Annotated in this window: 106 protein-coding genes, 2 tRNA genes and 2 pseudogenes (2 of these 110 cut by a window edge); 63 read left to right on the forward strand and 47 right to left on the reverse strand. The window is 54.0% G+C overall.

Annotation, left to right across the window (positions count from 1 at the left end; translation table 11 throughout):
• Positions 1 to 2,476: the 5' portion of an ATP-binding protein gene (locus LC417_RS01015; protein WP_223565354.1), read on the reverse strand. It extends 140 nt beyond the left edge of the window; only the first 2,476 of its 2,616 coding nucleotides appear in the window; its start codon is at positions 2,474 to 2,476; its stop codon lies off the left edge, out of view.
• Between the two features lie 147 nt (positions 2,477 to 2,623).
• Between LC417_RS01015 and LC417_RS01020 the strand changes: the two genes are divergently transcribed.
• The 4 genes from LC417_RS01020 to LC417_RS01035 all read left to right on the forward strand — a co-directional run bounded on the left by LC417_RS01020 (position 2,624) and on the right by LC417_RS01035 (position 6,901).
• Positions 2,624 to 4,138, forward strand: a complete 1,515-nt coding sequence (locus tag LC417_RS01020; protein WP_033767643.1) for a sugar ABC transporter ATP-binding protein — start codon at positions 2,624 to 2,626, stop codon at positions 4,136 to 4,138.
• A 10-nt stretch (positions 4,139 to 4,148) separates the two neighbouring features.
• Entirely contained in the window at positions 4,149 to 5,129 is a 981-nt protein-coding gene (locus tag LC417_RS01025) for a ribose ABC transporter permease (RefSeq protein ID WP_010670880.1), read from the forward strand.
• A 90-nt stretch (positions 5,130 to 5,219) separates the two neighbouring features.
• Positions 5,220 to 6,158 (forward strand): ABC transporter substrate-binding protein, encoded by a 939-nt coding sequence (locus LC417_RS01030; RefSeq protein ID WP_010247755.1) that lies wholly within the window; start codon positions 5,220 to 5,222, stop codon positions 6,156 to 6,158.
• A gap of 44 nt (positions 6,159 to 6,202) precedes the next feature.
• A complete protein-coding gene (locus LC417_RS01035; protein ID WP_223565355.1) occupies positions 6,203 to 6,901 on the forward strand; it encodes a D-lyxose/D-mannose family sugar isomerase in 699 nt (232 codons plus the stop codon).
• On the opposite strand, the gene LC417_RS01040 is transcribed toward LC417_RS01035, so the two are convergent.
• Positions 6,902 to 7,645: a response regulator gene (locus LC417_RS01040; RefSeq protein ID WP_052270614.1), complete on the reverse strand. Its 744-nt coding sequence runs from the start codon at positions 7,643 to 7,645 to the stop codon at positions 6,902 to 6,904.
• A gap of 422 nt (positions 7,646 to 8,067) precedes the next feature.
• On the opposite strand from LC417_RS01040, the gene LC417_RS01045 reads away from it, so the two are divergent.
• Entirely contained in the window at positions 8,068 to 9,366 is a 1,299-nt protein-coding gene (locus LC417_RS01045; protein WP_212685931.1) for an NCS2 family permease, read from the forward strand.
• 1,495 nt (positions 9,367 to 10,861) lie between these two features.
• On the opposite strand, the gene LC417_RS01050 is transcribed toward LC417_RS01045, so the two are convergent.
• Together LC417_RS01050 and LC417_RS01055 are read right to left on the reverse strand one after the other, a co-directional pair.
• Complete coding sequence (locus LC417_RS01050) at positions 10,862 to 11,380, reverse strand: hypothetical protein (protein WP_223565356.1); 519 nt, start codon at positions 11,378 to 11,380, stop codon at positions 10,862 to 10,864.
• Between the two features lie 101 nt (positions 11,381 to 11,481).
• Complete coding sequence (locus LC417_RS01055) at positions 11,482 to 11,754, reverse strand: hypothetical protein (protein WP_223565357.1); 273 nt, start codon at positions 11,752 to 11,754, stop codon at positions 11,482 to 11,484.
• 294 nt (positions 11,755 to 12,048) lie between these two features.
• Between LC417_RS01055 and LC417_RS01060 the strand changes: the two genes are divergently transcribed.
• Positions 12,049 to 12,378: a hypothetical protein gene (locus LC417_RS01060; protein WP_223565358.1), complete on the forward strand. Its 330-nt coding sequence runs from the start codon at positions 12,049 to 12,051 to the stop codon at positions 12,376 to 12,378.
• Between the two features lie 1,200 nt (positions 12,379 to 13,578).
• A complete protein-coding gene (locus tag LC417_RS01065) occupies positions 13,579 to 15,123 on the forward strand; it encodes a methyl-accepting chemotaxis protein (RefSeq protein ID WP_223565359.1) in 1,545 nt (514 codons plus the stop codon).
• A gap of 103 nt (positions 15,124 to 15,226) precedes the next feature.
• Here the strand turns inward: LC417_RS01065 and LC417_RS01070 are convergent, their stop codons facing one another.
• Positions 15,227 to 16,681 carry an AMP nucleosidase gene (locus LC417_RS01070; protein ID WP_031591057.1) on the reverse strand — a complete coding sequence of 485 codons (1,455 nt, stop codon included), beginning with the start codon at positions 16,679 to 16,681 and terminating at the stop codon, positions 15,227 to 15,229.
• A gap of 465 nt (positions 16,682 to 17,146) precedes the next feature.
• On the opposite strand from LC417_RS01070, the gene LC417_RS01075 reads away from it, so the two are divergent.
• The 9 genes and pseudogenes from LC417_RS01075 to LC417_RS01110 all read left to right on the forward strand — a co-directional run bounded on the left by LC417_RS01075 (position 17,147) and on the right by LC417_RS01110 (position 35,498).
• A complete protein-coding gene (locus LC417_RS01075) occupies positions 17,147 to 18,556 on the forward strand; it encodes an EmmdR/YeeO family multidrug/toxin efflux MATE transporter (RefSeq protein WP_022625464.1) in 1,410 nt (469 codons plus the stop codon).
• Between the two features lie 196 nt (positions 18,557 to 18,752).
• Entirely contained in the window at positions 18,753 to 19,865 is a 1,113-nt protein-coding gene (locus tag LC417_RS01080) for a beta-propeller fold lactonase family protein (protein ID WP_223565360.1), read from the forward strand.
• 147 nt (positions 19,866 to 20,012) lie between these two features.
• The gene (locus tag LC417_RS01085) at positions 20,013 to 20,168 is read left to right on the forward strand and encodes a hypothetical protein (RefSeq protein WP_010670871.1); all 156 of its coding nucleotides are present in this window, start codon (positions 20,013 to 20,015) and stop codon (positions 20,166 to 20,168) included.
• A 411-nt stretch (positions 20,169 to 20,579) separates the two neighbouring features.
• Positions 20,580 to 22,247, forward strand: a complete 1,668-nt coding sequence (locus LC417_RS01090; RefSeq protein WP_223565361.1) for a ShlB/FhaC/HecB family hemolysin secretion/activation protein — start codon at positions 20,580 to 20,582, stop codon at positions 22,245 to 22,247.
• A 15-nt stretch (positions 22,248 to 22,262) separates the two neighbouring features.
• A complete protein-coding gene (locus LC417_RS01095) occupies positions 22,263 to 33,785 on the forward strand; it encodes a hemagglutinin repeat-containing protein (RefSeq protein ID WP_223565362.1) in 11,523 nt (3,840 codons plus the stop codon).
• Positions 33,772 to 34,023, forward strand: coding sequence for a hypothetical protein (locus LC417_RS01100; protein WP_050680082.1), 252 nt, complete (start codon positions 33,772 to 33,774; stop codon positions 34,021 to 34,023). The genes LC417_RS01095 and LC417_RS01100 overlap by 14 nt, the downstream gene beginning before the upstream one ends.
• Before the next feature lie 393 nt (positions 34,024 to 34,416).
• Positions 34,417 to 34,602, forward strand: coding sequence for a hypothetical protein (locus tag LC417_RS22575; protein ID WP_340138744.1), 186 nt, complete (start codon positions 34,417 to 34,419; stop codon positions 34,600 to 34,602).
• 39 nt (positions 34,603 to 34,641) lie between these two features.
• Positions 34,642 to 34,995: pseudogene (locus tag LC417_RS01105) on the forward strand (hypothetical protein); the annotation flags it as partial.
• On the forward strand, positions 34,995 to 35,498 hold the full coding sequence (locus LC417_RS01110) for a contact-dependent growth inhibition system immunity protein (RefSeq protein ID WP_163639730.1): 504 nt from the start codon (positions 34,995 to 34,997) through the stop codon (positions 35,496 to 35,498). The pseudogene LC417_RS01105 and the gene LC417_RS01110, both read left to right, overlap by 1 nt.
• On the opposite strand, the gene LC417_RS01115 is transcribed toward LC417_RS01110, so the two are convergent.
• Positions 35,495 to 35,686, reverse strand: coding sequence for a SymE family type I addiction module toxin (locus tag LC417_RS01115; protein ID WP_050680080.1), 192 nt, complete (start codon positions 35,684 to 35,686; stop codon positions 35,495 to 35,497). The genes LC417_RS01110 and LC417_RS01115 overlap by 4 nt on opposite strands.
• A gap of 337 nt (positions 35,687 to 36,023) precedes the next feature.
• On the opposite strand from LC417_RS01115, the gene LC417_RS01120 reads away from it, so the two are divergent.
• Both LC417_RS01120 and LC417_RS01125 read left to right on the forward strand, forming a co-directional pair.
• On the forward strand, positions 36,024 to 36,545 hold the full coding sequence (locus LC417_RS01120; RefSeq protein WP_223565364.1) for a VENN motif pre-toxin domain-containing protein: 522 nt from the start codon (positions 36,024 to 36,026) through the stop codon (positions 36,543 to 36,545).
• Positions 36,546 to 36,707: 162 nt separating this feature from the next.
• Positions 36,708 to 37,052, forward strand: a complete 345-nt coding sequence (locus LC417_RS01125; RefSeq protein ID WP_223565365.1) for a hypothetical protein — start codon at positions 36,708 to 36,710, stop codon at positions 37,050 to 37,052.
• A 34-nt stretch (positions 37,053 to 37,086) separates the two neighbouring features.
• Here the strand turns inward: LC417_RS01125 and LC417_RS01130 are convergent, their stop codons facing one another.
• A complete protein-coding gene (locus LC417_RS01130; protein WP_223565366.1) occupies positions 37,087 to 37,605 on the reverse strand; it encodes a hypothetical protein in 519 nt (172 codons plus the stop codon).
• Positions 37,606 to 37,869: 264 nt separating this feature from the next.
• Here LC417_RS01130 and LC417_RS01140 point away from each other — a divergent pair, with 264 nt between their 5' ends.
• Both LC417_RS01140 and LC417_RS01145 read left to right on the forward strand, forming a co-directional pair.
• Positions 37,870 to 38,139, forward strand: coding sequence for a colicin immunity domain-containing protein (locus tag LC417_RS01140; RefSeq protein ID WP_064691434.1), 270 nt, complete (start codon positions 37,870 to 37,872; stop codon positions 38,137 to 38,139).
• Between the two features lie 434 nt (positions 38,140 to 38,573).
• Positions 38,574 to 38,906 (forward strand): DUF6572 domain-containing protein, encoded by a 333-nt coding sequence (locus LC417_RS01145; RefSeq protein WP_223565368.1) that lies wholly within the window; start codon positions 38,574 to 38,576, stop codon positions 38,904 to 38,906.
• A 476-nt stretch (positions 38,907 to 39,382) separates the two neighbouring features.
• Here LC417_RS01145 and LC417_RS01150 read toward each other — a convergent pair whose 3' ends face one another.
• Together LC417_RS01150 and LC417_RS01155 are read right to left on the reverse strand one after the other, a co-directional pair.
• On the reverse strand, positions 39,383 to 39,763 hold the full coding sequence (locus LC417_RS01150; RefSeq protein ID WP_010247730.1) for a YidB family protein: 381 nt from the start codon (positions 39,761 to 39,763) through the stop codon (positions 39,383 to 39,385).
• A 26-nt stretch (positions 39,764 to 39,789) separates the two neighbouring features.
• The gene (locus LC417_RS01155; RefSeq protein WP_223565712.1) at positions 39,790 to 40,050 is read right to left on the reverse strand and encodes a GlsB/YeaQ/YmgE family stress response membrane protein; all 261 of its coding nucleotides are present in this window, start codon (positions 40,048 to 40,050) and stop codon (positions 39,790 to 39,792) included.
• Between the two features lie 217 nt (positions 40,051 to 40,267).
• On the opposite strand from LC417_RS01155, the pseudogene LC417_RS22515 reads away from it, so the two are divergent.
• A pseudogene (locus tag LC417_RS22515) lies at positions 40,268 to 40,465 on the forward strand (LysM peptidoglycan-binding domain-containing protein); the annotation flags it as partial.
• A 245-nt stretch (positions 40,466 to 40,710) separates the two neighbouring features.
• On the opposite strand, the gene LC417_RS01165 reads toward LC417_RS22515, so the two are convergent.
• From LC417_RS01165 to LC417_RS01175, 3 genes are all read right to left on the reverse strand, one after another.
• Positions 40,711 to 40,786, reverse strand: a tRNA-Asn gene (locus LC417_RS01165).
• Between the two features lie 103 nt (positions 40,787 to 40,889).
• On the reverse strand, positions 40,890 to 41,666 hold the full coding sequence (gene mtfA / locus LC417_RS01170) for a DgsA anti-repressor MtfA (protein ID WP_197476484.1): 777 nt from the start codon (positions 41,664 to 41,666) through the stop codon (positions 40,890 to 40,892).
• Positions 41,667 to 41,844: 178 nt separating this feature from the next.
• Positions 41,845 to 42,522: a hypothetical protein gene (locus LC417_RS01175; RefSeq protein WP_010247721.1), complete on the reverse strand. Its 678-nt coding sequence runs from the start codon at positions 42,520 to 42,522 to the stop codon at positions 41,845 to 41,847.
• A 611-nt stretch (positions 42,523 to 43,133) separates the two neighbouring features.
• Between LC417_RS01175 and LC417_RS01180 the strand changes: the two genes are divergently transcribed.
• The gene (locus LC417_RS01180) at positions 43,134 to 43,838 is read left to right on the forward strand and encodes a phosphohydrolase (RefSeq protein WP_010670862.1); all 705 of its coding nucleotides are present in this window, start codon (positions 43,134 to 43,136) and stop codon (positions 43,836 to 43,838) included.
• Positions 43,839 to 43,909: 71 nt separating this feature from the next.
• Complete coding sequence (locus LC417_RS01185) at positions 43,910 to 44,191, forward strand: Arc family DNA-binding protein (protein ID WP_010247717.1); 282 nt, start codon at positions 43,910 to 43,912, stop codon at positions 44,189 to 44,191.
• A 357-nt stretch (positions 44,192 to 44,548) separates the two neighbouring features.
• Here the strand turns inward: LC417_RS01185 and dcm are convergent, their stop codons facing one another.
• The gene (gene dcm, locus LC417_RS01190; RefSeq protein ID WP_122458246.1) at positions 44,549 to 45,925 is read right to left on the reverse strand and encodes a DNA (cytosine-5-)-methyltransferase; all 1,377 of its coding nucleotides are present in this window, start codon (positions 45,923 to 45,925) and stop codon (positions 44,549 to 44,551) included.
• Between the two features lie 190 nt (positions 45,926 to 46,115).
• On the opposite strand from dcm, the gene LC417_RS01195 reads away from it, so the two are divergent.
• The 5 genes from LC417_RS01195 to LC417_RS01210 all read left to right on the forward strand — a co-directional run bounded on the left by LC417_RS01195 (position 46,116) and on the right by LC417_RS01210 (position 48,381).
• Positions 46,116 to 46,595, forward strand: coding sequence for a very short patch repair endonuclease (locus tag LC417_RS01195; RefSeq protein ID WP_010247714.1), 480 nt, complete (start codon positions 46,116 to 46,118; stop codon positions 46,593 to 46,595).
• A 52-nt stretch (positions 46,596 to 46,647) separates the two neighbouring features.
• Positions 46,648 to 46,923, forward strand: a complete 276-nt coding sequence (locus LC417_RS01200) for a hypothetical protein (protein WP_010247711.1) — start codon at positions 46,648 to 46,650, stop codon at positions 46,921 to 46,923.
• A 10-nt stretch (positions 46,924 to 46,933) separates the two neighbouring features.
• Entirely contained in the window at positions 46,934 to 47,845 is a 912-nt protein-coding gene (locus LC417_RS01205) for a DUF808 domain-containing protein (protein WP_010247708.1), read from the forward strand.
• Positions 47,846 to 47,878: 33 nt separating this feature from the next.
• On the forward strand, positions 47,879 to 48,010 hold the full coding sequence (locus tag LC417_RS22385) for a hypothetical protein (protein ID WP_003854444.1): 132 nt from the start codon (positions 47,879 to 47,881) through the stop codon (positions 48,008 to 48,010).
• A 191-nt stretch (positions 48,011 to 48,201) separates the two neighbouring features.
• Positions 48,202 to 48,381 carry a YodC family protein gene (locus LC417_RS01210; protein ID WP_223565369.1) on the forward strand — a complete coding sequence of 60 codons (180 nt, stop codon included), beginning with the start codon at positions 48,202 to 48,204 and terminating at the stop codon, positions 48,379 to 48,381.
• An 86-nt stretch (positions 48,382 to 48,467) separates the two neighbouring features.
• Here the strand turns inward: LC417_RS01210 and LC417_RS01215 are convergent, their stop codons facing one another.
• The 3 genes from LC417_RS01215 to LC417_RS01225 form a co-directional block, all read right to left on the reverse strand.
• Entirely contained in the window at positions 48,468 to 49,688 is a 1,221-nt protein-coding gene (locus tag LC417_RS01215; RefSeq protein ID WP_010247700.1) for a glycosyl transferase, read from the reverse strand.
• 30 nt (positions 49,689 to 49,718) lie between these two features.
• The gene (locus tag LC417_RS01220; RefSeq protein WP_163798639.1) at positions 49,719 to 50,510 is read right to left on the reverse strand and encodes a mannosyl-3-phosphoglycerate phosphatase-related protein; all 792 of its coding nucleotides are present in this window, start codon (positions 50,508 to 50,510) and stop codon (positions 49,719 to 49,721) included.
• A 352-nt stretch (positions 50,511 to 50,862) separates the two neighbouring features.
• Positions 50,863 to 51,096: a DUF2525 domain-containing protein gene (locus LC417_RS01225; RefSeq protein WP_223565370.1), complete on the reverse strand. Its 234-nt coding sequence runs from the start codon at positions 51,094 to 51,096 to the stop codon at positions 50,863 to 50,865.
• 315 nt (positions 51,097 to 51,411) lie between these two features.
• Between LC417_RS01225 and LC417_RS01230 the strand changes: the two genes are divergently transcribed.
• Positions 51,412 to 51,570 (forward strand): YqaE/Pmp3 family membrane protein, encoded by a 159-nt coding sequence (locus LC417_RS01230; protein ID WP_010247691.1) that lies wholly within the window; start codon positions 51,412 to 51,414, stop codon positions 51,568 to 51,570.
• A 61-nt stretch (positions 51,571 to 51,631) separates the two neighbouring features.
• Positions 51,632 to 51,826, forward strand: coding sequence for a protein DsrB (gene dsrB, locus LC417_RS01235; protein ID WP_223565713.1), 195 nt, complete (start codon positions 51,632 to 51,634; stop codon positions 51,824 to 51,826).
• Positions 51,827 to 51,934: 108 nt separating this feature from the next.
• Here the strand turns inward: dsrB and LC417_RS01240 are convergent, their stop codons facing one another.
• The 15 genes from LC417_RS01240 to fliF form a co-directional block, all read right to left on the reverse strand.
• Positions 51,935 to 53,641, reverse strand: coding sequence for a methyl-accepting chemotaxis protein (locus tag LC417_RS01240; RefSeq protein WP_154210053.1), 1,707 nt, complete (start codon positions 53,639 to 53,641; stop codon positions 51,935 to 51,937).
• A gap of 141 nt (positions 53,642 to 53,782) precedes the next feature.
• On the reverse strand, positions 53,783 to 54,418 hold the full coding sequence (gene rcsA, locus LC417_RS01245; RefSeq protein ID WP_010247685.1) for a transcriptional regulator RcsA: 636 nt from the start codon (positions 54,416 to 54,418) through the stop codon (positions 53,783 to 53,785).
• A 628-nt stretch (positions 54,419 to 55,046) separates the two neighbouring features.
• Positions 55,047 to 55,832 (reverse strand): flagellar biosynthetic protein FliR, encoded by a 786-nt coding sequence (gene fliR / locus LC417_RS01250; protein ID WP_010247683.1) that lies wholly within the window; start codon positions 55,830 to 55,832, stop codon positions 55,047 to 55,049.
• Positions 55,832 to 56,101 carry a flagellar biosynthesis protein FliQ gene (gene fliQ / locus LC417_RS01255; RefSeq protein ID WP_003854466.1) on the reverse strand — a complete coding sequence of 90 codons (270 nt, stop codon included), beginning with the start codon at positions 56,099 to 56,101 and terminating at the stop codon, positions 55,832 to 55,834. Before fliQ ends, fliR begins: the two co-directional genes overlap by 1 nt.
• Positions 56,102 to 56,127: 26 nt before the next feature.
• Positions 56,128 to 56,859: a flagellar type III secretion system pore protein FliP gene (gene fliP / locus LC417_RS01260; RefSeq protein WP_010247675.1), complete on the reverse strand. Its 732-nt coding sequence runs from the start codon at positions 56,857 to 56,859 to the stop codon at positions 56,128 to 56,130.
• Positions 56,859 to 57,257 (reverse strand): flagellar biosynthetic protein FliO, encoded by a 399-nt coding sequence (gene fliO / locus LC417_RS01265; RefSeq protein ID WP_050680374.1) that lies wholly within the window; start codon positions 57,255 to 57,257, stop codon positions 56,859 to 56,861. The genes fliP and fliO overlap by 1 nt, the downstream gene beginning before the upstream one ends.
• Positions 57,258 to 57,268: 11 nt before the next feature.
• Entirely contained in the window at positions 57,269 to 57,676 is a 408-nt protein-coding gene (gene fliN, locus LC417_RS01270; RefSeq protein ID WP_010247669.1) for a flagellar motor switch protein FliN, read from the reverse strand.
• Positions 57,669 to 58,676 (reverse strand): flagellar motor switch protein FliM, encoded by a 1,008-nt coding sequence (gene fliM / locus LC417_RS01275; RefSeq protein ID WP_003854473.1) that lies wholly within the window; start codon positions 58,674 to 58,676, stop codon positions 57,669 to 57,671. Before fliM ends, fliN begins: the two co-directional genes overlap by 8 nt.
• A gap of 4 nt (positions 58,677 to 58,680) precedes the next feature.
• Complete coding sequence (gene fliL / locus LC417_RS01280; RefSeq protein ID WP_010670855.1) at positions 58,681 to 59,169, reverse strand: flagellar basal body-associated protein FliL; 489 nt, start codon at positions 59,167 to 59,169, stop codon at positions 58,681 to 58,683.
• A 127-nt stretch (positions 59,170 to 59,296) separates the two neighbouring features.
• On the reverse strand, positions 59,297 to 60,565 hold the full coding sequence (locus LC417_RS01285) for a flagellar hook-length control protein FliK (RefSeq protein ID WP_187484305.1): 1,269 nt from the start codon (positions 60,563 to 60,565) through the stop codon (positions 59,297 to 59,299).
• The gene (gene fliJ / locus LC417_RS01290; RefSeq protein WP_003854478.1) at positions 60,562 to 61,005 is read right to left on the reverse strand and encodes a flagellar export protein FliJ; all 444 of its coding nucleotides are present in this window, start codon (positions 61,003 to 61,005) and stop codon (positions 60,562 to 60,564) included. The genes LC417_RS01285 and fliJ overlap by 4 nt, the downstream gene beginning before the upstream one ends.
• 28 nt (positions 61,006 to 61,033) lie before the next feature.
• On the reverse strand, positions 61,034 to 62,395 hold the full coding sequence (gene fliI / locus LC417_RS01295) for a flagellar protein export ATPase FliI (RefSeq protein WP_010247655.1): 1,362 nt from the start codon (positions 62,393 to 62,395) through the stop codon (positions 61,034 to 61,036).
• Positions 62,395 to 63,090: a flagellar assembly protein FliH gene (fliH, locus tag LC417_RS01300; protein ID WP_010247652.1), complete on the reverse strand. Its 696-nt coding sequence runs from the start codon at positions 63,088 to 63,090 to the stop codon at positions 62,395 to 62,397. The genes fliI and fliH overlap by 1 nt, the downstream gene beginning before the upstream one ends.
• Positions 63,083 to 64,075 carry a flagellar motor switch protein FliG gene (gene fliG, locus LC417_RS01305; protein WP_003854483.1) on the reverse strand — a complete coding sequence of 331 codons (993 nt, stop codon included), beginning with the start codon at positions 64,073 to 64,075 and terminating at the stop codon, positions 63,083 to 63,085. Before fliG ends, fliH begins: the two co-directional genes overlap by 8 nt.
• On the reverse strand, positions 64,072 to 65,796 hold the full coding sequence (fliF, locus tag LC417_RS01310) for a flagellar basal-body MS-ring/collar protein FliF (protein ID WP_010670852.1): 1,725 nt from the start codon (positions 65,794 to 65,796) through the stop codon (positions 64,072 to 64,074). The genes fliG and fliF overlap by 4 nt, the downstream gene beginning before the upstream one ends.
• A 232-nt stretch (positions 65,797 to 66,028) precedes the next feature.
• Between fliF and fliE the strand changes: the two genes are divergently transcribed.
• Positions 66,029 to 66,340 (forward strand): flagellar hook-basal body complex protein FliE, encoded by a 312-nt coding sequence (gene fliE / locus LC417_RS01315; protein WP_003854485.1) that lies wholly within the window; start codon positions 66,029 to 66,031, stop codon positions 66,338 to 66,340.
• Positions 66,341 to 66,563: 223 nt separating this feature from the next.
• Positions 66,564 to 66,905, forward strand: a complete 342-nt coding sequence (locus LC417_RS01320) for a hypothetical protein (RefSeq protein ID WP_022625478.1) — start codon at positions 66,564 to 66,566, stop codon at positions 66,903 to 66,905.
• 177 nt (positions 66,906 to 67,082) lie between these two features.
• Here the strand turns inward: LC417_RS01320 and LC417_RS01325 are convergent, their stop codons facing one another.
• Positions 67,083 to 67,439, reverse strand: coding sequence for a hypothetical protein (locus tag LC417_RS01325; protein WP_223565371.1), 357 nt, complete (start codon positions 67,437 to 67,439; stop codon positions 67,083 to 67,085).
• Between the two features lie 466 nt (positions 67,440 to 67,905).
• Between LC417_RS01325 and LC417_RS01330 the strand changes: the two genes are divergently transcribed.
• Positions 67,906 to 68,793 carry a benzoate transporter gene (locus tag LC417_RS01330; protein ID WP_122458264.1) on the forward strand — a complete coding sequence of 296 codons (888 nt, stop codon included), beginning with the start codon at positions 67,906 to 67,908 and terminating at the stop codon, positions 68,791 to 68,793.
• 37 nt (positions 68,794 to 68,830) lie between these two features.
• Here LC417_RS01330 and LC417_RS01335 read toward each other — a convergent pair whose 3' ends face one another.
• A complete protein-coding gene (locus LC417_RS01335; RefSeq protein ID WP_010247636.1) occupies positions 68,831 to 69,031 on the reverse strand; it encodes a hypothetical protein in 201 nt (66 codons plus the stop codon).
• 319 nt (positions 69,032 to 69,350) lie between these two features.
• On the opposite strand from LC417_RS01335, the gene LC417_RS01340 reads away from it, so the two are divergent.
• Positions 69,351 to 69,599: a hypothetical protein gene (locus tag LC417_RS01340; RefSeq protein ID WP_010247633.1), complete on the forward strand. Its 249-nt coding sequence runs from the start codon at positions 69,351 to 69,353 to the stop codon at positions 69,597 to 69,599.
• 66 nt (positions 69,600 to 69,665) lie between these two features.
• Here LC417_RS01340 and LC417_RS01345 read toward each other — a convergent pair whose 3' ends face one another.
• A complete protein-coding gene (locus LC417_RS01345) occupies positions 69,666 to 70,298 on the reverse strand; it encodes a helix-turn-helix domain-containing protein (protein WP_022625481.1) in 633 nt (210 codons plus the stop codon).
• A 136-nt stretch (positions 70,299 to 70,434) separates the two neighbouring features.
• Here LC417_RS01345 and LC417_RS01350 point away from each other — a divergent pair, with 136 nt between their 5' ends.
• The 3 genes from LC417_RS01350 to LC417_RS01360 all read left to right on the forward strand — a co-directional run bounded on the left by LC417_RS01350 (position 70,435) and on the right by LC417_RS01360 (position 71,564).
• The gene (locus tag LC417_RS01350) at positions 70,435 to 70,818 is read left to right on the forward strand and encodes a hypothetical protein (RefSeq protein ID WP_010247627.1); all 384 of its coding nucleotides are present in this window, start codon (positions 70,435 to 70,437) and stop codon (positions 70,816 to 70,818) included.
• Complete coding sequence (locus LC417_RS01355) at positions 70,805 to 71,146, forward strand: hypothetical protein (protein ID WP_010670838.1); 342 nt, start codon at positions 70,805 to 70,807, stop codon at positions 71,144 to 71,146. The genes LC417_RS01350 and LC417_RS01355 overlap by 14 nt, the downstream gene beginning before the upstream one ends.
• 151 nt (positions 71,147 to 71,297) lie before the next feature.
• Positions 71,298 to 71,564 carry a hypothetical protein gene (locus tag LC417_RS01360; protein ID WP_010670837.1) on the forward strand — a complete coding sequence of 89 codons (267 nt, stop codon included), beginning with the start codon at positions 71,298 to 71,300 and terminating at the stop codon, positions 71,562 to 71,564.
• Positions 71,565 to 71,602: 38 nt separating this feature from the next.
• On the opposite strand, the gene LC417_RS01365 is transcribed toward LC417_RS01360, so the two are convergent.
• On the reverse strand, positions 71,603 to 71,842 hold the full coding sequence (locus tag LC417_RS01365) for a DinI-like family protein (protein WP_003854508.1): 240 nt from the start codon (positions 71,840 to 71,842) through the stop codon (positions 71,603 to 71,605).
• Between the two features lie 174 nt (positions 71,843 to 72,016).
• On the opposite strand from LC417_RS01365, the gene iraP reads away from it, so the two are divergent.
• Positions 72,017 to 72,316, forward strand: a complete 300-nt coding sequence (gene iraP, locus LC417_RS01370; protein WP_010247621.1) for an anti-adapter protein IraP — start codon at positions 72,017 to 72,019, stop codon at positions 72,314 to 72,316.
• 202 nt (positions 72,317 to 72,518) lie between these two features.
• On the opposite strand, the gene LC417_RS01375 is transcribed toward iraP, so the two are convergent.
• Complete coding sequence (locus LC417_RS01375) at positions 72,519 to 72,842, reverse strand: DUF6388 family protein (protein WP_008926858.1); 324 nt, start codon at positions 72,840 to 72,842, stop codon at positions 72,519 to 72,521.
• A gap of 254 nt (positions 72,843 to 73,096) precedes the next feature.
• Here LC417_RS01375 and yedD point away from each other — a divergent pair, with 254 nt between their 5' ends.
• A complete protein-coding gene (yedD, locus tag LC417_RS01380; RefSeq protein WP_022625482.1) occupies positions 73,097 to 73,570 on the forward strand; it encodes a lipoprotein YedD in 474 nt (157 codons plus the stop codon).
• 100 nt (positions 73,571 to 73,670) lie between these two features.
• Here the strand turns inward: yedD and amyA are convergent, their stop codons facing one another.
• The 4 genes from amyA to fliD form a co-directional block, all read right to left on the reverse strand.
• Positions 73,671 to 75,152, reverse strand: coding sequence for an alpha-amylase (gene amyA, locus LC417_RS01385; RefSeq protein ID WP_223565372.1), 1,482 nt, complete (start codon positions 75,150 to 75,152; stop codon positions 73,671 to 73,673).
• Positions 75,153 to 75,253: 101 nt separating this feature from the next.
• Positions 75,254 to 75,619, reverse strand: coding sequence for a flagella biosynthesis regulatory protein FliT (gene fliT, locus LC417_RS01390; protein ID WP_010247612.1), 366 nt, complete (start codon positions 75,617 to 75,619; stop codon positions 75,254 to 75,256).
• Entirely contained in the window at positions 75,619 to 76,026 is a 408-nt protein-coding gene (gene fliS, locus LC417_RS01395; protein WP_022625484.1) for a flagellar export chaperone FliS, read from the reverse strand. The genes fliT and fliS overlap by 1 nt, the downstream gene beginning before the upstream one ends.
• Positions 76,027 to 76,037: 11 nt before the next feature.
• On the reverse strand, positions 76,038 to 77,450 hold the full coding sequence (gene fliD / locus LC417_RS01400) for a flagellar filament capping protein FliD (RefSeq protein ID WP_223565373.1): 1,413 nt from the start codon (positions 77,448 to 77,450) through the stop codon (positions 76,038 to 76,040).
• A 335-nt stretch (positions 77,451 to 77,785) separates the two neighbouring features.
• On the opposite strand from fliD, the gene LC417_RS01405 reads away from it, so the two are divergent.
• From LC417_RS01405 to LC417_RS01450, 10 genes are all read left to right on the forward strand, one after another.
• Positions 77,786 to 78,985, forward strand: coding sequence for a FliC/FljB family flagellin (locus LC417_RS01405; protein ID WP_137227759.1), 1,200 nt, complete (start codon positions 77,786 to 77,788; stop codon positions 78,983 to 78,985).
• Between the two features lie 159 nt (positions 78,986 to 79,144).
• Positions 79,145 to 80,347 (forward strand): flagellin lysine-N-methylase, encoded by a 1,203-nt coding sequence (gene fliB / locus LC417_RS01410; protein ID WP_223565374.1) that lies wholly within the window; start codon positions 79,145 to 79,147, stop codon positions 80,345 to 80,347.
• Between the two features lie 305 nt (positions 80,348 to 80,652).
• The gene (locus LC417_RS01415; RefSeq protein WP_033772033.1) at positions 80,653 to 81,621 is read left to right on the forward strand and encodes an HNH endonuclease signature motif containing protein; all 969 of its coding nucleotides are present in this window, start codon (positions 80,653 to 80,655) and stop codon (positions 81,619 to 81,621) included.
• Between the two features lie 144 nt (positions 81,622 to 81,765).
• Positions 81,766 to 82,488 (forward strand): RNA polymerase sigma factor FliA, encoded by a 723-nt coding sequence (locus tag LC417_RS01420; RefSeq protein ID WP_003854529.1) that lies wholly within the window; start codon positions 81,766 to 81,768, stop codon positions 82,486 to 82,488.
• A 50-nt stretch (positions 82,489 to 82,538) separates the two neighbouring features.
• A complete protein-coding gene (gene fliZ, locus LC417_RS01425) occupies positions 82,539 to 83,042 on the forward strand; it encodes a flagella biosynthesis regulatory protein FliZ (protein ID WP_010247591.1) in 504 nt (167 codons plus the stop codon).
• A gap of 218 nt (positions 83,043 to 83,260) precedes the next feature.
• A complete protein-coding gene (locus tag LC417_RS01430) occupies positions 83,261 to 84,247 on the forward strand; it encodes a D-cysteine desulfhydrase (RefSeq protein ID WP_010247588.1) in 987 nt (328 codons plus the stop codon).
• A gap of 113 nt (positions 84,248 to 84,360) precedes the next feature.
• The gene (gene tcyJ, locus LC417_RS01435; protein WP_010247584.1) at positions 84,361 to 85,161 is read left to right on the forward strand and encodes a cystine ABC transporter substrate-binding protein; all 801 of its coding nucleotides are present in this window, start codon (positions 84,361 to 84,363) and stop codon (positions 85,159 to 85,161) included.
• A complete protein-coding gene (gene tcyL / locus LC417_RS01440; RefSeq protein WP_003854540.1) occupies positions 85,161 to 85,829 on the forward strand; it encodes a cystine ABC transporter permease in 669 nt (222 codons plus the stop codon). Before tcyJ ends, tcyL begins: the two co-directional genes overlap by 1 nt.
• Positions 85,826 to 86,578: an L-cystine ABC transporter ATP-binding protein TcyN gene (tcyN, locus tag LC417_RS01445; RefSeq protein WP_010247571.1), complete on the forward strand. Its 753-nt coding sequence runs from the start codon at positions 85,826 to 85,828 to the stop codon at positions 86,576 to 86,578. The genes tcyL and tcyN overlap by 4 nt, the downstream gene beginning before the upstream one ends.
• 464 nt (positions 86,579 to 87,042) lie before the next feature.
• On the forward strand, positions 87,043 to 88,128 hold the full coding sequence (locus LC417_RS01450; RefSeq protein WP_010247569.1) for an acyltransferase family protein: 1,086 nt from the start codon (positions 87,043 to 87,045) through the stop codon (positions 88,126 to 88,128).
• Between the two features lie 1,302 nt (positions 88,129 to 89,430).
• Here LC417_RS01450 and putA read toward each other — a convergent pair.
• Positions 89,431 to 93,378, reverse strand: a complete 3,948-nt coding sequence (gene putA, locus LC417_RS01455) for a trifunctional transcriptional regulator/proline dehydrogenase/L-glutamate gamma-semialdehyde dehydrogenase (RefSeq protein ID WP_223565375.1) — start codon at positions 93,376 to 93,378, stop codon at positions 89,431 to 89,433.
• Positions 93,379 to 93,829: 451 nt separating this feature from the next.
• Between putA and putP the strand changes: the two genes are divergently transcribed.
• From putP to phoH, 5 genes are all read left to right on the forward strand, one after another.
• On the forward strand, positions 93,830 to 95,314 hold the full coding sequence (gene putP, locus LC417_RS01460) for a sodium/proline symporter PutP (RefSeq protein ID WP_010670826.1): 1,485 nt from the start codon (positions 93,830 to 93,832) through the stop codon (positions 95,312 to 95,314).
• A gap of 189 nt (positions 95,315 to 95,503) precedes the next feature.
• Complete coding sequence (efeU, locus tag LC417_RS01465; protein WP_010258496.1) at positions 95,504 to 96,328, forward strand: iron uptake transporter permease EfeU; 825 nt, start codon at positions 95,504 to 95,506, stop codon at positions 96,326 to 96,328.
• A 52-nt stretch (positions 96,329 to 96,380) separates the two neighbouring features.
• The gene (efeO, locus tag LC417_RS01470; protein ID WP_050679622.1) at positions 96,381 to 97,496 is read left to right on the forward strand and encodes an iron uptake system protein EfeO; all 1,116 of its coding nucleotides are present in this window, start codon (positions 96,381 to 96,383) and stop codon (positions 97,494 to 97,496) included.
• Between the two features lie 2 nt (positions 97,497 to 97,498).
• Positions 97,499 to 98,776, forward strand: a complete 1,278-nt coding sequence (gene efeB / locus LC417_RS01475; RefSeq protein ID WP_050679621.1) for an iron uptake transporter deferrochelatase/peroxidase subunit — start codon at positions 97,499 to 97,501, stop codon at positions 98,774 to 98,776.
• Between the two features lie 571 nt (positions 98,777 to 99,347).
• Positions 99,348 to 100,136 (forward strand): phosphate starvation-inducible protein PhoH, encoded by a 789-nt coding sequence (phoH, locus tag LC417_RS01480; protein WP_010258505.1) that lies wholly within the window; start codon positions 99,348 to 99,350, stop codon positions 100,134 to 100,136.
• A gap of 170 nt (positions 100,137 to 100,306) precedes the next feature.
• Here the strand turns inward: phoH and LC417_RS01485 are convergent.
• The 6 genes from LC417_RS01485 to eptA form a co-directional block, all read right to left on the reverse strand.
• Positions 100,307 to 100,394: transfer RNA gene (locus LC417_RS01485), tRNA-Ser, on the reverse strand.
• A gap of 264 nt (positions 100,395 to 100,658) precedes the next feature.
• Positions 100,659 to 101,192: a peptide-methionine (S)-S-oxide reductase MsrA gene (gene msrA, locus LC417_RS01490; RefSeq protein ID WP_010258508.1), complete on the reverse strand. Its 534-nt coding sequence runs from the start codon at positions 101,190 to 101,192 to the stop codon at positions 100,659 to 100,661.
• A 59-nt stretch (positions 101,193 to 101,251) separates the two neighbouring features.
• The gene (locus LC417_RS01495; RefSeq protein ID WP_031594590.1) at positions 101,252 to 101,818 is read right to left on the reverse strand and encodes a flavin reductase family protein; all 567 of its coding nucleotides are present in this window, start codon (positions 101,816 to 101,818) and stop codon (positions 101,252 to 101,254) included.
• Positions 101,819 to 102,128: 310 nt separating this feature from the next.
• Positions 102,129 to 103,187 (reverse strand): two-component system sensor histidine kinase PmrB, encoded by a 1,059-nt coding sequence (pmrB, locus tag LC417_RS01500; protein WP_045139876.1) that lies wholly within the window; start codon positions 103,185 to 103,187, stop codon positions 102,129 to 102,131.
• Positions 103,184 to 103,864: a two-component system response regulator PmrA gene (pmrA, locus tag LC417_RS01505; RefSeq protein WP_010670822.1), complete on the reverse strand. Its 681-nt coding sequence runs from the start codon at positions 103,862 to 103,864 to the stop codon at positions 103,184 to 103,186. The genes pmrB and pmrA overlap by 4 nt, the downstream gene beginning before the upstream one ends.
• The gene (gene eptA / locus LC417_RS01510) at positions 103,864 to 105,492 is read right to left on the reverse strand and encodes a phosphoethanolamine transferase EptA (RefSeq protein ID WP_050679620.1); all 1,629 of its coding nucleotides are present in this window, start codon (positions 105,490 to 105,492) and stop codon (positions 103,864 to 103,866) included. The genes pmrA and eptA overlap by 1 nt, the downstream gene beginning before the upstream one ends.
• 453 nt (positions 105,493 to 105,945) lie before the next feature.
• Here eptA and otsB point away from each other — a divergent pair, with 453 nt between their 5' ends.
• From otsB to LC417_RS01555, 9 genes are all read left to right on the forward strand, one after another.
• The gene (gene otsB, locus LC417_RS01515; protein ID WP_033757959.1) at positions 105,946 to 106,734 is read left to right on the forward strand and encodes a trehalose-phosphatase; all 789 of its coding nucleotides are present in this window, start codon (positions 105,946 to 105,948) and stop codon (positions 106,732 to 106,734) included.
• Complete coding sequence (otsA, locus tag LC417_RS01520; RefSeq protein ID WP_010258527.1) at positions 106,731 to 108,167, forward strand: alpha,alpha-trehalose-phosphate synthase; 1,437 nt, start codon at positions 106,731 to 106,733, stop codon at positions 108,165 to 108,167. Before otsB ends, otsA begins: the two co-directional genes overlap by 4 nt.
• Positions 108,168 to 109,188: 1,021 nt before the next feature.
• On the forward strand, positions 109,189 to 109,542 hold the full coding sequence (gene flhD / locus LC417_RS01525) for a flagellar transcriptional regulator FlhD (protein ID WP_010258528.1): 354 nt from the start codon (positions 109,189 to 109,191) through the stop codon (positions 109,540 to 109,542).
• Positions 109,539 to 110,117: a flagellar transcriptional regulator FlhC gene (gene flhC / locus LC417_RS01530; protein WP_010258532.1), complete on the forward strand. Its 579-nt coding sequence runs from the start codon at positions 109,539 to 109,541 to the stop codon at positions 110,115 to 110,117. The genes flhD and flhC overlap by 4 nt, the downstream gene beginning before the upstream one ends.
• A gap of 133 nt (positions 110,118 to 110,250) precedes the next feature.
• Positions 110,251 to 111,138 (forward strand): flagellar motor stator protein MotA, encoded by an 888-nt coding sequence (gene motA / locus LC417_RS01535; protein WP_003849139.1) that lies wholly within the window; start codon positions 110,251 to 110,253, stop codon positions 111,136 to 111,138.
• Positions 111,135 to 112,076 carry a flagellar motor protein MotB gene (motB, locus tag LC417_RS01540; protein WP_010258536.1) on the forward strand — a complete coding sequence of 314 codons (942 nt, stop codon included), beginning with the start codon at positions 111,135 to 111,137 and terminating at the stop codon, positions 112,074 to 112,076. Before motA ends, motB begins: the two co-directional genes overlap by 4 nt.
• 11 nt (positions 112,077 to 112,087) lie before the next feature.
• Positions 112,088 to 114,070, forward strand: a complete 1,983-nt coding sequence (gene cheA, locus LC417_RS01545; protein WP_022625500.1) for a chemotaxis protein CheA — start codon at positions 112,088 to 112,090, stop codon at positions 114,068 to 114,070.
• Between the two features lie 23 nt (positions 114,071 to 114,093).
• Complete coding sequence (cheW, locus tag LC417_RS01550) at positions 114,094 to 114,591, forward strand: chemotaxis protein CheW (protein ID WP_010258541.1); 498 nt, start codon at positions 114,094 to 114,096, stop codon at positions 114,589 to 114,591.
• Positions 114,592 to 114,752: 161 nt separating this feature from the next.
• Positions 114,753 to 115,343: the start of a methyl-accepting chemotaxis protein gene (locus LC417_RS01555; protein WP_033757951.1), read on the forward strand. It continues 1,083 nt past the right edge of the window; only the first 591 of its 1,674 coding nucleotides appear in the window; the start codon lies at positions 114,753 to 114,755; its stop codon lies beyond the right edge, outside the window.

The raw sequence follows: 115,343 nt of genomic DNA on the forward strand, positions 1-115,343 counted from the left end.
CCGGCTGGTGGCGCAGGTCCTGACCGCTGATAAGCAGCGTCGCCAGCTGCGGCCAGTTCTGCTGCGCCTGGCGGATCACCTCCGCGCCGTTAATCTCGCCGGGTAGCATCAGGTCGCTGATCAGCAGGTCGATATCAGGTGTCTGGCGCAGCAGCGCCAGCGCCTCTTCACCGTCACCACACTCCAGCGTCAGATAACCCAGTTGATGCAGATGCTCACAGAGTGTCTGGCGCACCGCCGGTTCATCATCCAGCACCAGCACCAGCCGGTTACTGGCCGCCTCAATGTCCGTCTCAATGTGCACAGGCGATGGCGGGGCGATCACTGCGGCGACGGCGGCTTCCGGCGCGCGTGGCAACAGCAGCCGCACCGTGGTGCCCTGGCCTGGCGCGGTTTCCAGTTCGATCTGGCCGCCAGACTGCCGCACGAAGCCATAGACCATCGACAGGCCCAGCCCGCTGCCGCTGCCGGTAGCCTTGGTGGTGAAAAAAGGCTCAAACACCTGCTCACGAACCCCGGCCGACATGCCGCAGCCGTGGTCTATCACCTCAATTGTTACCCTGTCACGTTTCTCATCCCCTTCCAGACGGCGCTGATTCCAGATGCGCAGCCGGATTTCGCCGCTTTGCTGATGCATCGCATCGCGGGCATTTACCACCAGATTCATCAGCGCATTCTCCAGCTGGCTGGCATCAATCCAGGCGGGCCAGCCGGGACGCTGTGCATCAATAATCAGCTGCTGGCCAGGCAGCAGCGAGTGCTGCAGCAGCCCCTGCAGGTTATCCACCAGCGTCACCACCGACACCGCACGGGGATAGAGAGCCTGCTTGCGGGAGAACGCCAGCAGCCGCTGGGTCAGCTGTGCAGCGCGGTCGGCCGCCTGTCGCGCCCGATCAATCCGGCTGGCCAGCGGGCCGGGCGTCAGCTGGCCTTCGGTCAGCGCCAGACTGCCGATAATCACCGCCAGCAGATTGTTGAAGTCGTGTGCCAGTCCGCCGGTCAGCTGGCCGACCGCCTTCATTTTCTGGCTGTGCTGCAGCGCCTCCTCCAGCGTTTTACGCGAGGTCCGGTCCAGCACGGTATTGACCATGCCGCGCCGCGGGATTGGACTGAAGCGCAGCTCCAGCGTACGACCATCGGCCAGCCGGATCTCCTGCGGTTCACCGGGATCGTGCAGATCCACCGCCAGCGGCGCCAGCAGTTGCTGCCAGGGAACGCCGCGATGCAGTTCATGCGGCGCGATGCCGAGCAGCTCCGCATACTGGGCGTTCCACACCACCAGCTGACCGTTGTTATCAAACAGCGCAAAGCCGTCGCGCATCGCCAGAAAGGTGGATTCCAGCTGATTACTCTTCTCTTTCAGCAGCCGTGAGGTGTGAGCCAGCGAGGCGGTGTTACGGGCAAAGACGTTAAACGCCCGCGCCAGCTCGCCCAGCTCGTCGCGACGTTGCAGCCCTGGCACGCTGACGTTCTGCTCGCCCTGCGCCAGCCGCGTCATGGCCCCGGCAATCGCCGTCAGGCTCGACCCGAGATTGCGATAGATGTAGATACCGGCATAGCCGGTGATCGCCAGCGCCAGCAGCGCAAACAGCGCGATAAAGCCGATGATGGAATCCAGCTCACGGTGGGTCGCCAGGGTGCGCGCCTCACTCTGTAACGCCACCTGCTGCACCGAGGCGCTGATATCTTCATTCAGCATCGCCACCAGCGCTTTAATCCGGTAGGTGGCATAGGCGATCGCCAGGTCGCTCTGCTCCAGCGCCTCTGCCAGCGGCAGCAGGCGCTGCTGGGTAGCCAGCAGTCGCTGCACGTTTTCGCCGGTCACGCCCGTCAGCGGCACGTTGCGCCACTGCGCCATCACCTGCTGGAGCTGTTCGATGACGGCGATGGGCGAGGGTGTGCGGATCGCGATGGTGATCAGCCGTTCGGTTTGCTCCCGCAGTGCGGCATCCGGCAGCGTCCGCTGTTCCCGCTGCACCAGTTGGTCGATATGGCTGAGCAGAATCTGCGTCTGCCACAGGTCGCTCAGCATGTTGTTGCGCTGCAGATGACGCTGGTGGCCGGTCAGCAGCAGGCTGTTAATCGTCTGTTCCAGCATCAGGCTGCGGGCGCGGATCCGGGCGATGCGCTCCGGCTGACGTGCCGCCAGCGGTGCACTGGCCAGCAGGCTCAGCGACTGCTGCAACGCCTGCTGATTCTGCTGCAGCCGCTGTGATTCGCTCTGATACTCCAGCGCGCCCACCACCTGTGACAGCCGCACTGCCGCTGTCGCCACGTTGGCGGTATCCCGCGCCAGCGCCAGGCTGCCGTTCATGTCGGCCAGGGTCTGCGCCTGTGCCTGCTCCTGAATCGCCCCGGCATGACGAAAGCCGAAGATCGCCACCACGCTGACCATCAGCGTGACCGACACCACCAGCAGATTGAACAGCAACAGGCGTCCACGTGCCCCGGCCTGCCACGGATAAGTGCGCTGCATCCCACGACCTCTTATTCACTGCAACGATGGGCCGAGTATAGGAGCGTGCAGGCGGGCGTTTATGACAAATATGAATGGCCGCTGACATTTTCCGTTTATCTGGCGTTGCTTTACTGACGGCTATCCACAGTCCGCAGGAGCGAGGCGATGACAGCCACACCGATACTGGAAATGCGGGGAATTACCCGGCGCTTCGGCAGCTTTTATGCCCTGAAGGGCGTCGATCTCACGGTTTATCCCGGTGAGGTCCACGCGCTGATGGGGGAGAACGGCGCGGGTAAAAGCACACTGATGAAGATTCTGGCCGGTGCCTATACCGCCAGCAGCGGGGAAATTTTAATTGAAGGCAAGCCCTGGGCGCTGAAAGGGCCGAAAGAGGCACTGGCCGCCGGGATCACCCTGATTTATCAGGAGATCAACCTGGCACCCAACCTGACGGTGGCGGAGAACATTTTTCTCGGTAGCGAAATCGCGCCCGGCGGGCTGGTGAAGCGGCGGCAGATGGCCGAAGAGGCGCAGCGGGTCATTGACCGGCTCGGCGCGCAGTTCAGCGCCTGGGATCTGGTCAGCCGTCTGAGCATCGCCGAGCAGCAGCAGGTGGAGATCGCCCGCGCGCTGCAGCGCAACAGCCGCATTCTGGTTATGGATGAGCCGACCGCCGCGCTCTCCAACCGCGAAACCGAACAGCTGTTCGCGCTGATCAAACGGCTGCGCAGCGAAGGTATGGCGATCATCTATATCAGCCACCGCATGGCGGAGGTGTATGAGCTGTCCGATCGCGTCAGCGTGCTGCGCGACGGGGAGTATGTAGGCAGCCTGACCCGTGATCAGCTCAACGCCAGCGAACTGGTGCGGATGATGGTCGGACGGCCGCTCAGCGACCTGTTTAACAAAGACCGTGCTATCCCGCTGGGCGATATCCGGCTGGCGGTCAATCACCTTACCGATGGTGGCAAAGTGCATCCCAGCAGTCTTGAAGTGCGGGCCGGAGAGATTGTCGGCCTGGCCGGGCTGGTGGGCGCAGGCCGCAGCGAGCTGGCACAGCTGATTTTTGGCGTGCACAAGCCGAAAGAGGGCGAGATCTGGATCGATGGCGAGAAGGTCACCATCCATTCACCGCGCGATGCAATTGCACGCGGCATCGGTTTCCTCACCGAAAACCGCAAAGAGCAGGGACTGTTTCTGGAGATGGCGGCGCAGGAGAACATCGTGATGGCGACGCTGGAACGTGACGCCAGTTACGGGATGCTGAACCGCCGCAAAGGGCAGACCATCGCCAGTGAGGCGATCGCTTCACTCAATATTCGCGTTCCTCACGCTCAGGTCCGGGCGGGCGGTCTGTCGGGCGGTAACCAGCAGAAGCTGCTGATTTCGCGCTGGGTGGCGATTGGTCCGCGCATTCTGATCCTCGATGAACCGACGCGCGGCGTCGATGTCGGGGCGAAAAGCGAGATCTACCGCATGATGCAGGAGATGGCGCGGCAGGGCGTGGCGATTCTGATGATCTCCAGCGAACTGCCGGAAGTGGTCGGGATGAGCGACCGCGTTTACGTGATGCACGAAGGCACCATCGTCGGTGAGCTGGAGGGCAGCCACATCAGTCAGGAAAATATTATGACGCTGGCAACCGGTGCGCACAGCGCGTCAGCAGGCGAAATCTAAGGAGACCACCATGACACAACTGGCCCGCACCAAAGCACCGACGCTGAAACGCGCCCTGATGGGCGATCTGCTGCAAACGGTGGGTATCCTGCCGATTCTGATCCTGATCGTGGCGGTATTTGGTTTCGTCACGCCGAACTTCTTCACCGAAGCAAACCTGCTCAACATTACCCGTCAGGCGTCGATTAACATCGTGCTGGCGGCGGGCATGACCTTTGTGATCCTCACCGGCGGCATCGACCTGTCGGTGGGGTCAATGCTGGGGACCACCGCGGTGGTGGCGCTGGTAGCGTCGCTGGATCCGATGCTGGCTTCCATGACCATTCCGATGGCGCTGGGCGCAGGCCTGGTGATGGGGCTGTTCAACGGCATCCTGGTCGCCTGGGCCGGGTTGCCGCCCTTTATCGTCACGCTTGGCACCTACACTGCACTGCGCGGAGCCGCATACCTGCTGGCGGATGGCACCACAGTAATCAATTCCGATATTAACTTTGAGTGGATCGGCAACGGCTATCTCGGGCCGGTGCCGTGGCTGATTGTGATTGCCTTTGCGGTGATCGCCATCTGCTGGTTCATCCTGCGCCGCACCACGCTGGGCGTCCATATCTACGCGGTCGGCGGCAATATCCAGGCGGCGCGTCTCACCGGTATCAAGGTCGGAATGGTGCTGCTGTTTGTCTACGGCATGAGCGGCCTGCTGTCGGGGCTGGGCGGACTGATGAGTGCCTCGCGGCTATACAGCGCCAACGGCAACCTCGGGGTTGGCTATGAGCTGGATGCGATTGCGGCGGTGATCCTCGGCGGCACCAGCTTTGTCGGCGGCATCGGCACCATCACCGGCACCCTGATTGGCGCACTGATTATCGCCACGCTGAATAACGGCATGACGCTGATGGGGGTCTCCTATTTCTGGCAGCTGGTAATCAAGGGTGCGGTCATCATCATCGCGGTCCTGATCGACAAATACCGTACCCGTCATCATGTGAGTTGAGTCTTATAAGGGCGGATGTGCCATTTCACCTCCGCCATCTAAAAAACGCCATTAAGTGGTTGGCACCTTGAAAACAGCAGGAGAAGGTCTATGCGTTTTAATCCGATTGTAACCGGGCTGCTGGCGGCGACGCTGTTCAGTACCGGCCTGGCTCAGGCAAAAGAACTCAAATCTATCGGCGTAACGGTCGGCGATCTGGCAAACCCCTTCTTCGTGCAGATCACCAAAGGTGCAGAGATGAAGGCGCGTCAGCTGGCGGGCGATAAGGTGAATGTGACGCTGGTCTCCAGCGGCTACGATCTCGGTCAGCAGGTGGGCCAGATTGATAACTTTATTGCGGCCAAAGTCGACATGATTATTCTCAACGCCGCCGACTCCAAAGGGATCGCCCCGGCGGTGAAGCGGGCGCGTGATGCCGGTATCGTCGTGGTGGCGGTCGACGTGGCGGCCGATGGCGCGAATGCGACCATCACCTCCGATAACACCGAGGCGGGCGCGATGGCCTGTAAATATATTGCTGACCGCCTGAAGAACAAAGGCAACGTGGTGATCATCAACGGACCACCGGTCTCTGCGGTGCAAAACCGCGTTGAAGGCTGCATGACCGAGCTGAAAACCCATCCTGACATCAAGCTGCTCTCTTACAACCAGAACGCCAAAGGCAGTCGTGAAGGCGGACTGGAAGTCATGACCGGTCTGCTTTCTGCCAATCCAAAAATTGATGCGGTGTTTGCCATCAATGACCCGACAGCGATTGGCGCAGACTTAGCGGCGAAACAGGCGCAGCGCAGTGAGTTCTTTATCGTTGGCGTCGATGGCTCGCCGGACGGTGAAGAGGCGCTGAAGCGCAAGAATTCACTGTTCGTCGCGACGCCTGCGCAGGACCCGCAGGTCATGGCCGCCAAAGCGGTCGAGATTGGTTATGACATTCTGCAGGGCAAACCGGCACCGGACAAACCGGTGCTGATCCCGGTGAAACTGATCGATCGTAATAATATCGGCAGCTACCAGGGCTGGACGGTGAAATAAGCTTTAGTGCGGCACCTTTAGGGTGCCGCTCTCAGGAGGCCACCATGCAACGTTCAGAGGTTAATTATTACCTGCAACATACGCGCGAGTTTTTCCGACAGCAGGATGTGCATCTGCCGCCGTGGGCCGATTTCGATGTGAGCCAGTGGCGGGCTCAGGATCGTGAGGTCGCGCAGGAGATTCTGGCGTTGCGACTGGGCTGGGATCTCACCAGTTTTGGCGCAGCTGATTTTCTGCAGACCGGGCTGACACTATTTACCCTGCGCAACGGTTCACCAGGCAGGCAGCCGTGGCATAAACCCTACGCCGAGAAAATAATGCATGTGCGGGAAGGGCAGCAGACGCCGATGCACTACCATCCGCGCAAGATGGAAGACATCATTAATCGCGGCGGCGGAAATCTGATTGTCGAACTGCATAACCGCAACGGTGACGGGCTGGCTGATTCGCTGGTGGCGGTGTCGCTGGATGGCCTGCGCCAGACCCATGCCGCCGGTTCACAGCTGCGGCTCTCACCGGGTGAAAGCGTGACGCTGGAGGCGGGCATCTGGCACAGTTTCTGGGGTGAAAGTGGCCTCGGCGACGTGCTGGTGGGCGAGGTATCGATGCCCAACGATGACGAAAACGACAACGTGTTTCTGACGCCGCTGGCTCGTTTCAACCCGCTTGAGGAGGATGAAGCGCCGCGCTGGCTGCTGTGCAACGATTACGCGCACTGGCTATCCTGCGCGCGGCAGGCGTAATCAGGCAATCTGACTGGCACGCGTTGTCGAATCGGGTTTCACCACATCGGCCGAAAAGACATAACCCAGTCCGCGAATGGTGCGGATCAGGTCGGGCTGGTGCGGATTGATTTCGATTTTACGGCGCAGCCGCATGATCAGCACATCGATGGTGCGGTCAAACACGTCGAGACTTTCGCTGTGGGTCAGCTCCAGCAACTGATCGCGGGTCAGTACCTTGCGGGCGTGGCGTACCAGCGCGCGTAACAGGCTATATTCCCCCTGGGTCAGCGGCACCAGCTCGCGCTGCGGATTAAACAGCTGGCAGCGGCCATCATCCAGTTGCCAGCCGCCAAAACGCCAGCCCTCCTGTTCAGGGTCGGCCTGCGCTATGCGTCCGCTGCGACGCAGGGCCGCCCGGGTTCTCGCTACTACCACGCGTGGATTAAAGGGTTTGGCGATGTAATCATCTGCGCCCATCTCAAGGCCCACCACCATCTCCGCTTCAGAACCCATACCGGTCAGCATAATCACCAGCACTTCGGGTCGCTGACGCTGAAGCTGCTGCAATACCAGTAGCCCGTTGGTATCGGGCAGCATCATATCCAGCATCACCAGCGAGATTTCCGGGTGTTCGCTGAGCATCGATAGCGCCTCGCGTCCCTGATGACAGCGGTAGACCGTTAACAGATGTTCACTTAACGCATCCTGCAAGACGTCGCAGACTGCAGGATCATCATCCACCACCAAAATTGCTGGCTTCATTGCGCGGCCTCAGTGTTACGAAAGAGTTAATTCAGGAGTCTACACAGGCCAGAAAAGCTTGCTGAGGCAGCGTGCTGAAACGTGACCAGCTTCGCCTGTGAGAGTACGGAAGCGTGCGCTGGCGCAGAGTTTTTCGGGGCTGCCTGTTTGCCGCAGGAAAACGATTGCGCGGCATTGGTGCATTGCACCATAATCGCGCCTCGTTTTGGTTCGGAATTCTCTTAGGCGTACCCGGCTCTGCCAGGTAATCGATTGCGTCGGTAGCTGGCATGGCAATTGCTTTGGGCAGTGGGTAAGTCAGGGATTTCAGGCGATTCTGGCACGCAAGTATGCAGCGTCCGGCATCAGTGTCCCGGAAACAGAATAATCAGCATGCAAACCCCTTTGGCAAGTGAGACTGATGTCTCCTGTATCGAGAGATGATGATGTTAGAAAAACTATTCAAACTCAAAGCGCATAACACGACGGTTCGTACTGAGATTATCGCCGGGATCACCACCTTCCTGGCGATGGCTTATATTCTGTTTGTGAACCCAAGCATTCTGGGCGCGACCGGCATGGACAAGGGCGCGGTATTTGTTGCCACCTGTCTGGCGGCGGCGATTGGCTGCGTGCTGATGGGGCTGATCGCCAACTATCCGATTGCGCTGGCGCCGGGTATGGGACTGAACGCCTTTTTCACCTACACCGTTGTGCTGCACATGGGCTATACGTGGCAGATTGCGCTGGGCGCGGTGTTTCTCTCGGCGGTGATTTTCTTCGCGATGTCGCTATTTAAGATTCGTGAATGGATTATTGCCAGTATTCCGCTGCCGCTGCGCGCCGGGATTGGTGCCGGTATCGGGCTTTTTCTGGCGCTGATTGCGCTGGAAGGTGCGGGCATCGTGGTCGATAACCCGGCAACGCTGGTGGGCATTGGCGATCTGACTAAACCGGGTCCGCTGCTGGCGATGCTCGGCTTTGTGGTTATCGTAGTACTGGAAGCGCGTCGGGTGACGGGCGCAGTGCTGATCGGTATTCTGCTGGTGACCTTTATCTCCATGGGCATTGGTCTGTCGCCCTTTGCCGGGGTCTTCTCTGCACCGCCGTCGATTGCACCGACCTTTATGCAGCTGGATATTGCCGGCGCGTTTAACGTCGGCCTGATCAGCGTGATTTTTGCCTTCCTGTTTGTTGATGTGTTTGATAACACGGGCACGCTGCTGGGTGTGACCAAACGCGCCGGTCTGGCGGATGAGCAGGGTAACGTGCCGAAGATGGGCCGTGCGCTGATTGCTGACAGTGCGGCTGCGCTGTTTGGTTCGCTGCTCGGCACCTCGACCACTACCAGTTATGTGGAATCGGCGGCGGGCGTGAGTGCCGGTGGCCGTACCGGCCTGACCGCGATTGTGGTCGCCGTGCTGTTCCTGCTGGCCCTGTTTTTCTCGCCGCTGGCCTCCAGTGTTCCGGTTTATGCCACCGCGCCTGCGTTGCTGTTTGTAGCGGTGCTGATGGCCTCGGGCCTGGCAGAGATTGACTGGAAAGATATCACCACCGCCGCGCCGGTCACCGTGACCGCGCTGACCATGCCGCTGACCTATTCGATCGCCAACGGCATCGCGTTTGGTTTTATTACCTGGACGCTGGTGAAGCTGCTGAGCGGACGCGCGAAAGAGGTGAATGCGGCGCTGGTGATCCTGTCGATTCTGTTTGTGATTAAGCTGGGATGGTTAAGTGCTTAGTTGTTGCCTGGCGGCAGGGGGGGCGCTTAGCAGCGGGCGGATTTCGCTGTGCAGCGGGCTGGCTATGAGCGGGTTTCGCCTGGCTGCGGGCTGGCACACTGAGTAAGTTTCGCTTAGCAGCGGGCTGGCTATGAGCAGGTTACGCCCGCCTGGGCGATGGAGCGTTTTAGATCACTTAGCCGCGCGTTAACACTGAGCGGGTTTCGCCCGCCAGGCGTTCGGGAGTTTCAGGTTGCCTGTGCAGGCGGACGCGTCAAGGGGCGGACGCCCGCCCCTTAACAATCCCGGCGTCCGGCTGCCTGCGCGCCCCGCGTAGCGGGGTGCCTTCGTCACGCCCTGCGGCCGACGGACCGTCCGGACTCGCCATCCCTGGCTCGTGCCGTCCTTTCGCCGACGTCCTGTCGGCTCATCCTTGCCTCTGGTTGTTCCTCAGCGCTCCGGACGCCTCTGGGAAACCCCCTGCCGGTGGGTATGTTACCCGGATGGGCGGGGCTCAATTTACTGAAAGCGGGGAAAGATTCATAAGGTTTCGCTTTGTAGCAGGCTGACACTGAGCGGGTTTCGCCTGCCAGGCGATGGAACGTTTTAGATCACTTAGCCGCGCGTTAGCGCTGAGAGGGTTACGCCCGCCAGGCGATGAGGAGTTTCAGGTTGCCCGTGCAGGCGGACGGGTCAAGGGGCGGACGCCCGCCCCTTAACAATCCCGGCGTCCGGCTGCCTGCGCGCCCCGCTACGCGGGGTGCCTTCGTCACGCCCTGCGGCCGACGGACCGTCCGGACTCGCCATCCCTGGCTCGTGCCGTCCTTTCGCCGACGTCCTGTCGGCTCATCCTTGCCTCTGGTTGTTCCTCAGCGCTGCGGACGCCTCTGGCAAACCCCTGCCGGTGGGTTTGTCACCCGGACTGGCTGGGCTCAGGCCGCTGAAAGCGGGGAAAGATTCATAAGGTTTCGCTTTTAGCAGGCTGACATTGAGTGGGTTTCGCCTGCCAGGCGACGAGGATTTTCAGGTCCTTTAGCAGCGCGTTAGCACTGAGCGGGTTTCGCCCGCCAGACGTATGGGAGTTTCAGATCACTTAGCAGCACGTTAACACTGAGCGGGTATCGTCTGTCAGGCTATGGGGTTGGCGGTATCTGATACACTGCGCAACATTGCAATAGAGCGCATATGGCGGAGTTGTCGTTATTCGCGGCTGTTCTCCATTGTGCGTTTAAGCTATAAAAAGCATTTCACATGTGGCGTTTGTTGTTACTCGTTACTCCATTTCAGCGGTGTATTTAATTCCATTATTTCTCACATCATGGCTATCAAAAATCCGGGGTTCCACTGTACGCCAACTCCAGGTTGCATTTCCCTGATGGTAAAAAAAGAGGGGTTTCACACATACTCAGCGTTGACAGGATCTCTGAGCGTTTTAGTTAATTCAGGTAAGCTGATTTTAATGTTGAGCTGACGGAAAGTTTTCTTACGCTAAATCAGTGTTATTCAAATGCCTGTTTTAGCTGTGAATTAACCCGTGATAATTGCTGTTCTCGCCTGTTTTATATGCCTGCAGCCAGGAGAGAAGAGATATTAAGGCGTGGGTGAATTTAGTCGCCGCCATCTCCTCCGTCACCACCGTTACCTCCCGCACCGCCGTCACCTCCCGTGCTGCCACCATTCCCTCCGTTCCCCCCTGCGCCACCATCACTACCATTGCTGCCATTCCCACCATTTCCTCCGTTTCCACCATCTCCCCCCATACTGCCGCTTCCTCCATTCCCGCCATTGCCTCCGGCCTGGCCATTCTGTCCAGCACCTCCGTTCCCGCCATTTCCACCGCTTCCTCCCAGGCCGCCATTTCCGCCATCACCGCCATTGGCTCCGGCACCACCATTTCCTCCTGGCCCTCCATTTCCGCCGATACCCCCGTTTCCCCCTCGTCCTCCATTTTCACCCGGACCGCCATTGGCCCCGGCACCGCCGTTCTGACCCGGTCCGCCATCAGAACCTGCAGCGGCATCAATGAGAATGACATTATGGTGTGAACTCAACATATCCGTTTTGTACTCAGCATGCGCATACGGAATGATGATTAGCGAAGCTAACAAAGGGATTGTTTTCATTTGAAAATCCTTTTCAGAAAACTTTCTCCACCGGTCCCTCCGTTACCGCCTGCGCCACCCGCACCGCCTGCGCCACCCGCACCGCCTGCGCCACCCGCACCGCCTGCGCCGCCCGCACCACCTTCGCCGCCCGCACCACCTGCGCCGCCCGCACCACCTGCGCCGTCCGCACCGCCTTTACTTGATGTATCGGGATTATCGGCACTCCCACTATTGCCGCCATTGCCGCCATTGCCGCCATTGCCGCCATTGCCGCCATTGCCGCCATTGCCGCCATTGCCGCCATTACCTCCTTTTCCTCCGTTAGTACCTTCTCCCGGAACGCCTCCTTTGCCTCCCGCGCCTCCGTTTTCACCATTGCCTTGTTGTCCGTCTTTACCTGCTGAGGGCTGGAGGGAGGTATTTGAGGATGAAGTATTCATGTCGCTGGCAGTCTGAGCCAGGGAGTAAAACGGACATGCCACTGTCAGTACGGTGGCTAAAAATAATGGGTAACTTCTGGTAAGTTTCATGTGCTGTTCCTGTGCTAACAGTGATAATGCTCCTGCTATAACGGTTACAAACAGGAGCTTTTTAGTTAATGGACGCCAGACTATCAGTCTCCGCCGCCATCACCGCCGCCATCACCGCCGCCATCACCGCCGCCATCACCGCCACCATCACCGCCACCATCACCTCCTCCATTACCACCGCCGTTGCCTGCATCATTTCCGTTACCGTCACCACTCCCGTTAGCATTCCCGGTGCCGTTATTACTGTTATTACCCTGATCAGAACCGTTGCCGTTTTTACTGCCGTTATCATTATTGGAATTATTACCATTCTGGCTGGCGTTAGCGGCGCCATTACCATCACTTCCGCCAGCACCTCCGGCGCCTCCAACACCTCCGGCACCACCTTGCCCGCCTAACGCTCCTCCTGCACCCCCCGCGCCACCTGCGCCGCCGGCACCTCCCGCACCAGTAAGAATGAAGGAAGATTTAGAGGTATTGACGTCAATGTTTGCTGCACTGATATCAAATTGTCTGGCCATACCCTGAGCGGAGTAGAATAAAACCATACTCGCTAACACAGTCATATTTTTAACTTTCACAATGAATCCTCTTTAAGTGAGTAATTAAATTTATTATCTGCGCTGCCAAAGGTATGTTAATTTTCCTCAAATACTTCTTGTCAGTCTTCCTCCGTTTTGGAGTTTCTTTATGCGTCCTTTATTTTATTTTATGTGAAAGGCGGGAATACATTGCCAGTATGTGGCACTAATTTTAAGAAATAGCTTCTACAGTCTGCTGTTATTTATATTGCACAGCAATTATGGAGTGACAAGCTCAATAATGATGTTTTTTGTTGCTGTGTATGTTTTTATATTTCGTCTGCAATATGCTTCAGTTATGTTACGGCTTTTAATTTCATCTGTTACTGCAGCTGATGCGCGAGTCAGGCAAATCTATTTCTCTCTGCGATTGCCCGGGCTATCCGTTCGTATCAAGGGCTGATGATGGAGAGTTTATTCGTGATGCATATCAGACCAGGGCTATCGTGCAGACGGGCACGCTCATCAACGCACTCAGCGCGTTTTCTGCCTGAAGGCTGGATTGCTACGGCCGGGCTGAAGCATCCTTATGCCGGTCTGTTCTGCCATATTCATCGTACTAATAAAGCATTCATATCCTGCGAGACGTCACAGAACCGGCCCGCGTTTAAAGTGATCTACAGAAGTTCCTGACGTTATTTATAATTATAATTTATGTATTCCTGATTTTTATTGCGGTATTTTTTGCATGCGAAAAGCATCCAGGTTGTAGCAGCCTTAAAAGCCGCGCCTGCAAGGGTTAAATGAAATTTTTATGACATGCAAACCAGTGTAGCGTAACGCAGTAATAAGTTAAGACAACGGTAAGCATAAGGGTTCTGATTGTTTATAACGCACAAAAAACGATTTCTGGTTGAACTGGAAATCATCGAAGCCTGACAAATTTATGAGTTTTTGTGATGCTTTGCAGCGGTGCCATTAATTCTGGTTAATATTATTTATGTGATAAATATTCATTGAAGTTAAAAAAAGAGATGCCGATAGATCTATATCGCCGCCCCCCTTCAAGGAATTTTAATGAAAATCTCTACGCGCCTCGGTTCCGGATTTGGCACGTTAATCATCTTTTTCTCCATATGTATCGTTGTCGCTATTCACTCTTTATATCAGGCTAAAAGCACGCTTGAGTCAGTTGTTCAGGGTGATATGAAAAAAACAAAATTAATCAATGAACTTACCCTGGCGCAGCGTGATATGGCGATAACCGTCAGGAATTTATCACTCTTTTCAGATCAGGCTCTTATCCAGGAGCAGTCTGATCGTCTGGTTAAACTGAAGGCTAAATTTGCAGCCAGCAGGGATCAACTGAATACGATGATCAGCCAGTCTGGCGATACGGAAGAATATAAAGCCTTTGCGAAGATCAGTGACAGCGAGAAAAATGCTCTGGATGCCTTCAGTAACACCGTTCCGCTGGCACTGGCTAAAAACAGTGATATCACCGTTAAGTATCTGTTGGAAAAAGTCAGACCCGCACAGGTTCCGCTGCTTGAAGGTCTTACCCTGATGAGTGAAATCCTGGCAAAGCAGTCGGATGACTCAGTTATTCAAAACGCGAAAAATACCGAAAGAGCCTACATCATCCTGGTGACGCTTTTAGTTGCGGCTATTTTGTTCGGCACGGGCACCAGCATCTATCTTATTCGTAAACTCATGAGCGAGCTTGGCGATGAACCGAGTACCGCGCGGAAACTTGCTAATGCGATCACTAATGGGGATCTGACCACTCCTGTTAGCTTGAAGAAAAATGACACTCTCAGTCTCATGGCCTCTTTAAACAGCATGCAGGTTCGGTTACGGGATATCGTTTCAGAAATTAAATCAGGCTCTTCTTCAGTCGCCCTTTCTGCGAATGAAATTTCTGAAGGAAACAATGAGCTTGCATCTCGTACTGAACAGCAGGCTGCTGCCTTGCAGGAAACGGCTGCGAGTATGGAACAGCTCACCGCTACAGTACAAAATAACAGCAAAACTGCCAGGGACACAGCCAACTCAGCGAGAGATACCGCCTCGATTGCAAAACGAGGGGAAACGGACGTCAAACGAATGTCAGATACGATGAGTGATATTTCAAAAAGCGCGTCTAAAGTCAGAGATATCACCGCCGTCATCGAAAGCATCGCATTCCAGACTAATATTCTTGCCCTGAACGCAGCCGTTGAAGCGGCACGAGCGGGAGAGACGGGAAGGGGCTTTGCTGTCGTCGCGTCTGAAGTCAGAACGCTTGCACAGCGTAGTGCGACTGCCGCAAAAGATATTAAAGCGTTAATAGAGCAGGCTGTCGGACAGGTTGAATGCGGCGTCACTGTTGCCAGTGATACGGGTTTGAGTATTCTCAAAGTCGTGCATTTAGTGGATGAACTGGCTGAATCCATGGATGCTATTGCGCTGTCGTCGGCTGAACAGATGCAGGGGATTTCTCAGGTGAGTATTGCAGTCAGCCAGATGGATGGGGTGACGCAAAATAACTCTGCTCTGGTAGAAGAATCATCAAGTGCTTCTCAGTCTCTCTCTGAGCAAGCGCAGTCTCTCAGGCTGATTGTAGAAACCTTTAAACTATAAATTATCCCGGCGCTGACATGCGCGTTGGGTAGATTCCAAAGCAAGAGGCCGGTACTGCCTGTCAGCAGTACCGGCCTTATTCCTCGCATCAGCCGGCTAACGCTTACCTGAAAGGCGGCTCATTAAAGGTACGCAACTTACGCGAATGCAGCTTATCGCCCTCGGCGCGCAGCAGCTCAACCGCGTGAATACCAATCTGCAGATGCTCCGAAATCGCCCCTTCATAGAAACGGTTCGCCTGACCTGGCAGCTTAATCTCACCGTGCAGCGGCTTGTCTGAAACGCACAGCAGCGTGCCATATGGCACCCGGAAACGATAACCCTGTGCGGCAATAGTGGCGCTTTCCATATCGACCGCCACCGCACGGCTCAGGTTAAAGCGCAGTGCCGAAGCGGAGTAGCGCAGTTCCCAGTTGCGGTCGTCCGTGGTCACCACGGTGCCGGTACGCAACCGCTGCTTCACCTCTTCGCCTGGCATGCCGCTCACTGATTTGGTGGCGTCATACAGCGCGCGCTGCACTTCGGCAATGCTGGGTACCGGGATATCAGGCGGCAGCACGCTGTCCAGCACGTGATCGTCGCGCAGATAGGCATGGGCCAGCACATAATCACCAATCCGCTGGCTCTCGCGCAGACCGCCACAGTGACCAATCATCAGCCATGCATGTGGACGCATCACCGCCAGATGATCGCAGATGGTTTTGGCATTCGACGGGCCAACACCAATATTAATCAGCGTAATACCGCGACGATTCGGCGAGGTGAGATGCCAGGCGGGCATCTGGTGCTTCTTCCACGCCAGATCCGAGAGCATCGATTCACTGTCAGCGGTGTCGGCGGTCAGCACCACATCGCCCGCGCAGGCCAGGCTGTCGTAAGGGGTACTGGGATCGCGCACCTGCTCGATCGCCCAGCGCACAAACTCATCAACATAACGGGTGTAGTTGGTGAACAGCACAAACGGCTGGAAGTGCTCTACGCTGGTGCCAGTGTAGTGGCGCAGGCGGGCCAGCGAGAAGTCGGTTCGCAGCGCGTCGAAGTGCGACAGAGGGGATTTTGCATCGGCATGGAACAGGCCATCGGCGGTCTCATCACCAATCTGTGACAGCTCGGTGGTCGGGAAGTGGCGCGCAATACCGGCGCTCATGGTGCGATCCAGTGACAGGTCGGAACCGTCGATCACGTAAGGGTATGGGATCTCCTGGCTGGAGGGCCCCACGTCGATCTCCAGCTGATACTCCTTCTCCAGCATCTGAAGCTGTTCCGAAATATAGTGGCGCAGCAATGCCGGGCGGGTGATGGTGGTGCTGTAACTGCCGGTGTGGGTGAAACGTCCCCAGGCACGCGTGCGGTTCTGTTGCGGACCGTCGCCGCGCCAGGTGATGCGCAGCTCCGGATAAACAAATAGTCCCTGCGCCCGAGCGGCGGCATCGGGCAGCGTGCCGTTTTCGGTAAAGGCTTTAATCGCCTCGCGCAGCGCATCAACGGCGCCATCGTACAGGCGTTCGAGTTCATCCAGCGCCTGCTGGCTGGTCAGGTTTTTCCGTAGTGTCGGCATGGTTTCTCCTTCCATTTTTTTCCACAATTTGCCCCAAGCTTAGCGGGTTTGTTGCGGAGATTGGTGAAGAATCTGTGATCGCCGTTTTTTTGCGCCAGCGAAGCGGGAATTCTGAGCAGTGCTGTTTTAAGTGAAGATCTGCTGCACTGAAAAACAGTAAGAAAATCTGTACTATCAGAAGGGGTGGTTCGCCACGTTTGAATGCGTTACCGATGAGGAGATGGCGGAAAAACCGCCAGCAGCAAAGCATGGCCAACCGATCATAACGTCAGGGAAATAATCAGGTTTGCTACAGCGGGCGGGGCAGTGAGGCAGATTGTGCCGTGGCGGCATTAAAAAGTTTGTAACCATGATTAATTTGCACCGGAAAGACTTTGCATATTTCTCTGCCCACTATCATCATTAGAACTCCTGTCCAGTCTCTTCTGATTTGGTAATCCTTTGCAAAATCCCGGCGTAGCAGTGATGCAGGCGATCAAGCGCACGGCGTGGTACCCGAAACGCCGTTCGTATCGCACGCTCTACTGGCGTGAGATATCGCCATTAGCAGTGCCTATCTTTTTCGAGAACGCCTGTGTGCTATTGATGGGCGTACTGAGCACCTTCCTGGTCAGCTGGCTGGGTAAAGAGGCGATGGCGGGCGTCGGCCTGGCCGACAGCTTCAACATGGTGATCATCTCGTTCTTTGCTGCCATCGATCTCGGTACCACGGTGGTGGTGGCGTTCAGCCTGGCAAAACGCAACGGCAAGCGCGCCCGCGCCGCCACGCGTCAGTCGCTGGCCATGATGACGATACTCGCCTTTGTGCTGGTGATCGCCATTGAGTTCTGGGGCCATCTGATTGTCGATGCGATTGCCGGTGCCGCCGATCCGAAAGTCAAAGCGCTGGCGCTGAGCTATCTGCAGACTTCCGCCTGGAGCTATCCGGCCGCCGCTATCACCCTGATTGGCAGCGGGGCGCTGCGTGGTGCAGGTAATACCAAAATTCCGATGCTGATTAATGGCGGCATGAACATCCTCAACATCATCATCAGTAGCGTGCTGATTTATGGCTGCTTCTCGTGGGACGGTTTAGGGTTTATCGGTGCCGGGCTCGGACTGACCATCACCCGCTATATCGGGGCGATCGCGGTGATTTACGTGCTGATGATCGGCTTCAACGCCTCACTGAAAATCACGCTGTCGAGCTATTTCCGGCGCTGGAACAGCAGCATTCTGATGGAAGTTTTAGGTATAGGCGTGCCTGCCAGTATCGAGTCGGTGCTGTTCAACGGCGGCAAACTGCTGACACAGGTGTTTGTTGCCGGAATGGGCACCAGCGAGATTGCCGGTAATTTTATCGCTTTTTCTATCGCCTCACTGATCAACCTGCCAGGCAATGCGCTGGGTTCGGCTTCAACGATTATCACCGGTACCCGTCTGGGCAGGAATCAGGTGTTCCAGGCGGAACGCCAGGTGCGGCACGTCTTCTGGCTGGCGACGGTCTGCCTGACCGTGATGGCCCTGCTGACGGTGCCGCTGGCCGGGTTGCTGGCACGGTTTTATACCAGCGACCCGGAAGTAATTAACGTGACGAAGCAGCTGATCTGGCTTAACGCGCTGTTTATGCCGTTATGGGCCGCTTCCTGGGTGCTACCTGCCGGACTCAAGGGCGCACGCGATGCGCGTTACACCATGTATGTGTCGATGTTCAGCATGTGGGGCGCCCGCGTGGTGGTCGGCTACCTGCTCGGTATTGAACTGGGGATGGGCGTGACCGGTGTCTGGCTGGGGATGTTCCTCGACTGGACGGTGCGTGGCATCTTCTTCTGGTGGCGACTTAACAGCGGCAAGTGGCTCAACCGCTATCGAAAAATGATCGCGAAAACCGGTTAGCGCGTTGTTAACGCCTTTCACCCGCCGTGGGGAAAGGCGTCTTACCTCTTTCAGCACCATTAAAAATAACATCTCCGTCACATCTCCAGACTTTCGAACCGAATTTCAGACAGTTGCACAAAGCCAGCCTCCCCGGACAGGGTTAGCGTAATGCCTGCTGCGCACCGACGCAGACACTACTTATCAAGGTGACCCTATGATCCGTCTGAAAACGGCGCTGGCACTCCTGCCGCTGCTGTGTAGCGCCCCGTTATGGGCGACAACCTTTGTTTATGTGTCCAATGCCGAATCCGGCACCGTTTCCCGCTATCAGCTCAGCGAGGCGAATGGCAGCCTGCAATGGCGTGGCGATACGCCTGCCGGTAAAAAGATTATGCCGCTGGCGGCCAGCCCGGATGGTAAACGGCTCTATGGTGCGCTGCGGAGTCCGCCTTATTCGATCATCAGCTGGCGCGTCTCGGGTCCGCACGGTGACTTGCAGAAACTGGCGGTGACGCCGGTTGCAGCCAGCTTTCCGTGGATCACCACCGACAAAAGTGGGCGCTATCTGCTGGCTGCCTCCTATGACAGCGATATCGTCACCAGCAACCGGATTGATGACAAAGGAGTTGTGACACCCCAGGTCACGGGCGAGGTGAAAACCGGGCCGCATGCCCACTCGGTGATCACCGACGTCAGCAATCATTCACTCTACGTCGGCAACCTTGGCGCGGATCGCGTGCTGCAATATGCCTTTGCGGATAACGGCGCGATAACGCCGCTGGGAACCGGATTTGTTCAGGGCGAGAAGAACAGCGGCGCACGACATTCGGTGATATCGCCCGACAATCGTTTTCTCTATAACCTCGCGGAGATGAGCGGCACCATTACGCAGTTCCGGCGCGCGGCGGATGGGTCGCTGACGGAGCTGAAAACCTGGCCGAATGCGGTCGCGAAGAAATATAACCTGCAGCATGGCGAGCAGCGCCCGGCGGGCTACAGCGATCCCACGCCGCGCATCTGGGCAGCAGACATTAAAATCATCCCGGACGGACAATTTATCTATGTGACCGAGCGCACCTCCGGCACCGTCAGCGGCTACCGGGTTGATAAACAGTCGGGTGAGTTAACACTTATCGGCAGCTGGCCGGTTGAAAAACAGCCGCGCAGTATTGCGATTGATGCGCAGGGTAAATGGCTGATCGTCAGCGGGGAGAAGAGCGCGGTGATTGGCAGTTACGCCATCGATCCCGCCAGCGGCGAACTCAAACGGGTTGCTGAAGCGCCGGCTGGTAAAGGCGCGAACTGGGTGACGTTGATAACGCAGTAACCGTTTTGAGCCGCTGGCGTATGGCACTGGCTAAACAGATGCGGGCTGCTTATGCCATTTCCGGCATAAGCAGCGCAGAAATTTTTGCTTCAGATTGGGCGTGTAAGCGGGTTAACTCAGAGCATCAACTGATGCGGAGAGCCTGAAATGAAACAGAAACTGATAGCCTGGTTTGAACAGCTGCTGAGCGGCCCTGTGGCGAGTGAACGTGTGCATGATATTAACGTGGAACTGCTGCTGCCGCTGAGCCAGCTGTATGGACTGGAATATTATCCGGCAGTGCATCGCTACCATGAAAAATAATGGTTGTTGTATATTGTCTGGTTAAGGCCCGCTACGTTGCGGGCCTTTTTGCATCTGTAGTGCCCGAGTCATTTCAGCCAGCAGGCTTCACCACGAAAAGCAGTAATATCATTATTTTTTATCCCACTTAATACCCCAGCGCCGTTATATGAATGAGTAATCCGGCGCGGATCTATATTCATCAGTGCACGCCGTTACATCCATTCCCTTAACACTCATAAATGAGCTCTGCACAAAGAAAGTGGCTAAGTCATTACAAATTTGGCTTAGAAAACGTTTTATCACCGCTAATTTTACTTTTTGTAAAACCACATCATTATTTTAAGTCAATAAGGAACTTCCGATTGTTAAGGTGGTAATCTGCACGCCTGTGCTTACACAAAACTTACAATAAGCGTTGTTAATCCTTCGATGAAAATGCCTGAAACAGGGAAGTGGCTGGTTTTCGGAGCCAGTTTGTTTATCAGCAATGTCATGGCTGCACCGGTCACGCCGGGTGATCTTGACGTTATTCAAAACCAGCAGCAGCAGCGGTTGCAGCAGGATCAGCAGCAGCGTGATGCATTAACACAGGCGCATCAGGTTGAGCTGCAAAAAACTGAATCGGCGCCAGCCAGCGGCCCCTGTTTTGAAATCAACCAGATTTCACTGCAACAGGCGAGCTTAATCACGCCTGATACACAGAAGAGACTTGTCGCTCCCTATATCAATCAGTGCCTGAGTCTGGACCGTATTAATCAGCTGGTACGCGCTATTTCAGAGTGGTATGTCCAGCGTGGATATATCACCAGCCGGGCCTTCCTGACAGAACAGAATCTTTCCCACGGGACGTTAAATATCACCGTACTGGAAGGAAAGCTTGAGGCGATTCATTTGCAGGGTGCCAGTGCACGTCAGCTGAACATGGCGTTCCCGACCCGTGCAGGTCGTATTTTAAATTTACGTGACATTGAACAGGGTATGGAGCAGATAAACCGGCTTCGTACTACGCCGGTTCAGATTGAAATCATCCCATCGACTCAGCCGGGCTATTCCATTGTCAACCTGACCAGCACACCCGAGTTTCCTCTGACGCTGGGGCTGAATATGGACAATAGCGGCCAGCGAAGCACCGGCATCGGTCAGCTTTCCGGCTCGCTGGTGGGTAATGACCTGCTGGGTGTTGCCGATCGCTGGTTTGTCAGCGGTGGTCGCAGTAGCGCTTTCAGCGACTGGCGCGATGCGCAAAATTTCCAGGCGGGCGTCAGCGTGCCTTATGGCTATGGGCTGCTGGATTACAGCTATAGCTGGAGCAACTATCACAGCCGCTTTAACGCCAATAGTTTCGACTGGTATAGCAACGGCGACAACATCTCTAACCGCCTCAGCGGCTCGTGGGTGCTGTTCCGCAACGGGCAAATCAAAACTGGCCTTCAGCTTGGGCTGAACCATTATGCCAGCCATAACTGGCTGAATCAGACCCTGCTTCAAAGCAGCAGCCGCAAACTGACCAGTCTGCAGATCGGTTTTAACCATACGCAAAAAATTGCAGGTGGGGTGGCCACCCTGAACCCGATGCTGAGCCGCGGGATGCCGTGGTTTGATGCGGAAAGCGACAAGGGTAAAAGCGACGATTTTCCGAAAGCTGAATTCCGCAAATGGAGCGTCAGCAGCAGCTATCAGCGGCCTGTCACTCAGAAAATGTGGTGGCTCAGCAGTTTTTACGCTCAGTGGTCGCCGGATCGCCTTTATGGCAGCGAACGCCTGACGATTGGTGGCGAGAACTCGGTTCGCGGCTACAAGGAGCAATACCTGTCCGGCGATGTTGGCGGCTATCTGCGTAACGAACTGAATTACTCACTGTTTACCCTGCCTGCAATCGGCGAGGTCAGCACTACCCTGGCGCTGGACGGCGGGTGGCTCCAGAGCGACAAACAGGATCGCTACGCAGCAGGCACGTTGTGGGGCAGTTCGCTGGGACTTGGCACCCGTAACGCGCATGTCTCCACTCAGCTGTCGCTGGGTATCCCTGTCAGCTACCCCAATTATCTTGCGCCCGATCGCCTCAGCGTTTACGCGCGTGTTGGACTCGTTTTTTAAAAAAAGGCCCCGATTATGGATGATCAAATAAAGCTTTCACTGCCGCGTCGTCTGCTGAGCTATCTCATCTGTTCGCTGATCGCGTTTCAGCCACTGCTGCCCGCCTTTTCTGCGGCGATAGCGCCCGTCACACCAGGAACAAAAGTCGATGCTGCCGGGAATGGCGTGCCGGTCATTAATATCGCGACGCCGAATGCGGCGGGCCTGTCGCATAACCAGTATCAGAATTACAACGTGGGCCAGGAAGGGCTGATCCTGAACAACGCAACCGGCCGGTTGACGCAGACCCAGCTGGGTGGACTTGTCCAGAACAACCCGAACCTCAAAGCTGGGCAGGAAGCCCGGGCCATTATTAATGAGGTGGTGGGTGCCAACCGTTCACAGCTGCAGGGCTATACCGAAGTAGCGGGCAAAGCGGCCAACGTGATGGTCGCTAACCCTTATGGCATTACCTGTAACGGCTGCGGCTTTATCAATACGCCCAACGTTACGCTGACCACCGGTAAACCGCAGCTTGATGCGCAGGGCAATCTGCAATCGCTGGAGGTGACGAAAGGCGCAATCAGCATTGAGGGTAAAGGACTGGATGGCAGCCAGGCTGATGCTGTCTCGATCATCGCGCGCGCAACCGAAATCAACGCGGGCATCCATGCCAAAGATCTTAATGTGACGCTGGGCGCAAACCGGGTCGGTGCTGATGGCAGCGTGACACCCATCGCGGGCGAAGGTGCTGCGCCAGCGGTCGCTGTAGATACCGGCGCGCTGGGCGGCATGTACGCAAACCGCATCCATCTGGTTTCCAGCGAAAACGGCGTTGGCGTCAATCTCGGCAATCTTAATGCCCGTCAGGGCGATATGGTGCTGGATGCGCAGGGTCGCTTAAGCGTCAACAACAGCCTGACCAGCGGCACCCTGACTGCAAAAGGCAGCAGCATCGCCCTGCAGGGCGAACATAAAGCGGGTGGTAACGTCGCACTGACAGCGCAGCAGGATATTGCCTTAAATGGGGCCTCGCTGGGCAGCGACGCCTCGCTGGATCTCAACAGTCAGGGCAGTATCACGCTTAAAGGCAGCAGCGTTAAAGCAGGCCAGAATGTGCGTCTCAGCGGTGCCAACCTGAGTGTTGATAACAGCAGCAGCGGTAGTGCGGTAGACGCGCTGCAACTCTCTGTCACCTCTCAGCTGGATAATGCCGGTCAGCTCGCCGCCGCAAAAACACTCGATATTCAGGCCGCGCAGATCGCTAACCGTGGCAGCCTGGCCAGTAATGGTGACGTGCAGGTTCGCACTAACACTCTGCAACAGAACGGTAAGCTGCTGGCTCAGGGTAAAAATACTTTGGCTGTGAGCGGACAGCTGACTAACCGCGATGAAATCAGTGGCAGCAGCCTGAACATTCAAAGCGGCACTCTTGATAACAGCGGCAAACTGATCAGTACGGGTGATGCCACGATCACGGCTAATCGTCTGAATCAGGACGGGATCTTTTCCGCACAGGGCAACACACTATTCAGTGTTGCGGACACCTTCAGCAACAGCGGCAATCTGGTCAGTCAGCGTCTGCAAATCGATGCCCCGACCCTGAATAACAGTGGCGAGATGATGAGTCATGGCTATGCCGTGATTAACAGCGATACGCTGCAACAAAACGGCTCCATCACTGCACGCGGTGACGCGCAACTGACCGCTCGTGGCAGGCTGGAAAATCAGGGGGCCATCAGCAGTCAGAACGCACTCATCCTGAACAGTGCACAACTGCGTAACATGGGCTCGTTAACCGCACCGAATCTGACGCTGATCGCCGCGCAAATCAGTAACGGCGGCCTGCTTCAGGGCTCTAATCAGCTCTCTTTACATGCCGGACAGCTGGATAACCTTGCTGCGGGGACGATCAGCTCCGATAACGATTTTGCGCTCGATTTGCCACAGCTTAATAACAGCGGATTGATCACCAGCGGCAAAACATTGGTTGTCAGCGGCGACCAGTTGAACAACAGCGGGGAAATCAACGCTGCCAGCCTCAGCGCCCGGTACGGGCATCTGGATAATCAGCTGGGTGGCAAACTGCTGGCCAGTGACCCACTCCAGCTGCACGGCGATGTACTGACTAATCAGGGCATCATCGCCGCCGCAACGCTGAATAGCGATGTCAGCCAGATCAATAACAGCGGAACACTCCAGGGCGACAAGGCACTATCGTTGCAGGGCAGCGGGTTAACCAACAGCGGCACGCTGCTCAGCGCAGGCCAGCTGAATGTGCAACAGCAGACGCTGGACAACAGCGGACTGATGCAGGGCAAACAGCTGACACTGAATGCTGACCGCTGGCAGAACAGCGGCAATGCCCTCAGTGAAGCCGACGCCGACCTGCAAAGCGACACGCTGGTCAATAGCGGCAAGATTCTGGGACAACAGGGCATCGCGCTGAAAGCGAATCACACTGACAACAGCGGCTGGCTGATTGCCCAGGCGCTGATGCTGCGTGGTGACATGATTAACAGTGGCCTGATTCAGGGTAATCAGCAGATTACCCTGGAAGGCGACCAGCTGGATAATCAGCAGGGCGGACAGTTGCTGAGTGACGGCACCCTGAACGGCAACATCACTTCACTGAATAACCGCGGCGCAATGCAGGCCGATCAGATGGCGTTAAATGCGAAGGCGTTGCAGAACAGTGGCACTGTTCGCGCCGGAAAGGCACTGACAGCCCAGGTCGGGGGTGTGCTGGATAACAGCGGAAGTCTGATCAGCCAGCAGCAGATGAATTTACAGGCTGGGGAGATCGATAACAAAGGCACACTGGCGGCAGATAACCTCAGCCTGCATGCGCCAGTGCTCAGTAACGGCGGTCTGCTGCAGGGCAACAGCACCTTAACGCTGGATCATCAGCAACTCCACAACCTCCATGGCGGCCAGTTAATCGCCGGAGGACCGCTGACGCTGACGTTAGATCAACTGGATAACGACGGGCTGCTGCAGGTTAACGGTAAGCTTTTAATCAACGGCAACCGTCTCAACAACAGCGGACGCCTGCTGAGCGATGACCTCGATCTTCAGATTGCCGATACGCTGAATAACAGCAGCACGGGACAGATCGTGACTGGCCAGCAGGCCGACATGCAGGCACAAACGCTCAGTAACAGCGGCCAGATTGCGGCACAGCAACTCAGCGCCAGCGGTAATACGCTGGAAAACAGCGGGCTGCTCCAGGGCGACACGCAACTGGATCTCGGATTTGCTCAGACCCTCAACCACAATAATGGGCAGCTGCTGAGCGGCGATCGACTGATCGTCAAGGGCGGTAGCGTGGTCAATGATGGCAGCTGGCAGGGCCAGCAACTCGACGTCACGCTGGATTCTCTCGACAATCGCGGCAGCCTCAATGGCATCAGCGCCTTGCGCGGTAATATCGCCACCGATCTGATCAACAGCGGCATGCTGGTCAGCCAGGGCAATAGCGACCTGAATGCCACCACGCTGCGCAACAGCGGCAAAATAATGGCGGACCGCCTGGGGTTGCAGGGCACCAGCCTGAACAACGACGGTCTGTTACAGGGCAACACGGCGCTGACTGCTCAGGCTGATAACATCACGCAATCTGCCGGTGGCAAAATGCTGAGCGGCGGAACACTGACGCTGACCGCGGGTCAGCTCAACACCCAGGGAACGCTGCAGGGCGAGCAGGCAACGGTTAACGCTGACAACTGGCTGCATCAGGGATCGCTGCTGGGCAGTAAAGATCTGAACGCCAGCATCAGCAATGAACTGCATAACACCGGCTCGTTGATGAGTCAGAACACCGCACAGGTTACGGCGAACACGCTGAACAACAGCGGCTCACTGCTCAGTGAAGGGGCGATGGTGCTGAACGGTGCCGCGCTGAATAACAGCGGATCGGTGCAGGGCAAAACCCTGACCATTTCACCCGCCAGTGTCATTAATCAGGGCAGCCTGATTGGTCTGCAGGCATTAACGTTTGCCGCTACGCCACAGGTGGCCGGGCGAATGCTGCTCAGGGCGCTGGCCGTGCCATCACGTCAGCTGATCAATAATCAGGGCGGATCGCTGCTGACGCAGGGCACGCTGAACATTAACGGCGGGGACGTTGTGAATAACGGCAGCTGGCAGGGACAGCAGATCCTGCTGAATGCCCGGCAACTGACCAATAATGGCGCGATTCAGAGTGCGGATGCGCTGCAACTGATTCTGGCGGATCGCCTTGATGCGGGCGCTGGCAGTAAGATCTCAGCGAATGGTACTGCGGCACTGCAGGCACTGACGCTGACCAATCAGGGTGAATGGATTGCCAGAAACCTGACGCTCCGGGGCGACACGTTAAACAATAACGGCGCAGTGACCGGTGTGGAGGCGCTGACTGTTGGCCTTAACGGTGCACTGACTCAGCAGCAGGATAAAACGCTACTCAGTGCGGGCAGGCTGACGCTTCAGTCCTCCTCGCTTAATAATGCCGGACGCGTGCAGGGCGGTGACCTGCAGATCACTACGGGCGCGGTTGATAACAACGGGCGCTTACAGGGTGACAACAGCCTGCTGGTCAATGCCGGTGGACGCATCACCAACGGCGGCAATGGCGCCATGATTACGCAAAACGCCCTGACGCTGACCGGACCTGAACTGTTCAACTATGGCCTGATTCAGGGCAATGGCAACGGTGTCGCGACAATAACCGGTTTAACGCAAAACGATGGCCGGTGGCTCTCGGGTGGCGCGCAGACATTGAATACGCCGCAGCTGAATAACAACGGCTGGTTACAGGCGTCTCAACTCATCCTCAATACGACCAATGCCAGCAATAACGGTACGCTGCTGGCCGACGGTCAGGGCACGCTGACCGGCAATGGCTTCAGCAACCATGGCACAGCCCAGGGCGGCAACCTTGAGGTTAATTATCAGCAGGTAAACAACGGCGGCACGCTGCTGGGTAACAACCGGCTGAGCGTAATGGCCGCTCAGGTCAATCAGCAAAGCAGTGGTCGCCTGTTCAGTGGCGGCAGTTTACTGGTTCACAGCAATGGCTTTGATCAGACCGGTCAGGTTGTGGCGCTGGGTGATGCCACGCTGGAGATCGCGAATGGTTTTACCGGTCGCGATGTGCTGGCTGCGGGCGGGCGACTCTCCGTCAGCAGTAATGGCGCGATAGACAATCAGGGCACGATGCAGGGTGGGGCGCTGACGCTGAGTGCAGGCGGCGATCTCACTAATAATGGTCAGCTCACTACCGGTTCGGGTGACAGTACATTAAGCGGCAACCGCATCGCCATGAACGGGAATGGCAGTCTGCAGGGCGGCGGCAACATCAACTTAGCCAGCCGCAGCGATATCATCCTGGACGGCTTTACCGGTACCCGCGGCAACCTGGTGCTCAGTGCGCCTGGCAGCATCGTTAACAATGCGCTGCTTTATGCGGCCGGCAATCTCTCTCTTTTTGCCAACAGTATTCGCAATCAGCGTGCCGATATGCTTGCAGGCGGCAGTATGTGGTTGCAGGGCGATGCCGCGGGAAATGCTAACGGCGAGGTGATTAATAACTCCGGCACCATCGAAACTCAGAACGGCGATATCACGATTAATACGGGACATTTGCTGAATACGCGGGATGGGTTTAAGGTCACTCAGCAAACCACGCAGTTGATACTTAAAAATGGTATTGGCAATTCAATTATCAATGTTCCCATTACGGATTTGCCAGCAGAAAGCTATGGCTACTATGTCAAATCTGGTACACGACAGGTAGGCCCTTGTAATGGCCATGGTGCCTGTAATTACGTCCCTTATACTAACTACTACTACGCACCTTTTGCAGAAAAGGATCAGCTCAAATACTTAACCTCACAAACAACAACTGAAGTTACTAGCTCTGCGGGTGCAGCACGTATTGCTTCGGGACGTAATATTTTAGCAAACACGAATACTTTGGATAATCAAGCCAGCTTGATTCTTGCCAATGGAAACATTGCCTTATCCGGAATCCAATTAAACAATCAGAGCGCTCAGGCTGGGGTAAATAGTGACTATTTAACTTATAAATATGGCAATACTGTTAATCCTTTGTACGCTACAAAGAAAATAGAAACAGCTAACAAACCAACGAATTTCAAAAATAAATCTATAAGCTATTCGCTTACAGGCCATGATAATGAATATAGTCCTGGCCAGCTCTACCGCGCCGTTATCCAGGCCGGAGGCAATGTCTCAGCTAACTTCAGCGGCGATATCAGCAACACCAACACCACAGCGAATGCTGGCTGGAGTGGTAATACGCTTTCTGCTCCCACTTTACGCGGCTTAACCGCAGCAGGCACCGCAGGCGCGCAGTCTCATCAGCAACTGGCAACTGCCGACAAAGCCGCAATCAATACCCCGCAATGGCGCGATCAGCTCCAGAATGCGCTGCAGCAGGTCAATGGCGCAGGTGCGCTGGAGACCGCTTCACAGGGCAGCGCATCGCTGACGCAATATACAACTGCGGGTAAAAACAACGCAGCGCTGGGTAAAGCCGTCAACCTGACGAATGCTGCTCAGGGTCCTGCGTCGCTGCATAACTATAAGGCCGCTGAGGTTGATATCAGCGCCTATCCATTACCTTCTGGTCAGAACGGCTACTTTGTTGCGTCGAACACCAATAGCCGCTATCTGATTACCGTTAACCCCAAACTTAATGGCCTGGGCCAGCTGGATCAGAGCCTGTTCGGCGAGCTGAACGCAAAACTGGGCAAACAGCCTGCCACCACGCCATTACAGGAAACGCGCCCCCAATACACAGACGAGAACGCCTTCCTCGGCTCCTCATACATGCTTGATCGCCTTAACCTGAAGCCAGATTATGATTATCGTTTTCTCGGTGATGCGGCGTTTGATACCCGCTACGTCAGTAATGCAATACTGAATCAGACCGGTAATCGCTACATCAATGGCCTGGGATCCGATCTCGCCCAGATGCGCTATCTGATGGACAACGCTGCGGCTGCGCAGCAGTCGCTGGGACTGGAGTTTGGTGTCTCACTCTCTGCCGGGCAACTCGCCTCTTTAGACAAGAGTATAGTCTGGTGGGAAGCCACCACCATCAACGGTGAAACGGTGATGGTGCCGAAGCTCTATCTGTCTACAAAAGATGTGGAAGTGCGTGATGGCAGCGTAATTGCCGGTAACAACGTGACGCTGAAAGGCGGAAACGTCATCAACACCGGTAGTAGCGTGATGGCTAAAAACGATCTGACCATCGACAGTCAGAACACGCTCAGTAACCTCAACGCCGGTCTGCTCCATGCAGGGGGCGATCTGCAGCTTAGCGCACTGAATGATATCAACAACGTCAGCGCGACTATCAGCGGTAAAAAGGTGGCACTGGAGAGTGTTAACGGTGACATCAACAACCTTACCACATCACAGCTCTGGCATCTGGATGCAGACAACGGTAAGGGTGCGAAGAAATCCTATACCGAAACCCTGAGCGGGCCAACGGCGAGCATCACGTCACTGGATTCTCTGAGCCTTAAGGCGGGCAACGATATTACCGTCACCGGCGCTAACCTCAAAGCGGGTGGCGATCTGCTGCTGAACGCCTGGAATGATATTGCTATCACCGGGAACCAGAACGTCACTGGCAGCGCGCAATCCGGCTTCGGAAACCGCTGGCAAAAAGTTGACCCAACCAGCACAACCACCGTCACCACGGTCGGCAGCCAGATCGCCGCAGGCGGCAACATGGCGATGCAGGCGGGTCACGATCTGACGGTTACCGCCAGCAGCATCAGCGCAGGTAAAAACGCGGCGCTGGCAGCTGGGAACGATCTTAATCTCAACAGCGCGACGACCAGCCAGAATGATGTGAAGGGCAAACGTGAAACCCATTCAACCGGGCTGGATCGCACGACGCTGACCAGTGGCGGCGATTTAGCACTTCAGGCCGGACGCGATCTCAATAGCCAGGCGGCAGGCATCGCCGCAGACAAAGACGTGACCTTACAGGCGGGGCGTGATGTCAATCTGCTGGCAGCTGAAACCGGTTCTGGCAATAGCTACAAATCCGGCAAGAAGGTTGAGATCAATGAGTCGGTACGCCAGCAGGGTACTGAAATTGCCAGCGGCGGGAGTACGACGGTTAAAGCGGGTCAGGATGTTAACAGTGAAGCGGCTCAGGTTACGGCCAGCGGTAATATCGCAGTGGGTGCCGGACGCGACATCAACCTGACCACCGCCACTGAAAGCGATTATGCCTACAAAGAAGAGACCAAAACCAAAAAAGGATTTTTGAGTAAAAAGACCACGCATACCATCAGCGAAGACAGTGACACCCGTGAAAATGGCACCTTACTGAGCGGCGATAATGTCACGCTTAATGCGGGCAACAATTTACTTGTCCAGGGTTCTCAGGTCGTGGGCGATGGCACGGTAGCGCTCAGGGCCGGTAACAACGTGGATATCGTTGCTGCGACCAACACGGACTCAACCTGGCGTTTTTCGGAAACTAAGAAAAGCGGCCTGATGGGAACCGGTGGCATCGGCATCACTGTAGGCAGTAGTAAATCGGTCCATGACTTACGTGACAAGGGCACCACCCAGAGCCAGAGTGCCAGCACCGTGGGCAGTACGGGCGGTAATGTCAGCATTATTGCGGGCGGACAGGCTCATGTCAGCGGCTCAGATCTGGTGGCGGGACGTGACCTCGCCATTACCGGCGACAGCGTGATCATCGATCCGGGTCATGATAAACGGACTCATGATGAACTGTTTGAGCAGAAGAAGAGCGGGCTGACACTGGCGCTCTCCGGGGTGGTGGGTGAAGCCATTAATAACGCGGTCGCGGCGGCGCAGACATCGAAAAAAGAGAGTGACGGTCGCCTTGCTGCCCTGCAGGCTACCAAAGCCGCGCTTTCAGGCGTGCAGGCCGTGCTGGGCGGGCAGCTGGCGGAAGCGAGCGCCGATCCCAACAACGGCCTGGGCGTCAGCCTTTCCCTGACCACACAGAAATCAAAATTGCAGCAGCATCAGGCGTCCGACAGCGTCACCGGATCCACGCTCAATGCCGGTAAGAACCTCTCCATTACCTCTGCCGGTAAGGGCCGTGGCGAGCACAGCGGCGACATTCTTATCGCCGGCAGCCAGCTGAAAGCCGCAGGTGACAGCAGCCTCAATGCTGCCAGGGACATTGTGCTGAGCGGGGCGGCCAACACTCAGGAAAGCAGCGGTAAAAACAGCAGCAGCGGCGGCGGCGTGGGCATCAGTTTTGGTGCCGGACAGGGCAGCGCGGGTATCAGCATTTTTGCCAGCGTTAACGGTGCCAAAGGTAAGGAGAGCGGCAACGGTACGCGCTGGTCTGAAACCACCCTGGACAGCGGCGGCAGGGTAAGCCTGAACAGTGGAAGAGATACCACGCTCAACGGCGCGCAGGTCAGCGGTAATCAGGTGACGGCCGATGTGGGCCGGGATCTGACCATCACCAGCCAGCAGGACAGCGACCGTTACGATTCAAAACAGACCAGCTACGGCGCGGGCGGCAGCTTTACCTTTGGCTCAATGTCGGTGTCCGGCTATGCCAGCGTCAATCAGGACAAAATGCACAGCAACTTTGACAGCGTGCAGGAGCAGAGCGGTATCTATGCCGGTAACGGCGGCTTTGACATCACCGTCGGCAATCATACCCAGCTGAACGGTGCAGTGATTGCCAGCCAGGGCGATGCGGCAGACAACCGTCTGGATACCGGTACGCTCGGCTTCACCGATATCGGCAATGCGGCGGACTACAGGGTCAGCCACAGCGGCGGCAGCATCGCGCTGTCCAGCGGTGGCGGCATGGGTGCGCAGATGCTGTCCAGCGTGGCGTCCAACGCCGCCAGCACCCTGCTGTCGGGCCTGAACAACAACGGCCATGCCGAAGGCACCACGCAGTCGGCGGTGGCAAACGGCACCGTGATCATCCGCGACCGGGTCAACCAGAAGCAGGATGTGGCAGACCTCAGCCGTGACACCGAACATGCCAACGACAGCATTAGTGCGATCTTTGACAAAGAGAAAGAGCAGAAGCGGCTTCAGACGGCTCAGTTAGCCGGTGAAATCAGCGGTCAGATGACAAATATTGTCACGACCATGGGCGATATCAAAGGGCTTGAGAAGGCGCAGAGTGCGAAGAACGCCGAGACGCTGCCTGCCGGAGCAACGGAAAAACAGCGGGGAGAATGGCTGGAGAAAATGCGTGATTCGCCAGAGTATCAGGCGGAGATGAAGCAGTGGGGTATTGGCAGTACATCTCAGAAGGTCGCGCAGACGGTCGGCAGCATTCTGACGGGGCTGGTGACCGGCAATGCAGGTCAGGCGGTCGCAGGCGGCCTTAATCCGTGGGCAGCTCAGCTGATTAAGAAGGAAACGACCGACGCTTCCGGCAACGTTGACGTGGCAACCAATGCCATGGCACATGCGGTGTGGGGTGCGGTATCATCGCAGATGTCCGGGGGAAGTGCGGCGGCCGGTGCGGCGGGCGCGTTCAGCGGCGAGCTTGCCACACGCTATATTGCAGAGAAGTACTGGGGCGCGGACACGCCAGAGAAGATAGCGGCGCTGGGACAGGAAGACCGCGAGCAGCTGAGCCTGCTCGGTACGCTGGCGGCAGGACTGGCGGGCGGCATGGCGGGCAACAGCAGTGCAGCGGCAACGAGCGGCGCGGTTGCCGGGAAGAATGCGGTTGAGAATAACTTCCTTGGTGCGACATCATCAGAGAAGCTCGATAAAGCCGTTGAGAAAATTAAGGCTGGTGATAAATCATTAGCTACAGCTAAAGATCTTATTAATATAGAAAACGCTAACAAGCGTAGTGACGCACTTATGGATAAATTTCGTCACGATCCAACTTCCTTGTCAGACTCTGAACGAATCGAGCTAAATAGCTATGTTAGAGTCTATGCGACTGAAATGCAGTCGGTTTATGGTAGTAAAAAAGGGCAAGAAATGGTCGCAAGTCTTTTTGCTAATCCTGGCTATGAGCGTAATCCTGATGCTGATGCGTTGAAGCAGGCTCAGAGCACAATAAATACTTGGGGCTATCATGAGTCTAATGCCAGTATAGGGAATGCAGCACTGGCAACATTAGGCAGTGGTGTATTAGGTAACATGATAAAAGAAAGCATGATTACAAATGCCGCTATAGGTACTACCGTTAATTCAGCTGTTCAACTAAATAGCCCTGATCCGTTCAGCTACGTTGATGCCATTATGGCTGGGGTTACGTCTGCTGCGACAACAGGCCAAAGCTGGAAATCATCAATGGCGATAAATATGGGAGGGGCAGCTATCGGTAGTGCTGTTAAAGGAGAGGATCCAACCAATGCAAGTCTTGCTGCCGGGGCTGCTTCCGTGATCGGTGGCGTGGGAGGAACTTTAGTGAAAGGAGCAACATCTCTTGTAGCAAAAGACGGTGCATCAGAAATATCTGGAGCAGTTGCAGGTAGCTATATCGGTGAGAAATCAGGAAAAATTGCGGAAAATTACCTCGATAAAAAGGATGAGAAAAATGACAAAAAATGATTTTTACCAACTCATGGTTGTCATTTTTATGTGCTTAATATTATTTTTAGTATTTGATGCAGCATCTGTCCTTTTTGCATCAATAATTATTTATTTAAAAAATGGGGACTTTCCATTCTCTTGGTCGGATATTGTTAACTCTTTCCTCACTACTGGCTATATTGGGGGGGTGACTTTAGGTATCTGTCTGTGGTTGAAAGGGTTATTACAAAAAAGAAGTGGAAAAAATAAAAGGTGAAATATTAGGAGGGCTATTATTGGAGTAATAACTTCGGTAGTGTGTTTGGTGCACTGGAAGTGCATAAGAAAATAATTAAGAATAACGATTTTAAGCGGCACTCAGGTACTGAATTTTCATAAAGAATTGTCAGACTGTAGGCAATCAGGCGGTGACTTTCAGGCTGATATTGATAAGTTGAAACAGGTCAGTCACCAGCAGAGTGTAGAAGTTGTTCAGAAACTGGAAAACAATCCGCTAGAAATTCATATGGTCGACCAAGAAATAGCCTAGGGTGGTTACGATATGGCAGAGCGTCCTGGCTAAATTGATAATATTCCTGGCGTAGATGTGATGACCAGTTAGGAAGAGAAAGCTTACGTTCAGCAGTCGAACGGTCAGGATCTGGCGAAGATCGATACAACTAGTCCTGAATGGACTAAGTATGCTTTGTTCGTGTCTGATCCGGAAAACCAGGCCATGCTGGTCAGTGGTGGATTGCTGTTGAAAGATATAACCAAAGCGGCTATATCATTCATGAGTCGCAATACAGCGACTGCTACGGTCAAAGCATCAGAAGTTGGGATGGAATGGGGCTAGGGCAATATGAAACAAGGAATGCCGTAGGAGGATTATGTTGGTAAATCTCTTCCCGCTGATGCCCGTTTACCGCCGAACTTTAAAACATTTGATTATTATGATGGTGCGACCATAACAGCCGTGAGCACTAAATCAATGGATACACAGACGATGCCGAAATTGGCTAATCCTAATCAGGTGTATAGCTCAATTAAGGGAAATGTTGATGCGGCTGCGAAATTTAAAGAGTATGCACTCTCTGATCGTGAATTAACTTCATCAATGATAACTAACAAAGAGATACAACTCGCTGTTCCTGAGAATACCACTAAAACCCAATGGACAGAAATAAACTGCGTCATCAAATATGGTAAATCCCAGGGCGTCAAAGTGACGGGAACTCAGGTGAAATGATGGAATTTAATAAAGATCAAGATTATTGGGCTAATGCTTTTTTTACCAATGAGTTTTTGAATATTGAGACTTACTCAGGATTAGGTATGACGAGAAGAGATCCCTTGTTTCCATGTCGTCTATTACCACTTGATATAGATGATAAAAGTTTGGGGGAGGAGATCTTACAAGCATTGTTTAATAGCCGAACATTAACCGTACTTGCTGATCGTGTAGAATTTTTTGATCTTGAAAAAGGCAAAGAAAAATATGCAATCTGGATAGTTATGTTGATGGAAAAATATGGCTATAAAACTAAAAGAGCATTGTTTAAAAATATGAAAAAATGTGGTATTCATCTGGTAAATAATCAGATTACTATTCGTCCCAGCTACCATGAAAAGCTGGAAGCCTGGAGCGGTGCAAGGATCAACGAATCTGATTATGTGGTTCTTCCTGTAGACAGTTCCCCAGCCGAAATCGGTGCCGGTCTGCGATTAGCCCTAAGTCGCTGCAAAGGCTAGGTTAAGATCCCGGTTCGCACCTGGATCTTCTGCCCGGTGGTAAAGCCCAGCGCTCCCAGCCAGCGGCCCTTGATGGTGAGCTGGGGCAGGAGATTCGGCTGGCCCCTATTAGGCCGGTATCCGACTCTGTAATAATGCGCGGCGGTTGTGACCGTGCGGGTTCCTGACTTATGATGCATGTCTGCCATAATTAACTCCTGCATAGTTAGTTGTGGTCAGCGGCTGCTGCGGGTTGCCGCCCGCTTCAGCCGCGCTAAAAGTCTCGTTAAGTGCTTCCTGTTCCGATTTAACCTGTTTAAATATACACCTTCTGCTGCATAAACTCGCTGAAAGCCAGGGAATTAACAGCGAGTCATCTCTGTAAAACGAATTATTTTTTCCGAGCAGTATTTCATTTATCCCTTCTTTCTGAAGTGCTTCAGCGCGAGGAAAAAATCAGGCCTGATCGGCAGCTATTCTATCGCAGCCGTGACGGGCGTGCTGGGTGGCCTTGGCGCAGGTAACATCGGTGCAGCAGCAGGTGGAATGGCGCCTTACATCGCCAATAAAATTAAGCAAGCTACCAGCAAAGTTGTCGACGGACAGGAGCAGACTAACGTCCTGGCTAACACCATGGCGCACGCGGTTGCGGGTGCCGTACTGGCGCAGCTGGCGGGCAATAACGCAACAGCAGGTGCGGCAGGTGCCTTCAGCGGCGAGCTTGCCACCCGCTACATCGCAGAGAAGTACTGGGGTGCAGATACCCCGGAGAAGATAGCGGCGCTGGGGCAGGAAGACCGCGAGCAGCTGAGCCTGCTCGGCACGCTGGCGGCAGGACTGGCGGGCGGCATGTTGGGCAACAGCAGTGCTGCGGCGACGAGCGGCGCGGTTACCGGGAAAAATGCGGTTGAGAATAATGAGCTGTCAGGTTTAAGTGGATTTGGTAGTGGTTTCTGGAGTAATAATCAAGCACAAGGATCCCTGAAAAATAACACTAATCTTACAGATGAGACTGGTAAGGTCCTGAATCCGGCAACACCAGAAGAAATTAAGTATGCCTCTGATTAACTGGTTTCGGGAGATTTACCTGCCGGACAGAACCCGGCAACAGGCTTATTAACAGCGTGGGGAGCTGGAGCTACTGCTGTTGTTGCACCTGTTCTGTTACCATCTGGTGCAACGGCCGGAAGTATTATCGGTGCAGGTGCTATAGGTGGTTCTGCAAATATTTTGAATCAGCTACAGAGCGGCGACCCCTTCAGTGCCACTGATGCACTTATCGCTACAGGTATCAGCGGACTCACTCAGGGTAAGGGGTTCTGGTTCACTGAAGTAGCAGGTATTACAGGTGCTTATGCAGGGGCTAAGTTGCAAGGAAAAGAGGCACTTCCAATTGTAGCTGGCGCTGCTTTTGGTACGGGGGTTGGGGCTGCAGGAGGCAAAGCAGTAGAGGTTGGAAATAAATACCTACCTTTAATTTCAGAAAAAGCAGCTGGTTTGGCTGGAGCTGTGATTGGTTCCGGAGCTTCAGAGGTCGCTGGCTCTGAACTTCAAAAACAGTTGGAGAATAAATAATGAAAAATATAGCATTAGCCATAAAGTTAATATTTTATTTCTTTCTTATAACCACATTAACTTTATTTTTAGTTAGGTTAGGTGTGGCATCTGTTTTTATGATAAGGAATGGAAGCTTTTCCTTTGAATGGCGAGAAAATTTATTCGATTCCATACAAAGAGGTGCCGTTATTGGTTTGGTTTTAGGTATTGGTATTTTGTTTTTATCTAGTCTAAAAAGAAGGTAAGTTGAGAATAGTGCGCGAAGGGGTGACCAGGCGCGCGCAACAGTGAAACAGGCAGCTGAATGTCTGAAGAGAAAAGTTTGGGAAAAGCTGGGGGAAGGGATAACCTCTTCTATCGCCAACGGCATTATCAATGCACTTGCAGATACCGGGTCTGCGGTTGCTGCTACTTTTAGGCAGGTGTCACTGGGGAACCAGCTGGCGCTGGAAGCCACTGGCGGAATGCTTGCCTGAACTATGTTGCCGGGTAAGAAAATACCGCATGTAAGCACTGGTATTATTTCTGAAAGTGTAACTTTTAGTGCAAAGCAGTGAGATAAAAATTTCAAGCATGCCATTTATTTTGACATTGTTAAGGCGAAGAAAAATCCAGAAACAATTAAACATTACGAAATAGCCATTAAAAATCATATGGATGATATAGCTACTTTTGAAAAAGGTACTTATGGCTTTGTGAAATATTCGAAATTGTAATTTAATGCGACAACGAACAATGCTGTTATTATTGATAAATCCGGTGAGTTTATCACAGGATTTAAAGTGTAGTCGGGAACGCCGTAACACGATGATTTCATGAAAAACGGAGTGTTACGATGAGTTGTTTGCTAATGGATTTTTCTAAGGCGTTTGTCGATGGAAGATTGTCGGCGGATGTGTTTTCAGAAGCTTATATTGAGCTTTGGCGCTTAGAGCGTGATAATAAAAACATGCTTAACTATGAATTTAAAACAAGTGAAAATTTATCGAGTATATTTTGCTTGGCTGATTTGTATAATCCACATGATGATCGTGAAGATTATGAGTTTAGCGAAGATAAATTAAGAGATGAGGTGAGGAGATTGATTTATCTTAATGTGGAATGAGCTCCGATCTGAAGGGCTTGAAATTTGTATCAGTCATCTCGCTAAATGCCCGTTATCACGCTTGAAGTTCGGTGCAATACTGGTGATGTGCCTCGCGATTGGAAATTTTCGCCACCTTCTTCCTATTGATATTGAGAGTAATGCGCTATGTGCTCCAGAGGTTAAGAAAAGTCAGGGTATGAAATGGTGGTTATTGTATCTGTATGGAGAAAAGAAACCTCAGGTGGCGATTTAAAAGCATAATGGATGTTCCCTGTAAGCACTTACCTTGATCAACGCCACTTCTCATCAACGACTAATCTAAAAAAATGTCGCTATGCCATTAAGTAATATTACCGTGGTATGAGCAGGTAAGTCCAGTTTTGAAGGTGGATCTCAAATTCCACCTACAAAAGTTGAAATTATTAGACCGGATAAAAAAATCAGGATTAAATATGTCTATACAAGATGTAAAAACGATTGACTCTATTGGTATACCGAACGATAGCCAGGATACCGTAAGCCTGGCAATTTCAGACCGTCTTGTATGGGGTGAGCCAATTGAAGAGCATTTATACACACTACAGGAAAAAATAAATTCCTATGTGGCCTTTATCGAGAGTGGTGAATTATATGATGCTTTTCCTGAATCAAAAGGAAAGTCGGTAAAAATAATTGAGGTGTATTTTAAATATGATCTTCCAGAACAGGCTTTTTATTTCCTGAAGCAGGTTTCTGATATGCTTAAGAGTATAAATATAGGCCTAAAATATAAGGTGTTACAATAATGCTTTCTCGCTCTGGGTAAGATTTTTCAATAGGTTAATTAGTGAAATTGATTAAAAAACAGGTTGTAAATGGTAATTTTTCGCATCACAAGAGATCCCGGCCCTTGCGTCGGGATTTTTTAATTGTAGTCACTAATGCTCTCCTCTTGTTATTATAATTACAGTTTTCTAGACAGTCATAACTTTTAATTATGCTGCGCGGATGATAACTGCTCCTTACACCCAGTTGCTTTTGATAATGAGTTCGTCTTTATTCAGTATACAATCCACCCCCATTTCCTGCAAGTGCTTGCCGCGTGCGATATTCATTTACAGCGTAGCTTTATAAACAAAATTAATTCTTAGGATTTTGCTTCATATTACGGCAGGAATTTTTTTAGTCTATGTGTTTAACAACTTTATTCAATTCTCCCAAACACAAAAGATAAAAGCCCAATACTTAAGTAGCAGGCTTTTATCTTTCACTAGCATCATGCTTAGTGCATTAACTGACTCACCAGACCGGTAAGATCGGCTTTTTTATCCACGACGCCCGCCGTTGACGCTTTATCCACCAGCTGCGGCAGATATTTCGCCAGCAGATTCAGTGCATCGCTGGTGTTGATGCCCATCCGCGCAGCCAGTTGCTCAATCGCCTCAGAGTTAATCATCTTCTGCACCAGGTCGCTGCTCAGCGCAACATTCTGCTCATCACCCAGCCAGGAGTTAACCACCTCACTGTACTCGCCGCTCTGCAGGTGACTCACGATGGTATGTAAACCGCCTTGCTGCTCAACCCACTCCAGCACACCTTTCACTTCCTGGCTGGTCTGATTATTCAGGCCGCACATGGCCAGTACTGTTTCCAGTAAACTCATTCTGTTATCCCCTTTGACGTAATCTATTAAGACTGTTTACACGCTCTGATTTTATGAATGACAAACAGCGCAATAATTGAACCCACGGTGGCAATGCCAATGCTGTAAATATTGAAGCCATCGACCTTGCCAAAACCCAGAGCGGTACTGACGACACCGCCAATCAGCGCACCGATAATACCCAGAATAATGGTCATGAAAATGTCCATATGTTCTTTACCTGGCATAATACATCTGGCGATAATGCCGGCAAGTAATCCGAATACAACCCATGACAATATACCCATCATTAACATCCTCTATTTTTATATTAATTACAGCAACGTTTAGCAGTGGTTTAACCCATGAATTAAAAGCAGGTGTATCGTACGCCGAGCAGTATTTGCCTGGCAATCCTGTTTTCTTTATTAAACTAAACGTATCAGAAACGATAGGGGAGTAAATATGAGCATTCTGGATAATATTAAAAATATAGGCGATGAGTTGTTACATGCTGTGGATAAAAATGTTGAAGATAAGTCTGTAACCGCCGCAGGGAGTAATCGTACATATACGGTTAAATCAGGCGACACGCTCAGCGCCATCGCCAGGCAGTTTTACAATGATGCGTCCCAGTATATGAAAATATTTGAGGCGAATAAAAACCTTCTCAGCAGCCCGGATAAAATTGCACCGGGTCAGGTACTGACCATTCCTGCGTAATAATTCGTCAGTAGTATGAGCCAGCTGGCGCAAATATTGCCCGGCTGGTTTTTCATTTAAAGCCATCTCGTTACAACACCATGACAGGGTTGCGCCAGACAGCCTGCGTTGATTCAGACTTAACGGTGGTCTCGGTAATAGCAGCCGCAGACGAGCTGCGATGAACAGTCAGACAGGAAAAGAAAACGGGGATCGCTGAAAAGCAAAAAGCCCGCTCAGGTTTCCCTGAGCGGGCTTTTCTAATCTGGCTCCTCTGACTGGACTCGAACCAGTGACATACGGATTAACAGTCCGCCGTTCTACCGACTGAACTACAGAGGAATCGTGTGAACGAGGCGAATATTAACGGCGTCGCCCGAAGGTGTCAACAGCAAAAAACACATTATCATTCAACTGGCTAGCTTTAACGCAAAGCGATCGTGATTTAAGCAATTTGCGCAGTGTCAGCGGCGATTCTGGCCAGGGGATCCTGCTGGTAAAACTGGCGCAGATGCTGATACATGGCGGGAAAGCGTTCAGCCAGCAGAACCGGAGCCGTAAAGAAATATTCAGAGAGCACGGCGAAGCACTCAGCCGGATCGCTGGCGGCGTAGGGATCGATCGTAGCGGCCTGCTCACCCACCAGTTCAACTTCACTCTCAATCTCCGCCATCGCGGCACGCAAATCCTTCTCCCAGAGTGCGACGTCACGCAGCGACATGACCGGAATACCGCTGGTGTAACCGCTGCCGCGGGCATCCAGCTTGTGCGCAACTTCGTGGATCACCAGATTAAAGCCGGAGAGATCGAACGAGTCCTGAATATCGAGCCAGTTGAGTACGACCGGCCCCTGCGTCCAGCTCTGTCCGGCGTGAACCGCAGGCGCGCTGTGAACCAGCCCATCGTCATCCTGCCACTGATCGTCGACCTCGAACGGCTCGGGATAGATCAACACATCGTGGAAACCGTCCAGCCACTCCAGGCCCAGTTTCAGCACGGGCAGGCAGAACAGCAGGGCGATCCGCACACTGCGCAATTCATCCAGCTGAACACCGTCGAGCGGCACCAGCTTTTTCTGCTGCAGAAAGCGCTGCGCCAGCTCAGCCAGCGCCTGCTGTTCAGCCTCATCCAGCTGGCTGAATATCGGCTGCGCCAGCCCATGCTGCCATGGCAGCGCGGCCAGGGTGGCGTCGTTATGCGTTTTCCAGGGCCATTTAAACATCGCAACTCCCGCACAGAACCGGACTATTTCGCTATCCTGACGCGCCAGACATAAAAATGCCAGCATCGAAACACCATGCTGGCACTGTTCATCTGGCGACAGGGCTAAGGGCCGTCTATTCAACCCGTTAGCACGGTCGTTGTCTGTGATTCAGCCCGCAAAGCGTGGGGCCGGAGCGTCAGTTGCGCTCAATACGATGAAACTCAATCACCCACACCCAGGGATTCACTTCCCAGCTGGTCGCACCATACTGTTTTTCCCAGGCTTTGCGGTACGCCTCTTTAGGCGATTCAGAATTGACGTTCATGGTGAAGAAGTTGTTGAGGAAGTGCGAATCGGTCTGCACACCTTCCGCCATAATGTCATCTTCACTGATGTCCTGAATTTTCTCAGCTCGCACGCCGGTAATCTCCAGATTGATGCGGCTGGCCCAGCGCGGCATATGAATGGCAGTCTGCCAGCCAAACTGTTCCGCTTCCGGCGTGCTCAGTGCATGCTGGCCCAGCTCGTTGCTGTCTGCACGATACTGGCAATATTCTGGCTGGCGGAAGGGCGTCGGGTCGCGTTCATAATCGGCCAGATACTGCTCGGGTACCATCGGGCCACGCCAGGTTTCACGCACCCAGAGCACGTCACCCGGTTTACCGTACGGACACTGATAGCTGATGTCCGTCATCGACATCATTTTATAACCATGCAGATGATTAGCACTCACATCGAAAGCGTGTACGCCCTCGTGATGATCCTGTCCCGGACCGAAAGCCTGAGTTTTCATAATGCGCCGGGTTTGCGTTTGCTGGCCAACCAACAGGGCACGAACACGCTGTTCGGAAAAAAGAATCGGCCGTTCTTTCATGGATTACCTCTTTTTATTAGTAGAACCCGGTTACTGCTGTAAAAGTCCATTTGCTTCACATCTGAGAGTTATCATAAAAGCTTTAAATCATTTTGCTTAATAATTTGTCGGCTGACTGTCACTGTATAATTGTCACTTTAGTAGTTAAAAACCAGCAAAATGCAAAAAGCGCACCAAAGCTTATCACGCAACTGGCAAAAAGCGACGAATAGCCCGGATACAGTACGTTATAACCGTAAAAATAGGAACCTTTTCAGACTTTTTCACCTGTCATAACGTGCAGTTTTACACTTAATCGCGTGACAAAAAAACGCTGAGCATGAGGCAGGAAGTTGGTTAAGATCGAACCAAACATTACGCCTGTTAAACTAATTTTCTTAGCAGCAATTCACTGAGGAAAGACTGAAAACAGCCGAAATTGCGGTTATTGTGTAACAGAGATGCTATACAGATGATCCAGATCTCATTTTTCTGCCCGGAATTGCTGGCAGCGCTGCTCTTTTCAACTGCACTGTAAAAAAAGTGTCATTAGCCAGTCGCTATGATGGCTTGCCGTTTGCGCACTGATCGCGACAGAAAAACTGCTGTCGATCACTACAGGGAGATAGATTATGTCACTCACACTCTGGCAATCTCGCTATGAAAGCTGGTTTCAGGCGAACTGGATCCACGACGACGGCGCGCACGATATCGCCCATCTGCGGCGTGTCTGGATGAGCGCACAGCGAATCATGAACGGCACGCCCGCTGATCCGCTGGTGGTGCTGACCGCCTGCTATTTTCACGATGTGGTGAACCTGCCGAAGAATCATCCGGAACGTCATCTCGCCTCTACCTATGCCGCGACGGAAACCCAGCGCATTCTGCAGCAGGACTTTCTCGATTTCCCGGCTGAAAAGATTGATGCCGTGATGCATGCCGTTAAAACCCACAGTTTCAGCGCCGGCATACCGCCTCAGACGCTGGAAGCTAAAATTGTACAGGATGCTGATCGGCTGGAGTCGCTGGGCGCGATCGGGCTGGCGCGGGTCTTCTATACCGCCGGTGCGCTGAATCGGCCATTATTCGACAGCCAGGACCCGCTGGGTAAAGATCGCGAACTGAATGATGTTAAGTGGACGCTGGATCATTTCCAGAAGAAGTTGTTGCGTCTGCCGGAAACCATGCACACCGAAACCGGCCGCATGCTGGCTGAACATAACGCCGATTTCCTGGTGCGCTATATGGCGAAGCTTTATGCCGAACTACAGGGCAATCTGGTGGGTATGGATGAGGGTGTGCTGCGGGACTTCACACCTTTACAAACCGAATATTAAATTTTTGTGACAGTATGTTAATCGAAACGGTCATCCGGTAGCTTGTAGCAATAACAAAAAGGAGCTGCCCGATGACTGAAACTGTTAATTTAACAATTAAAATTGATCCTGAGCTGAAAGAAACGATTAAACAGCTGGCGCTGGAAAATCAGATTTCGATGAGCCAGGAGATTGTGCAACGTTTGCAGGCCAGTCTGGAAACGCATCCACATCCGGCGATTGATAACCAGGATATCACTGAAGAGGGGACTGAGGGATCCAGTGCCGCTGACGTGAAGACCGATGCACTAAGTGCAACAGAGCTGAAGCAGATTCGGCTGCTGCTGAAGAAGCAGAGCAAGAAGAAGAAATAAAACAGAAACCCGTCGCCAGACGGGTTTTTTCATTTCAGGGTTTGCTGAAACCGGCTAAATCTGGCCGCAACTCAATACCTCAGCGCGCAGGGAACAGGGTCAGAGAAGGAAAGCGTCCCGCGCCAGGGACAAAAACGCCGGGAGCGTTTTTGAACAACGCAAAGCGTTGGCCCGGCTACGGGCGCACCTCAGGGATGAGGTGCGTAATTACGCGGGCCGAGCGGTCATGGATGACAGTTTTTGCGTCTTTCCGATCTGACCCTGTTCCCTGAGCAGGCTCGATCTCACCGCTAATCTGGCCAGGTTTTACAGGAACCTGAAACCCGTCGCCAGACGGGTTTTTTCATTTCACGGTGCTTACGACTTCAGCTGACGGATATGTGGCAGTAACAGCTGAGCCACCGCTGCAAACACAGGCACTACCACCGAGTTACCAAACTGCTTATAAGCCTGGGTATCCGAAACCGGAATGCGGAACGGCTCGCGTCCTGGCACATCAAAGCCCATCAAACGGGCGCACTCTCGCGGGGAAAGGCGGCGTGGCCGACGCGCCATGTTATCGGCATCCTGAAACTCCGCTTCGCCCAGCGCACTGTCCCAGCCGCGATCGATCAGGATCTCTGAGCCATCTTTGTAGTAACGTGCTGACAGCGTACGCACGCAGCAGTCAGGATTACGCGGATCGTTGAGGCCAAAGCCAAAGCCATTGCCTTTGGCTTTATGTTTTTTCGCATACTGATAGAGGTAGCGCCACAGCACCGGTGACAGGATATATTTGTCGTCCGGCGCACTCTCCAGCAGGCTCTGCAGGCTGGGTACCTGCGCCGGGTAGAAACGGCGGATATCGCGCAGCGTAAAATCCTGCTTTTTCAGGTCACGGCGAATACCCACCAGCACAATGCGTTCGCGATGCTGCGGCAGGAAGTGACGCGCATCGATCACTTTGGCATCCGGGCTGCTGGCACCCGCATCCGCAACGTCATAGCCCAGCTCATCCAGCGTCTCCATGATAATGGCGAAGGTGCGGCCCTTGTCGTGACTCTTGAGGTTTTTCACATTCTCCAGCACAAAGAACGGCGGCTTCTTGGCAGCCAGGATACGGGCCACATCGAAAAACAGCGTGCCCTGTACCTGACACTCAAAGCCATGTGCACGACCCAGCGCATTTTTCTTGCTGACGCCCGCCAGCGAAAAGGGCTGGCAGGGAAAACCGGCCAGCAGCACCTGATGATCGGGGATTGCCGCATCAATCGCGCGGTATATCGCTTCATCGTCAGTCAGACCTTCCGGCTGGGTGACCTGACGGATATCGGTATTGAAGTGATGCTCCAGCGGATCGCTGTAGTGGTTGGCTTTGTAAGTGCGGACCGCCTCTTTATTCCATTCACTGGTAAACACGCACTTGCCGCCGATCGCCTCGAACCCCTTACGAATGCCGCCAATACCGGCAAAGAGATCGATAAAACGAAATTCAGGATTATCATAATGGGCGGGGCGGGCCGGCAGCAGCCCCTGTAACAGCGACAGTTCCGCCTCACACAGCGGTGGCAGGGCGGTTTTACCCTGACGAATCCGGTTCAGGAGTGCCGGCGTCCAGCAGGAAAATCCTGCCTGCTGCAGGCGGGACGTGAGATCACGAACCGAATAGATTGCCAGCACCTGCTGAAAGAGTTCAGACGCATCAGCAGATGAAAGTGCAGCAGAGAGTGGTTCAGCGAGGGCGGCGGGATGCATGCGTTTTTCCTTAACAGTAAGGCGCCTATGCTATCACTCCAGACGCTTTGAGGAAATTGCCTGGATGTGCCCTGTGCCAGCCCCCCGGAATGTTCTGTTTTTGCGGCGCACTGTGTGAAGTCGTCGGGCGGCGGCTTTCGCTTTTCGTGACGCAGACTAAAGTTGAAGTACCAGCAAAAAAGGAGAGGTTATGGCTGATGTTCACTCCAGCGAAATACGCAGCAAAAATATGCGTGCCATTCGCGCTCAGGATACGGCCATTGAGCAACGTATTGCGCTGCTGCTGAAAGATCGGGGATTCAGCTTTCGCGTGCAGGATAAAAACCTGCCGGGTCGGCCCGATTTCGTTCTGACAGAACATCAGGCAATTATTTTTGTTCATGGCTGCTTCTGGCATCGTCATCACTGCTATCTGTTTAAACTGCCGGCGACGCGCACAGAATTCTGGACCGGCAAAATTAACAGCAACGTTGAACGTGACCGGCGTTATGTGCGCCAGCTGCAGGAGAGCGGCTGGAAAGTGCTGATCATCTGGGAGTGTGCACTACGTGGCAAACTGCGCCTGACGGATCAGGACCTGCTGGAGCGGCTGGAGGAGTGGCTGCTGGCGATGCCGGAGAGTGCCGAAGTCGACCATCAGGGCATTCATCATTACAACGCCGATTGCTAATCACAGACATAATTGGTTAGATCTGCGCTTTCTCCGTGGCCAGGAGCCTGAAATGAGCAGCATAAAACTGACGGTAAAACGCCTTTACCAGATTCGTGACGAGCGGATGGTGAATACCAAAGCGACCGCGCGGGTTTACTGCGGTGACAGGCTTGTCGCCACGGAGGAGATCACCGGCATGACCGAAAGCCCGGTCAGCAAATATCTGCATGCTGAAGGAGCAGCAGGCGAGACGGTGCGGGTAGAGTGGGATTGTGAGGGCATCGCCGAGATGACCGTTACGGAAATTGAGCGCTGCCCATGTTGTCAACATAACGAACCAGACTAAGGATAAGATTTTGGCGGGAACCAGTTTACTGACTTTACTTGATGATATTGCAACACTTCTGGACGATATTTCCGTCATGGGGAAAGTGGCGGCGAAAAAAACCGCTGGCGTACTGGGCGACGATCTGTCGCTGAATGCTCAGCAGGTCAGCGGCGTGAAAGCCAATCGTGAGCTGCCGGTAGTATGGGGCGTTGCCAAAGGATCGTTTCTTAACAAACTGATCCTGGTGCCACTGGCGCTGATTATCTCCGCGTTTGCGCCCTGGCTGATTACGCCGCTGCTGATGATTGGCGGTGCCTATCTCTGCTACGAAGGCGTGGAGAAGGTGATGCACAGTCTGCAGCATGACAAGCAGAGCAAATCACCGGAAGCGCGTCAGCAGCGACTCGATTCGCTGGCGAATCAGAATGCGGCAGAGTTTGAGAAGAAGAAGATCAAAGGCGCGGTGCGCACCGATTTTATTCTGTCAGCCGAAATTGTCGCGATTACCTTAGGCATCGTGTCGGAATCGCCGCTGCTCAACCAGGTGATTATCCTGGCGGGCATCGCAATTCTGGTTACGGTAGGCGTTTACGGCATCGTGGCGGCCATCGTCAAAATTGATGACTTCGGATTCTGGCTGCGTGAGAAACCGTCTCGCCTTGCGCAGGGGTTGGGTAGCGTGCTGCTGGCTGCCGCACCCTGGCTGATGAAGATCCTCTCGGTGGTCGGCACCATCGCCATGTTCCTGGTCGGCGGCGGGATTGTGGTGCACGGCATCGCACCGCTGCATCATCTGATCGAGGAAGTCAGCAGTGGCTTCAGCGGCTGGATCGCCATGCTGCTCAGCAACGGCGCCAACCTGGTGCTCGGCTTTATCATTGGGTCGATCGTGCTGTTAGTGGTCAACCTTATTGCCAGAGTGCGCGGAAAATCGGTATAAAGCGCACTGTGATTTACGGTCAGGAGAATGACGATGAACGACGACATGTTTGAATTTGATATCGACGCACAACTGGAGCAGGCTGAAGCGAAAGCAGAGAAAAAAGCCAGCGAAGTGCCGGATGATCTCGGCGACGAAGCCGATTGCGAAGGCTGTAAAATCTGACGTCAGCGTTAATACTTCATCAAAGCGGATAAGTTTTTTTATCCGCTTTTTTTATTTTCCGCATATCCAGCTGATTAATTCCGAATTTGCCCTTTTTTTGCGTGCCTTAACAGGCAAGGGTCGGCTTTGCCTGCTATAAAGAAAATAATCACTCAGGTTAATAACACTCAGGTTAATAAAAGGAGCGCATCATGGTTTTCGCAATCAGTGAAGAAGTACAGCATAAGGAAGAGGGGCAGACGATGGTGGTGACCGGCTACGCGAGTGGCATGGTGGAGTGCCGCTGGTATGATGGCTATGCCGTGCGCAGCGAAGCCTTTCGCAGCGATGAACTCTGCGCTTTGAATCCCGCGCAGCAACTGGCGAGCTGACAGCATCAGGCCTGTGGGTTCTGCGACCCGCCAGGCCCGGTTTTTGCTTTTCTGTGGCCCGGCACACTCCCTGTGCCGCCCTGTTTTCAGACGTTACCGTCGTTATCCTCTTCAACCGCCTGATAGATCCGCTGCAGCACATCCGGGAAGGCTGACTGGACGCGACTCCAGCTCGGTATAAACGGCTTATCGTTAGGACGCTCAATAAACGCCTGACCCGCTTCCAGAATCGACTGGGTAAACATCTCTACCGCTGCCTCTTCCACATGCTGATCAAACTTCAGCCCGTTCATCGCCGCCTCGTGGTTATAGGTCTCCATCATATCCAGCGCATTACGATAATAGGTTGCTTTCAGCACCCGGAACGAGTCGCTGGTCAGCGGCACACCCATGGTGGCGAGCTTACGCAGCAGTGACTGGACGATATCGCTGCTCATGCGCTTCAGGCCGCCGGTGCCATCATCTTCAGCCAGCGGCTGATGCTTGTGATCGTAGTTATCGGCGATCTCAACCTGGCACGACTGGCGGGTGGTGTAGTTACGGTAAATCTCTGACAGCACGCCAATCTCCAGCCCCCAGTCGCCGGGGATTTTAATCCCGTTCAGCACATGCGTCCGCATGGCGAACTCCCCGGAGAGCGGATAGCGGAAGCTCGACAGATATTCCAGGTATTCTGAATGGCCATAAACTTTCTGCAGCGATCGCAGCAGCGGACCCACCAGCAGACGTCCCACGCGGCCATTAAGCTTGCCATCCGCGACGCGCGCATAAAACCCCTTACAGAACTCATACTGAAACGCCGGGTTCGCCACCGGGTAGAGCAGGCGTGCCAGCATTCCGCGCTCATAGGTGACGATATCGCAGTCATGCAGTGCCACACAGCTGGTACGGTCTGACGCCAGCGTATAGCCGGTGCAGAACCAGACGTTGCGACCTTTGCCGGGATTAGTGGGTGATAAACCCTCTTTATCCAGCTCGGCATCAATCGCCTTCAGACGTGGGCCATCGTTCCACAGAATGCGATGCCGTTGAGGCAGACGGGAGAAAAACTCGCGGGCAAACAGGAACTGGTCACGGTCGGCGCGATCCAGCCCAATCACAATTTCATCCAGATAGGGCACTTTAGCCAGCTCATCGACGATTTTCGTCAGCGCCGGGCCTTCAAGTTCGGAAAACAGCGATGGCAGGATCAGCCCCATTTTGCGTTTGCGGGCAAAGCGTACCATCTCTTTTTCCAGCGACTCCACGCTACGGTGGGTGAGGTTGTGAAAGTTGGTGATTACGCCATTCTGATAAAAGTCACTCATCGCATCATCCTTTTAATGCCCGTGGGCAGCTCATTGAGGTTGAGTCAAAAAATAGTCCAGTCCTTCACGCCAGCCCTCAGGGCCATGGTGAGCCGTGTGATAGATCTGCTGCTGATCGGATCGGCTGAGTGTCACCGGTGTTTTACTGTAGCCCTTAATCACGACCGCATAATCAACCGCATCCAGCATCGGCGCATCGTTAGGGCCGTCACCCAGTCCAATAGTGACGCGTGCCTCACCGGGTGAATGCGCCAGCAGCCAGCGCAGGGCTTCGCCTTTGCCGCTGCCCGCAGGCATTACATGCCAGAAACGCCCGCCCTGGGTCAGCGCCAGGCCCTCTGCATGCAACGCATCATGGAACTGGTCAAACGCCTCGTCACTGTCGCGCCAGACAATCACTTCTGACGCATCGCGCTGACGCGACAGTTCTGCATCCGCCTCACTCAGGCCGGTCATTGCGGCCACTTCCGGATCAGAGAAGTCACGAAAGCCGGTAAAACGGTACGCTGTTTTCAAGGCAGCCAGCCGCTGGCAGATAGCGTCATAGGTCAGGGTGTTATCGGGCAGGCGGATACGCTGCTGATCGTGTGTTTGCACCACGGCTCCGTTTTCAGCAATAAACGGTGAACCGCTGATGCCAAGCCTTTTTTGCAGCGGAATAATCTCGGCTGCCGTTTTACTGGAACAGATCACCAGCGGAACAGCGTACTGCCTGAGCGTGGTGAGCCATTCGGTGGCCGCATCCCAGCGATAGGTATGATGGTCGAGTAACGAACCATCCAGATCGGTAATTATCATTAACGGCTGGTGGAGATCGGGCATTTACAGGCTCCTTTCATCACATTCGCGGCTAAAGCGGCGATTTTTCAATATTATAGTTGAATATGGCTCACACTTTTTTTCCTGCCACGCTGGCTGGAAATCCAGGATAATTCTTAAAACGAAACCGCAGTAAAAGTGGGTATGCAAGAAGTGTGCAGGGCTAAGTGACTGGCGGGCGCGGTGTTTTTGGTAACAGCCGCTCCATAATTACCCGATCGGTTGCAGAAACGTGCATATCTGATGCTTGTTTCGGAGTCGGGAAAGGGTAATCTGCAGAGGTGTTAAGAATTCCCTGGTGTAACGAATTGAATTTTTACCCGGCCTTCCCGCCGGGTTTTTTTTGAAATCGATTTCAGCGGTTCGCTTCATAGGCGCGATAATCACAAATATCAATTTCAAATGCCTCCGCCAGTTCGCTATAGGAGTGGAAAACCCGGCCTTCTACTTCCAGCCGTGGCGTCTGATACTGCTCCATATACTCCCGTACCTCTCCCGACGTTCTGGCCTGAATCGCCGCCAGTAAACCTTCGACATCAATCTGCAGATCGGATGGCTGAGCATCGCCGTGCTGTTTTTCGTCTGTCATTTTCTGACTCCTGAGAGCAAACAGAGTAATCAGTATAGAACGCAGGTCAGAAAGGCGGGAGCGAAGAGATCGCAGGCAAAAAAAAGCCCGCGCTGCGCGGGCAAAATCCTTGTTACTTTCAGGTTGGCTGCACCTATGGGGTGGTGCAGTGAGAAGAGTTTAAAGGTCTGGCGCGTAAGAAGTCTTGCGGTGAAATGTTAAGGAATTGCAAAAGTTTCTCCTTACTCAGATTTACCTGACTTTTCGACTAAACAGAGCAGAATCAGCTATAGTTAGCGATAAAGCTGATTTTTATCAATACCTAAAGGAATGGTTATGGACATCTTACGAATTATTATCGCTATTCTGCTGCCACCACTGGGCGTGTTTATGCAGGTCGGTTTTGGCGGCGCCTTCTGGCTGAATATCCTGCTGACACTCTGTGGTTATATCCCCGGTATCATCCACGCCGTCTGGGTCATTGCCCGCCGCTAACGCGCTGCATCACCACGGTTCTTCGTTTAGACTGTACTCAGTCAATAATCTGGAGAACCGAATTAAGGTAAATGACCGCGTCAGCGTCAAAACCGATGGCGGCCCGCGTCGTGTTGGCACCATTCTGGCTATGGAGCCGTTTAATGAAGGCACCATGTTCCTGGTGGCGCTGGAAGATTATCCGCTGGGCATCTGGTTTTTTAACGAGACCCACCAGCAGGATGGCATTTTCGTCGAGCCTTACCAGGAAGCCTGAGCCTGACGCGCAATAAAAAAGCCGCCTTTCCGTTTACCGGAAAGGCGGCTTTTTGCTGTCGGAGATTACGCGGCTGACATCAGCCGCTGACGGTTAACCGCTATGACCTCAGAAGGTTTCCCAGTTATCGCTGCCGCCTGCCAGCGCCGGACGGGGTGCCAGAGCCGGTGTTTTTACCGGTGAAGAGACGCGTCCAGCCACTACAGCGGTTGCAGGGGCATCCTGCAGACGGAATGCCGCGACCGCCTGCGTCAGTTTACCCGCCTGATCTTCCAGCGAGGCCGCTGCGGCGGAGGCTTCTTCCACCAGCGAGGCGTTCTGCTGGGTGACGTTATCCATTTCGGTGACCGCCTGGCTCACCTGCTGAATACCACGGCTCTGCTCATCTGACGCCGCCGCGATCTCCGACATAATATCGGTAACGCGTCGTACGGCTTCGACAATCTCACCCATGGTGCTACCGGCTGCGCCAACCTGATGCGAACCGTCATTGATCAGCGTGACGGACTCAGCAATCAGCGATTCAATCTCTTTCGCCGCCTGCGCACTGCGCTGGGCCAGATTACGCACTTCGCTGGCCACCACCGCAAAGCCACGACCCTGCTCACCGGCACGCGCCGCTTCTACTGCCGCATTCAGCGCCAGGATGTTGGTCTGAAACGCAATACTGTTAATGACGTTGGTGATCTCAGCGATTTTTTTCGAGCTGCCGGAAATATTGGTCATGGTTTTCACGACGCCGCTCACCAGCTCGCCACCGCTGCGCGCTTTGCCCGAGGCATCCGCGGCCAGCTGGCTGGCGTGATGCGCATTCTCGGCGTTCTGCTTCACCGTAGCGGTAAGCTGTTCCATGCTGGCTGCGGTCTGCTCCAGTGCTGCAGCCTGCTGCTCGGTGCGTGAAGAGAGATCGGTGTTGCCGGCTGAAATTTCGCTGGAGCCCTGATAAATCGCGACGGCGCCTTCACGCACCGTACCAACGGTGGTTACCAGCGCCTGCTGCATCAGTTGCAGGTTATGGATGAGCGTACCAATCTCGCTGCGGCCATGGGGCAGGGGAGCGGAGGTCAGATCACCCTGCGCAATGCGTTCGATACGCAGCACCGACTGACGCAGCGGACTAATCACCACGCGGCGCAGGAAGACAAAGGTCAACAGCACCAGCACCAGGGCGGCACTGAATGCCACGGCCATGGAGATAAAGCCGATGCGCGACTGTTGATCGGCCTGGGCGGTAATGGCATTGGCGCGATCAGTTCGGATCTTGATCGCCTTCAGTAACACCGCGTTATAGTCGTCATCCAGCTTGCGGGTTACATCGGTCTCCTGAGCGATGATGCCCTCAAAGCTGCCCTGTTTACCGGATTCAATCATCGGTATCAGGCCTTTGGTAATGTAATCGTTGAAGCGAGCCTGCAGCGTGGCATCCAGTTCCATATCCGCGGGCGTCTTAACTTCACGTGCCTGATAAATCGCGAAGCCATCTTTTGCCTGCTGGATCCGTTTTTCGGCGGCGGCAATATTGGCGCGAAACTCGTCCATTTCACCAATACGCGCGGCGGCACCGGCCTGAATAATGGTCAGGCGCGCAGTACGCAGGTGGTTTGAACTGTTAGAGAGGCCCATACGAACCTGAATTTCGTCCGTGGCATCATCGAGGGAGTGATTGCCGGAAATCAGAAAGTAACTGGCGACACCAATACAGAGTGCGAACAGCAGCAAAATGCCGCCGAAGATCAGGCTAAACAGCGGCACCAGGCGGAGATTCTGCCAGATGCCTGCGCTTTTTTGTCCATTATTATCTCGTGCAGTGTTCATATCCTTGCTCTCTTGAGGCTGTTGTTATAAGGCATAACATCGGCAAAAGAGCGTAAAGGCTTAGCGGTAAGAGTGAGATCTGGATCGCAATTCCGGGCAAAAAAAAACCGGCCAGAGAGGCCGGTTCTTCAGATGTTATGATCAGCGGATATTAACGTAAATACCTGAAGTCACATTATCCGTTAAACGCACCACATGATAAATAACCTGCTTATTATGGGTTTTGATTTTGCGTTTAATATTACCTTTGTGTGACGATACCGTTTTGGCCTTAATTTGCATTTTATCTGAGATCTGGATGGTATCATGACCTGACATCCACATCTTCAGCATGTTTGACTCAGTCTGGCTCAGCGTTAATGGATGTACATCCATGCCCGAAGAGATACGCGCAGACTGGTTAAGCTTCTTCTGCAAATAGGTGCTGAGTAAGGAATCCAGGGTCGATGTCTTCATCGATTTTGATGTAATAATCAGGTTCTTACGAACGTAGAGATATTCCTCAAAATGGATATTGCTAATCGCCATGAATATAAAGAACAGCGTATCAGGATGCTGCGTAATAATGCTGCGGATACGTTCACTGGAATCGGATTCATGAATGAAGCAATCTTCATTAATAAAGACGACACCAGGGTTTAATTGCTCACATTTTTGCTGTAGTTGCTCAATATCGGAGACAGAAGAGATATTCTTCTTCTTAACTCCTTTTAAAGACATGTAGTCTGATAATCCCAGGCGTGTGTAGTTGCAGGAATCCATAATAATAGTTGGCATAATAGCGACCCTCACCAATTTGTTATCCGTTTAAATCAACGATGAATACGCGTTGCGGTACGAGAGAGATTTCTTAGGTACTTTTTTATTCTGCTCGTGCAGTTTGGCAACAGGCAAACGCCCGTAAAAGTCTTCATCCCTGACCCGTTCTGCAAAAAATTTGTGCTGCCATGACGTCACACATTCTCCGGCCATGGCGGGGAATGCCAGTGAAATGTCGGAGGTTAAGTAAGACTCATTTTTTTGGGAGCCAGGTCACTATCCTTGAAAACGCGGAGTTTTCTGATAGGACAATTCTCAAAAACATTTGTTTTACGAAAGTGTGATGTCTCAGCGTGCGTTGACAATGCCGGAAAAAACATTTTTTAACAAGAAAAATCACCTAAAGATTTTTTTCTTGTAAATTCAGTGTCTTGTCGATTTTGCCTGCACATTCACAGTCTGACCGCTCCTGTGAACCACCCCACTAAAATACGCGAAGCCCGGTTTAATAAGAATTATTTTCAGACTCTCCGCACGTTTATCAGAATTTCCTTAGTTGCATTCTGGAAAACATGGTTCGGAAAATGCACGGATGGTTTTGCGATACTTAAGTATCGTTATGCAAAGATAGTTAGAAACTTAATGTTCAGGGACGGGATAGTTCTGTCAGGAACACGGCGAGTAAATCAAATACTTCACCGAACAAATGCTCACAGAACGGGGCTAGCAGAGGCATCAGCAAGCTGATGGTTAAAATTCCGACTGATAAGGTAATCGGGAAGCCAATTGCGAAGATTGATAACTGTGGTGAAACACGGTTTAACAAACCCAGTACCAGATTTACCATGAGTAACAATACGATTAAGGGCAGCGCTAACATCATGCCATTAAGGAAAATTAATCCGCCAGATTTCACCAGCGCCATAAATGCATTGGCATTTAGCGGCTGACCGCCAATCGGCAGCGTATGAAAACTGTCCGCCAGCAGCGAGATCAGCCACAGGTGTCCGTTAAAGGTCAGGAACAGCAACATCGCCAGCATGTCGAGAAAACGGGCCAGAACCGGCATGTTAAGACGGCTGCCAGGATCGAAAAAGGTGGCGAACGAGATGCCCATCTGCAGACCAATCACTTCCCCGGCAAGGCGCACGGCAGCAAAAGCGAACTGCATGGTGAAGCCGAGTGCAATACCAATCAGCATCTGCTGAATCAGTAGCAGGAAGCCTTCAGGGGAAAACAGGGTGACATTGACCGCAGGTAACAGCGGCATCAGCAGCCAGGTGATCATTACCGCCAGACCGATTTTGACACGTTTGCTGACGGATCGTTCATTGAGGATCGGTGCGGTGGCGAATAGCGCCATGATGCGCACCAGAGGCCAGAAGAACTGGCTGACCCACTGAACCAGCTGGCTGCTGTCGAGAGTAATCATCAGCCGATGATGTAAGGCAGGTTGGTAAAGACGGTGCGGATATAGTCCAGCAGCAGATTCAGCATCCACGGGCCGGCAATGATACCGGTGGTGGCAACCGCCAGAATCTTAGGAATAAAGGATAAGGTCTGTTCGTTGACTTGGGTCGCGGCCTGGATCAGGCTGATCAGCAAACCGCTGACCAGTGCGGCCAGCAGCAGCGGGGCGGCCAGCATCAGGGCGACGCGCATCGCTTCCTGTCCCATTACCATTACTGATTCGGGTGTCATATGTTGCTCCGGTAAGAAAAGGGGGATCAGGAGTAGAAGCTTTGCGCCAGTGAACCGACCAGCAGTTGCCAGCCATCGACCAGAACAAACAGCATCAGTTTAAACGGCAGCGCGATGGACGCTGGCGGGACCATCATCATCCCCAGCGCCATCAGCACGCTGGCAACCACCAGGTCGATGATCAGGAACGGGATAAAGACGGTAAAGCCAATCTGGAAAGCTGTCTTCAGCTCGCTGGTAACATAGGCGGGCAGCAGAATACGCATTGGCACCGCTTCAGGACCGGCAATCGGGGCGGTATTCGCCAGACGGGCAAACAGGGCTAAATCCGCTTCACGGGTCTGACGCAGCATAAACTCGCGCAGCGGCTGGGCACCTTTATCAATCGCCACTTCCATGCTGATCTTGTCCTGGCTGAACGGCAAATAAGCATCCTGATAAATCTTGTCGAAGGTCGGCGCCATAATAAAGAAGGTCAGAAACAGCGACAGTCCGAGCAGCACCTGGTTAGGCGGCGCAGAGGGCGTGCCCAGGGCGTTACGCAGTAAACCAAACACAATGATGATACGGGTGAAGCTGGTCATCATCAGCAGCACGGCCGGAATAAAGGTCAGCGCAGTGATAAAGACCAGCGTCTGTACCGGCAGTGACCAGCTCTGACCGCCATTCGGCAGCGAGTGACTCACCAGACCCGGCAGCTGGGCATGGGCAACCGGTGCCAGTAACAACAGTGGCAATAAAGGAAGCAGTCGACGCATCATTGTGGTTTTCCGGGACGTTTAACCAGGTTCTGTAACAGCTGACGAAAATCCTGTGGCGCACTGTTAACCGGCGTCACAGAGACCGGTTCACCCGGCGGCAAAGTATGCAGATGGGTAATCTGCTGTGCGGTGACGCCCAGCACCAGACGCGCATCAGCGGTATCGACAATCACCACCCGCTCGCGCTGGCCCACTGAAACGCTGGCTGTGAGTTTAAGCTCCTGGCCGCTGACCTTTTTCGGCGCGAAGCCGACACGGCGTGCCAGCCAGGCGCAGGCCAGAATCAATAAGATAATCACGGCTAACACGCTGCTGACCTGGGCCAGCATGGAGCCGGTCGAGATCGCCTGAGTGTGCGGTGCAGCCGGTTGCAGCGTTTGATTCTGGCTATTCATAATGTAACTCTTTAGCGACTCAGACGACGCATACGTTCAGATGGGGTGATGATGTCAGTGATGCGCACGCCATATTTGTCGTTCACCACCACCACTTCACCCTGAGCAATCAGATAACCGTTGATCAGGATATCCAGCGGCTCACCCGCCAGGCCATCCAGTGCCACCACTGAACCCTGCGCCAGACGCAGCAGCTCTTTGATGGTCATTTTGGTGCGACCCAGTTCCACGGTGAGTTTCACCGGGATATCCATAATCAGATCGATATCCTGCAGCGATCCAGCGACGTTGCCGCTGTCGAATGATTTAAAGACTTCGTCGGTCTGCGGCGCACTGCCGCTGCCGACCTGCTCATTCATCGCTTCAGCCCACAGATCGTCCGCAGAGATATCGTCAGACGGTTTATTACTGTCAGTCATGGGGCTGTTCCTCGTTCAGCGAATTCAAAATCGGGTTAATCAGGTGTTCGACACGGAGCGCGTACTGACCATTCATCGTGCCATATTGGCTGGTTAAGACCGGGACGCTATCGACATGGGCGATAATGCGTTCCGGCTTCTCAATCGGCAGCACATCACCGGGTTTCAACTGCAAAATCCGTGACAGACGCAGTGAGGTTTCGGCAAAGTGCGCGATCAGTTCCAGCTCAGAGTGCTGCACCTGTTTGACCAGGTTGTCGCGCCAGTGGTTATCTTCCTGACGTGAGTTTTCGAGCGGTGGATTCACCAGCAGCTCGCGCAGCGGTTCAATCATTGAAAACGGGATACAGATATTAAACTCACCCACCAGGTTACCAATCTCCACCTGGAACGGCGTGTTAACCACGATGTCGTTCGGTGAAGTGGTAATGTTGGTGAACTTTACCTGCATCTCTGAACGTACATACTCGACGTCCAGTGGATAAATGGCCTTCCATGCGTCGCTGTAACCATCCAGCGCCAGCTTCAGCATGCGGCGAATAACGCGCTGCTCGGTATGGGTAAACTCACGGCCTTCGACTTTGGTCGGAAAACGTCCGTCGCCACCAAACAGGTTGTCGACAGCGATAAACACCAGGCTCGGTGAGAACACCACCAGCGCGGTGCCGCGCAGCGGCTTCAGGTGGATCAGGTTCAGGTTGGTTGGCACCGGCAGATTGCGGGCAAACTCGTGATACGGCTGAATCTTGATCGCCCCGACGCTGATATCCGGGCTACGGCGCAGCAGGTTAAACAGCGCCATACGGAAACTACGGGCAAAACGCTCATTAATAATCTCCAGCGCCTGCAAACGCTCGCGAACCACACGGCGCTGGGTGTTCGGATCGTAAGGACGAATATCGCCTTCCGGTCCGTTTTGTTTCTTTTCTTCTTCCGCACTGCCGCTGTCGCCGTTTAAAAGGGCGTCAATTTCAGCCTGGGAGAGAATGCTATCGCCCATTGATTCACCTCAAAATGAAGGCAGTAAACAGCACATCGTTTACAGCCTGCGGAGGTTGACCTTTTACCAGCGGGGGTGTCAGCGCCTGTTTGACTTGTTCAACAAGCGCCTGCTTTCCTTGCTCTGTCGCCAGCGCCGTAGCGCTCTGACGCGAGAGCAGCAGCAGCAAACGGCTGCGCACCTCAGGCAGATAGTCGTTCATCCGACGCCGGGTATCCTCATCGGCCAGACGCAGGGTAAAGCCTACGTAAAGCACGCGGTCGGGATCGTTGTCGGGATTGACCAGGTTAACCGTAAATGTATCAAGTGCAAAAAAGACCGGAGCGGGAGGCGGTTCAACTTTCGCCACCTCAGGCTTATCGCCCTCATGTTTATTCATCATTCGCCAGACTGCATAGCCTGCCACGCTGCAAGCGGCCAGCGTCAAAATGAGCAGCACTGGTATTAAGAGTTTACGTTTGCTGCCTTTTTTTGCTTTCGCGTTATCAGACATGGTGCAGTTACTTCCTGTGAATTATGGGCAAGCCTCTCGGCTCACGAGACAGATTATCCGCGTCTTAAGTCAAACCAATGGGTAGAAAAGACGCGGGTTTTACGCTTACCTTCAGCGTTTGCCGCTGTCAGGCGAAAGTGTCGACGGCGCTGTTGCCGTTAACGCGAGCCTGAAGGGCGGCGGGAACGGCGATCGGCGTAATGTCGGTGTCACTGTCCTGGGTGAGGGAGAAGCGGCCATGCTGTCCATCGCGGCGCGCCTCCTGCTGCTGCTGGAATTGCTGGCCCTGCGCGGAACTGTCACTGCTCACCTGACTCTCGCCCAGGTTGATACCGCTCTCAGCCAGCGCGCTGCGCAGCTGCGGTATCGCGGCTTCCAGTGCTGCTCTGACGTGGCTATGGCTGGAAACCAGATTAATTTGTGCCTGGTCGTTATCCAGTTTCAGGCTGATCTGGATAGCGCCAAGGTCTTCCGGATGTAAACGCAACTCCGCGTTCTGCTGGCCGTTGCGACTGAACATCACAATCTGCTGACTCAGCGCCTGCTGCCACTCGTCGCTGCCCAGCTGTGAGTTCAGCATCGGCGTTGACGGTGTGCTGGTGGTCGCGGAGGCGGTCACCGGCGCAGGCAGGCTGCTGGCAGTGGCGATTGGCGTAGCGTTGACCGCGTTATCGCTGGCGCTGGCTTTAATCGCAGCCTGATCATCCTGCTTAACCATGTTGCTCAGCGCCTGCTGGAAACTGCTGTCGAGCGTCAGGCCGCTGCTGGTCGCACTCTGCGCCGTGTTGTTGCTCTGGCTGGCGGCAGTGGTGACGGCAGGTTTGCTCTGTGCGTCGCTTCTGGCATCAGACTTCTCATCTTCATCCGGTGCGTGGCTCTGCTGCGCGCTGTTCAGCAGTTGCGTCAGCGAGCTCTGGCTTTTCCGGCCGGTATCGGTCTGGGCGATCATCTCGCCCGCTTCACTGCTGACCGGGGTCGACGTGGTGGCTGTGACAGCCGCTACACCCGGTAACATGGCGAACAGTGCCTGCATATTCTGCATATCGCTGGCGCTTAAGGGTGCAACGTCCGGCTTGTCTTTATCATCGGCTGATTTTGACCCACCTTTAATATTTTCCGGCTTGAACAGAGCGGTCAGCGCAGCAGGATTTTCCAGTGCTGCCATCAGTGCATTCAGCGGGGCCTTCGGGCGGGCGTCATCGGCAGTTTCTGCTTTGACGTCAGCGGATTGCGCCGCTTTTCCCTGCTGTTTAGCCAGGCCGAGTAACTGGTTTCCCAGTGCGGTCAGAAAGTCCTGCGGCAGGGCATCGGCACCCGCAGCAGGGTCAGTTGAGACTGAGGGTTCTGCGTCGGTTTTTACCGTCGCTTTCATAGCAATGTTTGGCAGCGTAATCATTCACCTCTCCTCGATGCGGCCCGTTGGGCAAATTCGTCCATCCGTTTCTGATCGAGACGGTTTTCCTGTCGTAATGCATTTTCTGCTGCGCGCGTAATCAGCGTCTGATAGGCGTTAAGCCGTTGCTGTTTGTCACGCCAGTTGATCAGCGCCTGTTCCAGCCGCTGATTCCAGTTATTAAGCTGGTTGCGGTGCTGCTCAATCGCTTTTTCCAGCGTCTGAATAAACTGGTGATAGTTGGTCCAGCGGGTGCTGGCGATGCCCGACGACATGTCATCGTTGAGCTTGTTGCGATATTCGTCCTGATAGTCGAGCAGCATCGTCAGCTGCTCGTTCGCGGCGTGCTGGCCGCGACGCATATCGCCTAAATAGATGGCAGCGCGTTCGAGATCCTGCTCCGCTAAGTCGCGCAGCGTATCGATGGCATTTGCAGTTTTCATTGCCGTTACCTCGCGTTAATTCGTGTGACTAGCCAAACAGCGCATGCAGATGCAGGCTGGCGTCGTCGTAATCACTGCGCTCAAAGATGCCCTGTTGCAGGAAGGCTTCCATCTGCGGATAGAGCGTGATCGCTTTATCAAGCATCGGATCACTGCCCGCGGCATAAGCGCCGACGCTGACAAGATCGCGGTTACGCTGGAAGCTGGAGAGCAACTGCTTAAACTGGCGCACCCGCGCATAGTGGTTCTCATCGATCAGCGAGGTCATCGCTCGGCTGATCGAGGCTTCTATATCAATGGCCGGATAGTGACCCGCTTCGCCCAGCCGACGCGACAGCACAATGTGGCCGTCGAGAATGGCGCGCGCGGAGTCGGCGATCGGGTCCTGCTGATCGTCGCCTTCGGTCAGGACGGTATAGAAGGCGGTGATTGAGCCGCCGCCGTCGATGCCGTTACCGGCACGCTCAACCAGCGCTGGCAGTTTGGCGAATACGGAAGGCGGATAGCCTTTGGTGGCAGGCGGCTCACCAATCGCCAGCGCGATCTCACGCTGCGCCATGGCGTAGCGGGTCAGGGAGTCCATAATCAGCAACACATGCTGGCCGCGGTCGCGAAAATCTTCTGCGATACGCGTGGCGTAAGCGGCACCCTGCATACGCAGCAGCGGCGAAACATCGGCCGGGGCGGCGATCACCACCGAACGGGCGCGGCCTTCAGCGCCGAGAATGTTCTCGATAAAATCTTTTACTTCGCGGCCACGTTCGCCAATCAGACCGACGACGATGACGTCCGCTTTGGTGTAGCGCGCCATCATGCCAAGCAGCACGCTTTTACCCACGCCCGAACCGGCGAACAGGCCCATACGCTGTCCGCGACCGACCGTCAGCAGGGCGTTGATCGCCCGCACGCCGGTATCCAGTACGTCGGTGATCGGCGTACGCTGCAACGGGTTAAACGGCGGAGTGTTCAGCGGCGCGCGATAGCCGGTATCCGGAGACGGCAGGCCGTCCAGCGGACGCCCGCTGCCATCGAGTACGCGGCCCAGCAGTTCCGGGCCCAGCATCATCTGTTTGCCCGCCTGCGGGTTCTCTCCGTTCTGGCGCGCATAGACCCGCGCACCCGGTAAAATGCCGTCCACTTCTTCCAGTGGCATCATCAGCAGCTTCTGACCGTTGAATCCCACCACTTCGCTTTCGATTTCACTGATGGTTTTGCCATCGTTGCGTTCGATTACGCAGGTCGCACCCAGCGGCAGCTGTAAGCCGGTCGCTTCCAGCACCAGGCCGGTGGCGCGGGTCAGACGGCCATAACGGCGCACCGGCTGCACCTGGGCGATGCGTTTCTCAAAGGCATCGAGCGAGCCGAGCCAGCGATTCAGACGAGTAGTCATTACAGTTCTCCCGGTGCGGCAAGACGGCAGAGTTCCTGCCAGCGCGTCGCGACGCTGGCATCCAGGTCGCCATCTTCGGCGCTGAGTTTACAGCCGCCAGGATGCAGGGTGCTGTCAGCGATCAGCCGCCAGCCGTGCAGATCCAGCGTCGGACCCAGGGTCTGCTCAATGCGTTGTAAGTCATCCGGGTGAACACGCAGCTGCGGTTTGCCGCTGAACATCGGTTCCTGCTGCAGTAAACCCTGAATCTGGCGCAGCAGGGCGGTGCCATCCACCGTGGTCGCCTGACCAATCACCGAGCGTGCCGCTTCCAGCGCCAGCTGCATCAGACGAGCCGCGATGACGCTGTCCAGCGACTCCAGCGTGTTCTGGAACTCGGTTACCAGCTGCTGCATACGCGCCTGAAGGGGCGCTTGCTGCTGCTGGGCATCGGCCAGACCCTGCTGAAAACCGGCGTCGTAGCCGGCTTTCTGGCCTTCGGTCACACCCTGTTGATAGCCTTCGTTGTAACCCTGGCCCTGTGCCTCTTTACGCATCTGCTGCTGCAGGCGTTCGAGCTGCTGTTGCTGCTCATCAACGCCATCTTCAGCTTCGTAAATTTCTGGCTGCAGCTCCGGTTCAGCAGGCTCATCGAAACGGCCTAAATCCGTGGGCTGCCATAGCTGCCAGGGGCGCGCAGAAAATGCATCAGACATAAGTTTCCTCGCCACCACCAATCACCATCTCGCCTGACTCGGCCAGGCGGCGTACCACCAGCAGGATCGCTTTCTGTTCGTTTTCCACTGCGGACATACGCACCGGACCACGGTTGGCCAGATCGTCGCGCAGGATATCGGCCGCACGGGCTGACATGTTTTTGAGGAACTTCTCGCGCAGTGGCTGTTCGGCACCTTTCAATGCAACCAGCAGCTGCTCGGACTCCACTTCCTGCAACAGACGCTGGATGCTGCGGTCGTCCACTGCCACCAGGTTTTCGAACAGGAACATCTCGTCGATAATTTTCTGCGCCAGTTCGCCATCGAAGTCGCGTACGGCTTCGATAACCGCCTCTTCCTGCTGCGTTTTCATCAGGTTGATGATCTCGGCTGCGGTTCTCACGCCGCCCATCTTCGCACGCTTGAGGTTGGTGCCATCCAGCAGGCCGTTCAGCACTTCGGTCAGTTCGGCCAGCGCGGCTGGCTGGACACCACCGAACGTGGCGATACGCAGCATCACGTCGTGACGCAGACGTTCGTCGAACAGCGCCACAATATCGGCGGCCTGGGCACGCTTGAGGTGGACCAGGATGGTAGCGATGATCTGTGGATGCTCGTCGCGAATAAGGTCGGCAGCGGCCTGCGGCTCCATAAAGTTGAGCGTTTCCATGCCGCTGGTGGTTTCGCGCGTTTCGAGAATGTCCTCCAGCAGGCTGGAGGCGCGCTCTTCGCCCAGCGCACGGGTCAGCACCGAACGCAGGTATTCGTTGGAGTTCAGGCTCAGCGCCGCGAACTGCTCAGCATCCGCTTCGAACTCACGCAGCACTTCAGTCAGTTGCTTATGTGACACCTGACGCATGTTGGCCATCGCGCCGCTCAGGTGCTGGACCTCACGCTGGTTCAGGTGTTTGAAAACTTCCGCGGCGCGCTCTTCGCCAATAGTCATCATCAGGATGGCGCTTTTTTCGGTTCCGGTCAGACTCATAGCTCTTTACTCATCCATTCGCGAATTACCAGCGCTACAACGCGCGGATCGTTTTCTGACATGTCGCGGATGCGTTGACTCATCACTTCTGCGCTCATGCGGTTGTTAGACTTACGTTCCTGATCCAGCTCATCTTTGCTGAGCTGCACATTAAAGGCTTCTTCTTCCGGTTGCTCAGTCGCACGAGCGGCAACGGCTTCCGCGGCGGCTTTCTCTGCGGCCTGCTTGCGAACCAGGTGCGGACGAACCAGTTTGCGGTAGAGGATGAAAGCGACCAGGGCAATCAACAGCCACTTACCGGCGTTCATCAGCTGATCAAAGAACGACTGCTGTTGCCAGAAGGGCAGATCGGTGGTCACTGGTTCAGTGGTGTTGAACTGCGAGTTCACCACGTTGATGCTGTCGCCACGGTTCTGGGAGTAGCCCATCGCTTCGCGGGTCAGATCTTCAATCTGCTTCAGCTGCTGTTCGTTCAGCGCAACCGCTTTGCCTTTATCATCTGCACGGAAGTTCACCACGACCGCCACCGACAGGCGCTGTACGTCACCAACGTTGACCTTGGTATGACGAATGGTGCGATCCAGCTCGTAGTTCACCGTGTCGTCACGACGCGAGTTGGTCGGTCCGGCACTGGCCGCTGCGGTGCTGGTGGTCTGGTTAGCGTTATTCGCCGCGTTGTTCTGACCGTTAGCATTCTGGCCATTGGCGGCATTATTGTTCGGCGTCGTCACCGGCGCAGTGTTTGCTGGCGCAGGCTGGTTAGAGAGCGCGCCCGGCACGCCGCCCGGATAAGGGCTGCCTGACTGGTCGCTGGTGCTGGTCTGACGCGAACGAATCGCTGAGTTCGACGGGTTAGCGTTAGGCTGATATTTCTCGTCGGTCTGCTCGGCGGTGTCGAAGTTAATCTGCGCGGTAACCTGCGCATGCACATTGCCCTGACCGAGAATCGGATTCAGGATCGCTTCGATACGTTGCTGGTAGCGAGCTTCAACTTCAGAGGCATACTTGAGCTGTGCATCATTCAGGTCGCGACCGGCGGAGTCAGAGCGGGTCAGCAGGCGACCGGTCTGATCGACCACGGTGACGTTGCCCGGCGGTAAACCGGCGACGCTGCTTGAGACCATGTGGGCGATGGCCTGAATCTGGCCTTCATCCAGCGCACGGCCAGGCTGCAGGGTTAAGGTAACAGAGGCGGATGGCGCTTTCTGCTCACGCACAAATAAGGTTGGTTTTGGCATCGCCAGATGAACACGGGCGCTTTTAACCGGACCGAGTGATTCGATGGTACGAGCCAGTTCGCCTTCCAGCGCGCGCTGGTAGTTAACCTGCTCGCTGAACTGGCTGATACCGAACTTCTCTTTATCCAGCAGCTCAAAACCCACCGAGCCGCCTTTCGGCAGACCCTGCTGAGCCAGACGCAGACGCAGCTCATGCACGTTCGCTTCCGGCACCATCAGCGCGCCGCCATTTTCGGCGAAGCGATAAGGGATGTTCATCTGCGTCAGCTGCGTGACGATGGCACCGCCATCTTCATCTGTAAGGTTGTTATAAAGGACGCTATAGCTGGGCTGCTTTGCCCAGAGCACCATCGCGATCACTATCGCTACAACGGCGGCGGCAGCGACGATTAAAGGAATACGCGGATTTGCGCGCAGGCGAGCGAGCAGGTCACCGAAGCCTTTCTTTTCTTGTTCTGTTGTGGCGGCTGTACTCGCATTCATGACCGTTTCCTGCCTGACGTAATTGACCGGGTAAGTTGAGATGGCAAAACAGACTCCCTGACCTGCGTAGATAAAATTTCCACTTCAATGCCAGGCATTATTAGGTGATAAGCAAAATTCGATGCCTGGATAAGGTAGGGTTTTTGATGTCATTTAGCGGCTTTGTCTCATTGACAACGTGCTAACTTTTGCTCACATCAAAAATGTCATCCTCTTTAATAAGGTATCGTTCATGTCCATTCAGGCAATTGATGGCGTACTGCAGCAGCTACAGGCGACCTCACTGCAGGCCAGCAACCGCAGTAGTGAAGCCCCTAATCAGATCGATTTTGGTGCGACTATGAAAGCGGCGCTGGATAAGATCAGCGAGACGCAGACCACCGCCCGCACCCAGGCGCAGGATTTTGAGATGGGGAAACCCGGTATTGCGCTTAATGATGTGATGGTCGATCTGCAGAAATCGTCCATCTCAATGCAGATGGGTATTCAGGTCAGGAACAAGCTGGTGTCGGCGTATAGCGAAATTATGAATATGCAGGTTTAGTGAGCTGATTCCGCTGAACAAGGCACGCCTGCGTGGCAGTGGATTAGGGTAGTGCGTTGCCAGCATCAAGGCCGATCCCTTTGCTGAGTCTATGACCCTGTGCTGGCGATAATGCAGGTGTCATTGACTATACTGCTCTTTATTACGAGCCGTGCAGCAGGGAACTCACTCTTCGGTGCAGACGACCCGACCCCTCATCACCTATCAGCAGGACGCCAGCCCAATGCTAAAAAAACTTATCCTTATCGCATCGTTAATCAGCTTATCTCTCCCAGCCTTTGCTACCACGCAGTGCGGGCCGTTCTCTCTTAAACCTGATAAGAGCGGCTGGTTCTCGGTGAATGGAGAACGCGCTAAAACGCAGAAAGTCACCTTTGCGAAAGAGAAGGGCGATTACGACAACGCGACGGTCAAACTGCTGGTGAAAAACAGCAAAGCGCCGGGGATGGTGGATATGGAGCTGACGAACCGTGAGGGTAAAGGGCTGTTAAGAGCTGAAATCGTCCGCACCAGCCAGAGTCAGATCCGCATACGAGGCGCCTATGATTGCGAACCGGCTAAATAGGCTGAGCTTCGACTGCCCACTTCTGAACATGGCATAGCCCGGAAGCGGGCCTGATAAAAGCCTTTGAGTAGAAGAGTGCGAAAGGTTGTCAGGCAAGCGCTTGTACTCTGGCTGGCCTGACAACTAATGTCATCTCCTCATCATCAATCCTGCATCATCCCTATGCCGACGCGGCATTTAACTCGATGTTTTGCACCGCGCGATCATCCCTGAAACTGCTGTGCTGATATCTGATGCTTTTGGATCATAGTAAAATGTCGCACTGGTCTGATGATGGCTGAACTTTGCAATTTCAACCCAGGCCACGGTTTCATTATCCTGCTCAAGGTTATATCGCTTCGTGCCATCCGGCAGAGGTTCATCCTGCTCCAGATAGAGTCTTTGATCCTGTGCCGCTACGCTAAGGCAGGATTCAACCTGAAAAGGATGACCGTCGAAATAAGCGGTTTTTGTTGTCGGGTGTAATCCAACCCGTCCCATATCTACGCATCCGCCCATCAGACTTATGCTCAGGGCAATAATGATCTTCTTCATTAACTAAACCATCATAGTTATTTTGTTGACCAATAATATCCGGATATTGATCGTATCGCTCATTTTAATCAAAAATCTGCGCTTAATATTGCTGGCGTTACGGACTATATGTAACATTCTGCGCAACGCATTATGATGTAAGCAACGGACAGGAACTCAGTAGCCCGCATCAGGTGACTCATGCTGTCTGCTGGTGTTAACCGTTGTCAGGTGAATGTCAGGTAAATATCACTCTGAATGGTTGCTCATCATATCGTTAGTCTGCTTTGAGGTGGATGCCCGAAAATCATTGCCTGCAGCCTTTGTTAGCCAGTTTATTATAAACATGGATAGTTTTACGCAGTACATTACACACACATCAGGTTCACTAAAAAACGACCCAGTAAAAGGCGTTATACCTCTGTTGTGTTACGCATGTTGAGGTGTCCTGATGAAAATCCTTACTACTTAAGTGCCTCTGAATATTATGATTTATGACTGTTTTTTGTACTACGATGAAGATATCTTGCTTGAGATGCGTCTGAACACGCTTGAGCATGTTGTTGATCGGTTTGTCATTGTGGAATCGCGCTATACCTTTACCGGAAAACGCCGGGAAAAGCTTCATTTTGATATTGAGAAGTTCGATCGTTTCCGCGATAAAATTATTTATATTGTTAACGATATTGCGCCCAGATTTTATCAGGAAGCCTTTAAATCGAATAGTTCTCTGGTTAATGCGGGTGAGACTGATCCCTGGGAAAATGAAGCCACTGCACGTAATCAGATTATGCAGGGGCTGGCCGGCGCGCAGGATGATGATATTGTTATTGTGTCAGACGTCGATGAAATTCCCCGACCCGAGGCGATAAAAGCATTCAGTCATCAACATCTTTGCACGACGCTGCATCAGCAATATTTCAATTTTAAATTTAATGTCCGGGTTTTAAATGACGACGGCACACCGCGCTGTGCCACCCTGGCAAAAATGGTGACCTGTAAAACGCTGCGAAACTTTTTTATGGGACAACCGGAATTGCTTCGCAATGTTAAGCGTCGTGGGACACCGATACGCGAGAACTGGTTGCGCTGGAAGTGGCTAAATTTCCGGACGAAAACCATTAAGAACGCAGGGTGGCATTTTTCCTGGGTAATGAGCGATGAGCGCATCAGTGAAAAAATGTCTTCGATTTCTCATACCGAACGTAACTGTCCCGAATTTAATAATCCGGATCACATACGGCGCTGCGTTGAGAACAATATTGATATCTGGAACCGTCCGCGAAGGATGGAGATAGTGCCGGTGACATCCGAACATTTTCCAGCATGGCTGGTTGAAAATCAGCACCAGCTTGCCGATCTCATTAAATCTTAACGCTAGCAGCGCGCCCAGCGGGCGCGCCTCTCGCACATCAGCTTGCTTTGTAAGGATCTTTTTTGTCATCCTGGCTGTCATCGTTTTTGCGCGGCACTTCGCCATGATCTTTCGGCGCATCAGTGGCGGGATGATCATCTTCCTCGTAAGCATTACCAGCGTTTGGCGCGGCTTCGGGCAGGCTTTTGCTGACATCACCTTCTTTCTTACGTTCTTCATTCGTATTGTGTTTAAACATAACTCTCTCCTTTTATTCCAGTCTCTTAAGTTTAGACCAGCACTGACATCCCGCATGCGCAGCGGATTAATGAAGAAAAAAAAGCCCGCCAGCGGCGGGCTAATCGGAGTTTCTCTCATACTGAACACGTCATTTTTCGATGTTTGGGTGTGTACAGCAGGTTCATGCTAACCGGGAATCCCTGATGCTGTAATGGACAAACCTGTCATGTCGCTTGCGGCAGGTCACATTCCCGTCGATAAACAGATCGATAAATAAATTCGATTGAACGGATTAGCAAAAGGCATATAGTGGCCTGCGTTACCAGGAGATAGAAATTATGTTAAGAGACTATTTAAAGATTGAAGCTGAAGATCAGTTAATCGAACAACGCTCGCTGAGCCTGAAAAATCGTGGTCAGGAAGAGGTAACCGAATGGATTATTGTAAATAGCCAGGGAGTTAAAAAAGGCGGCGTAACCCTGTTCGATAAACTCAGTACCCGCCGCTCATGGCCCGTCAATTATCGCATTATGCAGACCGATCTGCAGGGCAAAGTGGTGGTGGATCAACTGACCGATGCCCTGTAATTGTCCGGCTATAAACTCAGCCACTGTTGTAGGATGAAAAGTGAACCCGCGCCCGGCGGGTTTTTTTTATGGCTGGCGATAGCGTCGCAGTTCTACCAGCGTACCAATCAGCTTCAGGCTGTCCCGGCTGGATTGCAGCTCAGGGAAGTTGATATTGACCGGTGCCAGTTCAAACTGCATGACGCCATTTTCACTGCCGCGCTGACGCCAGGTGCGTAGCAGCACGACCTGTTGCTGCAATGCCAGCACGCAGTCGCCGGGCTGAGGTGACTGCGTGGGATCGATGATCACCACATCATTGCGCAGAATCGCGGGCGTCATCGCCTGTTCTTCTACCCGGAAGGCAAAGCTCTGCTGCGAAAGCGCCATGTCATTGTGCATCAGCAGTTCATGCCGGACGGAACCGGCCTCGCTCAGCCATCGCGGCACGTCGCGCTGTGCAAGCAGTGGGATCTGGTGCAGACCACTCCAGGCGCTTTCGCTGAAAACAGGACCATCCCCATCTATCAGAAAAGCCGGTGCGCAGCCCAGCGCTTCGGCGAGCCGCAGCAGGTTCTCACCGCGCGGCAGCGTCTCCTCTTTTTCCCATTGCGAAATCGCCACATGGGACACTTTTACCTGTTGCGCCAATTGCTTCTGCGTTAACTGCAGCGATTTACGTCGGAGTCGGATGCGGTCACCCAGCGTTTCGTTTTTCATAAGCTTGACTTTTTGGTTGAGAGTGACTTAAGTATACTTAAGCCTGGTATTTAAGCAATCTTAAATTTCATGCGGGGGACGTGGCTAAGCAGCACGCAGTAAGTTCCAGAGACCTTACCGTACAAAGGGGTGTGGCATGGAAAGTAGTCTGATTACCAGTATGGGTGCGTTAGTTCTGGGTGGGGGGGCAGCAGCACTGTTCTGGAAACCGTTATTGGCGGGAATTGCGTCAATCGTAACCAGTAATCGAGCCGGCGGCGAAATTATTACCAGCTACAAAGAGCAGGTGGTGTTGCTGAAAGAGAGCAACCTGCTGATACGGGAGGAGAACGATGAATTACGCGAACGGCACGACAGGAATCTGCGGCGTATCTCGACACTCGAAACCGATCTTCGGTTAATCAAGAATGCGGTAGGGATTTTACTGGCAATGACCGAAACCGATCAGAACGATAAATTTCGTAATGAGATTGATCGGCTTATCTCAACTCTGGAGGATCGCAGTGATGGCCACGATTAATAGCACTAAGGCACCGATGTCTTACCGGCGCAAAGTTATTCTCGGCTGCGTATTGCTGAGCTGTTCGATGATTTGCATCCTGATGACGATCATTTTTCTCTACGTCAGTAACACCGCAAACAAGCGGGTCGAGGAGATTCGGGCGGATTACCGCTTAATTGCGGCGCGGCGTGATGACAGAGTGGAGCTGCTGACCGATCAGGTTGCAGCAATACAGCACAAGCTGGATGCAATACCGGATCGCATAGCCGACAAAACGGTCATAAAAGTCAAAGAGGTCGTCACTGAGAGTGAGGTGCCAGCCGTGAAATCCGGTCATAAACCATAACTTCCGATTATTCTTAATGCGGCTTCGCTATTATCGACTAGTTTTAAATATCCGGGCAACATTTTGTACCTGAATGCAGGCCCGCTGATTGGCCGGTTGATGAACCGCTAAGCCTACTCACTTTGGATAGATGACCAGAAGGAAATTTAGCATGAGCGATTCAACAGAAACCAAGACCAAAACTGAATATCTGCGTGACGTGACTTCTCAGCTAAAAGAGATGCGTCACTATGCTCAGACCAACACCGAAACCCTTTCCAGCCAATGGTTAGCGTTTGATGCGGGTGAGTATAAAGACAAGACCAACGCCGACCGAATCGATGCGTTGCTTAATAAGCAGGGTAAACTGCTGGAAGATCTGGATGCCGCGATTCAGGACATCGAGATTGAAGTTAATCACAGCGAGCAGGAGAGCTAAGTCATCTCCCGCTAACTGATGTGGTGGCCGTTAAGGGATTAATCGGCCACCAGCCACATTTCCGCTTCGTCGAACATCTCTTCAACAATCCGCGCAACCGTCGCTTTATCGTTCTTACTCAAATCAGTATCAATCGCATTACGTTCCATCGGCTTGACCTTAACTTCAATGTCAGGGAACACCCGATGCACCCGCTTTTCCAGCTCCTCACGAATCATCTCGCGGGCACCCGGTAAACCGGCAACGTTGCGCTTGTCATAAATCAACTCAACAAACATGATGGCAATCCATTCAGGGCAAAATCGCTGACATATAATACTGTAAATAAAAACAGTAGCAAGGCAGCGCGCCTGATTTCGTGTAAATTTTTATCTCGCATAAACCTCAATCTTCGACTAGCAAAATGCGCACGCATCGCGACATAATGGCGGCTTACTTTTAGGAGGTCCGCGATGCGACAACTGGTAATTGATATTCTGCTAAAACTGGCAAAGATGGACGTCGATGCAAAAGAGTTGACGGCGCAGCTTGAAGCGCAGTCCCTGCTGGTTGCGGCGCTGCTGGTGCAGGCGAAACAGGACAACTCGCTGACTATTTCAGAAACGGTGCAGGATGCCATTGTTACCGCTTCGCAATCTTCGACCGAGTTTCTGCAGTCTGATGTGGATCTGCTGCTGACGCATATTAATCGTCTGCTGGCGGTAGCGAGTTATGTTGAAGTAAAGGGTAAAGCGACGGAAGGTGAAGGGTAGGGGCGGATAAAAAAATTCGCCTCTGGAGGTGGAATTGAGACAACACCTGCAGAGGCAGTGCATCAGCACTATTCGTTAAAGGACAATCACGACCTGAGTCGCACGCCGAAGTTATACACTTTCCCCCGGTTAGTACAATTTTATCTGCAGTGCCGGAACTGGTTGGAGGTGTTTGCAATATACAACTTCAGCGCGGCCCTGATTAAAGCTCGTTTTTGATGCAAAACTCTTCCCAGCTCATCCCCAGCGACTCAGCATGAGATTTGAGATAAGTCTCGATAGCTTCAGCCGCCACCGCTTTATCCGGCTCAGCGAGCTGAATAGAAAAGATCATTCCATCCAGATTCTTCTGCCGCAAAAAGGCCGCATAGATGCGTTCGGCATGCCATTCGCGCAGCTGTCGCAGTGACAGGTTAGCTGCACGGGCGTCGCTCTCCGTTAATTCATCAAGTGCAGACTGAAAGTCGGGATGCGCGGTAAAAAACATCTCGCGCGCCTGGGCATAGTAGGCTTCTGGCGTTTTCATATTCATATTCCTGAAAGTCTGTTGCAGCGCGTCAGTGTAGCGGGTTGTCTTCCGCTTGTCAGGCGTGACAAAGGACGGAGTTTGCATCAGTACAACCTCTGATCTGCCGGTCAACAACCTGACCGTGGAGCTCGCTGCGGGTTAAATTCTGGCGCAATCAGGGTCTGCGTGGTGTTTGAACACCCAGATACCTTGCGCAACGCGGTGGAAAAATTATAACGTAGCCGCCATTGATGGGATCTTAGGGATTAAACATGAAAAAGTGGATGCTGATTGCCGCGCTGGCACTGAGTGGCTGTGCACAAATCAACGATTATGAAAATGCGGTGCAAACGCCGGCGCCCGCTGATCTGCAGGGAACCTGGCAAACCGTCGGTCCACAGAGCAGCCTGATCAGCGATAAGGCGATAGCCAGTGTGATCATCAATGCGGATGGCAGCACGCTGGACTGCCGTCAGTGGATGCGGGTGATTGCGAAGCCGGGCAAACTGACCCGGTTAAGCGGCGATTATGTCAACGTAACGCGTCAGGTGCGGGTGATGCCGCTGGTCGTGGAGAATGGCGAGCTGAGCTATGACAGGATGACCCTGCGTAAAGTGGCGCGTCCGACCGTAGAGTGTCAGCAGGCACTTGACGAGGTGGCGAAGCAGCCGAAAGCCGCGGTAATTCAGAACATCGAACCGCAACTGCTGCGCACACCGATTACAGAAAACAACGCGAAGTCATAACAGCCGGACCATAACAAAACCGCCCCGACGGGCAGAGCGCACTTCACGCTTCTGCCTGCCGGGGCGGGTTTAGTTTTGAGTCATTTCTTCTGCAACGACCTTATTCTGCAACCACCCAGACGCTGACACTGCCACCGTTACAGACAAAGACCGCCGTGCCGTGCTCGTCGGCAGTAATGGTCTCTTCCCGATTCCCCAGATGATCGCGCCAGACCTTACCGGCAAAACCTTCACCCATCGGCACGCTTTTCTCACCGGCATCGCCGTTCGACATGATCACCACACAGCCTGGCTGTGTTTCGGTGCCGCTGCGGCTGAAGGCCACACAATTTGGGTGATCAAAATAGTCGGTCTGTACGCCCCAGCCATACTGCTGGCGCGCCCGGATCAATCCTTCCAGTTCAGGGATCACCGGCATCTCAATTTTGTGCTTCTCGCCGTCGCCGCCTTCATCTTCATAGGTCGCGCCGAACAGGTCGGGATAGAAGATGGTAGGCACACCCTGCTCACGCAACAGGATCAGCGCATAGGCCAGCGGTTTAAACCAGGCTTCTACCGGTGCTTCCAGCGACTGCAGCGGCTGGGTGTCGTGGTTAGCCACGATCGTCACGGCATGCCATGGATCAGCGACCACCAGCGAGTTAGCAAAGATCTGGCTCATGTCGTAGCCGCTGCCCGCGGTTGAGGCCTGGTGGAAGTTCATGTGCAGTGGCGCATCAAACAGCATGGTTTTGCCTTCCACCTGATGCACATACTCCTGCAGCTTCTCCGTTTCAAACGACCAGTATTCTGCGACGATAAACATCGGCTCTTCAGCAACCTCCTGAATATGATCGATCCACTCTTTGTAGAACCAGGCCGGGATATGTTTTACCGCATCGAGACGAAAGCCGGTGCAGGGCACCTGTTCCATCACCCAGCGCGCCCAGTATTTGAGCTCTTCCCTGACCGCATTGTTGCGGAAATCGATGTTGGCACCCATCAGATAGTCGAAATTACCCAGTTCGTTATCAACCTGGTCGTTCCAGCCTTCGGCGGTGTAGTCATTGATGATTTTGAATACGCCGTTTTCGTCCGGATTTTCGATGTGGTCTACGCCGCTAAAGCATTTGTGGTCCCAGACAAATTTCGAATATTCCCCGGCGCGTGCCGGAAAAGTGAATTTTGTCCAGGCCTCGCACTCGACCACTTCGTCGTAGATTTCATCGCGGTTATCGGGATTAACGCGGTTAACGCTGATCGTCTCTTTTTCGTCGGCACCCATTTTGTGGTTGAGCACCACATCCAGCAGCACTCCAATGTTGTGACTGCGCAGGGCTTCTGTTGCCGCCAGTAACTGCTGTTTGTCGCCATATTTGGTGGCAACACCCCCTTTCTGATCAAATTCACCCAGGTCAAACAGATCGTAGCTGTCGTAACCGACAGAATAGCCCCCCGAATCCCCTTTGTAGCACGGTGGCAACCACGCCATGGTGATACCGATTTCGCTGAGCCAGGCCGCACGATCGGCGACTTCCGGCCACAGTTTGCTGCCATCCGGGTAATACCAATGGAAAAACTGTAATAACGTTGGGTTTTGCATGTACCACACTCCATGGGATGATGAAAATCAAGTATGGAGTAAGCGGCAAAAAAGAGACGCCGCGCAGAAAAATAAATCTGGCGGCGTGACAGAGCAGGGGATCAGGAGAGGGTTTCGTGCGGCACCATAACAACGCCGCCTTGATTGCTATAAGCGGACATCACCGATTTCTGGCGGCTGTTCTGACCCACCAGTGAGGCCAGCTCATCCATCCGCGCCTGCAGCAGACGTTTCACTTCACATTCGTTATCGAGAATACGGCGCAGCACCGGACGTAACTGCTCCTGAGTCTGTGCCGACGGCGACACGGCTTCTGTCGATTGGGCTAAGTTCTGCACCGCACTGACATACTCCATCTCCCTGCTGATCAATTCATCCCATTCGCCTTGTGCTGCATGACGCAGCATTCCCTGGCTGAGATCGAGTAACTGTTGGTAAACGGTAATCAGATGCGGTGCAGTAGTCATTAAACGGCGTCCTGAATCAGGTTAGGTTGAACCACTTCTTTCCACGCGTCCGCGATATTGCGCAGCAGGCCTTCGACTTCCTCGACCGCTGCAACATCATTGTGCAGGTTGGCATGCAACAGGCGACGCGTCATGTAGTTGTAAAGATCCAGCAGATTATCGGCCAGCTCATCACCACGGTTTTCAGTCAGGCCCTCTTTCAGGCCCGCTTCGATAATATTGATCGCTTTGGAGATCGAGTTGCCTTTGCCTTCAATATTGCCATCCTGCATAAACAAGCGGGCGCGGATTAACGCGCTCAGGGCACCGTCGAACAGCATCACAACCAGCTGCTGCTGGCTGGCGCTCATCACGGCGCTTTCGACGCCAATTTTTGCATAGGCTTTGGTGCCTGTAGCGCTGTACATGGTCACTCCTGTTATTTTTTAGACGAATCGGACGTGTCGAACTGCTGCGTCAGATAGGTGCTGGTCGAGTTGAGTTTACTGATGGCCATATCCAGCTGAGTAAATTGCGTTTTATAGCGTGCGATATCGGCATCAATGCGATCGCTGGTGGTGTTATAGAGGGTGGTTAACCTATTCAGTGTTTTACTCACGCCATCGGTGGCGGACTGAATAATCCCTTTAGTAGCCAGCCAGTCAGTCAGCTTACTGTCGATTTTAGCGGCGATACCGGTTTTACCGTCACCTACGATCATTGCTTTCACGCCCGCAGCATCTTTATCCAGTGCGCTGCTCAGCTTGGTTGAATCCAGTTTTAAGGAACCGGTGGTGGGGTCGGTGGTGACACCAATCTGACTCAGTGATTTAAAGGTAGATGTGCTCTGCGAATTGGTGAGCATGCTTTTCAGCTGCGTCTCAATCGTCCGTAACGTACTGTCACCCAGCAGGGCACCATTACTGGAGTCCTGTGCATCGCTGTTGGTATCCACTTTGGTGTATTTGGTCAGGGTATTAAACTGATCCAGCAACGTATTGTAAGCATCCACCCAGGCACTGATGGCGCTGGAGGCTTTTGAGGTGTCTTTGGTAATCGTCAGCGTCTCATCGCCAACTGTCTTCGCGGTCAGATTTAAAGTAATCCCTTCCAGCGCATCGCTAATCTGATTGCTGCTGTTTTCAATCGCAACATTGTTGACCGTCAGTTTGGCATTCTGCGCAGCGACGCTCTGGGTCATCACATTGCTGCTGGCGCTGGCGTCAAAGCCCACAATCCCCTGTAGCGTGCTGTCACCAGTGACGGCGATGGTTGCCACCGCATTGTCGCTGCCGGTTTTATTGGCGCTCATTGAGAGGCGGAAGCTGCCGTCTGATACCTTAATGATGCTGGCGGTGACGCCGGCATTGGCGCCGTTGATGGCGTCACGCATGCCGGTTAGCGAAGTCTGATCGCTGGAGAGCGTTACGCTTTTGCTGGTGCCATCTTTTAAGGTAATTGCGATGCTGCGGCTGGCCACGGAGCTGTCGCCCAGCGCGGCGGTGTTACTACTCTGTACGCCTGAGGTCAGAACCTGCGCCTGTGCCAGCTGCGAGACGTTAATGGCATATTTACCGGCTACGGTGCTGCCAGAAGTGGTCGCGCTGAACGCTGTGGAGCTACTGGCCGCAGTCGTAGCGGTAAACAGGTCAGCACTGTTCAGCTTGGTATTAGCAGCCTGGAAAGTTGTCAGTGAACTTTTCAGGGTGGCGTAAGCACTGAGCTTGGCCGTATAAGCTGTCTGCTGAGTAGAAATAGGTTTGAGTGAAGCTTTTTCAGCGGTGGTCAAACTGTCAAGCATGGTACTGAGTGGCAGGCCGGAACCCACACCGAGGTTGCTTATACTAGCCATATTAATTCCTTTATAAGGTCGACAGAAAATTGATACCTGGGTTATCGGCCTTGAATAAGGAAAGTTTAAGGTTATTTGCCTTAGGGTAATGAGGTAAATAAGCACTATAGAGAAGGGTAATTCAGCGGCTAGAAAATTAATGAATTAAGCCTAAAGAAGTTCGGGCGGGTGGCGATAACTTAAAACGTGACAGGTTGAAGCAGAAAAATTCGCCTGGTACTAAAAAAATTCTAAAGGTTGTTAAACGGCAGACGATAACAACTTTGACGGCGCTGAAGCCGGCGGGTTGAAGCCCACACCTTAACCGAAAGACTTGATTAACAGGAAAATTCATCATGGCCCAAGTCATTAATACCAACAGCCTCTCGCTGATCACTCAGAACAACATCAACAAGAACCAGTCAGCTCTGTCTACTTCAATGGAGCGTCTGTCTTCTGGTTTACGTATCAACAGCGCGAAAGATGACGCTGCTGGTCAGGCAATTGCCAACCGTTTCACCTCTAACATCAAGGGCCTGACTCAGGCTGCTCGTAACGCTAACGACGGTATCTCTGCTGCGCAGACTACTGAAGGCGCACTGTCAGAAATCAACAACAACTTACAGCGTGTTCGTGAACTGACTGTACAGGCTTCAAGCGGTACCAACTCAGCTTCTGACAAATCTTCAATCCAGGACGAAATCAAATCCCGTCTGAGCGAAATCGACCGCGTATCTGGTCAGACTCAGTTCAACGGCGTGAACGTGCTGGCTAAAGATGGCTCAATGAAAATTCAGGTTGGCGCTAACGATGGCGAAACTATCACCATCGACCTGAAGAAAATTGACTCTTCTACGCTGAAACTGAACACTTTCAACGTGAATGGTCCACAGGGTACACCTACTGCTGCTGCAGCTGCTGACTTCCAGAGCGTTTACGGTTCTACCAGTAACGTATCTAAAGCCACTGTTGCAGAAGGTACTGCTAACAGCCTGGCGACTCGTCTGGGTGTTGCTAACGCAAACGTCACTGTTACTGCAGACAAAGTCTATAAAGATGACAACGGCAACCTGTTCGCTAAAGTTAACGTGAAATCAGCCAGCGATGCAGAAACCAACAGCCTGAAAGCGAACGGTTTTGACATTGCTAACGGTGCAAACCAGGACTTCTACGTTGCAGTTGATGCGAAGGCTGCAGTAACGACTGCTGGTGGCGATACCGCTGCGTTCACACTGGATACGGCTAACATGAGCCTGTCTAACGTGACCTCGGGTTCAACTTCTGATCCACTGAAAAAGCTGGACGAAGCGATTGCCAGCGTTGATAAGTTCCGTTCTTCACTGGGTGCGATTCAGAACCGTCTGAACTCAGCCGTGACTAACCTGAACAACACCACCACTAACCTGTCTGCAGCACAGTCTCGTATTCAGGATGCTGACTACGCAACTGAAGTTTCAAACATGTCTAAAGCGCAGATCGTACAGCAGGCTGGTAACTCAGTGTTGGCTAAAGCTAACCAGGTTCCACAGCAGGTTCTGTCTCTGCTGCAGGGCTAATCACCCAACTTATAAAAGACAAACCCCGCTTCGGCGGGGTTTTTTTATGCCTGCGATTAGCCTGTTTTTTGCCCTGTTTCTCTGCCAATCAATCTCCCCTCGTTCCTTTATCCTCACACTAAGACTCTTTTTTAAATGCCTTTGTTGAGCAGGTAAATAATGAAAAATATTACTGTCGTGGAACCGCTCTTTGTCAGCGCCTTCAAATGTATTGGCAGTGAGTGTCGCGATCACTGCTGTAAGGGCTGGGATATCCACCTGGATAAGCCCACGGTCAATCGCTATTTAAAATCCTCGCTGATTGAAATCAAAACGCTGGCAGTTGAAAACATCACCACCACCCGCAAAAGCTTTGCCAGTTGGGGAACTATGAAGCTTAATGCTTCTGGCAACTGTGCATTTATGGATGAAAATCGCCTGTGCAAAGTGCATTCCCGGCTGGGTGCTGCCGCACTGAGCAACACCTGTGCGACCTATCCCCGAGCGGCGAACACCTTTAAATATGAACAGCAAAAAACGTTGGCGCTCTCCTGTCCGGAGGCGACCCGGCAATTATTAGCCTCACCTGACGCGATGCTGTTCGGGGAGAGCATCAGGCAACAACCTTATGGCAATGAAGCTAAAGATCTCGATCAGCAAAAGAAACTGCTGAATCTGATGTGTCTTAACATCATTAAATTCAGCGGCATTCATCTTGATGAAGGGTTTTACGCGCTGGCCAGCTTTCTGCTGGGTGCGGAAAGAGTAAGCCCTGAAGAAGACTGGCTGGTCCAGATGGAGCATCATTTTTCTGATGTCCTCAACAACCTGACACAGGGTGAAATCAGGCTGCAGCTTGACCAGGTTAAACCTGACTATAACCTGCAATGGTCTTTACTGTTGAGATTGCAAAGCTGGTTCAGCACCATGGCCGATAAGCGCGCCTTTCCTACCCTGAATCACTACGTTAATAAGCTGATTTACATTCAGGCCGAAGGGGCCAAAACCGATGACGTCAGTCAGCCAATGATCCGGCTGGACAACGTCTGGCAGAAGCAGGTTATGCCCTGGCTTGCTGAACGGCCGTGGATAATGAATAACTATATTCAGTACCGCATTTATGATGATTTCTTCCCTAATAACGAAAATCGCAGCCCGTTACTAAGCTTATATCTTCTGACGGCAGAATGGTTCCTGCTTAAATCACTGATTGCGGCCAATGTTGAGTTGGTCGGAACCGTCAGTGAAGAGGATATTATTAATATCATCTACAGCTACCACTCAATAACAAAACATACGCCACAATCGGTGATGGCGTTTCTGGCCGAGATTGATAAGGTCAAGGTCAATGACGATTTGTCGCTGATTTACCTGCTTAAATAATCTGAGGCGATGCAGCTTCGCATCATCGGCATCGCCCATTTGTCCCTGATAGCTACGGGCGGGCATTAGCTAATTGCTGAAAGAATTACGGCTGGAGTGCTGGCTTATTTTTATGCCAGCAGCTCCAGGCAATGCAACGTAATTTAACACCCGCTTCCTTCAAACCGGTTTCCTGACCACAACCTTGCAGGCTGCCTGTCTCTCAATCCCAGGCAATCCCCCCAGCCCGTTACAGTTCCCCTCCAGACTGCCGATAACTCCTCACAGAACAACATCATTTTTGATTTTAACTTTGTGGAGTGTCTATGCGCTTCAATTATGACCTGTTACCGGGTGAGCGGCTGACCTTTGAAGAGATCGCCCGGCGTTATGCTCTGCAATACCCTGATGATAAAGAGCTGACGGCGCGCGCCTTGCTGAGTCCGTCAACCGGGCTGCGCACGCTGAAAATCCGCGCGGTGTTCGCGCAGGAAGAGAGCAACAGCCCGCTGGAGGATCTGCTGTTCATCTCCCATGACAACGAACGTAAAAATTACCTGCGTCGCTTTGAGCACTACCTTAAGCAGAATCTCTCCTTCCTCTATTTCCGTCGCAGCGATAGCGAAAAGCGCGACAACCTGTGGAAGGTGATGGGCAGCAGCCAGGTCTTCGCGATGATCGATCCGCAATCCGCCACGGCACAGAATCTGCTGAACAGTCGCGGCTACAAACTGGTGCTGATGCATCAGGATGATGAAGACGCTTACTGGCAGCTTTTCAATCCACAGGCAGATCCCTGTTTTCCGCAGTCGCAGCGCATTCAGTTCATCGTGGTGCTGAGTACGCCGCAGCACAAAGTTCCTGCGGCGGTGATGCCGGGAACTGAGGTCGGGCGTCGTGTTAAAGCCCGGGTGCTGCAGCGCGCCAGCCAGGCGGAATTCAGCGCCGGTGTCAAAGCCCGCTACGGCGCCTGTGTGATGACCGGTACCGAGCTGACCGAACGGCATAACTGGCCCTGGGTGGAAGCCTGCCATATCGACACGCAGGAAGGGGATGACGGTGTACTGGCAGATAACAGCATCGATAACGGCCTGTTTTTACGCAGTGATTTGCAGCGGCTGTTTATTAACCGACTGATTAGCATTGATGGTGAATCGGGCGAGATTCTGGTGCATCCTGGCGAGGAGGCGCAGCAGCATCTGGCGCCCTGGTATCAGGAACTGGAAGGTCGCATCTGCAGCCTGTGGGCGGCAGTGCCGCCCGCCACCCGGCAACGGCTGCGCGCCCGTCGTTAATCTTCACTGAAGAGTGCAGAAGGATCTGCACTCTGAGGTAACAAAAATGAAATAGCCTCGTTTTACCCCGCCTATTCAGCCAATCGAAAACGCTACAGAATTGGATAATCATGCCGATAACTTCATTAACGCAGGGTAGTCAACGTGAACGATTTCTATACCGCCGAAGGCGTGATGGACAAGCATTCGCTCTGGCAGCGCTACGTGCCGCTGGTGCGCCATGAAGCGTTGCGTCTGCAGGTTCGCCTGCCGGCCAGTGTTGAGCTTGACGACTTGCTGCAGGCGGGTGGGATAGGGCTGTTAAATGCCGTAGAGCGTTATGACGCGCTCCAGGGTACAGCCTTTACCACCTATGCCGTGCAGCGTATTCGTGGCGCCATGCTCGACGAGCTTCGTAGTCGGGACTGGGCACCGCGCAGTGTGCGTCGTAATGCACGCGAGGTGGCCGGAGCAATGCACAGAGTGGAACAGTCGCTGGGGCGTTCTGCCTCTGAGCAGGAAGTGGCGCAGCAGCTGAATGTTTCCATGGAGGAGTACCGGCAGATCCTGCTGGACACCAACAACAGTCAACTTTTCTCCTACGACGAGTATCGGGAAGAGCACGGCGACAGCGCGGAGCTGGTGACGGAAGGCCATGAAGAGGCTAATCCGCTTCATCAGTTGCTTGAAGGGAGTCTGCGTGAGCGCGTCATTGAAGCGATCGAAGCATTACCCGATCGTGAAAAGATGGTGCTGACACTGTACTACCAGGAAGAACTGAACCTGAAAGAGATTGGGGCGGTGCTTGATGTGGGTGAATCCCGTGTCAGCCAGCTGCACAGTCAGGCGATTAAACGCCTGCGTGCCCGACTTGCGGGAGCGCGCTAGCAGTATCAGTTCCTGGCGATTCAAAATTATAAAAAACCGGGGACTCAGTAATGGGAGCCAAGACCAAGGCCAGACCGTTAAGTCGTTATCTTAAAGACTATAAACACAGCCAGAGCAACTGTTCACACTGTGGCAAGGTATTAGATCGAATGGCGCTCGTTTTTCGTGGCCAGATCATCAATAAAGAGGCCATCGCTCGGATGGACCAGATGATTGATGAGCAGCTGTGGCTGAAACTTCAGCCCGAACTGACCGCGCTTTGTCGTTTTTGCAGTGATATTTTTTGTAATACCCATCCTAATTACTTCGACATAATGGCGTTTAAACAGTATCTGTTTGAACAGACAGAGATGAGCCCCAGCACGATTCGTGAATATGTGGTGCGGCTGCGTCGTCTGGATGAGATGCTGAAAGCCAGAAATTTCCCGGCCGACAGGCTTCAGGGAAATAGCTGGCATCAGTGTCTGGAAAGCGATCTGCCCGATGCCGGTAATAACAATTACCGCATCGCGCTGCGCAAGTACGATCAGTTCTTAGGCTGGCAGCAGGGTTAACCCTGATCTGCACCGATTGCTCCCCCGCGTGCCTGCGGCACGTTCCCCTTTTGCCCGCCAGCCGGGTAGAAGGGAAGGGGGAGCACGGCGCTTCTTTCTCCTGCAACTTTCACTACACATCTGTCTCACCGCATCTGCTGACACCTGAATCAGGGTGATCCTTTTCGCATCTTCTGCAACACTGTAAGGATAAATTGAATGCCCGAACGGAGGCAGCATTGTCTTTACATCTGTTACACCAATTCCCACGTCTTGAACTGCTGGGTGCACCCACGCCGTTAGAACATCTGCCACGGCTCTCTGACTACCTGGGCCGCGATATTTTCATCAAACGCGATGATTTCACGCCGGTGGCGATGGGCGGCAATAAGCTGCGCAAGCTGGAATTTCTGGCGGCGGACGCGCTGCGTGAAGGCGCCGATGTGCTGCTGACCGCGGGCGCTATCCAGTCCAATCATGTGCGTCAGACGGCGGCAGTCGCGGCCCGGCTTGGCCTGAAGTGCGTGGCATTGCTGGAAAACCCGATTGGCACCCACGCTGAAAATTACCTGAGCAACGGCAACCGTCTGTTGCTGGATCTGATGGACGCTGAAGTGATCATGGTGGATGCGCTGAATAACCCTGCGGAACAGCTGGCTGAACAGGCCACGCGTCTGGAAGCCCAGGGTTATCGTCCTTACATCGTGCCGGTCGGCGGCTCAAATGCGCTGGGTGCACTAGGCTATGTAGAGTGCGCGCAGGAGATTGCTCATCAGAGCGAAGGCGTGGTCGATTTCGCCGCCGTGGTGGTGGCCTCGGGCAGTGCCGGCACCCATGCCGGACTGGCGGTGGGTCTGGAGCATCTGCTGCCGGAGACCGAGCTGGTGGGCGTCACCGTTTCACGCCAGGTTGAGGCGCAGTTGCCGCTGGTGGAGCGGCTGCGTCAGTCGCTGGCGGAGACGCTGGAAGTGCATGCTAAGGCACCGATTACCCTGTGGGATGACTACTTTGCGCCACGCTACGGCGAACCCAATGATGAAGGCATGGCTGCGGTGAAACTGCTGGCGCGGCTGGAAGGGATCCTGCTGGACCCGGTCTACACCGGAAAGGCGATGGCCGGACTGCTGGATGGCGTGAGCCAGAATCGTTTCCGCCGTGAAGGTCCGTTGCTGTTTATTCATACGGGTGGCGCACCGGCGTTATTTGCTTATCATCCTTCGGTCTGAGACAAGCGAATAAAACAGTTTATACTCCGTGGGTTATCCTTCTGGACTGGCAGCGACAAGCCGTGCTGCCCTTATAAGAACACACACACAATACTGTCAATAATGGGGTGAATATGTCCTTTTCTCGTGCAGGTCGTCAGATGATGATGGGCGTCATGGCCGTGGCGCTGATTGCTGGCGTCAACGTTAAAACCTTTGCAGCGGAAAATCTGCTCAACAAAATTAAAGAGCGCGGCACGCTGCTGGTGGGTCTGGAAGGCACCTATCCGCCATTCAGCTTCCAGGATGAAAAGGGCAAGCTGACCGGCTTTGAAGTGGAATTCGCGGAACAGCTGGCACAGCACATGGGCGTCAAGGCGAGCCTGAAACCGACCAAGTGGGACGGCATGCTGGCCTCTCTCGACGCGAAGCGCATCGATGTGGTCATCAACCAGGTCACCATCTCTGATGAGCGTAAGAAGAAATATGACTTCTCCACGCCATACACGGTCTCCGGCATTCAGGCGCTGACCATGAAAGCCAATGCGAACACCATCACCAAACCTGCGGACCTGGCCGGTAAAAAAGTGGGCGTCGGTCTGGGTACCAACTACGAGCAGTGGCTGCGTGAGAATGTGAAGGGCGTGGACATCCGTACCTATGATGATGACCCGACGAAATATCAGGATCTGCGCTCTGGCCGTCTGAATGCCATTCTGGTTGACCGTCTGGCCGCGCTGGATCTGGTGAAGAAAACGGGCGATACCATGGCGGTCGCGGGCGATGCGTTCTCTCGTCAGGAATCGGGCGTGGCGGTACGTAAAGGCAACGACGACCTGCTGAAAGCGATCGACCAGGCCATTGCTGACATGCAGAAAGATGGCTCGCTGAGCAAGCTGTCTCAGAAATGGTTTGGCGCGGACGTGACGAAATAATGCAGGAAAGTCTTCAACTGGTGCTGGATTCAGCACCTTTTTTATTAAAAGGCGCGCTATTTACGCTGCAGCTCAGCATCGGCGGCATGTTCTTTGGCCTGCTGCTGGGCTTTATTCTGGCGCTGATGCGTCTGTCGCGCTTCTGGCCGGTTCGCTGGCTGGCACGAATCTATGTCTCGATCTTTCGTGGCACGCCGCTGATCGCCCAGCTGTTTATGATCTATTACGGCCTGCCGCAGTTTGGCATTGAACTGGATCCGATCCCCTCCGCGATGATTGGTCTTTCCCTGAATACCGCAGCCTATGCCTCAGAGTCACTGCGTGGCGCGATTTCATCGATTGAGCGCGGGCAGTGGGAAGCGGCGGCAAGTATCGGCATGACGCGCTGGCAAACCCTGCGCCGGGTGATCCTGCCACAGGCAGCCCGCACCGCGCTGCCCCCGCTGGGCAACAGCTTTATCAGCCTGGTGAAAGATACCTCGCTGGCGGCGACCATTCAGGTGCCGGAGCTGTTCCGTCAGGCGCAGTTGATCACCTCACGCACGCTGGAAGTCTTTACCATGTATCTGGCAGCCTCGCTGATTTACTGGGTGATGGCAACGGTGTTATCTGCGTTGCAGAACCGGCTGGAACAGCATGTTAATCGTCAGGATTCGGAGTCGAAATGAGCGCCATTGAAGTCAGAAAGCTGGTGAAGTCTTTTAACGGCCAGACGGTGCTGCACGACATCGACCTTGATGTGGCCGCCGGTGAAGTGGTGGCCATTATCGGCCCCAGCGGATCAGGTAAAACCACGCTGCTGCGCAGTATCAATCTGCTGGAAGTGCCGGATAGCGGCACCATCCGGGTCGGAGAGATTACCGTTGATGCGGCGCTGGCACAGAGTAAGCAGAAAGAGCAGGTGCGTCGTCTGCGCCAGCAGGTCGGGTTTGTCTTCCAGAACTTCAATCTGTTTCCGCATCGTTCAGTGATGGAGAACATTATTGAAGGGCCGGTTATCGTCAAAGGCGAAGCGAAAGCGGATGCGGTAGCCCGCGCCCGCACGCTGCTGGAGAAGGTCGGGCTGCACGGCAAAGAAGAGAGCTATCCGCGCCGTCTGTCGGGCGGGCAGCAACAGCGCGTGGCGATTGCGCGTGCGCTGGCGATGCGGCCGGAAGTGATCCTGTTCGATGAACCGACCTCGGCGCTGGATCCGGAGCTGGTGGGCGAGGTGCTCAGCACCATTCGCGCGCTGGCCGAAGAGAAACGCACCATGGTCATCGTCACGCATGAGATGAGCTTTGCCCGCGATGTGGCTGACCGCGCCATTTTTATGGATCAGGGGCGCATTGTGGAGCAGGGCGAAGCGAAAGCGTTGTTCAGTAACCCTCAGCAGCCGCGCACCCGTCAGTTTCTTGATAAATTTCTGAATCAGTAATCCACACTGCCTTCCCCGGAAGGCAGTTTTAACCCGTTTAAAACCCTCATTTTTTAAGCTGCCACTGGCTATGGTCACGCTATTAGCAGGCGCAATATCATAAATAACTCTGCCGCTGTTAAACCTTTTGGCACATCTGACAAATCTTTTCTGTTCATCGGGAATATATTGGCTTTTCCCGTTGCCACTTTCTCTTAATTATATTCTCTGAATTATGAAGCAATATTATCCTTTAAGCTGGCTGCGGCACTGCTAATTAGTGTGTTGCGTCGATATTAGTAAGTGTAAGGAAACGTTCTGCTGAGTAAATAACTGTGGTAACAGGGCCACGCAGCGGCTTTTAAGAGTTTCGCTACATTCATCACCGGTTCAATGGCGAATAATTGCCGGATAATCATAAAAGCAATACTGATTTCCTCGCTTTTACTTTCCAGCATTCTGACCTACACAGCAGGAGTCATTGAATGAACCAGACTAAGTCAGATCAGATATTGTGGGTCGATACCCTGAAGGGCGCCTGCATATTACTGGTGGTCCTGTACCACACAGTTTTACCCGGCTTTGAAGGGACGATGAAATATCTCTCTGCCGGATGGATCCCCGCCGAAATATGGATACAGTTTAATACGGTACTGTCGCCGCTGCGTATGCCCGCCTTTTTCTTTGTCTCGGGATTGCTGGCGACCAATGGCATTCTGAACCGGCCATGGAAGCAGGTATTTACCAGTCGCATCACCAATCTTTTTTATCTCTATATTCTGTGGGGGTTTATTCAGTGGTGGTCAATTATCGGTATCTCTACTGAAATTACCGGCCAGCGTATTTCGCAGAACCTTAATGCCGCCTATGCGGGTTCGCTATTCGAGTTTCTCAAGCTGACCTTTATGGCTATGAGCACCTCGTGGTATCTGTATGGGCTGGGACTCTATTTCCTCTGTGCTAAAGTTTTCCGTCAATATAAGCTGGCCCTGGTGGCGGTGGCGATCCTGCTGAATTATCTGGCGGCAGAAAAAGTGATCCCGTTCTGGGGACCACAGAGCCTGGCCCAATATTTTGTGTTCTTCCTGTTAGGGGCATTCTGGAGCCAGACGATGCTGCGCCTGAGTGAATGGCGGCGGGAGAATCTGATGCCCTGGGCGCTTCTGGCAGCCGCCGCCGGGATTCATGTGCTATTCGGTCTGGATAAGAGTCTGTTCCTGTGTGTACTGGCGGTGTTATTCAGTATCGCGGCCTGTCGCTGGCTGAATCAGCACTTCAGCATGCGCTATCTCAACTGGGTTGGCCGCAATACGCTGCAGATTTATGTCATCCATCGTATTTTTATCGAGTTCTTTGGTATGTCTGCGATTCTGTTCGCGCAGCGGCATCATCTGTTCGAGCAGGCATGGTTTTCGTTTCTCTGGGCCTGTTTCTATCCGGTGGCTATCGTGGGGCTTTGCTCGCTCTGTTCAGTTGCCATCTGGTCGCTGACCAATCGCGGAGTCGGGCAGTCGCTGTTTGTGTTCCCGACGTTAATGAAAAGGGCGCCTGGCGGCGCGAGCGGTGGGTAAGTTACGCTTAGCAGCGGGGAAGTTACGCTTTGCAGCGGGCTTGCACTGAGCGGGTTTCGCCCGCCAGGCGATGGGGAGTTTCATGTCACTTAGCCGCGCGTTAGCACTGAGCGGGTTTCGCCCGCCAGGCGTTTGGGAGTTTCAGGTTGCCAATGCAGGCGGCCGCGTCAAGGGGCGGACGCCCGCCCCTTAACAATCCCGGCGTCCGGCTGCCTGCGCGCCCCGCTGTGCGGGGTGCCTTCGTCACGCCCTGCGGCCGACGGACCGTCCGGACTCGCCATCCCTGGCTCGTACCGTCCTTTCGCCGACGTCCTGTCGGCTCATCCTTGCCTGCGGTTGTTCCTCAGCGCTTCGGACGCCTCTGGCAAACCCCTGCCGGTGATTTCTTTGTGTTTTCTTTAGTGCAGCGTTGTCTGGTGATCCGAAAGCCAGTCTCAATTCCGGAAGCTTACCGCAACACTCTTAGTGACCTGAAAATGAGATAACAGCGGGTAGGGTTGAATGCCATTCTATGTGCTGAGCCGAAAGTCAGAGGCAATCCCAAAAAACCACAGCGATAAAGCACTCAACATAAAAAGCAGAGATAACAGCGGGTGGGTTGAATAACATTCGGTCTGCTGAGCAAAAATTCAGAGGCAATCCCAAAAAATTACAGCGATAAAGTACCCGACATAACAAGAAGAGATAACAGCGGGTGGGTTGAATAACATTCGGTCTGCTGAGCAAAAATTCAGAGGCAATCCCAAAAAACCACAGCGATAAAGTTCCCGACATAACAAGAAGAGATAACAGCGGGCGGGTTGAATAACGTTCGGTCTGCTGAGCCAAAAGTCAGAGGCAATTTCCAAACTCACAGCGCCAGCGAACCCAACATAAAAAGAAAAGATAACAGCGAGGGGGTGGGGAGGCCGTCAGAGCCGCTGAGCGGATGAGGGATTTCAGGACGAGCGACAGGGATGTCGCGAAGAGGCGGGTTCGCGCCATGGATGGCGCGTCCCGCTGGTCCGTGAGAAATCCTGAAGTAGCGAAGGAACCGCGAAGCGGCGGTGAAGCAGGCCGGAGCCCGGGGTCAAGGGGGCGCGGCGACTGGCGCCCCCTTGTCGGTCGCCTGCAGAGGCGAATCTGAAACTGCCTGGCTTACCAGGCGAACGAAACCTTCTCATAGCCCGTTCGCGCAGCGAACAACTCCAGCTCCAGCTCCAGCTCCAGCTCCGGACCTCAGCCCGTTCGCGCAGCGAACCATCCCAGCTTCAGCACCGCACCTCAGCCCGTTCGCGCAGCGAACAATCTCGCGAACGCCCCTTACCCTATGGTCATCAGGCTTGCATTACCGCCTGCCGCAGCGGTATTCACACTCAGCGAACGCTCAATCAGCAGACGCTCCAGCAGCAGATTGGTCTCGCCGCGCGCAAAGCCCTGCACCGACACAATCGCGCCTTCACGTGCGGCAATCTGTTCACACAGGGTACGCAGCTGATCGGCATCGCCGTGATAGATCACTGCATCAAACTCTGCTGCTAACGGGTCACGCGCCAGCGTGATGCGCGCTTTCACTGCATCCGGCAGCGAGGCCAGCAGGGCGCGATGCAGCTCATCATCCTGCCACAATGCTTTACTGCCGACGCTGGTCACCGCGGCCAGCTGGATTAACGCATCCTGCTCGTTATCAGCCAGACAGAGCACCTGATCACGCGGCAACAGTGAGAAGGTATTGCGCTCGCCTGTCGGGCCAGGCAGCAGACGGACCACGCCCGCCTGGGCCAGATCGCTATAGTGCTGGCAGAGTTCAGCCAGTTCAGGCTTATCCTTAGCCCAGTTGCTGAGTGCCAGATGCGGTGCCAGCAGTGACTGACGCAGCGTGCTGTCCGCCGGGCGTTCTGCATCCTGACGATCAAAAGTCAGACGCAGCGCACTATCCGGACGATGCGCCAGCAAGCGGTAAAGATAGAGCGGACCGCCCGCTTTCGGACCGGTACCGGATAAGCCCTCGCCACCAAACGGCTGTACGCCGACCACCGCGCCCACCATATTGCGGTTGACGTAGAGATTGCCGACTCGGGCGTTCGCCGTGACCTGTGCAATCGTTTCGTCGATGCGGGTATGTACGCCCAGCGTCAGGCCATAGCCGGACGCATTGATCTGCTCAACCAGCTGCGGCAGGTTATTGCGGGTGAAACGCACCACGTGCAGCACCGGGCCAAAAATCTCTTTATCGAGATCGCTGACCTGACCCAGCTCAATCAGTGTCGGTTTAACAAAGGTACCGCTATTCCACTCTTTGCTGTCCTGCGGGTTTTCCTGCACCGCCTGATAGACCGTGAAGCCTTTATTACGCATCGCCTGAATATGGCGATCGATATTGGCTTTCGCTTCGGCATCAATGACCGGACCGATGTCGGTCGAGAAGCGTTCCGGATTGCCCATGCGGCACTCCGCCATCGCGCCACGCAGCATCTTCAGGGTATGGTCGGCGACATCTTCCTGAATGCAGAGCAGGCGCAGGGCAGAACAGCGCTGTCCGGCACTGTCGAAGGCAGAGGCGACGATATCGATCACCACCTGCTCAGTCAGCGCGGAAGAGTCAACGATCATCGCATTCATCCCGCCGGTCTCAGCAATCAGCGGCACAGGACGACCGTGCTGGTCAAGACGACCCGCCAGATTACGCTGCAGCAGTGTCGCCACCGCAGTAGAACCGGTAAACATCACGCCACGCACCCGAACGTCACCGGTCAGCTGTGCACCAACGGTTTCACCCTGGCCAGGCAGCAGTTGCAGCACGCCTGGCGGCACACCCGCATCCAGCAGGATCTGAACCGCCTGTGCGGCGATCAGCGGTGTCTGCTCGGCCGGTTTGGCCAGCACGCTGTTGCCCGCTGCCAGTGCAGCCGCAATCTGACCGGTAAAGATCGCCAGCGGGAAGTTCCATGGACTGATGCAGACCACCGGGCCCAGCGGACGATGGGTTTCGTTGTCGAAATCGTCACGCACCATTCCGGCGTAGTAATAGAGGAAATCAACCGCTTCGCGCACTTCCGCGATGGCGTTGTTGTAGGTTTTGCCCGCTTCACGCACCAGGATGCCGAGCAGCTGCTGCATCTGGCCTTCCATGATCTGTGCGGCGCGTTCCAGAATGGCGGCACGCTCCTGCGGTGGTGTGGCAAACCAGATTGGCCCGCTGTTCACCGCGGCATCCAGCGCCATAGAAACTTCCTGCTCTGTGGCTTCACGGACCTGACCTACACGGTCGCCAGGCGCTGCCGGGTTCAGAATGTCGCGCAACTCGCCGGCACCCGCTTCACCGTCGATCATCGGCTCGGCCAGGCAGGGCTGTGCGGCGCTGCTCAGCAGGGCGCTGGAGAGTGAGGCAAGACGGTGTTCGTTGGCCATATCCAGACCCGCAGAGTTAACGCGGTTATCGCCATACAGATCGCGCGGCAGGGGGATTTTTGGATGCGGCAGACCAATGGCACCTTCGCTGACACCCAGCTTCTCCACCGCGCTCACCGGATCGGCCACCAGTTCATCAATCGGCAGCGAGGTATCGGCAATGCGGTTAACAAAGGAGGTGTTGGCCCCGTTTTCTAACAGGCGGCGCACCAGATAGGCCAGCAGGGTTTCATGGGTACCGACCGGCGCATAGATACGGCAGGGGCGGTTAAGTTTGCCGTCCGCCACTTTGCCGACCACCTGCTCATAGAGCGGTTCGCCCATGCCGTGCAGGCACTGGAACTCATACTGACCGGGATAGTAGTTGTTGCCCGCCAGCTGATAAATCGCCGCCAGGGTGTGGGCATTATGGGTAGCGAACTGCGGATAGATCAGGCTTGGCACGGCCAGCAGTTTGCGGGCACAGGCCAGATAAGAGATATCGGTGTAAACCTTGCGGGTGTAGACCGGATACCCTTCCAGGCCTTCCATCTGGGCGCGCTTGATTTCACTGTCCCAGTACGCGCCTTTCACCAGACGAATCATCAGGCGACGGCGGCTGCGCTGCGCCAGATCGATCAGCTCATCAATCACAAACGGACAGCGTTTCATGTAGGCCTGAATCACAAAACCGATGCCGTTCCAGCCTTCCAGCTCTGGCTCGAAACAGAGTTTCTCCAGTAAATCCAGCGACAGTTCCAGCCGGTCCGCCTCTTCTGCATCGATGTTGATGCCGATGTCATAGGAGCGGGCCAGCAGCGTCAGCGATTTCAGAATAGGGTAGAGCTCTTCCATCACGCGCTCATACTGCGCACGGCTGTAGCGGGGATGCAGTGCTGAGAGCTTGATAGAGATGCCGGGACCTTCATAGATGCCGCGACCATTCGACGCTTTACCAATGGCATGGATCGCCTGCTGATAAGAGAGCAGATAGGCTTTGGCATCGCCTGCCGTCAGGGCCGCTTCGCCCAGCATGTCATAGGAGTAGCGGAAGCCTTTCTCTTCCAGCTTGCGGGCGTTAGCCAGCGCTTCGGCAATGGTTTCACCGGTAACGAACTGCTCGCCCATCAGACGCATCGCCATATCCACGCCTTTGCGGATCAGCGGTTCGCCACCCTTACCAATAATGCGGTTAAGCGAGCTTGAGAGATTCGACTCGTTGTGGGTCGAGACCAGGCGGCCGGTAAACAGCAGGCCCCAGGTCGCCGCGTTGACAAACAGTGACGGGCTGCGTCCCAGATGTGACTGCCAGTTGCCGTTGCTGATCTTGTCGCGGATCAGCGCATCGCGCGTTGGCTTGTCGGGAATACGCAGTAGCGCTTCAGCCAGACACATCAGCGCCACACCTTCATGGGAGGAGAGTGAGAACTCCTGCAGCAGGCTCTGCACCATGCCCGCGCGTCCGGTTGCCCCTTTCTGGTGCCGCAGCTTGTCGGCAAGCTGGTAAGCCAGCTGATGGGTTTTCTCTGCCAGCGCCGCCGGTAAACGTGCCTGTTCCAGCATCATTGGCACCGCATCAGTCTCCGGACGACGCCATGCGGCGGTCACCGCTGAACGGGTCACTGACTGAGGTAAAATCTGCTCTGCGAAATCAAGGAACGGCTGGTGCGTCTCCTCTGGCTGGGTGTCGTCGGACTCCGCGGCCGCCTGAGCAGAAAGCGGGATCTCCGGCACGGTATCGCCGGTTTCCAGCTGGCCCAGGTAGTTAAAGATCGCCTGTTTAATCAGCCAGTGTGGCGTGCGATCGATGCGCTGCGCAGCCAGTTTGATGCGCTCGCGTGTCGCGTCATCCAGTTTTACACCCATGGTGGTTGTAGCCATGACTCCAGAGCTCCTTGATAATGGTTCGATACGGCGTTGGCTGCACTATCACTTAAGTTGCAACTTTGTGCAACCGTGTTAAATGTGAGCCAGTTAACACCCTTTTAACGTCGACGATTGTTAAATCCCGCAATGCGGCACGGATATTGCTGCAAGATCCTCGCCAGTCTGGCAGACCCGATGAAAAGCGGGTTTCAGGCAGGTAATACGATGGTGCAACCGGATAACTGTGAGCGAGTGCAACCTATGAGCACGTTTTCACAAACGGTTAGTGAAATCACTGTAACGCCTGTGTTAAATCCATTGTGCGCACAACGCCTTTCCGGCAGGATACCGCGCCGCTGGGAAATGAGTGACGCCCTGACGAAGAAAATCGGCCCGCTTTGCCCCGTTCCGGCAGGCGGGTAGCTGGCGATTTCTCTGGGATATCAAATAATAAGTGGAGAGACAGATGAGTGTAAGTACACCTTTGCTGGTGACCTTTTTGGTTTATATTCTTGGGATGGTATTAATCGGGTTTGTAGCTTATCGCTCAACCAAAAACTTTGATGATTACATCCTCGGTGGCCGCAGTCTGGGTAGCGTGGTCACGGCACTCTCTGCCGGTGCATCCGATATGAGCGGCTGGCTGCTGATGGGCTTACCGGGTGCGATCTTCATCTCCGGTATCTCTGAAAGCTGGATTGCGATTGGCCTGACGATCGGTGCCTGGCTGAACTGGAAAATCGTGGCCGGTCGCCTGCGGGTCCAGACTGAACATCACAACAACGCCCTTACGCTGCCGGACTTCTTTACCAGCCGCTTTGAGGACCACAGTAAAATTTTGCGCGTGATCTCCGCCATTGTGATCCTGGTGTTCTTCACCATCTATTGCGCCTCAGGCGTGGTAGCCGGTGCGCGTCTGTTTGAAAGCACCTTTGGTATGAGTTACCAGACCGCTCTGTGGGCGGGTGCAGCGGCGACCATTCTCTATACGCTGGTGGGCGGTTTCCTGGCGGTGAGCTGGACCGATACCGTTCAGGCGAGCCTGATGATTTTTGCGCTGATCCTGACGCCGGTGTTTGTGATTATCGCGGTCGGCGGCTGGTCTGATTCGCTGGCGGTGATTGAAGCGAAGAGCCTGGAAAACCTCGACATGCTGAAGGGACTGAACTTCGTCGCGGTGATCTCCCTGCTCGGCTGGGGCCTGGGCTACTTCGGGCAGCCCCATATTCTGGCGCGCTTTATGGCGGCGGATTCGCATCGTTCAATCCGTACCGCTCGCCGTATCGGTATGACCTGGATGGTGCTCTGTCTGGCCGGTGCCGTGGCGGTGGGCTTCTTCGGTATTGCCTACTTCCAGAACAACCCGACGCTGGCGGTTGGCGTTAACGCCAATGCGGAGCGGGTCTTTATCGAGCTGGCGCGTATCCTGTTCAACCCATGGATTGCCGGTATTCTGCTGTCAGCGATCCTGGCAGCCGTGATGTCAACGCTGAGCTGTCAGCTGCTGGTCTGCTCCAGCGCCCTGACCGAAGATCTCTACAAAGGCTTACTGCGTAAAAATGCCAGCCAGAAAGAGCTGGTATGGGTAGGGCGTCTGATGGTGCTGCTGGTGGCGCTGATTGCGATCGCGCTGGCGGCTAACCCGGAAAACCGCGTGCTGGGCCTGGTGAGCTACGCCTGGGCGGGCTTCGGTGCGGCGTTTGGTCCGGTGGTACTGTTTGGTGTCTGCTGGAAGCGGATGAACCGCAACGGTGCGCTGGCGGGCATGATCGTCGGTGCGCTGACCGTGCTGGTGTGGAAACAGTATGGCTGGCTGGGACTGTATGAAATCATCCCGGGCTTCATTTTCGCCAGCATCGCCATTGTGGTATTCACGCTGATGGGCCGTGAGCCTTCAGCAGAAGCGCAGCAGCGCTTTGCTGCTGCAGAGGCGGAGTTCCAGACAAAATAAGCGAGGCGTTAATCGCCTGGCCCGTCCCGAAAGGGGCGGGCTTTTTTGTTACAAAGATAAACCACTCAAAGATGAAATTATCTCCACCGGCAACTTGTTTTTTTCTCAGCGATAATGATAATCGGTATCGTTTACACTTTACCTTATTTTACTGTTTATTGACGCTGCTTAACATTCAAGAGGTTGGCGATGTTTGTTCCTTTTCTCATCATGCTGCGCGAAGGGCTTGAAGCCGCGCTGATAGTCAGCCTGATAGCCAGCTATCTCAAACGCACCCAGCGCACCCAATGGTTTCCCGCGATGTGGGCTGGCGTGTTTATTGCCGCCGGGCTCTGTCTGGGCCTGGGTCTGTTCATCAATGCCACCACCGGTGAGTTCCCGCAGAAAGAGCAGGAGCTGTTTGAGGGCATCGTGGCGCTGATTGCGGTGGTGATCCTCACCTCAATGGTTTTCTGGATGCGCAAAGTCGCCCGCAACATCAGGGTCGAGCTTGAACAGGCTGTCGATCAGGCGCTGCAACGCTCAGGTCGTGGCGGTCTGGCACTGGTGCTGATGGTGTTTCTTGCCGTGGCGCGCGAAGGGCTGGAGTCGGTGTTCTTCCTGCTGGCGGCGTTTACCCAGGATGTCGGTTATGCGCCGCCGATTGGCGCGGTGCTGGGTCTGGCAACCGCGGTCGTGCTGGGCATGCTGCTCTACTGGGGCGGTATCCGTCTTAACATGGCCCATTTCTTCCGCTGGACCAGCGTATTCATCCTGTTTGTCGCCGCGGGTCTGGCAGCGGGCGCCATCCGCGCCTTCCACGAAGCGGGTTTATGGAATCGCTTTCAGGATGTCGCCTTCGATCTCAGCAATACCTTATCGACCCATTCGCTGTTCGGCACCCTGCTGGAAGGGGTGCTGGGTTATCAGGAGTCCCCAAGCGTCAGTGAAGTGACCGTTTACTTCGCTTACCTGATTCCGGCGCTGATTCTGTTCTTTATGCCTGCGCGTTCTGCTGCGTCGGCCACTGTGTAATTTGACATTTAACGGGCGCATCTTACGCCTGCAACATGATAGGGAAAGAGAGATGACAATGCGTTTCCGCCGCAAGGCACTGCTGCTTCCTCTGCTGGCAATCTCCGCAACGGCGGCCGCGGCGGTTCCTCAGGTTACCGTAAGCGTCACCGACAAGCAGTGCGAGCCGATGAGCTTAACGGTCAAGGCCGGTAAGACCCAGTTCCTGATTAAAAACAACAGCCAGAAAGCGCTGGAGTGGGAGATCCTCAAAGGCGTGATGGTGGTTGAAGAGCGTGAGAATATCGCGCCGGGCTTCAGTCAGAAACTGACCGCCAATCTGGAGGCGGGCGAATATGAGATGACCTGTGGGCTGCTGAGCAATCCAAAAGGCAAGCTGATCGTGCAGGCAGCTGAGGGTGCGGCAAAAAGTGGCACCTCAGCACGTATGCAGCTGGAAGGCCCAATCACCGAATATAAAGCCTATGTGACCGACCAGGTGAACCAGCTGGTGAGCAACACCCAGGCCTTTACTGACGCCGTTAAAGCGGGTGACGTTGAAAAAGCCAAAGCGCTGTTTGCTCCGACCCGTCAATATTATGAGCGCATTGAGCCGATTGCTGAGCTCTTCTCCGATCTCGACGGCAGCATTGACGCCCGTGAAGATGACTATGAGAAGAAAGCGGCCGATCCTAAGTTCACCGGTTTCCACCGTCTGGAGAAAGCGCTGTTTGCTGATAACAGCACGAAAGGCATGGCGGACTACGCTGAGCAGCTGAATAAAGATGTGAAAGATTTGCAGGTGCGCATCAGCGAACTGGCCTTCCCGCCAGCCAAAGTGGTCGGCGGCGCAGCCGGCCTGATTGAAGAGGTCGCTTCCAGCAAAATTTCCGGTGAAGAAGATCGCTACAGCCGGACTGACCTGTGGGACTTCCAGGCGAACATTGATGGCGCGCAGAAAATTGTCGATCTGCTGCGACCCATGGTAAGCAAAGCCAATCCGCAGTTGCTGGCCAAGGTTGACGCCAACTTCAAAAAAGTGGATGCGATCCTGAGTAAGTACCGCACCCAAACCGGTTTTGAATCCTATGAGAAACTGACCAGCGCCGACCGTAACGCGCTGAAAGGACCGATCACCGCACTGGCGGAAGATCTTTCATTACTTCGTGGCACCCTGGGTCTGGATTAATCATGAGTCGCAAGGAAGATGACGCGCAGCCTGCGCGTCGTCGGTTACTAAAAGGGCTGGGGCTGCTGGGTGGCGCGGCAGCGCTGAGTGGCGGCTGTCCGTTCCATGCAGCCGCCGCCGACAGCTTTTCGCCGGGGACGGTTACGCCGCAGGCCCGACAGCAGATGCAGCCGTTTTATGGTCAGCATCAGGCAGGTATCACGACGCCACAGCAGGCATCGATGATGCTGGTGGCGTTTGATCTGCTCAGCAGCGATAAAGCGGAGCTGGTGCGTCTGTTCCGGTTGCTGACCCAGCGTATTGCCTTCCTGACCACGGGCGGTCCGGCACCGGTAGTCACCAATCCGCGGTTGCCGCCAATGGATTCCGGTATTCTTGGGGCGACTATCGCGCCTGATAATCTGACGATTACCGTGTCGGTCGGCAATTCACTGTTTGATGAACGCTTTGGTCTGGCGCCGCACAAACCGAAAAAATTGCAGCCGATGACACGCTTTCCCAACGATTCGCTGGATGCCAGTCAGTGTCATGGCGATCTGCTGTTGCAGCTCTGTGCCAACACCCAGGATACGGTGATTCATGCCCTGCGGGATATCATCAAGCATACGCCTGACCTGCTTGGCGTACGCTGGCGGCGCGAAGGCTTTATCTCCGATCATGCCGCGCGCAGTCAGGGGCAGGAGACCCCGATCAACCTGCTGGGGTTCAAAGATGGCACCGCCAATCCGGATACCCACAACCCTGCTCTGATGAATCAGCTGCTGTGGGTGACCGACGATCAGGACGAACCGGTCTGGGCGCGCAATGGCAGCTATCAGGCTGTACGGTTAATCCGTTTTCACGTCGAAATGTGGGATCGCACGCCGCTGGGCGAGCAACAGACTATCTTTGGTCGTGAGAAATTAAGTGGCGCGCCGCTGGGGATGCAGCATGAGCGCGACGTTCCGGATTACGCCCGTGATCCGGACGGCGAAGTGATTGCGCTGGATGCGCACATTCGTCTTGCCAATCCCCGCACGCCAGAGACGGCAAGCAGCCTGATGCTGCGGCGCGGCTACAGTTACTCCGCGGGTATCTCTGCATCGGGACAGCTGGAGATGGGGTTGCTGTTCGTCTGCTATCAGCACGATCTGGAACGCGGCTTTCTCACGGTGCAGCGGCGCCTGGACGGCGAAGCGCTGGAAGAATATATCCGGCCTTTTGGCGGCGGTTACTTTTTTGTTTTGCCCGGTGTACCAGACGCCAGCCATTATTTAGCGCAGTCGTTGCTGGAAGCCTGATTAAAATTCAACCACTGTGGGCGTCCCTTTTCTGGTCGCCCACGTTTTACGGTTTTCGTGCTTTGCTGACTGAGGTTAAACTGAGTTTTAGCGGTTGTCTGGCATATATAAAATAAGCTAATTCACTGTAATAAAACGCTTTTACATTTTGCCTTAAAAGAAATACATACACGTGATTAGCAATTCTTTTGCCAGCAGGTAAAATTACTATTGCAAAGGCCCAACAAAATGGTGCACTTTATTAAACAGGCGTAATCGGATGTGTTGATGTATCACACTGGAGTTCGCGCATGGGTCGAGTCTTTAATGGAAAGTCACTGTCAGTAAATAGATTGCGCCTGACCGCGAGGGCAATTCTGCCTCGTTATTTCTTCCTTCCTTCAACCATCTCTTTTGTTTTATCGCATCCTGTTTTATCCGGTGTTCAGCTACGCTATTGCGCTGCTGCATACCCACTATCCTGTCCTGTCATGGCTCAAAAGGAAGCCAACTGAAACCTCTAAAGCGTTCACGTTATCGCAACGGGCCACCGGCCTGACGCAGGAAATGAAACCAACTGAAAGGTGCCACTATGGGAAGACAGAAAGCAGTGATCAAAGCGCGTCGTGAAGCAAGAAGAGTGCTTCGTAGTGACTCAAGAAGTCATCGTCAGCGTGAAGAAGAGTCGGTCACTTCGCTGGTGCATATGAGTGGACTGGATGCCATTGGCATGGCGCGCGATACGCGTGACCGGTTGCCAATTGAAGCCCGTAATGAAGCTCAGGCGCACTATCTTAACGCCATAGAGAGAAAACAGCTGATCTTCGCAACCGGTGAAGCCGGGTGCGGTAAAACCTGGATCAGTGCCGCAAAAGCGGCTGAGGCCCTGATTAATAAGGATATCGACAGGATTATCGTTACGCGCCCGGTACTGCAGGCAGATGAGGATCTGGGATTCCTTCCCGGCGATATTTCTGAGAAATTCGCGCCTTATTTCCGCCCGGTTTATGACATTCTGGTTAAACGTCTTGGCGCATCCTTTATGCAATATTGTCTGCGTCCGGAAATTGCCAAGGTAGAGATTGCACCGTTCGCCTATATGCGTGGTCGCACTTTCGAAAATGCTGTGGTAATTCTGGACGAGGCGCAGAACGTCACCGCCGCGCAGATGAAAATGTTCCTGACCCGACTGGGCGAAAACGTCACGGTCATTGTTAACGGCGATATTACCCAGTGCGACTTGCCCGCTGGGGTGCCTTCCGGTCTCGCAGACGCGCTGGCGCGTTTCGAAGAGGACGAGATGGTTGGCATTGTACGCTTCGGCAAAGAAGATTGTGTGCGTTCTGCGCTGTGTCAGCGCACCCTGCACGCGTATAGCTAGCGTTTGATTGAGTAGAAGTGTAGCGCCCAAACCCGGCTCCGGCCGGGTTTTCTTATTGTGGGGCAGCGGCTGCGCACGTGGTCGTTCCCCGGCGGGAGTTATTACGCTCTCTCAGAGTGAAATATGCAAAAAAAAGAGCCTGAACAAAAGTTCAGGCTCTTCTTTGAAGATGGCGGTGAGAGAGGGGTTCGAACCCTCGATACGTTGCCGTATACACACTTTCCAGGCGTGCTCCTTCAGCCACTCGGACACCTCACCAGATTTACTTCGCTGACCGCGATGGGTCAACGGGGCGGTACTATAGGGAGTCGACTGAAAACGGTCAAGCACTATTTTTCTCTTTTGATCTATTCGCTTAAGCTCTGAACGAATCGATTTACTGCGGCATAAAACCCGCCGTTTTACCGGCCACATCCCGCCATCCTGATGAGCCCGGTCAGGTGAGTTTTATGGCAGCAAATAAACCGGGGCGGCGTTCTCACCCTCGTTACTGGTCAGACGCCGCCCCGACTGATGCCGGAATCAGCTCTTTACTCTGTTAGCGAAACTTTTCCGCAGCTTCTGCAGTTTCGGTGGAATGACCGCCATGCAGTAGCCGTTGCGCTGGCCCGCGCCTTCCCAGTAATCCTGATGATAAGCTTCAGCGGGATACCACTCTTTCAGCGGCTCAATAGTGGTCACCACCGGCACATCATGGTCAGCCTGAGCGCGGGCAATGGCGGCGCGTGCCTCCGCTTCCTGCCCTGCATTGGCCGGGAAAATGGCGGAACGATACTGGGTGCCAATATCATTACCCTGACGGTTAAGCTGGGTCGGATCATGCGTCACAAAGCTGATATCCAGCAGATCGCCAAAGCTGACTTTCTCCGGGTCGAAGCCAATGCGGATCGCTTCTGCATGACCGGTCGCACCGCTGCAGACCTGCTCATAAGTCGGATTAGGACGGGCACCACCGGTATAACCGCTTTCCACCGACTCTACGCCGATCACATCCTTAAATACCGCTTCGGTACACCAGAAACAGCCGCCAGCGATAACTGCGTATTCGATTGCCATAATAATTTACTCCTGTCAGGTCGAAAGAGGTGAATGGGGGCGCGGCAGAGCGCTTTCAACTAGATCAGCATCTCCGGTTTAAAATCGCCGCTCTTATCCAGTATTTTGTCGCTCATCACGCTGAACCGGCCTTCGCCAGTGTAGTGCAGGGTAGTGGGGTATTCCGGCTGCTCGGCAACGTGCGCTTTAACAATCTCAAAAATAAACAGGTTGTAGTTGGCGACCATCGAATCGTCATAAAGCTGACACTCAAAGCTGGCAAAACATTCGGCAATCATCGGCGCGCCAACCACCTGAGCGGGTTCCGGCGTCAGGCCAAAGGCCTCAAACTTATCAATGCTGTCGCCGTGGCTGTTGCCGATTGCCACAACTTCATCAATCAGCGAGGCAGAAGGAATGTTCAGCACGCACTGACCGCTGTTGCGGATCAGCTCATGGCTGTGGTTCATACCGGCAATCATGCAGCCGACCAGTGACGGAGAAAACTCCAGCACCGTGTGCCAGCCGAGCGTCATGATGTCATGTTGATCTCCGTACTGCGAACTGAGCAGCAGCACCGGTCCGGGTTCAAGGTATTTGCGGGCTTTGCTGACCGGAAAAGCATATTTGTGCATGCGTTGGCTCATGGCATAACTCCTGAAACGGAACGTAGCCATTAAGTGTAGAGCACCGGGCGGATGCAGCAGGCGTGTCAGCGGGCAGAAATGCGAGGTTGATGGCGGCGTCCGGCAGCGCAGACATTTTTAGCGGCAGTGTCGCGAGCTTAAGGTTTCCTTAATATGCAATCGCGATACTGCCTGCTTTAACTGAGGATGATGCTATGAAAACTGCTCCTGTTGCCCTGTCTGTGACTGCTCCGCGTCCGATGAGTGAATATGCTGCACTGCTGATTGCCGCAGCCACGGTTGTTCTGTTCCTCTCCGCCTGGTTCAGCGCTTAAAACTTCACCACGGCACGACAACCGCTTCGGTCGCGGCGGTTCTCTAAGAAAAACTGAAACCGGTGTAACTGGACGATGCGGCTGACGATGCTCAGCCCGAGTCCGATACCGCCGTAGCGACTGTCCATCCGGATAAACGCTTTACTCAGCTCGCCACTTTTACTCTCATCAATTCCCGGGCCCTGATCTTCCACCACCAGCATCGGCTGAGGAGTTAACACCAGCTGCACACTGATGGTGCTGTTATCCGGGCTGTAGCGATGGGCGTTCTCGACCAGGTTACGCAGCAACATCTTCAGCAGCGTGGCATCACCACGCACAAACTGCTCCTGCGGCAGATCGAGCACCAGCGTCTGCTGATGCGCCTCCAGCATAATACTCAGCTCTGCCTCCATTGGCAGGATCACATCTTCAATCAGCCCCACGTTCTGATAGGTGCCAGAGGTAAAGGACTGTCCGGCGCGCGCCAGATTCAGCAGTTGCGACACACTGTGCGTCATCTGATCCAGGCGCTGCACCAGCGGCTGAACTTTGACATCGCTGTTACGTTCGATTAACTCCAGATGCAGCCGCAATCCCGCCAGCGGCGTGCGCAGCTCATGTGCCACGTCGGCAGTGAATAACCGTTCGCGCTCCAGACTGCTGTTCAGACGCGCGACCAGCTGGTTTATCGCCTGCGTCACCGCATCGATCTCCTGAACCTGACTGTGGCAGGCGACGGGATCAAGATTCTCTTCGCTGCGACTCTCCAGTTCACGCTGCAGCTGATAAAGCGGCCGGGTAATCCACTTCACCGCCTGATAGCAGAGCAGCAGCGTCAGGGTAATCATCACCAGACTCGGCACCGCCAGGCTGGCTACCGCTTCATGCACTTCACGCTTAACGTGACTGTCCATGTTGCGCTTCTGCAGCTGCGCTTCCACCAGAAACTGAATCTGCTCTTTGCTCTCATGCCACAGCCAGACCACGCTGATCACCTGGAAAACCAGCAGGATCAGACCGATGGTCAGGATGAGACGAAAGCGCATACTGCGATGATCGAAACGTCTTATCATGTTGCCTCACGAACGCCATCCTGCGTCACCAGCGCATAGCCAAAACCGCGCACGGTGCGGATAGCGCTTTTGCCGATTTTGTCGCGCAGATTATGGATATGCACTTCCAGGGTATTAGTAGAAGGCTCGGTCTCCCAGTTATAGATATCCTGGTAGAGAATTTCACGGTGAACCGGATTCCCGGCCTTGAGCATCAGCCGTGACAGAATCGCAAACTCTTTGGGTGTCAGATCCAGCAGTACGTCGCTGAGCGTAATCTGGCGATGGGTCATATCCAGCGCCAGCGCACCCACTCTGACATGACTGTCGCCCTGATTGACGTGGCGGCGAATCAGGGCGCGGATACGCGCCAGCAACTCATCCAGCGAGAACGGTTTGATAAGATAGTCGTCCGCGCCTGCGTCGAGTCCGGCAATGCGTTCGCTGATGGTGTCGCGTGCGGTCAGGATCAGCACTGGTGTCATCTTCTTCTGCCGCCGCAGTCGTATCAGAAAATGCAGTCCATCTTCATCCGGCAGGCCAAGATCCAGCACCACCAGACTATACAAGCCGCTGGCGAAATGCGCTTCAGCATCCCGCACCCGCGTAACGCCATCACAGACATAGCCTTCCCCTTCCAGCGCCAGCATCAGACCCTGCAGCAGCAGGGCATCATCTTCAACAATCAGTATCTTCATTAAGGTTGGCTCCGACACGACGTCAAAATATCATCCGCAGGCACATATTCGTGGGTCGCGGTGCCGGTTAATCCCAGCATGGTTGAAAACAGATTATCCTGTGAAAAATCGTCTGTCGCCGCCAGTTTATTCAGACAGCCGCGATTAACCGCATAACGTTTCTGATAATCATCGGAGAGCCAGATCAGCAACGGCACATGTTTCTGGGTGTCCGGCGCGATAGCATAGGGCAGGCCATGCAGGTAAGCACCATTTTCACCCAGGGATTCGCCATGGTCAGACAGATAGACCAGGCTGGTGGTGAAGCGGTCCTGATGCGCGCGCAGTACGTTAATGGCTTTATCGACGATGTGATCCACATTGACCAGCGTATTGTCATAGGTGTTGATCAACTGTTGTTGCGAACAGTCCTGAATCTGGTTGGTGTCGCAGGTCGGTTCAAACTGACGAAACTGTGGCGGATAGCGATGGCTGTAAGTCGGGCCATGACTGCCAATGGTGTGCAGCACAATCACCGCGTTGCCTTTTAACTGACTGATGTAATCATCCAGACCGTGGAACAGCACGTCGTCGTAACACTCACCATCAATACACATGCCGGGCAGGTTCAGGCTGGTCATGTCCTGATGCGGAACGCGATCGCAGGCCCCTTTACAGCCCCCATCGTTCTCATTCCACAACACGCTGATCCCGGCGCGCTGAATAATATCCAGCAATCCCTCCTGATGGGCGGCCAGCACATCATCATAGTGGGCGCGCGGCATGTTGGAGAACATGCAGGGCACGGAAACCGCCGTCGCCGTTCCGCACGAGGTGGTGTGCGGGAAATAGATCACATTATCTTTGGCCAGTAAGGGGTTGGTCAGACGACCGTAACCGCCCAGCGAGAAATTTTGCGCACGCGAGGTTTCGCCCAGCACCAGAATCGTCAGGTTAGGTTTGCCACTGCTGCGGCTGGGCTGCAGGTGCGCATCTTCACCGATGCGTATCAGCGGCGCGTTCTGTAACTGCTCATGCTTATACCAGGAGAGCGTCGCCGCGATGCTGTTAGAGGGGCTCAGCGCTTTTACCAGCTCGCGGTTGTTACGGAACAGCGAAGCGTAATCTTTATAGAAGAGCAGGGCGATCAGCACAATCAGCGCCGCTGACAGCAATACGCTGAGCAGTCGCGCCAGCACGCCGCGCCACTGCTGCTTTTTGATTCGCGGCCAGAACAGCAGCAACGTCATCAGCACGCCCGAGGTGAGCAGGGTTACAAGCAGCTGTGGCGTAATCAGCGCAAAGGATTCCGAGGCGGTGGTGTCCATCATGTTGGTTATCATCGAGCGATCGACCACGATGTTATAGGTGTGAATAAAGAACTGTGCCGAGGCGGAGAGCAGAATAAACAGCGCGGCCAGCAGCCGATCCAGCCAGATAAACGAGGCCAGCGTAATCACGATATTGATCACGCTAAAGGCGACCAGCGGCATCGATAAAAAGACCAGCGTGGTGTGCAGGTCGTTCAGCGGCATCACCGCCAGCACCTGACGGTAATAGGCAACGTTAAGGAAAACCGCGATGTAAACCGCAGCCAGAATCAGCAACGTAAGGCGGCTAATCAGCGGCCTCTTCAGGGTAAACGTCATGTGAGCAGGAACCAGAGTAATAAAAGTGTCACGAGAATGCGCTTTCAATATTAGGAATACCTTAAGAGCCTTAAGCTTTGGGGGGGCCGACTCTGCCGGGTGCGATACGTGCGTGACTCCAGTCAGCAGCGGATCGTGTCCGGCCTGAACATCAGAAGCGAAGCAGAATTGAATGGTGCTTTTATGCTGACTTAACCGCAGCGGCTGGCATGAAACCTGCATCTTTCTGGCATAACCCCTGTTAATGACTACACTTACTGTGAAGATGTTCTCAGTTAGCCAGTATTGTCAGCAATGCGCTTGCAAGTTTGAGGAGAGTGACCTATCCCGTTACCGCGTTTTATCCCTCAATCACCGCTTTATCAGAATTTCCCGCTTGCTGACCTGACTGCGTCAGGACATTCTTGTTTTAACTCAATGTTTTATTAAAATTCGATTTTCAGGAGAAGTAACGTGACCCAAGCGGCAGACACCCATGCCAGGTACCCGACATTAAGCGGCGGGCAGTACGCCTTCTTTTTTGATGTCGACGGCACGCTGGCAGCGATTCAGTCCCGTCCCGAAGCGGTATTTATTCCTGAGCAGGTCATCGCGCAACTGCAGCAGCTCTCTGCACTCTCGCAGGGCGCGCTTGCGCTGGTCTCCGGCAGACCCATAGAACAACTCGATGCGCTGGCCGCTCCCTGGCACGGCCCGGCTGCGGGCGTACATGGTGCAGAGCGCCGTGATGCAGAGGGTAATCTGCAACGCATCAGCCTGCCGGTCGAGGTGGAGCAATCGCTAAGGGCGGAATTGCAGGATGCCATGGCATCCTGGCCTGGCACCCAGCTGGAGGTAAAAGGCATGGCTTTCGCTCTTCACTACCGCCAGGCGATGCAGCATGAGCAGGATGTGATGCGACTGGCTGAACAGTCAGTGAAACGTTTTCCCGGACTGGCGCTTCAGCCGGGGAAATGTGTGGTAGAGATTAAACCGGCAGGTATCGATAAAGGCGCCGCAATCAGCGACTTTATGCAGCAGCCCCCTTTTGCCGGACGTACGCCGGTCTTTATTGGCGACGATCTGACGGATGAGAAGGGCTTTCTGGCCGTGAACGCACGGCAGGGCGTCTCGATCAAAGTCGGAGAAGGTTCCACCCAGGCCCATTATCGGCTTCATGATGTCGATGCGGTTTACGGCTGGCTGGAAAGAACATTATTACTATCAGATCAAGACAACGTCGGTAAGGAGTTTAGGTTATGAGTCGTTTAGTGGTTGTATCTAACCGTGTCGCCATGCCCGATGGGTCAAAAACCAGCGCTGGCGGTTTGGCCGTCGGTATTCTCGATGCACTGAAAAGCACCGGTGGACTGTGGTTTGGCTGGAACGGTGAAATCAGCGAGTACACAGGCGAAGAGGTAGAAGAAGTCACGGTTCAGGAACATGAAGGTATTGAGTATGCCTCGTTCCCGCTGAGCCAGAACGATTACGATCTCTACTATTGCCAGTTCTCAAACACTGTCATCTGGCCCGCATTCCATTATCGCCTTGACCTGGTTCAGTTCCAGCGGGAAGCCTGGGAAGGGTATTGCGACGTTAACGATGCGGTGGCACAGCGTTTAAAACCGCTGATCAAGCCGGATGATATTGTCTGGATCCACGATTATCACTTTTTACCGTTTGCAGCCGCGTTGCGTCGGGCGGGCATTAATAACCGCATCGGCTTCTTCCTGCATATTCCGTTCCCGACGCCTGAAATATTCAATGCGCTGCCGCCGCACAAAGAGTTGCTGGAAATGCTGTGCGAATATGACCTGCTGGGTTTCCAGACCGAATCGGATCGGGTGGCCTTCCTCGACAGCGTCAGCCAGCTTACACAGCTGCAGAATAAGGGCGACAAAAAACATCGCGCCTTTGGCAACACCTTTATGACTGAGGTTTATCCCATCGGGATTGAGCCAGACAGTATTAAAGAGATGGCCGAAGGGCCGCTGCCACCAAAAATGGCCGCCATGAAGAAAGAGCTGGGCGATGCACGCAATATTATTGCCTGCGAACGTCTCGACTATTCCAAAGGTCTGCCTGAGCGTTTTCTTGCCTATGAAGCGCTGCTGGAGAACTTCCCGCAGCATCGCGGCAAAATTCGCTACTCGCAGATTGCACCGACCTCGCGCGGCGATGTGCAGGCGTATCAGGATATCCGTCATCAGCTGGAGACCGAAGCAGGGCGCATCAACGGTAAATACGGTACGCTGGGCTGGACCCCGCTCTACTACCTTAACCAGCATTTTGACCGTCGACTGCTGATGAAAATCTTCCGTCTGACCGATGTCGGTCTGGTTACGCCGCTGCGTGACGGTATGAACCTGGTGGCGAAAGAGTACGTGGCTGCGCAGGACCCGGATGATCCCGGTGTACTGGTGCTGTCGCGCTTTGCGGGTGCGGCTAACGAGCTCACCTCCGCGCTGATTGTGAATCCGTATGACCGTGATGAAGTGGCCGCCGCGCTGGATAAGGCGATTACTATGCCGCGTACCGAAAGGATTTCACGCTACAACGACATGATGGCGGTATTGCGTAAAAATGATATTACCGCCTGGCGTGAAGGCTTCCTGAAAGACCTGGAACGCATTGAACCGCGCAGCGTTGACCACAACACGGTTAACAAGGTCGCGACCTTCCCAAAACTCGCCTGATATCTGTTCTGACTCAGGTTATGAAAGCAGCGACGCCTCTACGGCGTCGCTGCTTTTTTTTTCGGTTCAGATCACAGAAAACTCGCCTGCTATCTGTTAATGACCGTTTGCTACGATTCTACGCTGATAACGTCAGTGGCTGCCCGGAGTGGCCCGATAAATGCAGGTAAGCCCGGAAAACCCCCGTCCTGTCAGCCCCTGCCGCTTTCTTTACCTTCTTTACTCAAGTTTCTCTTCAGGCTGCCGATAGTGATAGTGCCAACGCATAACCCTTCGTTAATTCATTCGACTTTCTTATATAACCCCTTGTTACAGTGGGAATCAGAGTCTGTACACCCCGCCACCACTGTTAACGTCAGGTTGCCAGAAATCTGACCTGCTGCCGTATAAACCTTAACGATTTCATTACTCACCCTCTGCGATACTCCCCTTAAGTAACTAATTTAAAAGCAAATACCTGAAGGTCGCAGCAGCATAATATGCTGATAACCTTTCTTTGGGTGGTTCTAAATAGGGTGTTAAAACGATTAACACCCGATATTCATTCCGGACTGCGCAAAGCGTCGAATAGCGATGCTTTTACCCCCTATTAAACCTTTCTCAGGACCAATTGGACTTAAAATCGGGCTTTTTTGCTCAAAAAATGACCAGTCGGTAAGTAATGGTAAAGGGTTGCTGAAGAAATTTGCGTTAAAAGTGTGATCTGCGTCACACTTTATCTAAAATTTCACATCACTGTCGTTGTATGTCGAAATCAGACGATATAGATTTGCGTTGTTTTCGGAATAGTCCTAAAAAATGTAAGAAGACGTCACGGAAGATGTCCAGAACTCGAAAATAAAATGGCATGGATTTTCGACCTTCGGTGGGTCTGAAACCCACACAAAAATGGAAGGCGAAAACGGTGACATTAACGTTACGTAAAGTTTTTTTTGCCATCTTTTGATTTAACAAACAGCAGCTCGAACCGCAGATTTATTCTGCGATACAGTTACGTCGCATCTCTCAGGATGGAAAAATAATGGGCACCTCTGAAGTACTGAAACATATTTACGATCTCAACTTGTCTTATTTACTGCTTGCGCAGCGTTTAATTAACCAGGATAAAGCTTCTGCAATGTTTCGCCTCGGAATTGACGAGAAAATGGCGAATGCATTATCTGAATTAACATTGCCTGAGATGGTAAAAATGGCGGAAACCAATCAACTGGTTTGCCAGTTTCGTTTTACCGATAGCAGCACCATTAATCGCCTGACGCAGGAATCACGCGTGGATGATTTACAACAAATCCACACCGGCATTTTATTATCGAGCCGTTTACTGCGTAATGCGTCTAAAGATGATGCACCTGCTAAAAAGAGAGCAATGTCATGAGTGAGAAAAGTATTGTTCAGGAAGCACGTGATATTCATCTCGCGATGGAGCTCATTACATTAGGTGCCCGCTTGCAGATGCTTGAGAGCGAAACCCAGCTGAGCCGCGGTCGTCTCATCAAGCTCTATAAAGAATTACGTGGCAGTCCGCCACCGAAAGGTATGCTGCCGTTCTCTACGGACTGGTTTATGACGTGGGAGCAGAACATTCATGCTTCTATGTTCTGTAACGCCTGGAAGTTTTTGCTGAAAACCGGGTTGTGCAGCGGCGTCGATGCCGTGATTAAAGCTTACCGCCTGTATCTTGAACAGTGTCCTCAATCGGACGAGGGCCCGCTGTTGGCGCTGACTCGTGCCTGGACCCTGGTCCGATTCGTTGATAGCGGTATGCTGGAACTGGCAGATTGTAAAAGCTGCAACGGCAGCTTTATTAATCATGCGCATCAGCCGGTTGGCAGCTTTACCTGCAGCCTGTGCCAGCCACCATCACGGGCAGTAAAAAGACGTAAACTTTCTGCAGAACCTGCCGATATGTTTCCACAACTGCTGGATGAACAGGTTAAACACGCCGTTTAAGTTTGTTCGCACTGTGGAAGCCATCCAGCAGCGGTTAATACCGCTGCTTTTTTTTTGCTTGCGGTTCAGGAATAACATCTGCGGCTCTCTGGCTTAACTTCCACCAACACGTTACGGACGTAAGGATTTTTTTGTGCTGATAATTATAGGTTACCTGATTGTTTTAGGCTCCGTGTTGGGCGGATATGCGCTGGTAGGTGGCCATCTGGGCGCGCTTTATCAGCCAGCCGAATTATTAATGATCGGCGGTGCCGGTGCCGGTGCTTTTTTAGTCGGCAACAACGGTAAGTCGATTAAAAAAACGCTGAAGGCGCTGCCTAAGTTATTTCGCGGCTCCAAGTACAACAAAGCGGTTTACATGGATTTGATGGCGCTGCTTTATCGCCTGATGGCGAAGTCGCGTCAGCAGGGTATGTTATCGCTGGAACGCGATATTGAAGATCCCAGCCAGAGTGAAATTTTTGCTAATTATCCCCGCATTCTTGCCGATAAACAGTTAGTGGATTTTATTACTGACTATTTACGCCTGATGGTGAGCGGCAACATGAACGCTTTTGAAATCGAAGCGTTGATGGATGAAGAGATTGAGACCTACGAACACGAGTGTGACGTACCAGCGCAAAGTATTGCTGCAGTGGGTGATGGTCTTCCGGCATTCGGTATCGTCGCCGCGGTAATGGGCGTGGTCCATGCACTGGCTTCGGCCGATCGTCCAGCCGCTGAACTCGGTGCGCTGGTCGCGCATGCGATGGTGGGCACCTTCCTGGGCATCCTGCTGGCCTACGGGTTTGTCTCTCCACTCTCGTCAGTGCTGCGTCAGAAGTGTGCGGAAACCACCAAGATGATGCAGTGCATTAAGGTGACATTGCTGTCGAGCCTGAATGGTTACGCGCCGCAGATTGCGGTGGAATTTGGTCGTAAGACGCTCTATTCCGCCGAGCGTCCGTCGTTCAGCGAACTGGAAGAGCACGTACGTAACGCCAAGAACCCGGCTAAACAGACTTCAGACGAGGCTTCATGAAACACGGCAATCGCCCAATTGTGCTGATCAAAAAGCGCAAACATAAAGGCCATGAAGGCAGCCACGGATCGTGGAAGATTGCCTACGCCGACTTTATGACGGCGATGATGGCCTTTTTTATGGTGATGTGGCTGCTCTCAATTGCCAACCCGCAGGAGCTGGTGCAGATAGCAGACTACTTCAAAACACCGCTGAAGGTAGCGATTACCGGCGGGGCGCGCAGCAGCGACAGCGAGAGCCCGATCCCCGGCGGCGGTGATGATCCGACCAAAAAGATTGGCGAAGTGAACAAAGTCGTCGATATGGACGCCCAGAAACGCAAGCTGGATGAGATTCGTCTTAACCGGCTGCGTGAAAAGCTCGACCAGCTGATTGAAGCGGATCCGCGTCTGAAAGCGCTGCGCCCGCATCTGATCATCAACATGGTGGAAGAGGGGCTGCGTATTCAGATTATCGACAGCCAGAATCGCCCGATGTTTAAGACCGGTCGGGCCGAGGTTGAGCCCTATATGCGCGATATTCTGCGTGCGATAGCGCCAGTCCTTAACGACATTCCGAACCGCATCAGCCTGGCCGGACATACCGATGATTTTCAGTATGCCAGCGGTGACAAAGGCTACAGCAACTGGGAACTGTCGACAGACCGTGCTAACGCCTCACGCCGTGAACTGGTGATGGGCGGCTTAGACAGCGGAAAAATTTTACGGGTGTTGGGTATGGCCGACACCATGCGCCTGAAAAATCGTGGCGGTAATGACGCCGTTAACCGCCGCATCAGCCTGCTGGTGTTGAACCACGACACCGAAGCGGCAATAGAAAAAGAGAACGCAGAAAGTGATGCCGTCCAGATCAGCGATCCGGCGGCCATTGAACAGATTACCGCACCTGCAACACCAGGCGGCGCGGTGAATACAGCAGCCCCCTCACAGCCGAGGTGATTCCCGTGAGTATGGACATCAGCGATTTTTACCAGACGTTTTTTGATGAAGCCGATGAGCTATTAGCGGATATGGAACAACACCTGTTGGGCTTAGACCCGCAGGAGCCAGATTCGGAACAGCTTAACGCCATCTTCCGTGCCGCTCACTCCATTAAGGGTGGGGCCGGAACCTTTGGTTTTACGGTATTACAGGAAACGACTCATATCCTGGAAAACATTCTGGATGGTGCTCGTCGCGGCGAGATGCAGCTCAGCACCGACATCATCAACCTGTTTTTGGAAACCAAAGATATTATGCAGGAACAGCTCGATGCTTATAAAACCGCGCAGGAGCCTAACGCGGAGAGCTTCAAATATATCTGTGAAGCGCTGCGCCAGCTGGCGCTAGAGGCCAAAGGTCTGCCGGTTGATGTTCCGGCCAGTGTTGCCACTGCCAGCGCAGAACCGGCCAGCACCAGCGGCCTGCGTGTACAGCTGATCGATCTCAAAGAGAAAGAGGTCGATCTGATGCTGGAAGAGATGAGTAATCTCGGCACCCTGACCAACGTACAGAAAGGCAGCACCACGCTGGATGTCTGCATTGATGGCGTCGGTAAAGATGACATCGTGGCGGTGCTCTGCTTCGTCATCGACGAAGCACAGATCCGCTTCCCGGCAGCAGACGAAGCCGTTGCCGCGCCAGCTGCTGTTGCAGCCGAGGCCGAACCGGTGGTGGAAGACGTTCACACCGCCACCGTCACCGAACTGCCGGTGGCCGCAGTGAAGCGTGAAAGTAAGCGCGTCGCGGCACCTGCCAAATCGAGCGAATCCACCAGCATCCGTGTTGCGGTGGAGAAGGTCGATCAGCTGATCAACCTGGTGGGCGAACTGGTGATTACCCAGTCAATGCTCGCTCAGCGTTCCGGCGAACTCGATCCGGTCGCGCACGGTGACCTGCTGAACAGCATGGGTCAGCTGGAGCGTAACGCCCGCGATCTGCAGGAATCGGTGATGTCGATTCGTATGATGCCAATGGAATATGTCTTCAGCCGCTTCCCGCGTCTGGTGCGTGACCTGGCCAGCAAACTCGGCAAAGAGGTCGAACTGACGCTGCTGGGCAGCTCAACCGAACTCGATAAGAGCCTGATTGAGCGCATCATCGATCCATTAACGCACCTGGTGCGTAACAGCCTTGACCACGGTATCGAAACGCCAGAGAAACGTCTGGTGGCCGGTAAAGTGGCAACCGGTAACCTGACGCTTTCAGCGGAACATCAGGGCGGCAACATCTGCATTGAAGTGTCTGATGATGGTGCCGGTCTGAACCGTGAACGTATTCTGGCTAAAGCCCTCTCATCGGGCCTGCCGGTTCACGAGAACATGAGCGACGAAGAGGTCGGCATGCTGATCTTCGCACCGGGCTTCTCCACCGCAGAGCAGGTGACGGATGTTTCAGGACGCGGCGTCGGTATGGACGTGGTGAAACGAAATATTCAGGAGATGGGCGGTCACGTCGAGATCGCCTCGAAGCAGGGCAAAGGCACCACCATTCGTATCCTGCTGCCGCTGACCCTGGCCATCCTTGATGGGATGTCCGTTCGTGTGGCCGATGAAGTCTTTATTCTGCCGCTGAATGCGGTGATGGAGTCGCTGCAACCGCGCGCCGAAGAGCTGAAACCGCTGGCCGGTGGCGAGTGCGTGCTGGAAGTGCGTGGCGAATATCTGCCACTGGTCGAGCTGTGGAACGTCTTTGATGTGCAGGATGCCAAAACCGAGGCCACTCAGGGCATCGTGGTGATCCTGCAAAGCGCGGGCAAACGTTACGCGCTACTGGTCGATCAGCTGATTGGCCAGCATCAGGTGGTGGTGAAGAACCTGGAAAGTAACTATCGCAAAGTGCCGGGCATCTCCGCCGCCACCATTCTTGGCGATGGTAGCGTGGCGCTGATTGTTGATGTTTCAGCACTGCAATCACTTAACCGTGAAAAACGTGTGGCTGGCGCTGCCGCCTGATTGATAACGAAAGGGTAAATAACATGAATGGAATGGCAACCGTGACAAAAATCGCTGGCGAAACTGTGGGTCAGGAGTTTCTGGTCTTCACGCTGGGCGACGAAGAGTACGGCATCGATATCCTCAAAGTTCAGGAAATTCGCGGTTACGATCAGGTAACGCGTATCGCAAATACCCCTGAATTTATCCGCGGCGTCACTAACCTGCGCGGCGTTATCGTGCCGATTATCGATCTGCGCGTGAAGTTTGCGCAACCCGATGTTGAGTACAATGAAAACACCGTGGTTATCGTGCTGAATCTGGAAAATCGCGTGGTCGGTATCGTGGTTGACGGCGTCTCTGATGTGCTGTCGCTGACCCAGGATCAGATCCGTCCTTCACCAGAGTTCGCTGTGACCATGTCCACCGAGTACCTGACCGGTCTGGGTGCGCTGGGCGATCGCATGCTGATTCTGGTCGACATTGAGAAGCTGCTGAGCAGCGACGAGATGGCGCTGGTGGATAACCTGCGTAGCGCGTAATTGAATCATCACGGGCCGGTTATGGCTGGCCCGTGATAGTTTCACTGAGCGATAATTCCTTTCTATTCATAGAATAAAGCCGCATTGCACTCTAATTTCCCGCTGTCACCTGCCGATAATCCCTCAGTCACTTTAATTACCTACTTTCTTCAGGGTTACTCATGTTAACGAAAATCCGTGTTGTCACCAGCCTGTTACTGGTGTTGCTGGTGTTTGGGCTGTTACAGGCCTTCTCCGGTTCTGTTTTCTACTCCGCATTAAGCCACGACAAGCAAAGCTTCGCCGTGTCGCAGCTGGCGATGCAAAATACGCAGTCGCTCAACGACGCCTATATGAGTCTTAACCAGAGCCGGGTGCTGCTGACCCGTATTCAGCTGCGTTTCGCCACCAGTAAGCTGGAAGGCAAAACGGCCGATGTCGCCACGCTGTTTGACGACAGCAAAAACTTTCAGCAGGCGGCCGCCGGTTTTTTCAAAGTCTTTAAAGAGACACCCGATACGCCGGGACAAAATAGTGAGTTAAACAACCAGCTGGAGCAGCGCTACAGCGACTATGGCGCTGCGCTGGATCAGTTGCAGACCGCGCTACAGGCAAACGATCTGATTGCGGCCGGTAAAGCCCCGGTGGCGCCAAGCCAGAGTGCGTTTCTGACGGTTTACCGTGAATGGCGAGCCGATCAGAATCGCCTGACTACGCTTGGTGTTGAAGAGAACAGTTCTGCTTACAGCCGTATGATGTGGATCCTCTCCACC

It is taken from the genome of Pantoea sp. OVA07A, from assembly GCF_019969975.1.
GTDB lineage: Bacteria > Pseudomonadota > Gammaproteobacteria > Enterobacterales > Enterobacteriaceae > Pantoea > Pantoea agglomerans.

Bases quoted from the DNA above. Each gene is read 5' to 3' on its own strand.
- LC417_RS01020 (WP_033767643.1), top strand. From the start codon at position 2,624: ATGACAGCCACACCGATACTGGAAATGCGGGGAATTACCCGGCGCTTC.
- LC417_RS01025 (WP_010670880.1), top strand. From the start codon at position 4,149: ATGACACAACTGGCCCGCACCAAAGCACCGACGCTGAAACGCGCCCTG.
- LC417_RS01030 (WP_010247755.1), top strand. From the start codon at position 5,220: ATGCGTTTTAATCCGATTGTAACCGGGCTGCTGGCGGCGACGCTGTTC.
- LC417_RS01035 (WP_223565355.1), top strand. From the start codon at position 6,203: ATGCAACGTTCAGAGGTTAATTATTACCTGCAACATACGCGCGAGTTT.
- LC417_RS01040 (WP_052270614.1), bottom strand. From the start codon at position 7,645: ATGAAGCCAGCAATTTTGGTGGTGGATGATGATCCTGCAGTCTGCGAC.
- LC417_RS01045 (WP_212685931.1), top strand. From the start codon at position 8,068: ATGATGTTAGAAAAACTATTCAAACTCAAAGCGCATAACACGACGGTT.
- LC417_RS01050 (WP_223565356.1), bottom strand. From the start codon at position 11,380: ATGTCATTCTCATTGATGCCGCTGCAGGTTCTGATGGCGGACCGGGTC.
- LC417_RS01055 (WP_223565357.1), bottom strand. From the start codon at position 11,754: ATGGCGGCAATGGCGGCAATGGCGGCAATGGCGGCAATGGCGGCAATG.
- LC417_RS01060 (WP_223565358.1), top strand. From the start codon at position 12,049: ATGGACGCCAGACTATCAGTCTCCGCCGCCATCACCGCCGCCATCACC.
- LC417_RS01065 (WP_223565359.1), top strand. From the start codon at position 13,579: ATGAAAATCTCTACGCGCCTCGGTTCCGGATTTGGCACGTTAATCATC.
- LC417_RS01070 (WP_031591057.1), bottom strand. From the start codon at position 16,681: ATGCCGACACTACGGAAAAACCTGACCAGCCAGCAGGCGCTGGATGAA.
- LC417_RS01075 (WP_022625464.1), top strand. From the start codon at position 17,147: ATGCAGGCGATCAAGCGCACGGCGTGGTACCCGAAACGCCGTTCGTAT.
- LC417_RS01080 (WP_223565360.1), top strand. From the start codon at position 18,753: ATGATCCGTCTGAAAACGGCGCTGGCACTCCTGCCGCTGCTGTGTAGC.
- LC417_RS01085 (WP_010670871.1), top strand. From the start codon at position 20,013: ATGAAACAGAAACTGATAGCCTGGTTTGAACAGCTGCTGAGCGGCCCT.
- LC417_RS01090 (WP_223565361.1), top strand. From the start codon at position 20,580: ATGAAAATGCCTGAAACAGGGAAGTGGCTGGTTTTCGGAGCCAGTTTG.
- LC417_RS01095 (WP_223565362.1), top strand. From the start codon at position 22,263: ATGGATGATCAAATAAAGCTTTCACTGCCGCGTCGTCTGCTGAGCTAT.
- LC417_RS01100 (WP_050680082.1), top strand. From the start codon at position 33,772: ATGACAAAAAATGATTTTTACCAACTCATGGTTGTCATTTTTATGTGC.
- LC417_RS01110 (WP_163639730.1), top strand. From the start codon at position 34,995: ATGGAATTTAATAAAGATCAAGATTATTGGGCTAATGCTTTTTTTACC.
- LC417_RS01115 (WP_050680080.1), bottom strand. From the start codon at position 35,686: ATGGCAGACATGCATCATAAGTCAGGAACCCGCACGGTCACAACCGCC.
- LC417_RS01120 (WP_223565364.1), top strand. From the start codon at position 36,024: ATGGCGCCTTACATCGCCAATAAAATTAAGCAAGCTACCAGCAAAGTT.
- LC417_RS01140 (WP_064691434.1), top strand. From the start codon at position 37,870: ATGAGTTGTTTGCTAATGGATTTTTCTAAGGCGTTTGTCGATGGAAGA.
- LC417_RS01145 (WP_223565368.1), top strand. From the start codon at position 38,574: ATGTCTATACAAGATGTAAAAACGATTGACTCTATTGGTATACCGAAC.
- LC417_RS01150 (WP_010247730.1), bottom strand. From the start codon at position 39,763: ATGAGTTTACTGGAAACAGTACTGGCCATGTGCGGCCTGAATAATCAG.
- LC417_RS01155 (WP_223565712.1), bottom strand. From the start codon at position 40,050: ATGGGTATATTGTCATGGGTTGTATTCGGATTACTTGCCGGCATTATC.
- mtfA (WP_197476484.1), bottom strand. From the start codon at position 41,666: ATGTTTAAATGGCCCTGGAAAACGCATAACGACGCCACCCTGGCCGCG.
- LC417_RS01175 (WP_010247721.1), bottom strand. From the start codon at position 42,522: ATGAAAGAACGGCCGATTCTTTTTTCCGAACAGCGTGTTCGTGCCCTG.
- LC417_RS01180 (WP_010670862.1), top strand. From the start codon at position 43,134: ATGTCACTCACACTCTGGCAATCTCGCTATGAAAGCTGGTTTCAGGCG.
- LC417_RS01185 (WP_010247717.1), top strand. From the start codon at position 43,910: ATGACTGAAACTGTTAATTTAACAATTAAAATTGATCCTGAGCTGAAA.
- dcm (WP_122458246.1), bottom strand. From the start codon at position 45,925: ATGCATCCCGCCGCCCTCGCTGAACCACTCTCTGCTGCACTTTCATCT.
- LC417_RS01195 (WP_010247714.1), top strand. From the start codon at position 46,116: ATGGCTGATGTTCACTCCAGCGAAATACGCAGCAAAAATATGCGTGCC.
- LC417_RS01200 (WP_010247711.1), top strand. From the start codon at position 46,648: ATGAGCAGCATAAAACTGACGGTAAAACGCCTTTACCAGATTCGTGAC.
- LC417_RS22385 (WP_003854444.1), top strand. From the start codon at position 47,879: ATGAACGACGACATGTTTGAATTTGATATCGACGCACAACTGGAGCAG.
- LC417_RS01210 (WP_223565369.1), top strand. From the start codon at position 48,202: ATGGTTTTCGCAATCAGTGAAGAAGTACAGCATAAGGAAGAGGGGCAG.
- LC417_RS01215 (WP_010247700.1), bottom strand. From the start codon at position 49,688: ATGAGTGACTTTTATCAGAATGGCGTAATCACCAACTTTCACAACCTC.
- LC417_RS01220 (WP_163798639.1), bottom strand. From the start codon at position 50,510: ATGCCCGATCTCCACCAGCCGTTAATGATAATTACCGATCTGGATGGT.
- LC417_RS01225 (WP_223565370.1), bottom strand. From the start codon at position 51,096: ATGACAGACGAAAAACAGCACGGCGATGCTCAGCCATCCGATCTGCAG.
- LC417_RS01230 (WP_010247691.1), top strand. From the start codon at position 51,412: ATGGACATCTTACGAATTATTATCGCTATTCTGCTGCCACCACTGGGC.
- LC417_RS01240 (WP_154210053.1), bottom strand. From the start codon at position 53,641: ATGAACACTGCACGAGATAATAATGGACAAAAAAGCGCAGGCATCTGG.
- rcsA (WP_010247685.1), bottom strand. From the start codon at position 54,418: ATGCCAACTATTATTATGGATTCCTGCAACTACACACGCCTGGGATTA.
- fliR (WP_010247683.1), bottom strand. From the start codon at position 55,832: ATGATTACTCTCGACAGCAGCCAGCTGGTTCAGTGGGTCAGCCAGTTC.
- fliQ (WP_003854466.1), bottom strand. From the start codon at position 56,101: ATGACACCCGAATCAGTAATGGTAATGGGACAGGAAGCGATGCGCGTC.
- fliP (WP_010247675.1), bottom strand. From the start codon at position 56,859: ATGCGTCGACTGCTTCCTTTATTGCCACTGTTGTTACTGGCACCGGTT.
- fliO (WP_050680374.1), bottom strand. From the start codon at position 57,257: ATGAATAGCCAGAATCAAACGCTGCAACCGGCTGCACCGCACACTCAG.
- fliN (WP_010247669.1), bottom strand. From the start codon at position 57,676: ATGACTGACAGTAATAAACCGTCTGACGATATCTCTGCGGACGATCTG.
- fliM (WP_003854473.1), bottom strand. From the start codon at position 58,676: ATGGGCGATAGCATTCTCTCCCAGGCTGAAATTGACGCCCTTTTAAAC.
- fliL (WP_010670855.1), bottom strand. From the start codon at position 59,169: ATGTCTGATAACGCGAAAGCAAAAAAAGGCAGCAAACGTAAACTCTTA.
- LC417_RS01285 (WP_187484305.1), bottom strand. From the start codon at position 60,565: ATGATTACGCTGCCAAACATTGCTATGAAAGCGACGGTAAAAACCGAC.
- fliJ (WP_003854478.1), bottom strand. From the start codon at position 61,005: ATGAAAACTGCAAATGCCATCGATACGCTGCGCGACTTAGCGGAGCAG.
- fliI (WP_010247655.1), bottom strand. From the start codon at position 62,395: ATGACTACTCGTCTGAATCGCTGGCTCGGCTCGCTCGATGCCTTTGAG.
- fliH (WP_010247652.1), bottom strand. From the start codon at position 63,090: ATGTCTGATGCATTTTCTGCGCGCCCCTGGCAGCTATGGCAGCCCACG.
- fliG (WP_003854483.1), bottom strand. From the start codon at position 64,075: ATGAGTCTGACCGGAACCGAAAAAAGCGCCATCCTGATGATGACTATT.
- fliF (WP_010670852.1), bottom strand. From the start codon at position 65,796: ATGAATGCGAGTACAGCCGCCACAACAGAACAAGAAAAGAAAGGCTTC.
- fliE (WP_003854485.1), top strand. From the start codon at position 66,029: ATGTCCATTCAGGCAATTGATGGCGTACTGCAGCAGCTACAGGCGACC.
- LC417_RS01320 (WP_022625478.1), top strand. From the start codon at position 66,564: ATGCTAAAAAAACTTATCCTTATCGCATCGTTAATCAGCTTATCTCTC.
- LC417_RS01325 (WP_223565371.1), bottom strand. From the start codon at position 67,439: ATGAAGAAGATCATTATTGCCCTGAGCATAAGTCTGATGGGCGGATGC.
- LC417_RS01330 (WP_122458264.1), top strand. From the start codon at position 67,906: ATGATTTATGACTGTTTTTTGTACTACGATGAAGATATCTTGCTTGAG.
- LC417_RS01335 (WP_010247636.1), bottom strand. From the start codon at position 69,031: ATGTTTAAACACAATACGAATGAAGAACGTAAGAAAGAAGGTGATGTC.
- LC417_RS01340 (WP_010247633.1), top strand. From the start codon at position 69,351: ATGTTAAGAGACTATTTAAAGATTGAAGCTGAAGATCAGTTAATCGAA.
- LC417_RS01345 (WP_022625481.1), bottom strand. From the start codon at position 70,298: ATGAAAAACGAAACGCTGGGTGACCGCATCCGACTCCGACGTAAATCG.
- LC417_RS01350 (WP_010247627.1), top strand. From the start codon at position 70,435: ATGGAAAGTAGTCTGATTACCAGTATGGGTGCGTTAGTTCTGGGTGGG.
- LC417_RS01355 (WP_010670838.1), top strand. From the start codon at position 70,805: ATGGCCACGATTAATAGCACTAAGGCACCGATGTCTTACCGGCGCAAA.
- LC417_RS01360 (WP_010670837.1), top strand. From the start codon at position 71,298: ATGAGCGATTCAACAGAAACCAAGACCAAAACTGAATATCTGCGTGAC.
- LC417_RS01365 (WP_003854508.1), bottom strand. From the start codon at position 71,842: ATGTTTGTTGAGTTGATTTATGACAAGCGCAACGTTGCCGGTTTACCG.
- iraP (WP_010247621.1), top strand. From the start codon at position 72,017: ATGCGACAACTGGTAATTGATATTCTGCTAAAACTGGCAAAGATGGAC.
- LC417_RS01375 (WP_008926858.1), bottom strand. From the start codon at position 72,842: ATGAAAACGCCAGAAGCCTACTATGCCCAGGCGCGCGAGATGTTTTTT.
- yedD (WP_022625482.1), top strand. From the start codon at position 73,097: ATGAAAAAGTGGATGCTGATTGCCGCGCTGGCACTGAGTGGCTGTGCA.
- amyA (WP_223565372.1), bottom strand. From the start codon at position 75,152: ATGCAAAACCCAACGTTATTACAGTTTTTCCATTGGTATTACCCGGAT.
- fliT (WP_010247612.1), bottom strand. From the start codon at position 75,619: ATGACTACTGCACCGCATCTGATTACCGTTTACCAACAGTTACTCGAT.
- fliS (WP_022625484.1), bottom strand. From the start codon at position 76,026: ATGTACAGCGCTACAGGCACCAAAGCCTATGCAAAAATTGGCGTCGAA.
- fliD (WP_223565373.1), bottom strand. From the start codon at position 77,450: ATGGCTAGTATAAGCAACCTCGGTGTGGGTTCCGGCCTGCCACTCAGT.
- LC417_RS01405 (WP_137227759.1), top strand. From the start codon at position 77,786: ATGGCCCAAGTCATTAATACCAACAGCCTCTCGCTGATCACTCAGAAC.
- fliB (WP_223565374.1), top strand. From the start codon at position 79,145: ATGAAAAATATTACTGTCGTGGAACCGCTCTTTGTCAGCGCCTTCAAA.
- LC417_RS01415 (WP_033772033.1), top strand. From the start codon at position 80,653: ATGCGCTTCAATTATGACCTGTTACCGGGTGAGCGGCTGACCTTTGAA.
- fliZ (WP_010247591.1), top strand. From the start codon at position 82,539: ATGGGAGCCAAGACCAAGGCCAGACCGTTAAGTCGTTATCTTAAAGAC.
- tcyJ (WP_010247584.1), top strand. From the start codon at position 84,361: ATGTCCTTTTCTCGTGCAGGTCGTCAGATGATGATGGGCGTCATGGCC.
- tcyL (WP_003854540.1), top strand. From the start codon at position 85,161: ATGCAGGAAAGTCTTCAACTGGTGCTGGATTCAGCACCTTTTTTATTA.
- tcyN (WP_010247571.1), top strand. From the start codon at position 85,826: ATGAGCGCCATTGAAGTCAGAAAGCTGGTGAAGTCTTTTAACGGCCAG.
- LC417_RS01450 (WP_010247569.1), top strand. From the start codon at position 87,043: ATGAACCAGACTAAGTCAGATCAGATATTGTGGGTCGATACCCTGAAG.
- putA (WP_223565375.1), bottom strand. From the start codon at position 93,378: ATGGCTACAACCACCATGGGTGTAAAACTGGATGACGCGACACGCGAG.
- putP (WP_010670826.1), top strand. From the start codon at position 93,830: ATGAGTGTAAGTACACCTTTGCTGGTGACCTTTTTGGTTTATATTCTT.
- efeU (WP_010258496.1), top strand. From the start codon at position 95,504: ATGTTTGTTCCTTTTCTCATCATGCTGCGCGAAGGGCTTGAAGCCGCG.
- efeO (WP_050679622.1), top strand. From the start codon at position 96,381: ATGACAATGCGTTTCCGCCGCAAGGCACTGCTGCTTCCTCTGCTGGCA.
- efeB (WP_050679621.1), top strand. From the start codon at position 97,499: ATGAGTCGCAAGGAAGATGACGCGCAGCCTGCGCGTCGTCGGTTACTA.
- phoH (WP_010258505.1), top strand. From the start codon at position 99,348: ATGGGAAGACAGAAAGCAGTGATCAAAGCGCGTCGTGAAGCAAGAAGA.
- msrA (WP_010258508.1), bottom strand. From the start codon at position 101,192: ATGGCAATCGAATACGCAGTTATCGCTGGCGGCTGTTTCTGGTGTACC.
- LC417_RS01495 (WP_031594590.1), bottom strand. From the start codon at position 101,818: ATGAGCCAACGCATGCACAAATATGCTTTTCCGGTCAGCAAAGCCCGC.
- pmrB (WP_045139876.1), bottom strand. From the start codon at position 103,187: ATGATAAGACGTTTCGATCATCGCAGTATGCGCTTTCGTCTCATCCTG.
- pmrA (WP_010670822.1), bottom strand. From the start codon at position 103,864: ATGAAGATACTGATTGTTGAAGATGATGCCCTGCTGCTGCAGGGTCTG.
- eptA (WP_050679620.1), bottom strand. From the start codon at position 105,492: ATGACGTTTACCCTGAAGAGGCCGCTGATTAGCCGCCTTACGTTGCTG.
- otsA (WP_010258527.1), top strand. From the start codon at position 106,731: ATGAGTCGTTTAGTGGTTGTATCTAACCGTGTCGCCATGCCCGATGGG.
- flhD (WP_010258528.1), top strand. From the start codon at position 109,189: ATGGGCACCTCTGAAGTACTGAAACATATTTACGATCTCAACTTGTCT.
- flhC (WP_010258532.1), top strand. From the start codon at position 109,539: ATGAGTGAGAAAAGTATTGTTCAGGAAGCACGTGATATTCATCTCGCG.
- motB (WP_010258536.1), top strand. From the start codon at position 111,135: ATGAAACACGGCAATCGCCCAATTGTGCTGATCAAAAAGCGCAAACAT.
- cheA (WP_022625500.1), top strand. From the start codon at position 112,088: ATGGACATCAGCGATTTTTACCAGACGTTTTTTGATGAAGCCGATGAG.
- cheW (WP_010258541.1), top strand. From the start codon at position 114,094: ATGAATGGAATGGCAACCGTGACAAAAATCGCTGGCGAAACTGTGGGT.